At 64.8% G+C, this 113,955-nt stretch carries 103 protein-coding genes and 1 pseudogene (2 of these 104 running past the window's edge); 45 read left to right on the top strand and 59 right to left on the bottom strand.

The genetic code is table 11. From position 1 onward, the window contains the following. The 3 genes from ACN8M7_RS02630 to ACN8M7_RS02620 all read left to right on the top strand — a co-directional run. A protein-coding gene (locus ACN8M7_RS02630) for a transglutaminase family protein (protein ID WP_490259679.1) crosses the window boundary here: on the top strand, positions 1–1,208 show its 3' end. The gene continues 2,086 nt to the left of window position 1, outside the view; 1,208 of the gene's 3,294 nt are visible here — the last part of the coding sequence; the start codon falls outside the window, past its left edge; it ends in the stop codon at positions 1,206–1,208. A 119-nt stretch (positions 1,209–1,327) separates the two neighbouring features. Then, positions 1,328–3,814, top strand: a complete 2,487-nt coding sequence (locus tag ACN8M7_RS02625; protein WP_490259678.1) for a circularly permuted type 2 ATP-grasp protein — start codon at positions 1,328–1,330, stop codon at positions 3,812–3,814. Beyond that, on the top strand, positions 3,811–4,707 hold the full coding sequence (locus tag ACN8M7_RS02620) for a transglutaminase family protein (protein ID WP_490259677.1): 897 nt from the start codon (positions 3,811–3,813) through the stop codon (positions 4,705–4,707). The genes ACN8M7_RS02625 and ACN8M7_RS02620 overlap by 4 nt, the downstream gene beginning before the upstream one ends. A 316-nt stretch (positions 4,708–5,023) precedes the next feature. On the opposite strand, the gene ACN8M7_RS02615 is transcribed toward ACN8M7_RS02620, so the two are convergent. The 9 genes from ACN8M7_RS02615 to fabR all read right to left on the bottom strand — a co-directional run bounded on the left by ACN8M7_RS02615 (position 5,024) and on the right by fabR (position 12,304). Beyond that, on the bottom strand, positions 5,024–5,959 hold the full coding sequence (locus tag ACN8M7_RS02615; RefSeq protein WP_490259676.1) for a DUF808 domain-containing protein: 936 nt from the start codon (positions 5,957–5,959) through the stop codon (positions 5,024–5,026). Positions 5,960–6,022: 63 nt separating this feature from the next. Continuing rightward, on the bottom strand, positions 6,023–6,610 hold the full coding sequence (locus ACN8M7_RS02610; RefSeq protein WP_490259675.1) for a cytokinin riboside 5'-monophosphate phosphoribohydrolase: 588 nt from the start codon (positions 6,608–6,610) through the stop codon (positions 6,023–6,025). Between the two features lie 237 nt (positions 6,611–6,847). After that, on the bottom strand, positions 6,848–7,462 hold the full coding sequence (locus tag ACN8M7_RS02605; protein WP_490259674.1) for a LysE family transporter: 615 nt from the start codon (positions 7,460–7,462) through the stop codon (positions 6,848–6,850). Positions 7,463–7,989: 527 nt separating this feature from the next. Next, the gene (locus ACN8M7_RS02600; protein ID WP_490259673.1) at positions 7,990–8,898 is read right to left on the bottom strand and encodes a glycerophosphodiester phosphodiesterase family protein; all 909 of its coding nucleotides are present in this window, start codon (positions 8,896–8,898) and stop codon (positions 7,990–7,992) included. A gap of 169 nt (positions 8,899–9,067) precedes the next feature. Then, entirely contained in the window at positions 9,068–9,640 is a 573-nt protein-coding gene (locus ACN8M7_RS02595; RefSeq protein ID WP_490259672.1) for a HupE/UreJ family protein, read from the bottom strand. A gap of 24 nt (positions 9,641–9,664) precedes the next feature. Continuing rightward, positions 9,665–10,279, bottom strand: coding sequence for an urease accessory protein UreG (gene ureG, locus ACN8M7_RS02590; RefSeq protein ID WP_490259671.1), 615 nt, complete (start codon positions 10,277–10,279; stop codon positions 9,665–9,667). A 16-nt stretch (positions 10,280–10,295) separates the two neighbouring features. Next, positions 10,296–10,970 carry an urease accessory protein UreF gene (locus ACN8M7_RS02585; RefSeq protein ID WP_061237479.1) on the bottom strand — a complete coding sequence of 225 codons (675 nt, stop codon included), beginning with the start codon at positions 10,968–10,970 and terminating at the stop codon, positions 10,296–10,298. Positions 10,971–11,004: 34 nt separating this feature from the next. Next, positions 11,005–11,505 carry an urease accessory protein UreE gene (gene ureE, locus ACN8M7_RS02580; RefSeq protein WP_061237480.1) on the bottom strand — a complete coding sequence of 167 codons (501 nt, stop codon included), beginning with the start codon at positions 11,503–11,505 and terminating at the stop codon, positions 11,005–11,007. Between the two features lie 112 nt (positions 11,506–11,617). Continuing rightward, positions 11,618–12,304 carry an HTH-type transcriptional repressor FabR gene (fabR, locus tag ACN8M7_RS02575; protein ID WP_490259670.1) on the bottom strand — a complete coding sequence of 229 codons (687 nt, stop codon included), beginning with the start codon at positions 12,302–12,304 and terminating at the stop codon, positions 11,618–11,620. Positions 12,305–12,448: 144 nt separating this feature from the next. Here fabR and ACN8M7_RS02570 point away from each other — a divergent pair, with 144 nt between their 5' ends. Then, positions 12,449–13,537 (top strand): ferredoxin reductase, encoded by a 1,089-nt coding sequence (locus ACN8M7_RS02570; protein ID WP_061237482.1) that lies wholly within the window; start codon positions 12,449–12,451, stop codon positions 13,535–13,537. Next, positions 13,534–14,625, top strand: a complete 1,092-nt coding sequence (locus ACN8M7_RS02565; RefSeq protein WP_490259669.1) for a fatty acid desaturase family protein — start codon at positions 13,534–13,536, stop codon at positions 14,623–14,625. Before ACN8M7_RS02570 ends, ACN8M7_RS02565 begins: the two co-directional genes overlap by 4 nt. A gap of 76 nt (positions 14,626–14,701) precedes the next feature. Here the strand turns inward: ACN8M7_RS02565 and ACN8M7_RS02560 are convergent, their stop codons facing one another. After that, entirely contained in the window at positions 14,702–15,085 is a 384-nt protein-coding gene (locus ACN8M7_RS02560; RefSeq protein WP_061237484.1) for a hypothetical protein, read from the bottom strand. A gap of 272 nt (positions 15,086–15,357) precedes the next feature. Here ACN8M7_RS02560 and ACN8M7_RS02555 point away from each other — a divergent pair, with 272 nt between their 5' ends. After that, entirely contained in the window at positions 15,358–16,257 is a 900-nt protein-coding gene (locus ACN8M7_RS02555) for an AEC family transporter (RefSeq protein WP_490259668.1), read from the top strand. Positions 16,258–16,279: 22 nt separating this feature from the next. Here the strand turns inward: ACN8M7_RS02555 and ACN8M7_RS02550 are convergent, their stop codons facing one another. From ACN8M7_RS02550 to ACN8M7_RS02525, 6 genes are all read right to left on the bottom strand, one after another. Next, entirely contained in the window at positions 16,280–16,702 is a 423-nt protein-coding gene (locus ACN8M7_RS02550; RefSeq protein WP_197432120.1) for a bleomycin resistance protein, read from the bottom strand. Beyond that, positions 16,699–17,232, bottom strand: coding sequence for a hypothetical protein (locus ACN8M7_RS02545; RefSeq protein ID WP_490259667.1), 534 nt, complete (start codon positions 17,230–17,232; stop codon positions 16,699–16,701). The genes ACN8M7_RS02550 and ACN8M7_RS02545 overlap by 4 nt, the downstream gene beginning before the upstream one ends. A gap of 161 nt (positions 17,233–17,393) precedes the next feature. After that, positions 17,394–18,659 carry an Hsp70 family protein gene (locus tag ACN8M7_RS02540; RefSeq protein WP_061237487.1) on the bottom strand — a complete coding sequence of 422 codons (1,266 nt, stop codon included), beginning with the start codon at positions 18,657–18,659 and terminating at the stop codon, positions 17,394–17,396. A 63-nt stretch (positions 18,660–18,722) separates the two neighbouring features. After that, the gene (locus ACN8M7_RS02535; RefSeq protein ID WP_061237488.1) at positions 18,723–19,700 is read right to left on the bottom strand and encodes a lysylphosphatidylglycerol synthase transmembrane domain-containing protein; all 978 of its coding nucleotides are present in this window, start codon (positions 19,698–19,700) and stop codon (positions 18,723–18,725) included. Between the two features lie 211 nt (positions 19,701–19,911). Beyond that, positions 19,912–20,349 carry a YqaA family protein gene (locus ACN8M7_RS02530; protein WP_490259666.1) on the bottom strand — a complete coding sequence of 146 codons (438 nt, stop codon included), beginning with the start codon at positions 20,347–20,349 and terminating at the stop codon, positions 19,912–19,914. Positions 20,350–20,382: 33 nt separating this feature from the next. Beyond that, on the bottom strand, positions 20,383–21,111 hold the full coding sequence (locus ACN8M7_RS02525; protein WP_490259665.1) for a VC0807 family protein: 729 nt from the start codon (positions 21,109–21,111) through the stop codon (positions 20,383–20,385). Positions 21,112–21,277: 166 nt separating this feature from the next. Here ACN8M7_RS02525 and ACN8M7_RS02520 point away from each other — a divergent pair, with 166 nt between their 5' ends. From ACN8M7_RS02520 to ACN8M7_RS02490, 7 genes are all read left to right on the top strand, one after another. Continuing rightward, the gene (locus ACN8M7_RS02520) at positions 21,278–22,201 is read left to right on the top strand and encodes a substrate-binding domain-containing protein (RefSeq protein ID WP_061237491.1); all 924 of its coding nucleotides are present in this window, start codon (positions 21,278–21,280) and stop codon (positions 22,199–22,201) included. Between the two features lie 79 nt (positions 22,202–22,280). After that, the gene (locus tag ACN8M7_RS02515) at positions 22,281–23,054 is read left to right on the top strand and encodes a substrate-binding periplasmic protein (RefSeq protein WP_490259664.1); all 774 of its coding nucleotides are present in this window, start codon (positions 22,281–22,283) and stop codon (positions 23,052–23,054) included. 53 nt (positions 23,055–23,107) lie between these two features. Beyond that, positions 23,108–23,863 (top strand): substrate-binding periplasmic protein, encoded by a 756-nt coding sequence (locus ACN8M7_RS02510; RefSeq protein WP_490259663.1) that lies wholly within the window; start codon positions 23,108–23,110, stop codon positions 23,861–23,863. A 53-nt stretch (positions 23,864–23,916) separates the two neighbouring features. Further along, positions 23,917–24,918, top strand: coding sequence for a type II secretion system F family protein (locus ACN8M7_RS02505; protein WP_490259662.1), 1,002 nt, complete (start codon positions 23,917–23,919; stop codon positions 24,916–24,918). A 138-nt stretch (positions 24,919–25,056) separates the two neighbouring features. After that, positions 25,057–25,920, top strand: coding sequence for an isocitrate lyase/PEP mutase family protein (locus ACN8M7_RS02500; protein ID WP_490259823.1), 864 nt, complete (start codon positions 25,057–25,059; stop codon positions 25,918–25,920). 166 nt (positions 25,921–26,086) lie between these two features. Next, positions 26,087–26,353, top strand: a complete 267-nt coding sequence (locus ACN8M7_RS02495; protein ID WP_061237496.1) for a DksA/TraR family C4-type zinc finger protein — start codon at positions 26,087–26,089, stop codon at positions 26,351–26,353. 75 nt (positions 26,354–26,428) lie between these two features. Further along, positions 26,429–26,872 (top strand): hemerythrin domain-containing protein, encoded by a 444-nt coding sequence (locus tag ACN8M7_RS02490; RefSeq protein WP_490259661.1) that lies wholly within the window; start codon positions 26,429–26,431, stop codon positions 26,870–26,872. Between the two features lie 39 nt (positions 26,873–26,911). On the opposite strand, the gene ureC is transcribed toward ACN8M7_RS02490, so the two are convergent. The 28 genes from ureC to ACN8M7_RS02350 all read right to left on the bottom strand — a co-directional run bounded on the left by ureC (position 26,912) and on the right by ACN8M7_RS02350 (position 63,048). Next, entirely contained in the window at positions 26,912–28,612 is a 1,701-nt protein-coding gene (ureC, locus tag ACN8M7_RS02485; protein WP_490259660.1) for an urease subunit alpha, read from the bottom strand. Between the two features lie 132 nt (positions 28,613–28,744). Then, positions 28,745–29,053 (bottom strand): urease subunit beta, encoded by a 309-nt coding sequence (locus tag ACN8M7_RS02480; protein ID WP_179575480.1) that lies wholly within the window; start codon positions 29,051–29,053, stop codon positions 28,745–28,747. Then, positions 29,053–29,583: a GNAT family N-acetyltransferase gene (locus ACN8M7_RS02475; protein ID WP_490259659.1), complete on the bottom strand. Its 531-nt coding sequence runs from the start codon at positions 29,581–29,583 to the stop codon at positions 29,053–29,055. The genes ACN8M7_RS02480 and ACN8M7_RS02475 overlap by 1 nt, the downstream gene beginning before the upstream one ends. Positions 29,584–29,587: 4 nt before the next feature. After that, positions 29,588–30,097 (bottom strand): GNAT family N-acetyltransferase, encoded by a 510-nt coding sequence (locus tag ACN8M7_RS02470; RefSeq protein ID WP_490259658.1) that lies wholly within the window; start codon positions 30,095–30,097, stop codon positions 29,588–29,590. 3 nt (positions 30,098–30,100) lie between these two features. After that, the gene (ureA, locus tag ACN8M7_RS02465; RefSeq protein ID WP_004425162.1) at positions 30,101–30,403 is read right to left on the bottom strand and encodes an urease subunit gamma; all 303 of its coding nucleotides are present in this window, start codon (positions 30,401–30,403) and stop codon (positions 30,101–30,103) included. 81 nt (positions 30,404–30,484) lie between these two features. Continuing rightward, entirely contained in the window at positions 30,485–31,321 is an 837-nt protein-coding gene (locus ACN8M7_RS02460) for an urease accessory protein UreD (protein ID WP_061237502.1), read from the bottom strand. Positions 31,322–31,701: 380 nt separating this feature from the next. After that, the gene (gene urtE / locus ACN8M7_RS02455; protein WP_061237503.1) at positions 31,702–32,400 is read right to left on the bottom strand and encodes an urea ABC transporter ATP-binding subunit UrtE; all 699 of its coding nucleotides are present in this window, start codon (positions 32,398–32,400) and stop codon (positions 31,702–31,704) included. 214 nt (positions 32,401–32,614) lie between these two features. Further along, the gene (urtD, locus tag ACN8M7_RS02450; protein ID WP_490259657.1) at positions 32,615–33,457 is read right to left on the bottom strand and encodes an urea ABC transporter ATP-binding protein UrtD; all 843 of its coding nucleotides are present in this window, start codon (positions 33,455–33,457) and stop codon (positions 32,615–32,617) included. Beyond that, complete coding sequence (gene urtC / locus ACN8M7_RS02445; protein WP_490259656.1) at positions 33,454–34,545, bottom strand: urea ABC transporter permease subunit UrtC; 1,092 nt, start codon at positions 34,543–34,545, stop codon at positions 33,454–33,456. The genes urtD and urtC overlap by 4 nt, the downstream gene beginning before the upstream one ends. Positions 34,546–34,808: 263 nt before the next feature. Continuing rightward, entirely contained in the window at positions 34,809–36,377 is a 1,569-nt protein-coding gene (gene urtB, locus ACN8M7_RS02440) for an urea ABC transporter permease subunit UrtB (protein WP_490259655.1), read from the bottom strand. Between the two features lie 207 nt (positions 36,378–36,584). Beyond that, entirely contained in the window at positions 36,585–37,850 is a 1,266-nt protein-coding gene (gene urtA / locus ACN8M7_RS02435) for an urea ABC transporter substrate-binding protein (protein WP_061237508.1), read from the bottom strand. A 75-nt stretch (positions 37,851–37,925) separates the two neighbouring features. Continuing rightward, entirely contained in the window at positions 37,926–38,648 is a 723-nt protein-coding gene (locus tag ACN8M7_RS02430) for a GntR family transcriptional regulator (RefSeq protein ID WP_490259654.1), read from the bottom strand. A gap of 1 nt (position 38,649) precedes the next feature. Further along, positions 38,650–42,279: an urea carboxylase gene (uca, locus tag ACN8M7_RS02425; RefSeq protein ID WP_490259653.1), complete on the bottom strand. Its 3,630-nt coding sequence runs from the start codon at positions 42,277–42,279 to the stop codon at positions 38,650–38,652. Positions 42,280–42,359: 80 nt separating this feature from the next. Continuing rightward, positions 42,360–44,159, bottom strand: a complete 1,800-nt coding sequence (gene atzF / locus ACN8M7_RS02420) for an allophanate hydrolase (RefSeq protein ID WP_490259652.1) — start codon at positions 44,157–44,159, stop codon at positions 42,360–42,362. 260 nt (positions 44,160–44,419) lie between these two features. Beyond that, entirely contained in the window at positions 44,420–45,016 is a 597-nt protein-coding gene (locus tag ACN8M7_RS02415) for a MarC family protein (RefSeq protein ID WP_024306831.1), read from the bottom strand. A 42-nt stretch (positions 45,017–45,058) separates the two neighbouring features. Then, positions 45,059–47,845, bottom strand: a complete 2,787-nt coding sequence (locus ACN8M7_RS02410; RefSeq protein WP_490259651.1) for a hybrid sensor histidine kinase/response regulator — start codon at positions 47,843–47,845, stop codon at positions 45,059–45,061. 111 nt (positions 47,846–47,956) lie between these two features. Then, the gene (purD, locus tag ACN8M7_RS02405; protein WP_490259650.1) at positions 47,957–49,246 is read right to left on the bottom strand and encodes a phosphoribosylamine--glycine ligase; all 1,290 of its coding nucleotides are present in this window, start codon (positions 49,244–49,246) and stop codon (positions 47,957–47,959) included. Positions 49,247–49,377: 131 nt separating this feature from the next. Next, positions 49,378–50,985, bottom strand: a complete 1,608-nt coding sequence (gene purH / locus ACN8M7_RS02400) for a bifunctional phosphoribosylaminoimidazolecarboxamide formyltransferase/IMP cyclohydrolase (RefSeq protein ID WP_490259649.1) — start codon at positions 50,983–50,985, stop codon at positions 49,378–49,380. A gap of 74 nt (positions 50,986–51,059) precedes the next feature. After that, entirely contained in the window at positions 51,060–51,380 is a 321-nt protein-coding gene (gene fis / locus ACN8M7_RS02395) for a DNA-binding transcriptional regulator Fis (protein ID WP_061240420.1), read from the bottom strand. After that, complete coding sequence (gene dusB / locus ACN8M7_RS02390; RefSeq protein ID WP_061240421.1) at positions 51,377–52,375, bottom strand: tRNA dihydrouridine synthase DusB; 999 nt, start codon at positions 52,373–52,375, stop codon at positions 51,377–51,379. Before dusB ends, fis begins: the two co-directional genes overlap by 4 nt. A gap of 229 nt (positions 52,376–52,604) precedes the next feature. Beyond that, positions 52,605–53,882, bottom strand: a complete 1,278-nt coding sequence (locus tag ACN8M7_RS02385) for a DUF3426 domain-containing protein (RefSeq protein ID WP_490259648.1) — start codon at positions 53,880–53,882, stop codon at positions 52,605–52,607. Between the two features lie 53 nt (positions 53,883–53,935). After that, positions 53,936–54,814 (bottom strand): 50S ribosomal protein L11 methyltransferase, encoded by an 879-nt coding sequence (gene prmA / locus ACN8M7_RS02380; protein ID WP_490259647.1) that lies wholly within the window; start codon positions 54,812–54,814, stop codon positions 53,936–53,938. Positions 54,815–54,942: 128 nt separating this feature from the next. Next, on the bottom strand, positions 54,943–56,298 hold the full coding sequence (accC, locus tag ACN8M7_RS02375) for an acetyl-CoA carboxylase biotin carboxylase subunit (RefSeq protein ID WP_061240424.1): 1,356 nt from the start codon (positions 56,296–56,298) through the stop codon (positions 54,943–54,945). A gap of 17 nt (positions 56,299–56,315) precedes the next feature. After that, positions 56,316–56,777: an acetyl-CoA carboxylase biotin carboxyl carrier protein gene (gene accB, locus ACN8M7_RS02370; RefSeq protein ID WP_061240425.1), complete on the bottom strand. Its 462-nt coding sequence runs from the start codon at positions 56,775–56,777 to the stop codon at positions 56,316–56,318. Between the two features lie 50 nt (positions 56,778–56,827). Next, positions 56,828–57,274, bottom strand: coding sequence for a type II 3-dehydroquinate dehydratase (gene aroQ, locus ACN8M7_RS02365; RefSeq protein ID WP_017678760.1), 447 nt, complete (start codon positions 57,272–57,274; stop codon positions 56,828–56,830). A 156-nt stretch (positions 57,275–57,430) separates the two neighbouring features. Then, positions 57,431–59,203, bottom strand: a complete 1,773-nt coding sequence (gene dsbD, locus ACN8M7_RS02360; protein WP_490259646.1) for a protein-disulfide reductase DsbD — start codon at positions 59,201–59,203, stop codon at positions 57,431–57,433. 168 nt (positions 59,204–59,371) lie between these two features. Then, a complete protein-coding gene (locus ACN8M7_RS02355) occupies positions 59,372–60,415 on the bottom strand; it encodes a methyl-accepting chemotaxis protein (protein WP_490259822.1) in 1,044 nt (347 codons plus the stop codon). 1,019 nt (positions 60,416–61,434) lie between these two features. Beyond that, entirely contained in the window at positions 61,435–63,048 is a 1,614-nt protein-coding gene (locus ACN8M7_RS02350; protein ID WP_490259645.1) for a diguanylate cyclase, read from the bottom strand. 257 nt (positions 63,049–63,305) lie between these two features. Here ACN8M7_RS02350 and ACN8M7_RS02345 point away from each other — a divergent pair, with 257 nt between their 5' ends. The 4 genes from ACN8M7_RS02345 to speA all read left to right on the top strand — a co-directional run bounded on the left by ACN8M7_RS02345 (position 63,306) and on the right by speA (position 67,525). Next, positions 63,306–64,367, top strand: coding sequence for a DUF2333 family protein (locus tag ACN8M7_RS02345; protein ID WP_490259644.1), 1,062 nt, complete (start codon positions 63,306–63,308; stop codon positions 64,365–64,367). Continuing rightward, complete coding sequence (locus ACN8M7_RS02340; RefSeq protein WP_490259643.1) at positions 64,367–64,906, top strand: NUDIX hydrolase; 540 nt, start codon at positions 64,367–64,369, stop codon at positions 64,904–64,906. Before ACN8M7_RS02345 ends, ACN8M7_RS02340 begins: the two co-directional genes overlap by 1 nt. Positions 64,907–65,118: 212 nt before the next feature. Further along, complete coding sequence (locus ACN8M7_RS02335) at positions 65,119–65,490, top strand: translation initiation factor Sui1 (protein ID WP_490259642.1); 372 nt, start codon at positions 65,119–65,121, stop codon at positions 65,488–65,490. Between the two features lie 121 nt (positions 65,491–65,611). After that, positions 65,612–67,525: an arginine decarboxylase gene (gene speA, locus ACN8M7_RS02330; protein WP_490259641.1), complete on the top strand. Its 1,914-nt coding sequence runs from the start codon at positions 65,612–65,614 to the stop codon at positions 67,523–67,525. Here speA and pdxR read toward each other — a convergent pair. Continuing rightward, positions 67,510–68,934 (bottom strand): MocR-like pyridoxine biosynthesis transcription factor PdxR, encoded by a 1,425-nt coding sequence (gene pdxR, locus ACN8M7_RS02325; RefSeq protein WP_490259640.1) that lies wholly within the window; start codon positions 68,932–68,934, stop codon positions 67,510–67,512. The genes speA and pdxR overlap by 16 nt on opposite strands. A 90-nt stretch (positions 68,935–69,024) precedes the next feature. Here pdxR and ACN8M7_RS02320 point away from each other — a divergent pair, with 90 nt between their 5' ends. The 3 genes from ACN8M7_RS02320 to ACN8M7_RS02310 are packed head-to-tail and all read left to right on the top strand — an operon-like array spanning position 69,025 to position 70,518. Continuing rightward, a complete protein-coding gene (locus ACN8M7_RS02320; protein ID WP_490259639.1) occupies positions 69,025–69,465 on the top strand; it encodes a GNAT family N-acetyltransferase in 441 nt (146 codons plus the stop codon). A gap of 1 nt (position 69,466) precedes the next feature. After that, a complete protein-coding gene (locus ACN8M7_RS02315) occupies positions 69,467–70,090 on the top strand; it encodes an FMN-dependent NADH-azoreductase (RefSeq protein ID WP_490259638.1) in 624 nt (207 codons plus the stop codon). After that, positions 70,087–70,518, top strand: coding sequence for a carboxymuconolactone decarboxylase family protein (locus ACN8M7_RS02310; protein ID WP_490259637.1), 432 nt, complete (start codon positions 70,087–70,089; stop codon positions 70,516–70,518). The genes ACN8M7_RS02315 and ACN8M7_RS02310 overlap by 4 nt, the downstream gene beginning before the upstream one ends. A 3-nt stretch (positions 70,519–70,521) precedes the next feature. Here the strand turns inward: ACN8M7_RS02310 and ACN8M7_RS02305 are convergent, their stop codons facing one another. Genes ACN8M7_RS02305 through ACN8M7_RS02295 form a run of 3 tightly spaced genes read right to left on the bottom strand, consistent with a single transcriptional unit; the run spans position 70,522 to position 73,384 of the window. Then, positions 70,522–70,983, bottom strand: coding sequence for a DUF2214 family protein (locus ACN8M7_RS02305; protein ID WP_490259636.1), 462 nt, complete (start codon positions 70,981–70,983; stop codon positions 70,522–70,524). 12 nt (positions 70,984–70,995) lie between these two features. After that, a complete protein-coding gene (locus tag ACN8M7_RS02300) occupies positions 70,996–72,033 on the bottom strand; it encodes a GGDEF domain-containing protein (protein ID WP_490259635.1) in 1,038 nt (345 codons plus the stop codon). Further along, positions 72,005–73,384 carry an MATE family efflux transporter gene (locus ACN8M7_RS02295; protein WP_490259634.1) on the bottom strand — a complete coding sequence of 460 codons (1,380 nt, stop codon included), beginning with the start codon at positions 73,382–73,384 and terminating at the stop codon, positions 72,005–72,007. Before ACN8M7_RS02295 ends, ACN8M7_RS02300 begins: the two co-directional genes overlap by 29 nt. Positions 73,385–73,552: 168 nt before the next feature. On the opposite strand from ACN8M7_RS02295, the gene ACN8M7_RS02290 reads away from it, so the two are divergent. The 5 genes and pseudogenes from ACN8M7_RS02290 to ACN8M7_RS02270 all read left to right on the top strand — a co-directional run bounded on the left by ACN8M7_RS02290 (position 73,553) and on the right by ACN8M7_RS02270 (position 83,529). After that, positions 73,553–78,463, top strand: coding sequence for an alpha-2-macroglobulin family protein (locus ACN8M7_RS02290; protein ID WP_490259633.1), 4,911 nt, complete (start codon positions 73,553–73,555; stop codon positions 78,461–78,463). Between the two features lie 188 nt (positions 78,464–78,651). Beyond that, complete coding sequence (locus ACN8M7_RS02285; RefSeq protein ID WP_490259632.1) at positions 78,652–78,990, top strand: endonuclease domain-containing protein; 339 nt, start codon at positions 78,652–78,654, stop codon at positions 78,988–78,990. A 33-nt stretch (positions 78,991–79,023) separates the two neighbouring features. Further along, on the top strand, positions 79,024–81,396 hold the full coding sequence (gene pbpC / locus ACN8M7_RS02280; RefSeq protein WP_490259631.1) for a peptidoglycan glycosyltransferase PbpC: 2,373 nt from the start codon (positions 79,024–79,026) through the stop codon (positions 81,394–81,396). A gap of 201 nt (positions 81,397–81,597) precedes the next feature. Continuing rightward, positions 81,598–82,665, top strand: a pseudogene (locus ACN8M7_RS02275) (cache domain-containing protein); the annotation flags it as partial. Positions 82,666–82,791: 126 nt separating this feature from the next. Next, positions 82,792–83,529 (top strand): methyl-accepting chemotaxis protein, encoded by a 738-nt coding sequence (locus ACN8M7_RS02270; protein WP_490259821.1) that lies wholly within the window; start codon positions 82,792–82,794, stop codon positions 83,527–83,529. A gap of 102 nt (positions 83,530–83,631) precedes the next feature. Here ACN8M7_RS02270 and ACN8M7_RS02265 read toward each other — a convergent pair whose 3' ends face one another. After that, the gene (locus ACN8M7_RS02265; RefSeq protein ID WP_490259630.1) at positions 83,632–84,759 is read right to left on the bottom strand and encodes a GGDEF domain-containing protein; all 1,128 of its coding nucleotides are present in this window, start codon (positions 84,757–84,759) and stop codon (positions 83,632–83,634) included. Between the two features lie 163 nt (positions 84,760–84,922). Further along, the gene (locus ACN8M7_RS02260; RefSeq protein WP_490259629.1) at positions 84,923–85,372 is read right to left on the bottom strand and encodes a DMT family transporter; all 450 of its coding nucleotides are present in this window, start codon (positions 85,370–85,372) and stop codon (positions 84,923–84,925) included. Positions 85,373–85,633: 261 nt separating this feature from the next. Here ACN8M7_RS02260 and ACN8M7_RS02255 point away from each other — a divergent pair, with 261 nt between their 5' ends. Together ACN8M7_RS02255 and ACN8M7_RS02250 are read left to right on the top strand one after the other, a co-directional pair. Next, positions 85,634–86,344 carry a hypothetical protein gene (locus tag ACN8M7_RS02255; protein ID WP_490259628.1) on the top strand — a complete coding sequence of 237 codons (711 nt, stop codon included), beginning with the start codon at positions 85,634–85,636 and terminating at the stop codon, positions 86,342–86,344. 2 nt (positions 86,345–86,346) lie between these two features. Beyond that, positions 86,347–87,240 (top strand): hypothetical protein, encoded by an 894-nt coding sequence (locus ACN8M7_RS02250; RefSeq protein ID WP_490259627.1) that lies wholly within the window; start codon positions 86,347–86,349, stop codon positions 87,238–87,240. Positions 87,241–87,272: 32 nt separating this feature from the next. Here ACN8M7_RS02250 and ACN8M7_RS02245 read toward each other — a convergent pair whose 3' ends face one another. The 6 genes from ACN8M7_RS02245 to ACN8M7_RS02220 all read right to left on the bottom strand — a co-directional run bounded on the left by ACN8M7_RS02245 (position 87,273) and on the right by ACN8M7_RS02220 (position 91,080). Then, a complete protein-coding gene (locus tag ACN8M7_RS02245) occupies positions 87,273–87,767 on the bottom strand; it encodes a GNAT family N-acetyltransferase (RefSeq protein ID WP_490259626.1) in 495 nt (164 codons plus the stop codon). A 16-nt stretch (positions 87,768–87,783) separates the two neighbouring features. Next, positions 87,784–88,338, bottom strand: coding sequence for a DUF4136 domain-containing protein (locus ACN8M7_RS02240; protein ID WP_490259625.1), 555 nt, complete (start codon positions 88,336–88,338; stop codon positions 87,784–87,786). A gap of 21 nt (positions 88,339–88,359) precedes the next feature. Further along, positions 88,360–88,941, bottom strand: coding sequence for a DUF4136 domain-containing protein (locus tag ACN8M7_RS02235; RefSeq protein ID WP_490259624.1), 582 nt, complete (start codon positions 88,939–88,941; stop codon positions 88,360–88,362). A gap of 75 nt (positions 88,942–89,016) precedes the next feature. Continuing rightward, positions 89,017–89,766 (bottom strand): methyltransferase domain-containing protein, encoded by a 750-nt coding sequence (locus tag ACN8M7_RS02230; RefSeq protein ID WP_490259623.1) that lies wholly within the window; start codon positions 89,764–89,766, stop codon positions 89,017–89,019. After that, positions 89,763–90,068 carry a nucleotide pyrophosphohydrolase gene (locus tag ACN8M7_RS02225; RefSeq protein ID WP_143505484.1) on the bottom strand — a complete coding sequence of 102 codons (306 nt, stop codon included), beginning with the start codon at positions 90,066–90,068 and terminating at the stop codon, positions 89,763–89,765. The genes ACN8M7_RS02230 and ACN8M7_RS02225 overlap by 4 nt, the downstream gene beginning before the upstream one ends. Positions 90,069–90,222: 154 nt before the next feature. Continuing rightward, complete coding sequence (locus ACN8M7_RS02220) at positions 90,223–91,080, bottom strand: MaoC family dehydratase (protein WP_490259622.1); 858 nt, start codon at positions 91,078–91,080, stop codon at positions 90,223–90,225. A 189-nt stretch (positions 91,081–91,269) separates the two neighbouring features. Here ACN8M7_RS02220 and ACN8M7_RS02215 point away from each other — a divergent pair, with 189 nt between their 5' ends. After that, positions 91,270–92,262 (top strand): AraC family transcriptional regulator, encoded by a 993-nt coding sequence (locus ACN8M7_RS02215; RefSeq protein WP_490259621.1) that lies wholly within the window; start codon positions 91,270–91,272, stop codon positions 92,260–92,262. A gap of 126 nt (positions 92,263–92,388) precedes the next feature. Here the strand turns inward: ACN8M7_RS02215 and ACN8M7_RS02210 are convergent, their stop codons facing one another. Beyond that, entirely contained in the window at positions 92,389–93,744 is a 1,356-nt protein-coding gene (locus tag ACN8M7_RS02210; RefSeq protein ID WP_490259620.1) for a 3-oxoacyl-ACP reductase, read from the bottom strand. Positions 93,745–93,975: 231 nt separating this feature from the next. Here ACN8M7_RS02210 and ACN8M7_RS02205 point away from each other — a divergent pair, with 231 nt between their 5' ends. The 4 genes from ACN8M7_RS02205 to ACN8M7_RS02190 all read left to right on the top strand — a co-directional run bounded on the left by ACN8M7_RS02205 (position 93,976) and on the right by ACN8M7_RS02190 (position 98,252). Further along, a complete protein-coding gene (locus ACN8M7_RS02205) occupies positions 93,976–95,253 on the top strand; it encodes an acetyl-CoA C-acetyltransferase (protein ID WP_490259619.1) in 1,278 nt (425 codons plus the stop codon). Between the two features lie 392 nt (positions 95,254–95,645). Next, positions 95,646–97,085, top strand: a complete 1,440-nt coding sequence (locus ACN8M7_RS02200; RefSeq protein WP_490259618.1) for a cytochrome ubiquinol oxidase subunit I — start codon at positions 95,646–95,648, stop codon at positions 97,083–97,085. 2 nt (positions 97,086–97,087) lie between these two features. Further along, a complete protein-coding gene (gene cydB, locus ACN8M7_RS02195) occupies positions 97,088–98,095 on the top strand; it encodes a cytochrome d ubiquinol oxidase subunit II (protein WP_061240456.1) in 1,008 nt (335 codons plus the stop codon). A gap of 10 nt (positions 98,096–98,105) precedes the next feature. Then, a complete protein-coding gene (locus ACN8M7_RS02190; RefSeq protein WP_490259617.1) occupies positions 98,106–98,252 on the top strand; it encodes a DUF2474 domain-containing protein in 147 nt (48 codons plus the stop codon). Positions 98,253–98,325: 73 nt separating this feature from the next. Here the strand turns inward: ACN8M7_RS02190 and ACN8M7_RS02185 are convergent, their stop codons facing one another. Beyond that, complete coding sequence (locus tag ACN8M7_RS02185; RefSeq protein ID WP_061240458.1) at positions 98,326–99,291, bottom strand: LysR family transcriptional regulator; 966 nt, start codon at positions 99,289–99,291, stop codon at positions 98,326–98,328. 269 nt (positions 99,292–99,560) lie between these two features. Here ACN8M7_RS02185 and ACN8M7_RS02180 point away from each other — a divergent pair, with 269 nt between their 5' ends. From ACN8M7_RS02180 to aldA, 4 genes are read left to right on the top strand one after another with little or no spacing between them, the layout of a single operon-like run. After that, complete coding sequence (locus ACN8M7_RS02180; protein WP_061240459.1) at positions 99,561–100,862, top strand: MFS transporter; 1,302 nt, start codon at positions 99,561–99,563, stop codon at positions 100,860–100,862. Positions 100,863–100,883: 21 nt separating this feature from the next. Continuing rightward, on the top strand, positions 100,884–102,068 hold the full coding sequence (gene rhmD / locus ACN8M7_RS02175; protein WP_061240460.1) for an L-rhamnonate dehydratase: 1,185 nt from the start codon (positions 100,884–100,886) through the stop codon (positions 102,066–102,068). Positions 102,069–102,080: 12 nt separating this feature from the next. After that, entirely contained in the window at positions 102,081–102,881 is an 801-nt protein-coding gene (locus ACN8M7_RS02170; protein WP_490259616.1) for an HpcH/HpaI aldolase family protein, read from the top strand. 36 nt (positions 102,882–102,917) lie between these two features. Further along, complete coding sequence (aldA, locus tag ACN8M7_RS02165; protein ID WP_490259615.1) at positions 102,918–104,348, top strand: aldehyde dehydrogenase; 1,431 nt, start codon at positions 102,918–102,920, stop codon at positions 104,346–104,348. A gap of 237 nt (positions 104,349–104,585) precedes the next feature. Here aldA and ACN8M7_RS02160 read toward each other — a convergent pair whose 3' ends face one another. After that, a complete protein-coding gene (locus ACN8M7_RS02160) occupies positions 104,586–105,242 on the bottom strand; it encodes a glutathione S-transferase (protein ID WP_156458613.1) in 657 nt (218 codons plus the stop codon). Between the two features lie 176 nt (positions 105,243–105,418). On the opposite strand from ACN8M7_RS02160, the gene ACN8M7_RS02155 reads away from it, so the two are divergent. The 9 genes from ACN8M7_RS02155 to ACN8M7_RS02115 all read left to right on the top strand — a co-directional run. Further along, positions 105,419–105,982, top strand: coding sequence for a TetR/AcrR family transcriptional regulator (locus ACN8M7_RS02155; protein ID WP_490259614.1), 564 nt, complete (start codon positions 105,419–105,421; stop codon positions 105,980–105,982). A gap of 122 nt (positions 105,983–106,104) precedes the next feature. Next, a complete protein-coding gene (locus tag ACN8M7_RS02150; protein ID WP_490259613.1) occupies positions 106,105–107,547 on the top strand; it encodes a TldD/PmbA family protein in 1,443 nt (480 codons plus the stop codon). Beyond that, positions 107,547–108,866: a TldD/PmbA family protein gene (locus ACN8M7_RS02145; RefSeq protein ID WP_490259612.1), complete on the top strand. Its 1,320-nt coding sequence runs from the start codon at positions 107,547–107,549 to the stop codon at positions 108,864–108,866. Before ACN8M7_RS02150 ends, ACN8M7_RS02145 begins: the two co-directional genes overlap by 1 nt. 155 nt (positions 108,867–109,021) lie before the next feature. Continuing rightward, positions 109,022–110,041: a substrate-binding domain-containing protein gene (locus ACN8M7_RS02140; protein ID WP_061240467.1), complete on the top strand. Its 1,020-nt coding sequence runs from the start codon at positions 109,022–109,024 to the stop codon at positions 110,039–110,041. Then, positions 110,025–111,029, top strand: a complete 1,005-nt coding sequence (locus ACN8M7_RS02135; protein ID WP_490259611.1) for an ABC transporter substrate-binding protein — start codon at positions 110,025–110,027, stop codon at positions 111,027–111,029. The genes ACN8M7_RS02140 and ACN8M7_RS02135 overlap by 17 nt, the downstream gene beginning before the upstream one ends. Positions 111,030–111,042: 13 nt before the next feature. Beyond that, positions 111,043–111,900: an ABC transporter permease gene (locus tag ACN8M7_RS02130; RefSeq protein WP_490259820.1), complete on the top strand. Its 858-nt coding sequence runs from the start codon at positions 111,043–111,045 to the stop codon at positions 111,898–111,900. Then, complete coding sequence (locus ACN8M7_RS02125; protein WP_490259610.1) at positions 111,897–112,691, top strand: ABC transporter permease; 795 nt, start codon at positions 111,897–111,899, stop codon at positions 112,689–112,691. Before ACN8M7_RS02130 ends, ACN8M7_RS02125 begins: the two co-directional genes overlap by 4 nt. Continuing rightward, a complete protein-coding gene (locus ACN8M7_RS02120) occupies positions 112,688–113,719 on the top strand; it encodes an ABC transporter ATP-binding protein (RefSeq protein WP_490259609.1) in 1,032 nt (343 codons plus the stop codon). Before ACN8M7_RS02125 ends, ACN8M7_RS02120 begins: the two co-directional genes overlap by 4 nt. Beyond that, positions 113,712–113,955: the 5' end (the start) of a phosphodiesterase gene (locus ACN8M7_RS02115; protein WP_490259608.1), read on the top strand. It continues 608 nt past the right edge of the window; only the first 244 of its 852 coding nucleotides appear in the window; the start codon lies at positions 113,712–113,714; its stop codon lies beyond the right edge, outside the window. The genes ACN8M7_RS02120 and ACN8M7_RS02115 overlap by 8 nt, the downstream gene beginning before the upstream one ends.

Genomic DNA, 113,955 nt, shown 5'->3' with positions numbered 1-113,955 from the left:
CCAGCGAGAAGTTCATGATCGACGGGCGCCACACCGGCACCGGCGGCGGCAACCACTTCGTCCTCGGCGGGGCGACGCCGAGCGATTCGCCGTTCCTGCGCCGTCCCGATCTGCTGCGCAGCCTGATCAGCTACTGGCATAACCATCCGTCGCTGTCCTACCTGTTCAGCGGTCTGTTCATCGGCCCGACCTCGCAGGCGCCGCGCGTGGATGAGGCGCGCAACGATGCGCTGTACGAGCTGGAGATCGCCTTCGCGCAGATGCCCGAACCTGGCCGCGACTGCCCGCCGTGGCTGGTCGACCGCCTGCTGCGCAACCTGCTGGTGGATGTCACCGGCAATACCCACCGCGCCGAGTTCTGCATCGACAAGCTGTACTCGCCGGACTCGGCCAGCGGCCGCCTCGGCTTGCTGGAACTGCGCGCCTTCGAGATGCCGCCACACGCGCAGATGAGCCTGGCCCAGCAACTGCTGCTGCGTGCGCTGATCGCGCGCTTCTGGCAGGAGCCCTATCGCCCGGCCAAGCTGGTGCGCTGGGGCACCGAGTTGCACGACCGCTACCTGCTGCCGCATTTCGTCGAGCAGGACTTCGCCGACGTGCTGCAGGAACTGGGCTGCTTCGGCTATCGCCTGCGCAGCGAGTGGTTCGCCCCGCACTTCGAATTTCGCTTTCCCAAGGCTGGCGATTTCGCGGTCAAGGGCATCGACCTGGAGTTGCGCCAGGCGCTGGAGCCCTGGCATGTGCTGGGCGAGGAGGGGGCCACCGGCGGCACGGTACGGTATGTCGACTCGTCGCTGGAGCGCATGCAGGTCAAGGTGGCGGGGATGGCGCCGGATCGCTACGTGCTGACCTGCAACGGCGTACCGGTGCCGCTGCGGCCTACCGGCAAGGTCGGCGAGTTCGTCGGGGGCGTGCGTTTTCGTGCCTGGCAGCCGGCCAGTTGCCTGCAGCCGACCATCGGCGTGCACGCGCCACTGGTGTTCGATCTGATCGACACCTGGATGCAGCGCTCGCTGGGTGGTTGCCAGTACCATGTCGCGCATCCGGGCGGGCGCAACTACGACAGCCTGCCGGTCAACGCCTACGAGGCCGAGAGCCGGCGCCTGGCGCGCTTCTTCCGATTGGGCCACAGCCCAGGCAAGCGCCCGGCCCTGCAACCGATAGACAATAATGAACTGCCGATGACCCTGGATCTGCGTCGAGTTTGACGTTGATCCCTTCTGTGGGAGGGGCTTTAGCCGCGAACCGTCGCCGCTGAAGCGCCTCCCACAGATGCGGCACATCAACCTGCGTCACGCTGCACCGCCTTGCCACTGCCGAGCCTGCCATGCACGACCTGCTAGCCGATTATCCGCCCCCTGCCGGGGCCTACCACGAACTGCTCGACGCCAAGGGCAACGTGCGCCCGCACTGGCGCCGCCTTTACGAGCAACTGGCGCGCAGCCGCCCGGAACATCTGGCGCAGCGCGAGGCCATGCTGGCGCGGCAGATTCAGGAGAACGGCGTCACCTACAACGTCTATGCCGACCCCGAAGGCGCGGATCGCCCGTGGGAACTGGATCTGCTGCCCAACCTGATCCCCGCTGACGAGTGGCAGCAGATCGCCGCCGGCGTGGCGCAGCGTGCCACCTTGCTCAACCGCGTGCTGGCCGATCTCTACGGCCCGCAAAAGCTGATCGCCGAAGGCCTGCTGCCGACCGAACTGGTGTTCGGTCACAACAATTTCCTCTGGCCCTGCCAGGGCATGCAGGCGCCGGGCGGCACCTGGCTGCATCTGTATGCGGTGGATCTGGCCCGCGCGCCGGACGGCCGCTGGTGGGTCACTGCCGACCGTACCCAGGCACCGTCGGGTGCAGGCTACGCGCTGGAGAACCGGCAGATCGTCTCGCGCGCCTTCCCCGAGCTGTACCGCGACCTGCGCGTGCAGTACCTGGCCGGCTTCTTCCGCACCCTGCAGGACACCCTGGCGCGTCAGGCGCCCAGCGGTGGCGAGACGCCGCTGGTGGTGCTGCTGACGCCGGGGCGCTTCAACGAGAGCTATTTCGAGCACCTGTACCTGGCGCGCCAACTCGGCTACCCGCTGGTCGAGGGCAGCGACCTGACCGTGCGCGACGCCACCCTCTACCTCAAGACCCTGGCCGGTCTGCGCCGCGTGCACGCGGTGCTGCGTCGTCTCGACGACGATTATTGCGACCCGCTGGAGCTGCGCACCGATTCGGCGCTTGGCGTGCCCGGCCTGCTCGAGGCCGTGCGTCGTGGTCGCGTGCTGGTGGCCAATGCCCTGGGCAGTGGGGTGCTGGAGTCGCCTGGCTTGCCCGGTTTCCTGCCGGCGATCAGTGAACACCTGCTCGGCGAAGAGTTGCTGTTGCCGTCCATCGCCAGTTGGTGGTGCGGCGAGCCGCCGGTGCTGGACGAGGCACTGGAGAAGCTCGACCAATTGCTGGTGCGTCCGGCGTTCCCCTCGCAGAGTTTCACCCCGGTGTTCGGCCGTGACCTGGACGAGGCGCAGCGGGCCAAGTTGGCCGAGCGCCTCAAGCTGCGCCCGTATGCCTATGTGGCGCAGGCGCGGGCCAAGCTGTCGCAGGCGCCGGTGTGGGATGGCAGTGGCTTGCAGCCGCGCGCCATCGGCATGCGCGTGTTCGCCGTGGCTAGCGCCGACGGCTACCGGGTGATGCCCGGTGGCCTGACCCGCGTCGCCGCCGAGGCCGATGCCGAGGTGGTGTCGATGCAGCGCGGCGGCGCGAGCAAGGACACCTGGGTGCTTGGCACCCGCCAGAGTGGTGCCGAACCCTGGCAGACGCAGCGCACTCTCGGCACTGCCGATCTGGTGCGCAGCGACCCCTTCCTGCCCTCGCGCGTGGTGGAAAACCTGTTCTGGTTTGGCCGTTACGCCGAGCGCTGCGAGGGCAGCGCGCGCCTGCTGCGTATCATGCTGGCGCGCTACGTCGACGATGACGATGACCCGCAGGCGCTGCAGAGCGCTCTTGCACTGGCGCAGGACCTGGGCCTGCTGGCTGATCCGGAGGAGGGCGAGCTGGAGGCGCGCCTGCTACAGGCATTGCTCGGCAGTGATTGGCCCGCCAGCCTGCGCGCCAACCTGCAGCGTCTGCAATGGGCTGCCGGCAGCGTGCGCGGCAAGCTGTCCCAGGCCAACTGGCAGGCGCTGGTCGAGCTGCAGCGCGAGGCGCAACTGCTCGAAGACCAGCCGGCCGATTTCGGCGAGCTGCTGGACTTTCTCAACCGCCTGTTGATGTCGCTGGCGGCGCTTTCCGGTTTCGCCCTCGACGACATGACCCGCGACGACGGCTGGCGCTTTCTGATGTTCGGTCGCTACATCGAGCGCCTGCAGTTTCTCTGCGACAGTTTCGCCGGCTTCCTGCGCAGCGGCTCGGCTACCGACCAGTCGGCGCTGGAGTGGCTGCTGGAGCTGGGCAACAGCAGCATCACCTACCGCACCCGCTACCTGGCCTCGGCGCAACTGATTCCGGTGCTTGATCTGCTCCTGCTGGACGAGCAGAACCCGCATGCGGTGCTGTTCCAGCTGCGTACCCTGTTGCGCTCGCTGCAGGGCGTCAGCGAACGTTTCGAACTGCCGGCCGAGCGCTACCTGGCGTACCTGGAGGAGCAGCTCACGGCCTTCAACCTGGCCAGCCTGGAAAACCCGTTGTTCGGCCCCGGCAGCACCCGTGCCGTGCTCGAGGGCCTGGCCGACCTGCTGGTGGCCATCAGCGAAGCCGCCGGAGCGGTATCCGATCACCTTGGGCTGCGCTTCTTCGCTCATGTCGATGTCAGCCAACGGACGCAATCCTCATGAGCCGTGCGCTTTATCAGGTTCTTCACGACACCCATTACCGCTACTCGGCGCCGGTATCCCTGGCCCAGCAACTGGCGCATCTGTGGCCGCGCGAATGCCCCTGGCAGCGTTGCCAGGAAAAGCAGCTGCGCATCGACCCGCAGCCCTGCCAGCGCCGCGACGGCCTCGACGTGTTCGGCAACCCATTGACGCGCCTGGTGTTCGAGCGCCCGCACGAGGCGCTCAGCGTCAGTGCGCGGTTGCGCGTCGAGGTGCTGGCGCGCCCGCCTTTGGCTCTCGACGACTCGCCGAGCTGGGAAGCCGCCAGCGCGGCGCTCAGCTACAGCGGCGCACGTATGGAGCCGGCCTTGCTCGAGGCATCACGCTACCGCTTCGAGTCGCCCTATGTGCGCCTCAAGCAGGTCTTCGCCGATTTCGCCGACGATTGCTTCACCCCGGGTCGTCCGCTGTTGCAGGCCGGCCAGGCGTTGATGCAGAAGATCTTCGAGGAATTCAGCTTCGATGCCGCTGCCACCCAGGTCGCGACGCCACTGCTGCAGGTGCTGGAAGAGAGGCGCGGCGTCTGCCAGGACTTCGCCCACCTGATGCTCGCCTGCCTGCGCTCGCGCGGCCTGGCGGCGCGCTATGTCAGCGGCTACCTGCTGACCCAGCCGCCCCCCGGCCAGCCACGGCTGATCGGTGCGGATGCCTCGCACGCCTGGATCTCGCTGTATTGCCCGCGTCAGGGCTGGGTGGATTTCGATCCGACCAACAACGTGCGCCCGGCGCTGGAGCACATCACCCTGGCCTGGGGGCGGGATTTCTCCGATGTATCGCCGCTGCGTGGGGTGATCCTCGGTGGCGGCAGTCATGATCCCGAAGTGCAGGTAACGGTGCTGCCGCTGGCAGGGTAGCGGGGCGGCAGTTGTACACGGAATCTGTGGGTAACTCTGTACACAAATTCTGGAACAAGCGCTGCAAACCTGTGGTTTCGGGCCTTTCAGGGGATTGTTCAGCTTTTCGCCAGGCAGACGAAATAGACTGGGGCTGGGCAGAAAAAATCAATGAAACCAGAGGCTTGCCCGGTTCGCTCGGACGAATCTGGCGCGCTCTGCAGCGCTCATGCGCTTATCCACGAAAAGTGTGGAGCAACCTGTGGATAAGCTTGGGGGCAATGCTTGCAGGCGGCGTGAACCAAGGGCTGCAGAGCATTGCGCGCGCTTTGATCGTCTACTCGGTTTTGGCTGGGCGGACAGCCTGCCACAGCCGGCCGACCAGGTTGACCAGAGGCAGCGTCAGCAGGCCGGCCAGGATGCCGAGCAAGGCATGGAGCAGGGTGGGCACGATCAGCGGCAGCCAGTGCCCGGCATCGCGTGCGACCCACTCGGCAGCATGATGAACGGCCGCCTCCACTGGCGGCAGGCCATGGCTGAGGATGCCGCCACCGACCATGAACATTGCTGCGGTACCAACCACCGAAAGCGTCTTCATCAGCCAGGGCGCCAGGCCCAGGATGCCGCGACCACAGGCCTGGGTGAACGCGCTGGTACGCTGGCTGAGGTAGAGGCCGGCGTCGTCCAGTTTGACGATCCCGGCGACCAGTCCGTAGACGCCTGCTGTCATCACCAGCGCGATGCCGCTGAGCACCAGTAGCTGATTGATAAAACTGGCAGTCGCCACCGTACCCAGGGTGATGGCGATGATTTCCGCCGAGAGGATGAAGTCGGTACGCACGGCGCCACGAATCTTGTCGCGTTCGAACGCCACCAGATCGACCTCCGGGTCGGCGATGGCCTCCAGGCGCGCCTGCTTATCATCATCCTGGTGGCGGTGCAGCAGCTTGTGCACGAGTTTTTCTGCACCCTCGAAACAGAGGAACAGGCCGCCGAGCATCAGCAGTGGCACCACCAGCCAGGGCGCCACGGCGCTGATCAGCAGTGCGGCGGGCACCAGAATCGCCTTGTTCAGCAGCGAGCCCTTGGCCACTGCCCAGACCACCGGCAGCTCGCGGTCGGCGCGCACCCCGGTGACCTGCTGGGCATTGAGCGCGAGATCGTCACCCAGCACGCCGGCAGTCTTGCGCGCGGCGACCTTGGTCATGGTGGCGACATCGTCGAGTACGGTGCTGATATCGTCGATCAGCGCGAGCAGGCTGCTTCCGGCCATGTTGCGGCTTCCTTGGTGGAGGGCCGCAGAGCGTAGCATTGTGTTACATCCCTGCGTACCGGCTCAGACGGGCGAGCGATCCACCCACTTCGGCGCCACGCTGGGGCTCCACTCGCTCAGGGCGTCGAGCAGATGGCGTGGGCTATCGGCAATCTGCAGCATGTCGCGGTGCTGCGGGCGGACGAAGCGCTCGGCGACCAGGTGATCGAGAAAATCGCCAAGCTTGCTGTAGAAACCGTTGACCTCCAGCAAGCCCAGTGGCTTGGCGTGATAGCCCAGTTGGCCCCAGGTCCATACCTCAAACAATTCTTCCAGGGTGCCGAGGCCGCCGGGCAGGGCAATGAAGGCGTCGGCCAACTCGGCCATGCGCGCCTTGCGCGCGTGCATGCCATCCACCACTTCCAGGCAGGTCAGGCCACGATGGCCGATCTCGGCACGCTCCAGGCTCTGCGGAATGATGCCGATCACCTCGCCGCCGGCGTTGAGGGCCGCATCGGCCACCACGCCCATCAGGCCGACGGCGCCGCCGCCATAGATCAGGCGCAGGCCGCGCTCGGCCAGGTGCTGGCCAAGCGCTTCGGCCGCTTCACGGTAGATGGGGCTGGCGCCAGGACTGGCACCACAGAAGACACAGACGCTACGCAGGGTCATGAACAGGCTCCTCGACTGAAGCCGTCAAGGGTAACCGGGGCGCCGTGGCACGACCAAGAGTCAGTGGCGCGTATCAATGCCGCAGGTGGCGCAGGCGTAGCTGGCGAGCAGTTGCTTGAGCAGGTCGTTGATGTGCATGGCGCGGCTTCCTGACGCGGGGATATGTGTTTCAGGCTAGTCCGCTTGCTGGTGCCGCGCCGTTAAATTGTTTCGATGATGGCGATAGACGCGCTGTGATCAGACCAACTCCATCGCACTCATGCCGGCCAGGCCCAGCAGCGCCGCGCCGCAGGCGGCGTAGGTGAGGCGGTGCCAGAGCAGCGAAGCGGCGCGGCGGAACCAGTCCACCAGGCCCGCGCAGATGAAGCACCAAAGCACCGAAGAGACCATGAAACCGGCGAAGAACACCGCCAGATGGGTGGGTGTCGGCTGAGCGACGCCGATGGCCGCCATCGCGCCTCCCATGGCGGCCCAGTAAACGATGTTCTGCGGATTGGTCAGCGACAGCGCGGCACCGGCCGCGAAGGCGCCGCCAGCAGCTAACTGGACATCCTCGCTGGGTTGCGGCGGACGGTGAGCATCGCGCAGCGACTGATAGCCGAGCCAGGCCAGATACAGGGCACTGGCCAGCGTCAGCGGATAGCGAATCTGCGCACTGTCGAGCAGCAGCGCCAGCCCGGTCAGGCCGATCGCGGCCCAGGTGGCGTCGCCTACCAGTGAGCCGATCTGCACCAGCAGCGCAGGTCTGTAGCCGTCACGCAGGCCGCGGCGCAGGGTTTCGCTGAAAACGGCACCGGGAGCTGCGTTGAATACGAAGCCGAGCAGCATGGCGGCGAGGAAAAAGCTGAACATGGAGCGTCCTTACTAGGCAGGGAAAAGAAGGCTAATTCGCTTAGCAGGCAGCATGCCAGTCTGAAAAATAAAGTTTTCCACGAAGGCTGTGGGAATAGTTGTGGATAAGCTGGTGGTGTCTGGCTGTAGCGCTTGTATCACAGCGTTCTCGGCTTGCTGGTGAAGATTTGAGCAGTGAGTTTTTTCCTTTGTATACAGAGGCTTGACAGTTTTTAGCGAAGCTGTAGAGGCGCTTCGTATTTGTCCACGGCAGCTGTGGGTGATGTTGTGGATAACTTATGTACCTATTGCTGCAGGCCACGAATTAAGCAGGCTCCAGCGCTTTGCTGGAATTTTGATCAAGGCTGTTCGAGGCGATTTTGGGTTGAGGTAGAGCGGGTTTTGTCCAGCTTTTTTTGGGCGCAGCAGCAGAGCTGAGTGGATTATCCCCGGATGCTGTTGATCATGCTGTGGATAAGCTGGTGATAGATCGCAGTGCTCGCCACGGCGGCAGGGTTCTCGGCCGCCGTGTTGGTCTTCTTCTCGGCTTATTCGCTGGGTAGCGCACTCAGTTGCGTGGAGCGGCCGAGCAGCTGCAGCGCGCGATCCGGGTAGTCGGTGATCAGACCATTGGCACCCATTTCCAGTAGTTGGCGCATGCCGGGTTGCTCGTTGATCGTCCCCAGGTACACGTGCAGGCCGCGAGCCTGGGCATTGCGAAGCAGGCGCGGCGTAGCCAGGTTCATGTGCGGCTGGGCAATCTGCAGCACCGAGTAGGACGGTGACAGCAGGTCGCTCAGCCCCAGCCAGTTCAGGGTCTGCAACAGGCGCAGCGAGACCGGCCCGCCCGCCGTCGCGACCTCCGGGCAAAGTTGGCGAAAACGCTGCAGGCTGCGTTCATGAGCGCTGGCCACGATGACGCGGTCGAGTTGGTCGTAGGCTGCCAGCATCTCGCAGAGCACGGCCTCCATGCCGACATCGGGCACCTTGATTTCCAGCATCTTGGGTGTCAGCGGAAAACGTTCGAACACCTCGTCCAGCGCCGCGATGCGCGTGCCCTGGCCTCGGTAGGGATAACTCTGGCCGCCGTCGGCCGTCCAGGTGTAGCCGGCGTCGAGCGCTTGCAGCTCGGCGAGGCTGAAATGCGCGACCTCGCCCTGGCCATTGGTGGTGCGTTCCAGGGTGTCGTCGTGGATCAGCACCAGCCTGGCGTCCTGGCTCAGCTGCAGATCCATTTCCAGCATGTCGACGCCAAGGGCAGTGGCGCGCTCGAAGGCGAACAGGGTGTTCTCGGGCCACAGGCCCATGCCGCCACGATGGGCGATGACCAGCGGGCGCTGGCCGAGATCTTCGAGCAGCGCAGGTGTGCTCGCCGGTTTGCTGATCAGTGCCAGTAGCAGCATGACGCCGCCGATCAGCAGCAGTGGAGCGATCAGAAATCGAGTGAGGCGCAGCATGGGGCAAGGTCTCGAAACCGGTTCGGGACTTTGTGCCCCAGTACAGGGGCATTGGCAAGCGTTGTGGCTCTTGGGGTGCCGAGCCCGGCGCGGCGAGGTGCGGCGCACCCTATCCCTCAGGGTGCACCATGCGCAGCACCGTACCGCTTGGCAGAGAAGTTACCCGCGCTCAGCTGGCCAGCAACCAGACACCAGTCGCTGCCGAGGCGGCACCGGCGATGCGCACCAGCGGCGCCGCCGCTTGTGGCAGGAAACGCACCAGTGCGAAGCCGATGACGTGCAGGGCCGCGGTGGCGAAGATGAAGCCGATGGCATAGCCGAAGGGGCTGGCCAGGTCCGGCAGCTCCAGCCCGTGGGCGACGCCATGGGTCAAGGCGAAGAGGGCGGTCAATGCCATGGATACTGCCATCGGCAAACGCGCGGCCACGGCCACCAGCAGGCCGAAAGCCAGAACCGAGCCGGCGATGCCGGTTTCCATCAGCGGCATCTGCACGCCAGCGAAGCCGAGCAGGCCGCCGATCAGCATGCTGCCGACGAAGGTCAGCGGCAGTGCCCAACGCGCCGCACCGCTTTGCTGAGCGGCCCACAGGCCGACGGCGAGCATCGCCAGCAGGTGGTCCAGACCGAACACCGGGTGGGCCAGGCCGGCCATCAGGCCGGACTCACCGTGCCCGGGGTGGGCGAAGGCCAGCGCGGGGGTGCAGAACAGGGCGATGGCGTAGAGGGTTTTGCGCAGATTCATGAGCTTCTTTCTCCTTGACGGGAATCAGGCCGTGCTGAGCATGCCTTGGCGTTCGATGAAGGCGATGATCTCGTCGAGACCCTGGCCAACTTTCTGGTTGCTGAAGACGAAGGGCTTGTCGCCGCGCATCTTCAGGGTGTCGCGTTCCATGACCTCCAGCGAGGCGCCGACCATCGGGGCCAGGTCGACCTTGTTGATCACCAGCAGGTCGGATTTGCAGATGCCGGGGCCGCCCTTGCGCGGCAGCTTGTCGCCGGCCGATACGTCGATCACGTACAGGGTCAGGTCGGACAGCTCGGGACTGAAGGTGGCGGAGAGGTTGTCACCGCCGGACTCGACGATGATCAGGTCCAGACCCGGGAAGCGGCGGTTGAGTTGTTCCACGGCTTCCAGGTTGATCGAGGCGTCTTCGCGGATGGCGGTGTGCGGGCAGCCGCCGGTTTCCACGCCGATGATGCGTTCGGGTTCCAGCGCCTCGTTGCGCACCAGGAACTGGGCGTCTTCCTGGGTGTAGATGTCGTTGGTGACCACGGCGATGTTGTAGCGCTCGCGCAGGGCGCGGCACAGGGCCAGGGTCAGGGCGGTCTTGCCGGAACCGACCGGGCCGCCGATGCCGACACGCAGGGGTTGGCTGTTCATTTGCTGTTGTTCCTCGTCAGGAGCGGAAGAGACGCGAGTACTGGCGCTCGTGCGCCATGCTCGCCAGGGCCAGGCCGAACACGGCGCTGCCCCAGTGTTCGGGGGAAAGGCTGGCGGCCTGCTGCTGGGCAGCATCGAGCTGCGGCAGCAGGCGGCTGGTCAGGCGCTGGGCGGCCTGCTGGCCGAGTGGCAGCACCTTCATCAGTACGGCGAGCTGGTTTTCCAGCCAGCCCCAGAGCCAGGCGGCCAGGGCGTCATCCGGGGTGATCTGCCAGGCGCGTGCCGCCAGTGCCCAGGCCAGGGCCAGGCCGGGTTCATCCTGGGTTGCGAGCAGCTTGCGCGCCGCTTCGTCCAGCTCGGGCAGGCCGTCGAGCAGTTGCCGCAGCGAGTAGCCCATCTGCCGGCTTTCCAGGGCCAGTTCGCGAGTTTCGCGGCTGGCGCGGTGCTGCTCGGCCAGCGTCTGCAGCTCTGCCCAATCAGCGTTTGCGGCGGCGCGGCAGTGAGCGAGCAGCAACGGCGCTTCGAAACGGGCGAGGTTGAGCGCGAGCTGATCGGCCAGCCAGCGCTCGGCGCTCTCTGCATCGCTGACCAGACCGCTGTCGATGGCCCATTCCAGACCTTGCGAATAGCTGTAGCCACCGATGGGCAGCTGCGGGCTGGCCAGGCGCAACAATGCCCAGGCGGGTTTCATGACGCGGCTCCGGTGCGTCCTGCGCGGTTCGACCTCACTTGCGGACACCGAACTGGTGCAGGCGCGGGCCGTAGTTGAACTCCTCGTCACCATGATGGGAGTGATGATGACCGCCGCCGTAGGCTCCCTGCTCGGGCTGATACGGCGCCTCGATGGCTTCGACCAGGGCGCCGAGCTGCTCCAGCATCGCCTTGAGTACATAGTCGTCGGGCAGGCGCAGCCAGCCGTCGCCCAGCTGCAGGGCGACGTGGCGGTTGCCCAGGTGGTAGGCAGCGCGCATCAGCTCGAAGGAGCTGGCGCAGGTGACGTGCAGCAGCGGCTCGGCCTTGGCGCGCACGCGCACGATGCGACCGTCCTTGGCCTGCAGGCATTCGCCATCGGCCAGTGCCGGCTGGCCGCGTTCGAGGAACAGACCAACCTCTTCACCTGTGGTGGTGAAGCAGCGCAGACGACTTTTGCTGCGCGCCTCGAAGGTCAGTTCCAGTTCAGCGCTGTAATCGGTTTGCGGCGCGATTCGGGTGTGGATCACCAGCATGTGCATCTATTCCGGGGCAATGTGCCCGGAAATAGTGCAAGTGGCTTGCCAAGGCGCAAGCGTGCCGCAGCGCGGCGCATTTCTGCGCGCTGTGGATAACTTGGTGAGGCGGTCAGGATTTATTTGGTGCGTTTTCGTCTGCTTTGCACGATTGTGGTGCACTCTGCTCGGCAGGCTTGCCTGGGCCCAGCCAATGCTTGCCACCGACCATGATGAAGCGCAGCTGCTGGATGACCTTGGCTTCCGCCGTGAGGTGGGCAGGCAGGGTTTCGGCGGGCGGGTCGATCAGCTCGGGCAGGGTGGCGAACACGGTCTTGACCACCAGATCGGAAACCACGTCGAGCGCTGCATCGCCGAGGTGCGGCATGCGGTTCATCAGCTTGAGGTCGGCGGCCAGATCACTGGTGATGCGTTCGCGCAGGGCTGCGATGGCCTGACGTACCGGCTGTGAACCGCCGTACTGTTCGCGAGCCAGGAACAGGAACTGGCCGTGGTTGGCGGCTACCTCGGCGAGGAAGATACGTACCGAGGCGTCGATCATGCCGCGCATCTCGAACTCGTGGCGGCGTACCTGGCGAATCGCCGCGCGAAAGGTCTCGCCGACCTCCGCTACCAGCGCCAGGCCCAGTTCGTCCATGTCCGCGAAGTGACGGTAGAAACCGGTGGGCACGATGCCGGCGACGCGCGTCACTTCGCGCAGGCTCAGGCTGCCAAAACCGCGGCCACTCTCCATCAGGGTGAGCGCGGCGTCCATCAGGGCCTGGCGGGTCTGCTGCTTCTGTTCGGCGCGTGGCGTCATGCGAGATCGAGTCATTGAGCGATGGCGCACTCTAGCAAATGCGGGCAGTGAGCGTCGAACCGCATACGGTCTTCCAGTGTACAAGTGTTGACTGAGTGGCGGGCGCCTGCGAGCATTGTGAACACTTGTTCACTGGAAGGCATGATGGCTCTGATACCCCTGTCTCTCGCGCGTCGTCTGCGCCGCCCGCTGCAGCCTTTGCGCCACCTGTGTGGCAATGGCTGGCTGCGCGAGGCCGATGCCGATTTCTTTCTGCGGCTCATCCATCCCGTTTTACGTCTGAACCGGATTCAGGCACGCGTCGAGGCACGGCGCTGGGTTGCCGAGGACATGCTGGCGCTGACCCTGAGTTGCAACGGCAACGCCCTTGGCTGGCGCGCCGGGCAGCACGTGCAGCTGCATCTGCAGCAGGATGGTGTGCGCCATGCACGCAGTTACAGCCTGACGGCAGTGCAGCCCGATGGTCGCATCGAACTGGCGATCAAGCGGCAGCCGGGTGGGCGTATGTCCAATGCCTTGCTCGATCAGGTCGCGGTTGGCCAGGTGCTGGAGCTGGCGCCCGCCTTTGGCGAGTTGAAATGGCCGGACGATGAGCGCGCGGTAATGCTGGTCGCAGCTGGCAGTGGCATCACGCCGCTGCTGGGGTTGCTGCGTGATGCCCTGGCCCGTGGTTTCAGCGCGCCGGTGACGCTGCTGCATCAGGTGCGTTGGCAGGCTCAACGGGCCTTTGTCGAGGAGCTGCAGGCACTGGCTGCGCGGCATCGCAACCTGCACCTGCGCTGGGCATTGAGTGCAGAGAACGGTGAGCGGATCAACGCGACCGATCTGGCGCAAGCGCCGGGAGCTCATCTGCTGGGCTGTGGCCCGCAGGGGTTCGTCGAGCAGCTGCGCCAGTGGTGGTTGGCGGCCGAGCGTGGCGGCAGTCTGCAACTGGAAAGTTTCACGCCCTTGCGGGCGCTGACTGTGCGAGCGGCGGATGAGCTTCGGCTTGGCTTCGCCCGCAGCCACCAGCAGGTGGCCGGCAATGGCGTGCAGAGCCTGTTGCAACAGGCCGAGGACCACGGCTTGCGGCCTGCGCATGGTTGCCGACAGGGTATCTGTGCCAGCTGTACCTGCACGTTGCTGGCTGGCACCGTGCGCGATCTGCGCAGCGGCGAACTGTTCGCCGAGCCGGGGCAGCCCATCCGTCTGTGCGTCAGCGCCCCGCATGGGGATGTGGAGATCGACCTGTGAATGCCCGTCTTGATCGCGAACTGAGCCCTGTGGAACTGGAGGCCTTCGGTGTCGAACTGGATGCCTTGCGCCAGCGTACCCTGGCCGACCTGGGGGCAGCCGATGCGCGTTACATCCGCCGTGTGCGCGGTGTGGTGCGACTGTGCTGCTGGAGCGGCCGGGCGCTGCTGATGTTCGGCTGGTTTGCCCCGACCTGGCTGCTCGGCTCCCTGCTGCTGGGCCTGGGCAAGATTCTCGAGAACATGGAGCTGGGCCACAACGTGATGCACGGCCAGTACGACTGGATGAACGACCCGGAGTTCGCCGGCCGCCAGTACGAGTGGGACATCGTTGGGCCGGCCGACTTCTGGCGGCACACGCACAATCATATCCATCACACCTATACCAATGTGCTGGGTATGGACGACGACGTGGGCTATGGCGTGGTACGGCTGTTCCCGGAGCAGCGCTGGAAGCCGTTCTACCGTTGGCAGCCGCTGTGGGTGACGATCCAGGCGCTGTTGTTCCAGTACGCCGTGGCCATCCAGCACCTGCGCCTGGACAAGCTGGTCAAGGGGCGCATCAGCAAGGACGAAGTGCGGCCACTGGCGCGTCAGTTCGGGGCCAAGCTGGTTCGGCAGTGGGGCAAGGACTACCTGCTGTTCCCTTTGCTGGCGCTGCTGCTCGGTGCCAATGCGTTGGCCGTGCTGGCGGGCAACCTGGTGGCCAACCTGCTGCGCAATCTGTGGACCTTTCTGGTGATCTTCTGCGGCCATTTCACCGAGAAGGCTGCGGTATTCGCACCGGAGGTCGTGGCGGGGGAAACGCGCGGCCACTGGTATCTGCGCCAGCTACGTGGTTCGAGCAATCTCTCCGGCGGGCCGCTGCTGCACATCCTCACTGGCAACCTCAGCCATCAGATCGAACACCACCTGTTTCCGGATCTGCCGGCGCGGCGTTATGCCGAGCTGGCGTGCGAGGTACGCCTGATTGCCGAGCGCTATGGTCAGCACTACAACTGCGGAACCCTGTCGAGCCAGTTCTGGACGGTGCTGCGGCGAATCTGGATTTACCGCTTGCCCCCTGCCGAAGGGGGGAGCAGCCAATAGCGTGACTGAACGCTTCTGTAGATCGCCGGCATGAAAAAGCCCGGCATGTGCCGGGCTTGGGGGGTTACGACCGCGTTCAGGCCGTGTGCCCACGCTGCTCGATCAAACGATCGGAGCCGCCTTCCGCCAACTGCATGCGTTGGCTGCCGGGAGTCCGCTCGGCACCGTCTTCAGCCAGCTGGATGCGTTGAGCACCGGGGGTGCGTTCAGCCCCGTCTTCTGCCAGTTGGATACGCTGGCTGCCAGGGGTGCGGTCGGAGCCGTCTTCGGCCAGATGAATGCGTTGAGCACCAGGCGTACGCTCGGAGCCGTTCTCGGCCAGCGGGGCGACGGGTTGCTGTTGCACCTGGCTGTCCTTGGCTTCACCGACCAGTGGGAAGGGCGCGCTGCTCGGTGCGGCGAATACGCTGGTGGTCATCAGGCTAAGGGCCAGGGCGGCGAGGGTCAGTTGGGTTTTCATGTCGATGTCTCCGTCGGGAGTAATAAGTGGCGTCGGAGTCAATTCTTGAGGACATGAGCGCAGATAAGAACTTGACTGGCCTGATAGTGAACATCGATACCTTCAATACTTGATCGAGAGGCTCTATCTCGGTGCTTCTGGGTTGGCGTCAGTGCGCTTGAGAATGTGCCGCGAGGCGTCGCGCCGGCTGCCCGGCACGGGTATGCTTGGCGGCCCTCGCGGGTCGTGCTCGACCCGTCCTCTTCAGTCGTTCCCCGGAGACAGCTCCAGTCATGCTCGCGGCACAGGCAATTTTGCCGATCTTCGCTTTGATCGTTCTCGGCTACCTGCTCGGCTGGCGTCAGTGGCTCACCAGTGAGTCGGCCGCCGGGCTGGCGAATATCACCTTCAAGCTGTTCATGCCGACGCTGCTGTTTGCCGGCATCGCCAAGGCATCGTTGGCCGAAGGGCTGTCGCCGATGCTGCTACTGGCCTATTACCTGCCGGTGCTGCTGGTGTTCGTCGTGGTCAATGCGCTTGCGCACTGGCGCCGCGGCACGGCGACCCCGCTGGGATTGGTGGCGGCCTTCTCCAACAACGTGCTGGTCGGCATCCCGTTGATCGCCAGCCTGATGGGCAACGACGGTTTGCTCTACGTGTTCGCCATCCTGGTTTTCCACAGCCTCACGCTGTTTTCCCTGCACAGTTTCTATGCCGCCTTCGGCAGTCAGGAGCATGTCGACGGTCGCGCGTTGCTGAAGAATCTGGCCAACCCGATGATCATCGGCCTGGGGCTGGGAGCCTTGCTCAATCTGTCCGGGCTGCAGGTGCCGGAAAGCCTGTGGCGGGCGATCACCTGGCTCGGCCAGGCTGCGCTGCCCTGTGCGTTGATCGTGCTTGGCGCCAGCCTGTCGCGTTACCGCCTGCGCCCTACCGCAGAGGCCTGGGGCGTGGGGCTGGCCAAGCTGGTGTTGTTTCCTGCATTGGTATGGTGTCTCAGCGGCCTGTTGCCGGGGCTTAACGAGAGCGCGCGCAGCGTGTTGGTGCTGCTTGCTGCCTGCCCCAGCGGGGTCAACGTGATGGCCTTCGCGCGCAGAGCTGAAGACACCCGCAGCGTCAGCGCAGCGATTTCCCTGTCGACATTGCTCTCGGCGGTGACGCTGCCGCTGTGGATGATGCTGCTGGGCATGTGAAGCTCGCCTGCGGATGCAGGCACTACGCGGTGATGGGCTGGCTGAAGCGCAGCAGATAGCCGTCCGGGTCTTGCAACATGAACTGGCGCACCCTGAGTACGCGTGTGCCGACCCGATATGAAGCTTCTTCCAGCGGCAATCTCAGCGCCAGGCCTGACTGCATCAGGCGCTGGTACAACGGCTCGAGGTCATCCACGCTGATCTGCAGATTGATGCCGCGCCCGAGCGGGCGGTCGAGTGGCATCACGGTCCAGGGATCGTCTGCCTGCTGATGCTGCTGTTCCAGCATCAAGGCTGCCTCGCCCAGAGCGATGGCGGCAAAACCTTCCTCGGGGCGTTCGTACAGCAGGCTGAAGCCCAGAGTCTTCTGATAGAAGGCCAGGCTGGCCGGCAGGTCGCTGACCTGCAGTTCGGGCGTCAGAGCTGGCAGTCGCGTGCGGCTCACGCCTGCTCCTGCGCCGCCTGCAGGGCCTCCAGCGCGGGCGCGGCATAGATACCCACTTCCACTGCCAGCTCCATCACCCGCGGCAGGTCGCTGGCGTACACCAGCACCGCTTGCAGCTCGTCGTCCAGCGGTTCGCTGAAGTCCACCAGCACATAGCCGCCGGTTTCCGGCGACAGCGCCGAGAGCTGCACCTGGATGCGGTTGAGGGCCTTGAGCGGCTCGGTCTTGGCCAGTTGCTTGGCCTTGAGTACGAACTGCACCTGCGGGCCGAAGGATTCGGTGATGCGCTGGAACAGTTCCTCGTAGCTGTCGGCCTGGAACAGCACGGTGTCCGGCAGGCTGCCGACCACCACCCATTCGCCCAGCGGGATGGGGAATTCGTCGTCGTAGTTGATATCCGGGTTGGCGGCGAGGAAGGCGGCCGGATCGGCATAGGCCAGGGCGGCCTCATCAGCGATGCGGGCGACCTCGTCCTCGGCCAGGCAGCCGGAGCTTATCTTGGCGATCAGTTCTTCCAGCTGGGCTTTCATCAGGCTATTCCTCGGTCATTCAGATGGGCGGCAAGCATAACCCAGAGCCTGTTGTGCGATGCATGGGAGAACAGGTCGGGCTTCTGGTGTAGGAGCAGCTTTAGCCGCGAGCGGCCTGTGCGGGGGCCAGAATCGCGGCTGAAGCCGCTCCTACAAAAAACTTAGCCGTAGCGTTTCTTGGCTTCGATGGCCAGGCCGCTGCCAATGCTGCCGAAGGTGTTGCCTTCTACGCTGCGGGCGTTGGGCAGCATGGCTGCCACGCTCTGGCGCAGGGCCGGAACGCCGCTGGAGCCGCCAGTGAAGAACAGGGTATCGACCTGATCGGCTTTGATGCCGGCGTCGGCCAGCAACTGCGTGAGGCTGGCGCGGATGCGTTCGAGCAGCGGCTCGATGGCGTTCTCGAACAGCGGGCGGGTCAGTTCGGCGACCAGGCCCGGCTCGACGCGCGACAGGTCGATGGGGCGTGCGTCCTGTTCGCTGAGGGCGATCTTGCTGTCTTCCACCTGCATCGCCAGCCAGTGTCCGGCACGCTGTTCGATCAGGCCGAACAGGCGGTCGATGCCGGTGGCGTCGACGATGTCGTAGCGCATGTTCTGCAACGCAAGCTGGGTCTTCTGCGCATACAGCGCATTGATGGTGTGCCAGGTGGCCAGGTTGAGGTGGTAGCTGGTGGGCATGAAGGCGTCGCTCTTCATCCGGCTGCCGTAGCCGAACAGCGGCATCACCCCGGCCAGCGAGAGCTGTTTGTCGAAGTCGGTACCGCCGATGTGCACGCCGCCGGTGGCGAGGATATCGCCCTGGCGCTCGGCCAGGTGGTGACGCTCAGGCGCCAGGCGCACCAGGGAGAAGTCCGAGGTACCGCCGCCGATGTCGACGATCAGCACCAGTTCCTCGCGATCCAGGCCCGACTCGTAGTCGAAGGCCGCGGCGATGGGCTCGTACTGGAACGACACCTCCTTGAAACCGAGCTTGTGCGCCACGGCCACCAGGGTGTTCTGCGCTTCCTGATCGGCGCTCGGGTCGTCGTCGACGAAGAACACCGGGCGGCCCAGCACCACTTCCTCGAAGGCGCGCTCGGCCTGAGCTTCGGCGCGCTTTTTCAGCTCACCGATGAAAAATCCGAGCAGGTCCTTGAACGGCAGGGCGCTGCCCAGCACGGTGGTTTCGCTCTTCAGTAGCTTGGAGCCGAGCAGGCTTTTCAGCGAACGCATCAGGCGCCCTTCATAACCCTCCAGGTACTCGTGCAGGGCCAGGCGGCCGTAGACCGGGCGACGCTCCTCGGTGTTGAAGAAGATCACCGAGGGCAGGGTGATCTTGCCGTCTTCCAGAGGCAGCAGGCTGCCCTGGCCGGGTCGCAGCCAGCCGACGGTGGAGTTCGAGGTGCCGAAGTCGATGCCGCAGGCGCGGGCGGGAGTGGAGAAGGACATGGAGCGCACAGCCGGAAAAAATGGCCGCGTATTCTATGCCAGCGCCGCGGTGGCGGCGAGTCGTCAGGAGGGCAGGTCGGGGGTCTCGTTGCGCTTTTGCTTCCATTGCGTCCATTCGAAGCCCAGCACCACCAGCAGCGACAGGGCGAACGGCAGCAGCAGATAGAACACGCGAAATACGATCAGCGCCGCCAGCACATCGGCCGCCGGGATCTCCGGCAGCGCAGCGAGGAAGGTCACTTCCAGTACACCCAGACCACCGGGCGCATGGGACAGCAGCGCCAGCGAGAAGGAGGCGAGGAACACGCCGAGCACCACCAGGTAGCCGGGATGATTGTCGGCCGGCAAGGCGAAATAGATGATCGCCGCTGCGCAGAGAAGCTCCAGTGGGCCGGCCAGCAACTGGCGGCTGACGATGGGCAGACGTGGATACTCCACGTGCAGCTTGCCCAGGGTCCAGGGTTTGAACTGGCGCCAGGAGCCCAGCACGTAGAGACCCACCAGGCACAGCAACACGCTGCCGATGACGATCGAGACCAGGGGCGTGACGTTGGCGACGCGGTGGATCAGATCGGGTTGGGCGATCAGCACACAGCCGCTGGCCAGCAGGGTGCCGAGGGCGAAGGTAAAGGAGCAGAAGACGATGAGAATGCCGATTTCCTGTGGCGTCAGCCCCTTGCTGCGATAGGCCCGGTAACGCACCAACGCGCCAGAGAACACCGAGGCGCCGATGTTGTGAGCCAGGGCGTAGGTGGTGAAGGAACAGAGGGTGATGAAACGCCAGGGAATGCGCTTGCCCAGGTGAGCCACGGCGATGCGGTCATACCAGGCCAGTGCCCAGTACGCGCCGAGCGTGGCTGCTGCGGCGAGCATCCAATTCATGTGCGTGATGGCGTCGAGGCTGCCCTTGATTTCCTCCAGGGAAATGTTGCGCAACTCGCGGTAGAGCAGGAAGCCAGACAGCACCACGGCACTGAGTCCGATCAGCGTCCAGATCAGGTCGCTGCGCTTCAGTTTGGGTTTGGCTTCTACGACAGACACCGCTAATCCTCGCTCGCTAGGCCCCGAGGTAGCGGGGCCGCATGCCTCCGTCCGAGGCGGCTGTTCATCGGCCATCCGGCCTTCGGCAATGGCCGCTAGCGGGTCGTGCCCGCGCGGCGCGCTGCGCAGTATCAGGGAGCCGCCGCCAGTACTCAACTGGCATGCATGCGGGGCCCCTTCAGTAGTTGTGTCAGCGATTGTCCTGATCGGTTCATATCCAGGCCAGGGTCAGCGCCGCCAGCACCGCGTAGCGCCCGGCCTTGGCCAGGGTGACGATGACCAGGAATATCCACAGGCGCTCGCGCATCACCCCGGCAACCAGCGTCAGGGGATCGCCAATCAGCGGCATCCAGCTCAGCAGCAACGACCAGCGACCGTAGCGTGCGTACCAGGCCTGCGCCTGTTGCAAGCGGGCCGGACTGACGGGAAACCAGCGCCGTTCCCGGTAGTGCTCGATGGAACGCCCTAGCAGCCAGTTGACCCAGGAGCCCAGTACGTTGCCCAGCGTGGCCACCAGCAGCAATGCCCAGAGCGGGTGCTGGCCTGCCAGCAGCAGGGCGACCAGCACCGCTTCGGACTGCAACGGCAAGAGCGTCGCCGCGCCGAAGGCGGAGAGAAACAGGGCCGGGTAGGCGGAGAGAGCCAGCATGTTCGGCGCGGCCGACCCTGAGGTCGGCGCTTGTCAGCGCTGCGATTCCTGGCTGGTGTTGGCCATGATCTCTTCCAGGCTCAGCCCGGTCAGGCCATGAATGGTCTTCCACAGGTAGTAGAAGATTGTCATCAGCATGATCATCGAGGGAATGGCGATCATCGGATAACTGAGTAGGGTCATGCGCCCGAGTTCGTCATTGAAGGCCTCGGTGCCGGATGGGCTGACCACGATCCACTTGGCCAGCACGTAGTTCATGAACGAGGAGAAGAAGAAGGTGCCACTGAGCCAGTAGGTGGCACGCATCAGGCGCGTTTCGAAGTGTTCGACGTGGCCGCCCTGCTCGAGGCGATCATGGATCTTGTCGACGTTGAGCACGCTCTTGTTGAACAGCAGCGTGCGAATCAGCGGGTAGCGGGTACGGGTCGAAACCAGCACGGCGATGCCGATCAGCCCGGGGATGGCGGCTTCCTTCACGGCCAGCCACTGGGTATCCAGATGCAGCAGGCCGATGCTTCCGGTCAGGGCCACGCTGACCAGGCCGAGCAGGGCGATGAAGTTGAATTTACGGTACTTGATCAGCTCGAACGCCCCCCAGACCAGGGGGAACGCCAAGGCCAGCAGCAGTGCGCCGTCGGCGCCGAGACGGTGTTCGCCACTGAGCTTCATCAGAATGAACGAGGGAATCAGAATGCTGATGGCCAGGTCGATCAGTGGGCGGGGTTTGTGCGTCGGGGTGCGGCTGTCAGTAGTGGCGGTCATAGTAGCTGGAGTCTGCTCAGGAAGCCCGATGATCGCCTGCCCGGCGCGCTAGGGCTAGCCCGACTGTCGGTTTTGAATGTGAAAAAGTATGAGTCGACAGCTTGCCGACAGGCGTCGCGACCCGGCCGGGCGATGCTAAAGTGATGGCAGAGGTCGGGAGACGAACATGCCGAGAATCATCCCTTGCGTTTGCTTGCTGCTGGGTACGGCAGCGCTTTGGTCGGCGACGGCCTGGTCGAGTGACTGCGTTGGCCTGGTGCCGGCCGGCACATCGGCCTTCTGGCGTGAGCTGGAGGCGGGCGCCAGGCGCACAGCCAACGATCTGCAGCTGGAACTCTATACGCGCGGCCCGAGCCAGGAAGGCAGCGTCGAGGTGCAGCTACAGTTGATCGACCGTGTAATCGCCCACGGTTGCAAGGCACTGATCATCGCTCCGGCTGGCGACGCCATCGACACGCGCATATCCGCCTTGCGCGCCGAAGGTATTCCCACCGTTTACGTTGATCGCGGGGTCGCGGGTGAGGGCGCTTACGCGCTGGTGGCAACCGACAACTTCCTTGCCGGCCAATTGGCCGGGCAGCAGATGGCCGAGCGTCTCGGGCGGGGGGCTCGGGTCGGGGTATTGCGCTTGCGCCAAGGGCTGCAATCGACCGATGAGCGCGAGCGCGGTTTCCTCCTGGCGGCGCAAGCTTCCGGGTTGCAGGTGGTGTTCGATACCTACCTTGGTGACGACCCCCAGCGCATCGCCACGACCCTGAGTGAGCAGTTGCCCAGGCTCGACGGCCTGTTCAGCCCCAATGGCAGCAGTACCCGCGTGACCCTGGGCGCGTTGCGCCGGCTGGGCAAGGTCGGGACAGTGGACTTCGTCGGTTTCGATGGTGGCGACCTGCTGTTCGATGCCGTACGCCAGGGACAGATTCACGCGTTGTTGCTGCAGCAGCCGCAGGCCATGGGCGATCATGCGGTACGCCTGGTGCATCGGGCTCTGAGTGGCGAGCGTGCCATGTCTCGCCTACAACTGTTACTCGAACCTCGGGTGATTACCGCCAAGGAACTGGGCGATACGACCGCTGCGCCGCAGTCTTGGTGATGGGCAACGCCGGCGTCTATTATTCTTGGTCTGGGCGCCCTGAATTCGCTGTAGGGCGCGCGCTTGACGGTGGCGTGCAATGAACTTGAAGTCCCCGGCCGTAGCGCTGGCACTGCTCGGTAGTCTCTGCGTCAACATGGCTGCTGCCGAGCTGCGGCTGTATACCGAGGATTACCGACCGTTCAGCTATCTGGACAACGGCAAACCAAGTGGCCTGGCCGTGGCCGTGGTCGAAGAGTTGATCCGTCGCACCGCAGAGCCGGCGCATATCGAACTGGTGCCCTGGACGCGCGGCTATCACCAGGTTCGAAACCAGCCCGACACGGCATTGTTCTCCACTGTGCGCACGGCGCGGCGCGAAGCCGATTTCCAGTGGGTCGGCCCGATCGCGCGGGGCTATACGCGCTTCTACACGCTCAAGGATGCCGGTCTGCGAGTCACCAGCCTCGACGATGTCCGTCGTCTTGGCACCCTGGCGATTCCCAAGCAATGGTACAGCTACGAGTTCTTGGCCGAGCTGGGACTGGAAAATCTGTATGGCGTGCCGACGCCTCAGGACATGCTGCGCATGTTCCGCCATGGCCGGGTCAAGTTGCTGCTGGCCAACAACCTGACCCTGGACGGCATGCTTGCCGAGCAGGGCATGAATGCCGGGCAGTTGCAGGAGCAGTTCGACCTGATGCCCAACGACTCCTACATTGCTTTTTCCCTGAAGACTGACCCAGCTCTGGTCGCGCGTTGGCAGCAGGCGCTGGAGCAGATGCGCCGCGACGGTAGCCTGGAAAGGCTCTACCGCCAGTGGTTTCCGATGGCCGACGAGCGCATGTTGGCCGATTTGCTGCGTAGCGATTGAAGCCGCTGCACGGCACTCCTTAGCTGGCCAGGCTGCAAGCTGGAGAGACGGTGATGGGCAAGCGGGTCAATCAATGGCTGTGTGTCTTGCTGCTGGCGTTATCTGCGCCGGTGCAGGCGCAGCTGCGTCTGCTCACCGAGAATGCGCCGCCGATGAGTTTCACGCGCGATGGCGAACCCAGCGGCCTTTCCGTCGAGGTGGTCAGAGCCTTGCTGGCGCGTACCGGCGACAACGGGCAGATCGAGGTGATGCCCTGGACGCGGGCGCTGCACCTGGCCCAGCAGCAGGAAGATATCGCGCTGTTCTCCACCGTGCGCACGGCCGAACGTGAACACCGATTCCAGTGGGTCGGGCCCATCGTGGTCGGCACTACCAGCTTCTACTCGCTCAAGTCCCGCGACCTGGTCATCGACACGCTGCAACAGGCCGCTGCCAGCGGGCCACTGGCACTGCCCAAGCAGTGGTACACCTACGAGACCCTCAGCTCGAAGGGCTTCACCAATCTCTACGGGGTGCCCAGTTCGAGGCAGATGATGGTCATGCTCAAGCATGGCCGGGTGAAGCTGATCGCCACCGAGGACCTGACCCTGGCTGGCGAGTTGGCTGCTGTCGATCTCAAACCGCAGGACGTCACGGCGCATGTGCCGTTCATGCGTTCGGCTTACTACATCGCCTTCTCCCCGCAGACCTCGGTGGTGCGTGTGGTGCGCTGGCAGCGCGCGTTGCAGCAGATGCACGAGGACGGCAGCCTCGAGGCCATCCTCAGGCGCTGGCTACCGCACGCACCCATGCCGCCCGTGCAACCGTAGCGGCTCGCGTGGCGACTGGTTAACCTGAGCACTGTTATCCACCGAGTTCGATCATGCCGCGTCGCAACCCCTCTCTCGATCTGCGCACTCGTGCCAGTGTATTCGCTCACCTTGGCGCCATGGAGCGAGCCGGAGTACCCATCGACCGTGCACTGGTCAGTCTGGATCTCGGTGCACGGCACGAGGCCGCCGTTAAGCGCCTGCGACAGATGGTGGCTAATGGGCGCGATCTGGCGAGTTCCGGCCAGTTGAGTGGCGTGTTCACGCCACTGGAAAGTGGACTGGTGCGTGCCGCACAGGAGGCCGGGGCGCTGGCGCACATCTACGAGCAACTGGCGCAGCGCTACGACGAGCAGGCGCGCCACGCAGCAGAGCTGAAGTCTCGGCTGCTGCTACCGGCCGGTGTGCTGCTGCTGGCGCTGGCGGTCAAGCCCTTGCCTGCCCTGGTGGCGGGAGGCCTCAGTGCTGTCGGCTATCTGGCAGCCGTGCTGCTGCCGGTGCTGTGGCTGTCTGCGCTGTTGTGGGGCGCGCGGGCGCTGTGGCGCCGCTGGCAACAGCGGCGAGCTGACCAGCCTGGCGCCTTCGACGATCTGCTGCTGGCCCTGCCGTTGCTGGGCAGCCTGCAGCGACGCGCTGACATGCGTGATTTCTGCGACAGCCTGGGACTGTTGCTGGAAGCAGGTATGCCGGTGCTCGACGCCCTGCCGCGTGCCTGCAGCGCGATAAGCAGTCCTCGGCTGCGGCGAGATTTCGCCACCCTGGCGCCGCGAGTGGCCGGCGGACAATCGCTGGTGCGCGCCTTCGACGGGCTGAGTTTTCCCGGCAAAGCCATGCTGATCGGCGTGCTCAATACCGGCGAGGCGACCGGTCGACCTGGCGAGGCGCTGCTGCGTTTCGCCCGCTTGCAGGCTCAGCAGCTGGCGGCGAGCCAGCAAATGCTGGCGAGTTGGGGGCCGCGCCTGTTCTATCTGGCCGTCGCGGTCTGGATGGCGTACGGCCTGCTGACCGGCGGCGGGTTCTTCCCAGCGCTGCCGGCGGAGCTGGCTGGCCGATAAATTGCTGGTCATTGGCCAGGGCGAGCCGTCTGAAAGCTGCCAGCAAGTGCCTTGCGCTAGCATTCGTCACGTCTACGCCATTACTAAAATAGAGAAAAAAGCGATTCAACCGACTTTGGAATACGCCCCATGCCCATCCTGCAACGTGCATCCCACCATGAGCTACGCAGCGCCTTTCGTGCGCTGCTGGTTTCCGACCGCTGTTATCACACCGCATCGGTCTTCGACCCCATGTCCGCCCGCATCGCCGCCGACCTCGATTTCGAGGTCGGTATCCTTGGCGGCTCCGTCGCGTCGCTCCAGGTGCTCGGTGCGCCGGACTTCGCCCTGATCACCCTCAGCGAGTTCGTCGAACAGGCCGCGCGCATCGGTCGTGTCGCGCGCTTGCCCGTCATCGCCGACGCCGACCATGGCTACGGCAATGCGCTCAACGTCATGCGCACCGTGGTCGAGCTGGAACGCGCCGGCGTTGCCGCGCTGACCATCGAAGACACCCTGCTGCCGGCCCAGTTCGGGCGCAAGACCACTGACCTGATCAGCATCGAGGAAGGTGTCGGCAAGATCCTCGCAGCACTGGAGGCGCGTGTTGATCCGGATCTGGCGATCATCGCCCGCACCCACGCCGGCGTGCTGGACGTGGATGAGGTGATCCGCCGTACCCGCGCCTACGAGGCTGCCGGTGCCGATGGCATCTGCCTGGTCGGGGTGAAGGATTTCGCTCATCTGGAGCAGATCGCCGCGGGTCTCAAGGTGCCGCTGATGCTGGTCACCTACGGTAACCCCGAGCTGCGCGATAACCCTCGTCTGGCCAAGCTCGGCGTGCGCATCGTGGTCAACGGCCACGCCGCCTACTTCGCCGCGATCAAGGCCACCTACGACTGCCTGCGCGAGCAGCGCGGTGCCGAGCCGTGCGACCTCAACGCCACCGAACTAACCAACAAGTACACCATGCCCGGTGAATACATGGCGTGGGCCCAGGAGTTCATGGAGGTCAAGGAGTAGCGCTTGCTGCCAGGCCTGCCTGGATACCGACCGTGCCGTCTGGCTCGGCTTGGCTCTGGGAGGGCGACAGGCGCCGCAATGCTGCCTGTTTGCGCCAGTGCGACTTGCCAAGGCGGTGTTGATCCTCCATAGATAGCCGATCAGGCAAACAGTGGAGAGTGCGGACATGGCCGGTGGCTGGGCAAGTGACGGCGCAGTGCAGGAACAGATCGACAGCAGTATCGAGGACGCCATCGCCCGCGCCCGCAGCCAGCTGCCCAAAGGTGAAAGCCTGCACAACTGCGAAGAGTGCGACGCGGTGATTCCCGAGGCACGGCGCCAGGCGATTCCCGGTGTGCGTCTGTGCGTGGCCTGCCAGAGTGAGCTGGACAAGCAGCAGTCGGCTGCCAGTGGTTACAACCGCCGTGGCAGCAAGGACAGCCAGCTGCGTTGAGCAAGCGGTGCGGCACCTATCGCCGAGTTGATGGTCTAGTGCTACTACGACCGTGACTCAGGAGGAGATGTCCGCATGACCATTTTCGAAGCCCTACGTATCAGCCACGACATGCAGCGCGAACTGGCGCAAAAGCTGGTCGAGACCCAGGGCGATACTCCCGAGCGCCACGCCTTGTTCGCCCAGCTCAAGCAGGAGCTGGCCGTGCATTCGGTGGCCGAGGAGCGCCATTTCTACGTCCCTCTGATGCAGCAGGACGCCGGTGTCGACTTGTCGCGCCACGCGATTGCCGAGCATCACCAGATGGACGAGATGATCGAGGACCTCGAGGCGACCGACCCCAGCAGCCCCAGCTGGCTGGCGCAGGCCAAGGCGCTGGCGGAAAAGGTCGAGCATCACCTCAAGGAGGAAGAGCACAGCTTCTTCCAGATGGCCGGCAAGCTCTTGCGCGACAAGGAGAAGGAGCAGCTGGCCGGTGATTATCTCAGCGCCTACGACGAGATGAAGCAGGCGTCCTGACAGACCTACAAGAGCCGGGCGCAAAGCCCGGCTCTTGCGTCAGAACAGAAAATAGCGCTGCGCCATCGGCAGTACTTCGGCCGGTTCGCACCAGAGCAACTGGCCGTCGGCCTTGACCTGGTAGTTTTGCGCGTCGACCTCGATGCTCGGCAGGTAGCCGTTGTGGATCAGGTCGGTCTTCTGCACCTCGCGACAGCCCTTGACCACACCGATCTGCTTCTTCAGGCCAAGCTGCTCGGGCACGCCGGCGTCGAAGGCGGCCTGGCTGATGAAGGTGATGCTGGTGGCATGGCGGCTGCCGCCGTAGCTGGCGAACATCGGCCTGTAGTGCACTGGCTGCGGCGTCGGGATCGAGGCGTTGGCATCGCCCATCAGGCTGGCGGCGATGGCCCCACCCTTGAGGATCAGCGTCGGCTTCACCCCGAAGAAGGCCGGGCGCCACAGCACCAGGTCGGCCCACTTGCCCACTTCGATCGAACCCACTTCGTGGCTGATGCCATGGGTGATTGCTGGGTTGATGGTGTACTTGGCGATGTAACGCTTGGCGCGGAAGTTGTCGTTGCCGGGCACGTCTTCGGGCAGCGTGCCGCGCTGTTTCTTCATCTTGTCAGCGGTCTGCCAGGTGCGGGTGATCACTTCGCCGACACGGCCCATGGCCTGGCTGTCGGAACTGATCATGGAGAAGGCGCCGAGGTCATGCAGGATGTCTTCGGCGGCGATGGTTTCGCGGCGAATACGGCTCTCGGCGAAGGCCACGTCCTCGGCGATGCTCGGGTCGAGGTGGTGGCAGACCATGAGCATGTCCAGGTGTTCGTCGATGGTGTTCTTGGTGAATGGTCGGGTCGGGTTGGTCGAGGACGGCAGCACGTTGCGGAAGCCGCAGGCCTTGATGATGTCCGGCGCGTGGCCGCCACCGGCGCCCTCGGTGTGGTAGGTGTGGATGGTGCGGCCCTTGAACGCGCCGAGGGTGGTTTCGACGAAGCCGGACTCGTTCAGGGTGTCGGTGTGGATCGCCACCTGCACGTCGTACCGGTCGGCCACGCTCAGGCAGTTGTCGATGGCGGCCGGGGTGGTGCCCCAGTCCTCGTGCAACTTGAGGCCGATGGCACCGGCTTTCACCTGTTCGATCAGCGGCTCGGGCAGCGAGGCGTTGCCCTTGCCGGTAAAGCCAAGGTTCATCGGGAAAGCGTCGGCGGCCTGGAGCATGCGCGCCATGTGCCACGGCCCGGAGGTGCAGGTGGTGGCGTTGGTGCCGGTGGCCGGCCCGGTGCCGCCACCGATCATGGTGGTGACGCCGCTCATCAGCGCCTCTTCGATCTGCTGCGGGCAGATGAAGTGGATGTGGGTGTCGATGCCGCCAGCGGTGAGGATCATGCCTTCCCCGGCGATCACCTCGGTACCGGCGCCGATGGCGATGCTCACATCGGGCTGGATGTCCGGGTTGCCGGCCTTGCCGATGGCTTTGATGCGCCCGTCCTTGAGGCCGACGTCAGCCTTGACGATGCCCCAGTGGTCGATGATCAGTGCGTTGGTGATCAGGGTGTCGACCACATCGGCGGCGCACAGCTGGCCCTGGCCCATGCCGTCGCGGATGACCTTGCCGCCACCGAACTTCACTTCTTCACCGTAGGTGGTGAAATCCTTCTCCACTTCTATCCACAGGTCGGTATCGGCCAGGCGCACCTTGTCGCCGACGGTGGGGCCGAACATGTCGGCATAGGCTTGTCTGCTGATTTTCATATTCGTTTCCTTTGTGGCGCGAAGGCCGGCGCGTGTTTGTCTGTCGGGGATGAGGAGTGGCGGTTCTTCTGTAGGAGCGGCTTGAGCCGCGAAACTGTTATCGCGGCTAAAGCCGCTCCTACAAGACTCACCTCAATCCAGGTCGCCCATCACCCGGCCGGCGAAGCCGAACACGCGGCGCGCGCCGGCCAGTTCGACCAGTTCCACCTCGCGGCTCTGCCCCGGCTCGAAGCGCACGGCGGTTCCCGCCGGGATATTCAGGCGCATGCCACGCGCGGCGGCACGGTCGAACAGCAGGGCGTCGTTGGTCTCGAAGAAGTGGTAGTGCGAGCCGACCTGAATCGGCCGGTCGCCGCTGTTGGCCACGGAAAGGGTCAGGGTACGGCGGCCGGCATTGAGCTCGATCTCGCCGTCAGCAATCTGGTATTCACCGGGAATCATTAGGAAGGCCTCGAGAGCGTCTTGTAGTAGATGGCGTTGGCTCGGTAGATGCCGTCCGGGCCGCAGGCGTAATCAGGCAGGCCACCAATGTGGCTGTAGCCCAGGTGGCGATAGAGTTGTTCCGCATCGCTGCCAGCCTCGGTATCGAGGTACAGCAAGCCTCGTTTCAGGGCGATGGCTTCCTGCTCGACGGCTTGCATCAACAGGCGCGCGATACCACGCCGCCGCGCGCTGCTCAGCACCAGCAGCTTCTGGATTTCCGCGCGGTTCAGGCCGTTGGGTTTCTGGCACAGGCTCAGTTGCACGCTGCCCAGCACCTGGCCGTGCTCGCACGCGACCCAGAGCTGCAGCGAGCCATCGTGCAACGCCACCTCCACCTGGGCGAAATATTCAGCGGCTGCCTGTGCATCGAGGTCGGCGAGAAAGCCCACCGAAGCGCCGTGGCCGACCGCATCGAGCAGCAGGGTGATCAGGCCCGGACGATAAGCGGCGAATTGCTCGGCAGAGAGGCGTTGCAGCGTCACGTCCATGGTGTCACTCCGTGGCGCCAAGGATCAGTTGCATAAAGGTCAGATCCAGCCAGCGGCCGAACTTGCGCCCGACCTGGGGCATCTGCCCGGTGGTGACGAAACCTGCGCGTTGGTGCAGGCGAATCGAGGCGGCGTTTTCCGATTCGATGGCGGCGACCATGACGTGCAGGCCAGCTTCGCGGGCACGCTCGATCAGCGCCTGCATCAGCACCGGCCCCAGGCCCTGGCCGCGTTGGTCGGCGCGCACGTAGACCGAATGCTCGACGGTGTGACGAAAGCCTTCGATGCTGCGCCAGGTGCCATAGCTGGCGTAGCCGAGCACCTCGCCGCCAGCGTCACGCGCGACCAGCACCGGGAAGCCGGATGCCGTGCGTTCGGCCAGCCAGGCGCGGCGGTTGGCGAGATCCACCAGGGTCTCGTTCCAGATCGCCGTGGTGAACTCCACCGCGTCGTTGTAGATGGCCAGGATGCCGGGCAGGTCGGCTTCGCTGGCGTCCGTAATCAGATGGCGCATGGTTCAGGCAATCGGTTGGTGGACGGTCACCAGCTTGGTGCCGTCGGGAAAGGTGGCTTCGATCTGGATCTCCGGGATCATCTCCGGCACGCCCTCCATCACCTGATCGCGGGCCAGCAGGGTGGTGCCGAAGTGCATCAGCTCGGCCACCGTCTGGCCGTCGCGGGCACCTTCGAGCAGGGCGGCGGAGATATAGGCCATGGCCTCCGGGTAGTTCAGCTTGACCCCGCGCGCCAGACGGCGCTCGGCCACCAGGCCGGCGGTGAAGATCAGCAGCTTGTCTTTCTCGCGTGGACTCAGATCCATCGTGTCGCTCCATGGGGCGTATGCCAGGCATCGCCGAATACGTCGTGGTGGTAGGGCGGGTGTCGCTTTTTACATCCGCCGTCATGTGCTCCAGATGCGCGGGGGCACGGCTTCCCGGCCCAGCAGCGCCGGGCGCAGCAGGCGCCAGAGGGCGATCAGCCAGGCGCGGGCCTTGAGTGCTTCGCTGGCCAGGCAGCGCGCGACCAGCAGCCCCGAGAGCTGGCTGAGATCACCGCGGACGCCTTCGATCTTCAACTCACGGCAGCGCTCCAGCAGTTCGCCGTCCAGCTCGCCGCTGGCAAGCAGGGTGGCGAATACCGGTTGGCCGTCGAGGCCGATGGGCGAGTCGAGCAGGCCGTCATCACCGGCAACGCGTTGACGTTCATGCCAGAGCAGCTTGCCGTCACGGCGGATATCCAGCGCGGCCTGGAAGTGGCCGCTGTCGAAGCGCTCGTCTGCAGCGGGGCGGCCAAGGGCGATGATGTCCCAGTAGAACAGGCGGGCGTCACCATGCAGGTCGATCTGTGTGTGCAGTTCGGCCTGGGCGCCAGCGTAGATGATGGTTTCCTGCGGCAGCCACTCCAGGGTGGCGCCGGCGTCGACGCTCAGGCGCAGATCCTGGTGGGCCACGCCGGCGGCACGGTACCACTTGGCCGCACCGGGGCTGGTGAGTTGTACCCAGGTGCCCTCACCGGCATGCGCCGAAATATCCAGGCGGTCGCCGCCGGCTATGCCGCCGGGCGGGTGGACGATGATGTGTTGGCAGACTTGCGGGCCTTCGGCATACAGGTGCTTCTGCACTCTAAGAGGGCCGAGGTGGCGTCTTTGCACTGGCGTGGTGCGTTCGCCGTGGCGCGCGTAGGCCAGCTCCAGCTCGGCAGGCCAGCTTGGCGTGAACAGGGCGGCAGGCAGATTCATGGCAGGGCAGGGGTTCCGCAGGATACTTGACCGGGTGGGCAAGCAAGAGGCGTGCCCCGAACCAATTCGGTGCGTGATTGCCCGCAGCAATTGCCATGCATGCGAGCGCTAGGGTTTGTACGAAAAGTCGGCGAGCGAAGGTCAGGCGATACCGATGGCGGCCCCACAAAAACGGGTGAGGAACGGACTGGGCTCGCACTCGAGTCTGCGAGCTGTAAATGAGCATTACTCACTTCGTTCGCCCTTCGGGCCGCACTGAAGCGCGTTGGCCGCAAGCGGCCTGCCGACCCGTTTTTAACGAAGCATCACCGAGCGCAGGCACTTTTCGTATAGAGCATAGGAGCCGTCGCGGCTGAAGCCCCTCCCACAAGGTGTGTTGGTCAGATCGCCACCAGCCCGCGCACGCCCTCGGCTTCCATGTTCTCGCCACGGCCCTGCTGGACGATCTCGCCACGGCTCATCACCAGGTACTGGTCGGCCAGCTCGGCGGCGAAGTCGTAGAACTGTTCCACCAGCAGGATGGCCATGTCGCCACGCTCGGCCAGTTTGCGAATCACCGCGCCGATCTCCTTGATCACCGAGGGCTGGATGCCTTCGGTGGGCTCGTCGAGGATCAACAGGCGCGGCTGGCTGGCCAGGGCGCGGCCGATGGCCAGCTGTTGCTGCTGGCCGCCGGAGAGGTCGCCGCCACGCCGGTGCTTCATCTCGCGCAGCACCGGGAACAGCTCGTAGATGAATTCCGGCACGGTCTTGGCCTGGCTGCCGGGAAAGCGTGACAGGCCCATCAGCAGGTTTTCCTCGACCGTGAGGCGGCCGAAGATCTCGCGGCCCTGCGGCACGTAGGCGATGCCGGCATGCACGCGCTGGTGCGGTTTGAAGGCGGTGATGGGCTTGCCCTCCCATTGCACGCTGCCATCCTTGGCCGGGATCAGGCCCATCAGGCATTTGAGCAGGGTGGTCTTGCCCACGCCGTTACGGCCGAGCAGGCAGGTGACTTCGCCGACCTTCACGTCGAACGACAGGCCACGCAGGATGTGGCTGCCGCCGTAGTACTGGTGGAGCTGTTGGACTTGCAGCATGACGTACCTCTCGTGCCCACGCCCAGCGTGGGTATGCAACTGACGACGCTTCGCGGCGCTGGAGCGTTGAGCGTGTCGGGAGGGGTTCCCGCGCGGGCGGTATGTGGCCTCGCAGTGGAAACCATCAATTTTCTTCGCGGCTGAAGCCGCTCCTACAAGGCTGTGATGGACATCTCGTAGGAGCGGCTTCAGCCGCGAATCAGGGAGCGATGGTTCAACGACCCAGATACACCTCGATCACCCGCTCGTCGTTCTGCACCTGCTCCAGCGAGCCTTCGGCCAGCACGCTGCCCTGGTGCAACACGGTGACGTGGTCGGCGATGGAGCCGACGAAGCCCATGTCGTGCTCGACCACCATCAGCGAGTGCTTGCGTGCCAGGGACTTGAACAGCTCGGCGGTGAACTCGGTCTCGGCATCGGTCATGCCCGCTACCGGTTCGTCGAGCAGCAGCAGATGCGGTTCCTGCATCAGCAGCATGCCGATTTCGAGAAACTGCTTCTGACCGTGGGAGAGCAGGCCGGCCGGGCGGTTGCGCGAGGCTTCCAGGCGGATGGTGGTCAGCACTTCCTCGATACGATCCTTCTGCTCGCCGTTGAGCCGGGCGCGCAAGCTGGCCCACACCGACTTGTTGGTCTTCTGCGCCAGCTCCAGGTTCTCGAACACCGTCAGTGCTTCGAACACCGTCGGCTTCTGGAACTTGCGGCCGATACCAGCCTGGGCGATCTGCACTTCGCTCATGGCGGTCAAATCGTACTGCTCGCCGAAGTAGGCCACGCCGTTGTCGGGGCGGGTCTTGCCGGTGATCACGTCCATCATGGTGGTCTTGCCGGCGCCGTTGGGGCCGATGATGCAGCGCAGCTCACCAACGCCGATGTACAGGGTCAGGTTGGTCAGCGCCTTGAAGCCATCGAAGCTGACGTTGATGTCTTCCAGGGTGAGGATGGTGCCGTGACGAACGTTGACGCCCTTGCCGACGGTCTTGCCGGTGTCCAGCGCCAGGCCGGTGGGGTCGAAGGCGGCTTCGAGCATTGTTTCGGGTAGTGGCGTGGCTCTCATTGATCTTTCTCCTTGCGCAGCAGACCCACCACGCCCCTCGGTAGAAACAGGGTGACGACGATGAACAGCGCACCGAGCGCGAACAGCCAGTACTCCGGGAAGGCCACGGTGAACCAGCTCTTCAGGCCGTTGACGATACCGGCGCCGAGCAGCGGACCGATCAGCGTGCCGCGCCCGCCGAGGGCGACCCAGACGGCGGCTTCGATGGACTGCGTCGGCGCCATTTCGCTGGGGTTGATGATGCCCACCAGCGGCACGTACAGCGCGCCGGCCAGGCCGCACAGCACGGCCGACAGCACCCAGATGAACAGCTTGTAGCCGCGTGGATCGTAGCCGCAGAACATCAGGCGGTTCTCGGCGTCACGCAGGGCGGTGAGCACCCGGCCGAACTTGCTGCGCGCCAGACGAAAGCCCAGGTACAGGCTGCCCACCAGCAGTACCACGGTGGCGAAGAACAGCGCGGCGCGGGTGCCTTGCGCGGTGATGTCGAAGCCGAGGATGCGGGTGAAGCCGGTAAAGCCGTTGTTGCCACCGAAGCCGGTTTCGTTGCGGAAGAACAGCAACATGCCGGCGAAGGTCAGGGCCTGGGTCATGATCGAGAAGTACACGCCCTTGATCCGCGAGCGGAAGGCGAAGAAGCCGAACACCAGGGCCAGCAAGCCGGGCGCCAGCACCACCAGGCACATCGCCCAGAGGAAGCTGGAGGTGCCGTACCAGTACCAGGGCAACTCGTTCCAGGCCAGGAAGCTCATGAACGCCGGCAGGCCGTCACCGGCGCTCTGGCGCATCAGGTACATACCCATCGCGTAGCCGCCGAGGGCGAAGAACAGGCCGTGGCCCAGCGACAGCATGCCGGCGTAACCCCAGACCAGATCCAGCGCCAGGGCGACGATGGCGTAGCAGAGGATCTTGCCCACCAGCGTCAGCGAATAGGCCGAGATGTGCAGGCTGTGCTCGGCCGGCAGCAGATGCAGCAACGGCATGGCGACGAGAATCGCCAGTACCAGCAGGCCGACAGCCAGTGAAACCTGCGGGCCGAGCTTGGCGCTGGCACGGGCCAGCAGCGTTTGATTCAGTGGCGCAGTCATCGGGGCATGCTCGCGTCAAGGGGCGCACCGCGGTGCAGGCGGCCAGCGCGCCAGGCTAGGCGTGGAGCGCAGGCGATGGTCGTTCCCTCGGCAAGCTTCACAACGACGCATGGCGCGTTGGCAGCCGCAACCCGAAGGGCCGCTGACTCGATGGCGGCTGGGGCATTCAGGCAGTTTTGCATTGGCAGCATTCTCATGTTCCTTCGCATAGCGCCGCCAGCGTGGCTGCGGCGCGGTCGTCAATTGGCGTGAGCAGGCCCCGCTTAGTCGATCACCCTTCCTTTCAGTGCGAACAGGCCTTGCGGGCGCTTCTGGATGAACAGAATGATCAGCGCGAGGATGAGGATCTTGCCGAGTACCGCACCGATCTGCGGTTCGAGGAACTTGTTCACCACGCCCAGGCCGAAGGCGGCCAGCACGCTGCCGGCCAGTTGGCCGACGCCACCGAGCACCACCACCAGGAAGGAGTCGATGATGTAGCTCTGGCCGAGGTCCGGGCCGACGTTGCCGATCTGGCTCAGGGCCACGCCGCCCAGGCCGGCGATGCCCGAGCCCAGGCCGAAGGCGAGCATGTCCACGCGGCCGGTGGGTACGCCGCAGCAGGCGGCCATGTTGCGGTTTTGCGTTACCGCGCGCACGTTCAGGCCCAGGCGCGTCTTGTTCAGCAATAGCCAGGTCAGGACCACGACGAACAGCGCGAAGCCGATGATGACGATGCGGTTGTAGGGCAATACCAGATTCGGCAGCACCTGTACGCCGCCGGACAGCCAGGCCGGGTTGGCCACCTCGACGTTCTGCGCACCGAAGGTGACGCGCACCAGCTGAATCAGGATCAGGCTGATGCCCCAGGTAGCCAGCAGGGTCTCCAGCGGGCGGCCATAGAGGTGGCGGATCACCGTGCGCTCCAGGGCCATGCCGATGCAGGCGGTGACCAGGAAGGCGATCGGCAGCGCAGCCAGCGGGTAGAGCGTCAGGTATTCGGGGGCCAGGCGCTGGAAGCTCAGCTGCACCACGTAGGTGGTGTAGGCACCGAGCATTAGCATCTCGCCGTGGGCCATGTTGATCACCCCGAGCAGGCCGAAGGTGATGGCCAGGCCCAGCGCTGCGAGCAACAGGATCGAGCCCAGCGACAGGCCGCTGAAGGCCTGGCCGAGTAACTCGCCGATCAGCAGTTTGTTCTTCACCTGGGCCAGGCTCTGTTCGGCGGCGCTGCGTACGGCGGTATCGCTTTCTTCACCATCGAGCAGGCTTTGCAGGCGCGTGCGGGCCAGCGGGTCGCCGGTTTCGCCCAGGCGCTCCACGGCCGCCAGGCGCACGGCCGGATCGCTGGCTTCCAGTTGCAGGTTGGCCAGGGCCAGGGTAATGGCGTCACGCACATCCTCGTCGGCTTCCATGCTCAGACGATTTTCCAGCAGCGGCAGCAATGCCGGCGGCGTATTGCGTTGCAGTTGCTTGGCGGCGCCAAGGCGCACGGCCGCATCGTCGTCGAGCAACTGATGACTGGCCACGGCGACGCCGATCAGGCCGCGCAGGCGGTTGTTCAGGCGCAGCTTGCGCGGCGTGCCATTGGCCTCGGCTGCGCCGTCGGCGGCCTGCCAGGTGCCGGCCTGTTCGATGAAGGCGCGTTTGTCGGCATCGCTGGCGACGCGGCCCTGCTGCAGGGCTTGCAGCAGTGGCATGCGATCTGTGGTGGGGGCTGCAGCCCAGCTCTGCAGGAGTTTGGCCTGCTTGCTGGCGTTGGCTGCGGCGAAGTCGTCGGCCTCGCCAGCAAGCGCTGCCAGTGGCAGCAACAGCAGCAGGCTCAGCAGTATTCGGGTAAGGGCAGTGGGCATAGGGGTGTCCTTGGCGTAGCCCGGATGAAGTCCGGGGCGAGCTTCCCGGATTGCATCCGGGCTACGGCGACCCTCTCCCTAGCCTCTCCCCCTCTTCATAAAAGAAAGGGGGGGGAGGGGACTGGTACGGTGCAGTGCATCGCTCCGTGCAGCTTGTCTCCCCTCTCTCGCTTGCGGGAGAGGGGCTGGGGGAGAGGGGCTTTTGCCTTAGTTCGACTTCACCGGGGTATCGGCTTTCTTGTCGTTACCCTCGATGTACGGGCTCCACGGCTGGGCGCGGATCGGGCCTTCGGTTTCCCAGACCACGGAGAACTGACCGTCTTCCTGGATCTCGCCGATCATCACCGGCTTGTGCAGGTGGTGGTTCGTCTCGTCCATCTTCAGGGTGAAGCCGCTCGGCGCCGCGAACTCCTGGCCAGCCATGGCTTCGCGCACCTTGTCGACGTCGGTGGTACCGGCTTTCTCGACGGCCTGTGCCCACATGTGGATGCCCACGTAGGTGGCTTCCATCGGATCGTTGGTTACCACAGTGTCGGCGTTCGGCAGGTTCTTGGCCTTGGCGTAGGCTTTCCAGTCAGCGACGAACTTCTCGTTGACCGGGTTCTCCACGGACTGGAAGTAGTTCCACGCCGCCAGGTGACCGACCAGCGGCTTGGTGTCGATACCGCGCAGTTCTTCCTCACCGACGGAGAAGGCTACGACCGGTACTTCGGTGGCTTCCAGGCCCTGGTTGGCCAGTTCCTTGTAGAACGGCACGTTGGAGTCGCCGTTCACCGTGGAAACCACAGCGGTCTTGCCGCCGGCGGAGAACTTCTTGATGTTGGCGACGATGGTTTGATAGTCGCTGTGGCCGAAGGGGGTGTAGACCTCTTCGATGTCCTTGTCGGCGATGCCTTTGCTGTGCAGGAAGGCGCGCAGGATCTTGTTGGTGGTGCGTGGGTAGACGTAGTCGGTGCCGAGCAGGAAGAAGCGCTTGGCGCCACCGCCGTCTTCGCTGAGCAGGTATTCCACTGCCGGAATGGCTTGCTGGTTTGGCGCCGCACCGGTGTAGAACACGTTCGGCGACATTTCTTCACCTTCGTACTGCACCGGGTAGAACAGCAGGCCGTTGAGCTCTTCATAGACCGGCAGCACGGATTTGCGCGACACCGAAGTCCAGCAGCCGAAGGTCACGGCGACCTTGTCCTGGGTCAGCAACTGACGGCCGCGCTCGGCGAACAGCGGCCAGTTGGACGCCGGGTCTACCACCACCGCTTCGAGCTGCTTGCCGAGCACGCCGCCTTTGGCGTTGATCTCGTCGATGGTCATCAGCGCCATGTCTTTGAGCGAAGTTTCGGAAATGGCCATGGTGCCGGACAGCGAGTGCAGGACGCCGACCTTGATGGTCTCGGCGGCCTGGATGGACCAGGAAAGGCCCATGGCGGCAATGGACGCGGAAAGGGTAAAGGCCTTGATCAGGCTGCGACGTTGCATGGTGCGTTCTCCATTCTCAACTTGAGTAAGTGGACAGCTCTTTATTGTTCGGCAGTGATTCAAAGGTCATTTACGTCACCCTTGCACCGGCAGTGCCCGTTGCCGGGCGCTGTGCAGCATGTGCAGGGTGATCTTGCGCACTTCCGCTTTGCTGACCTCTATGTGGGTCTTGAGCAATAGCTGTGCCTCTTCGCAGCGACGCGACAGGATCGCGCCGAGGATGCGTGCGTGTTCCTCGTAGGTGAGCGCCACGCGCGGCTCCTGGGTGAAGTCCAGGCGCCTGATAATTCGGATCTTTTCGCTGACTTCGGCATGCAGGCGGGCCATCTCGCGGTTGCCGGCGGCTTCCACCAGTTGGCAGTGAAAGCGTTCGTCCAGACGCGAGACTTCGCGGCCGTCCTGCAGGCGCTGCTCGGGTTGCACCATCCAGGTGCGACGCAGCTGTTCCAGTGCATCCGGCAGCTCTTCATTGGGGCGCTCGCACAGGCGCTTGACCGCCTCCAGCTCAAAGACGATGCGCACCTCGTAGAGCTCCTCGAAATGGGTGAAATCGAACGGCTTGACCTGCCAGCCGCTGCGGAAATACACCTCCAGGTAGCCCTCGCGCTCCAGGCGATACAGCGCCTGACGCACCGGCGTGCGGCTGGCGGCCATGCGCTCGGCGATCTCGCCTTCGGAAAAACGGTCACCCGGCAGCAGGCGGAACTCGAAGATGTCGTCCTTGAGCTGGGCGTAGATGCGCTCGGCGAGATTCTCCGGGCGCTCCTTGCCACGCTTGGCCGGGCTGACCAGTTGCATCTCAGGCCGCCTCGCTCGGGGTCAAAAGGAGCAGCGCGTCGCCCGGCGTCACCGCCTTGCCGGGGGCGCAACGCAGTGACTTGACCGTGCCGGCCACCGGCGCGGTCACTGCCAGCTCCATCTTCATCGCCTCGACCACCAGCAGCGGGGTGCCGGCTTCCACATGCTGGCCGGGTTCGACCAGCACCTTCCACACGCTGCCGCTCATCTCGGCAGCGACCAGATGGCCGTCCAGATCGGCATCGTCCTCAGTAAAGGCGTTCAGCGCTTGTGCGGCGCTCGGATCGTCGTCCTTCCACAGCTCGACTTCGGCGTCGAAGGCAGCTTTCTGTTTGCTCTGGAACGCGTCGATATCGGCGGCGTTGTCGGCGATGAAGCGGTTGTAGGCGGCGAAGTCGAACTCGGTTTCCTCGATGCGGATCTGCGCGCGGCCCTCGCGGAAGGCTTCACGGAACTCATCCAGCTCGGCCTCGCTGACCGGGTAGAAACGCACCTGGTCGAAGAAGTGCAGCAGCCAGGGCTGGCCGTTCTCGAACTGGGCGTTCTTCACGTACTTGTTCCAGATCGGCAGGGTGCGGCCGACCAGCTGATAGCCGCCGGGCGAGTCCATGCCATAGATGCACATGTACATGCCGCCGATGCCCACGGTGCCCTCGGCGGTGAAGGTGCGCGCCGGGTTGTACTTTGAGCTGAGCAGGCGGTGGCGCGGGTCCAGCGGCACGGCGCAGGGCGCATCGAGGTAGACGTCGCCGAGGCCGAGGATCAGGTAGCTGGCGTCGAACAGAATGTCGCGTACCTGCTCGCGGCTATCCAGGCCATTGGCGCGCTGGATGAAATCGACGTTGTTCGGCAGCCAGGGCGCCTCGCTGCGTACGGTTTCGCGGTAGCGCTCGACGGCGGCCAGCGTTGCGCTGTCCTCGAAGGCCATGGGCAGGTGGACGATACGGGTCGGCACCTTGAGTTCGGCGACATCGCCGAGCTGGCACTCCAGGCGCAGCAGGTGGTCGAGCAGGGTGCGCTGGTGCAGCACGCGGCTGTCATAACGCAGTTGCAGCGAGCGCACGCCGGGGGCAAGTTCTTCCAGGCCGCGCAGCGGCTGCGCCTTGAGCGCCTCCATCAGCAGGTGCACGCGCAGGCGCAGGGCCAGATCCAGCACGTTGTCGCCGTACTCCAGGAGGATGTAGGCGTCGCCGGCCTGGCGATACACCGCACGTGGGCGGCTGCCTTCAGCCGGCAGCTCGGCCAGCACGGTAGCGGAAACGGTGCTGTCCGCTTGCAGCGACGGCGCCGGCAGGGTCACTGCGCTGATCGCCGCCAGCGCCTCGATACTGCCCAGTTGCGCCTGCTCCAGGCTCTGCGCCTGCTGGAAGCCGATGGGGTGAAAGCGCAGCTTGTCGCCGGGCTTGACCTGGCCGACCTTCCACAGCTCGGCCTTGGCGATGGTTACCGGGCAGACGAAACCGCCGAGGCTGGGGCCGTCCTTGGTCAGGATCACCGGGAAGTCGCCGGTAAAGTTGATCGAGCCGATGGCGTATTCGCAGTCATGCACGTTGGACGGGTGCAGGCCGGCTTCGCCGCCGTCGGCCCGCGCCCAGCTCGGTTTCGGCCCGGACAGGCGCACACCGAGACGGTTGGAGTTGTAGTGCACCTCCCATTCGGCAGCGAAGAACTCCTCGATGGCTTCAGCGGTGAAGAAGTCCGGCGCACCGTGCGGGCCGTAGAGCACGCCGATGTTCCAGGTGGTGCCGTAGCTGGGGATCAGGCTCGGGTGCGCAGCCTGTGGCGGGGCGATTGGCGCCGGGGTGGTGCAGGCCGGCAACTCGGGTTGGGAGATGGCCAGCATGTCGGCGGTGCGCAGGGTGCGTCCGGCATGCCCGCCGAACTGGCCGAGGGCGAAGGTGGAGCGGCTGCCCAGGTACAGCGGCACGTCCAGGCCATTGCGTACGGCCAGATAAGTGCGGCAGCCGCTGACGGCGCGGCCCAGCTTGAGCACCTGACCGGCCTTGACCACGACTGGCTGCCAGTAGGCCACTGGTGCATCGTCCAGGGTGGCCGGGCAATCGGCGCCGGTCAGAGCGATCAACGCGTCGCTGTGAAAGCGCAGTGTCGGGCCTTGCAGGGTAAATTCCAGGCCAGCGGCTTCGGCCGCATTACCGACGATGCGGTTGGCCAGGCGGAAGGCGAAATCATCCATCGGCCCGGACGGCGGCACGCCGATATCCCAGTAGCCGAGGCGGCCGGGGTAGTCCTGTACGCTGGAATAGGTGCCGGGCTCCAGCACTTCGATGACGTTGGCCCCGAACGTGAAACCGTCGAGCAGGCGCGTCCATACCTGGCCTGTGGCGAAGCGCTTATCGGCCACCACCTGGCGCAGGTAGTCGAGGTTGCTGGCGATGCCGTGCAGGCGGGTTTCGCCCAGGGCTTTTTGCAGTTTGCCGATGGCTTCGTCACGAGTCGCCGCATGGACGATCAGCTTGGCGATCATCGGGTCGTAGAAGGCTGAAACCTCGCTGCCGGTGCTGACCCAGCTGTCGACGCGCACATCATCCGGGAAATGCACATCGGTGAGCACGCCCGGGCTGGGCTGGAAGTTCTTCAGCGGGTCTTCGGCGTAGATCCGCACTTCGATAGCAGCGCCTTGCGGGGTGCGGTCAAGCGCGACCCAGTCCAGCGCATCGCCTGCGGCCACGCGCAGCATGCACTCGATCAGATCCAGGCCGGTGACCATCTCGGTGACCGGATGTTCGACCTGCAGGCGAGTGTTCACTTCGAGGAAGTAGAAGTCGTCGCGGGCGGCGTCGTAGATGAATTCCACGGTGCCGGCGCTGCGGTATTTCACCGACTCGCCAAGCTGCACGGCGGCAGCGTGCAAACGCTCGCGGGTGGCCTGCGGCAGGTTCGGCGCCGGGGTTTCCTCGACCACCTTCTGGTTGCGCCGCTGCAGCGAGCAGTCGCGTTCGCCAAGGGCGGCGACGCGGCCGGCGCCGTCGCCGAAAATCTGCACCTCGACATGCCGCGCCTGATCGACGAAGCGCTCGAGAAATACGCCGGCATCGCTGAAGAACTGCTCGCCCATGCGCTTGACGCTTTCGTAGGCGCTTTCCAGCGCAGCAGCGTCGCTGCAACGGGTCAGGCCGATGCCACCACCGCCGGCGGTGGTCTTGAGCATCACCGGGTAACCGATGCTTGCAGCGGCGGCCAGCGCTTCCTCCATGCTGTGCAACAGGCCGGTGCCCGGCGCCATCGGCACCTGGGCCTGGGCGGCCAGTTCGCGGGCACGGTGCTTGAGGCCGAACTCGCGAATCTGCTCGCCGGTCGGGCCGACGAAGGCGATGCCGGCTGCTTCACAAGCATCGGCGAACTCGGCGCTTTCCGAGAGAAAGCCGTAACCGGGGTAGATCGCCTGGGCGCCGGTTTGCTGCGCGGCAGCGAGAATCTTGTCGATACGCAGGTAGCTGTCGGCCGGCTTGTCGCCGCCCAGGGCAATGGCGACATCGGCGTCGCGTACATGCTGGGCATTGCGGTCGGCGTCGGAGTAGACGGCGACGCTTTTGACGCCCAGGCGTTTGAGCGTACGAATGGTACGGACGGCTATCTCGCCACGGTTGGCGATCAGTACGGTATGGAACATCTGTTGCGGCCTCCTGGCTTGCTGCACGCGTGTGCGGGCAGGCGCTGATCTGTTCCCTCTCCCCTCGGGGAGAGGGGAGTTCACTTCCTGGTTTCGGCGATAAAGGCGCGCCAGCCACCAAAGCTGGTGATGTCTCGCGCGCCATCCAGCGCGTAGGGCTCGCAGATGAAACCCTTGACCCAGCGGCCGTCGGCCAACTCCAGGTTGCCGATGCCCAACGGTGGTGGGATCTCGGCGACGAACTCGCCAAAGCGCGCCTGCGGCACGTCCCACAGCTCGACGATGATCTCGGCGCCGTCCTCGGCGACCCGCGCCAGGCCAGGTTTCGGCGGCACGGTGCCGGGCAGGGCATAGAGGCGGTAATGCGCGGCGCTGGTGGTTTGTTCCACCAGCACCGCATCGCGTGTGCTGAGCTGGAAGTTCAGCGGCATGCCGGTGAGGTGCGCGCCGACCACGGCGACACGGATGCACCCCGGCGCCGGCTTGTCGCTGGGACTTTGCTTGGGCAATGGCTTGCCGGTGGCGCCCAGCGGCAGATTGACTGCTTGCTGGCAGCGCTGGCCGAAGGCGGCCAGGGCCTGGTCATGCCAGGCCGGGGCGATCAGGGTGATGCCGGCGGGCAGGCCGTCCTGACGAAAGCCGGCGGGAATCGCCAGCGCGGACAGATCAGCCAGGTTGGTGAAGTTGGTATAGGTGCCGAACTGGCTGTTGAACAGCACCGGTTCAGCTTCCATCTCGGCCAGGCTGCGGATGGTTGGCGAGGTGGGCACCACAAGGGCGTCGAAGCCTGCCAGCGCTTCGTTGATGCGGCGGCTCAGCTCGGCGCGAATGTATTCGGCCTTGTAGGCATCGCAGGCGCTGTACTGGTGACCGTTCTCGATGATGCCGCGCACCACCGGGTTGATGTGTTCGGGGTTCACGCCTTCCACAGCGACGGTGCGCTCGGCGACCCAGGGGCCGTAGTAGAGCTGCTCGGCCAGTTGCTGGAAGGGAGCGAAATCGATCTCCACCAGCTCGGCGCCCAGTTCACGTAGTGTGCCCAGAGCTGCCTCGTAGACAGCCTGGTTCTGGCTGTCGCCGAAGAACTCGGGGTTGGCTGGCACGGCCAGGCGCGGCTGGGCAGGCATGCCGACCTTGGCGCTGTTCGGGTTCTGCCGGCTGTAGGCATCGGTGGTGTCATAGCCGCCGGCGATATTGGCCACGGCCAGGGCATCAGCGACGGTCAGGGCGAACACCGAGATGCAGTCGACTGTGCGGCAGGCCGGCACCAGGCCGGTATTGGGCAGCCAGCCCTTGGTCGGCTTGAGCCCGACGATATTGTTGAAGCCGGCCGGTACGCGGCCGGAGCCTGCGGTGTCGGTGCCGAGGGAGAAGGGCACCAGGCCGCGCGCCACGACGCTGGCCGAACCGGAGCTGGAACCGCCGCTGACGTAGTCCGGGTTGAAGCTGTTGGGCACTGCGCCATGGGGCGAGCGGGTGCCGACCAGGCCGGTGGCGAACTGGTCAAGGTTGGTCTTGCCGATCAGGATTGCGCCGGCGGCGCGCAGGCGGGCGACCACGCTGGCATCGGCCTCGGCCTGGTAGGCGAACTCGGGGCACGCGGCCGTGGTGGGCCAGCCGGCTGCATCGATGTTGTCCTTGACGGCGAAAGGCACGCCGTACAGCGGCAGCTTGCTCAGGTCGCCAGCTGCGCCTTCCAGCGCGGTGGCCAGGGTATCGAGCTGGGTATCGAGCTGGGCTTCGCTGGCCAGGGCGATCCAGGCGCTGTCTTCACTGTGCAGTTCAAGGCGCAGAGCGTGCAGCAGTTCGGCAGGGGATTGGCCGTCGCGGTAGGTCTGTTGCCACTGCGCGAGGGTGAGCGCGATAGGTGCGTTGGACATGCTTCGAGATTCCATCTTGTATCCAAGTTGGAATCGTTAGAGCAATGAGGGTGCCAGTTTTGCGCAGGCCCGTATTTTCGGGGATTTCAGGGCAGCGGCAGGGTTTTTGGCGCGAGGCGCTGCACCGCGGTGGGGCTGGACTGCAAACGAATGGTGCAAGGTTCTGGGGCTGGCGGTGCGCGCAGCGCACCCTGGGGGATCGTAGGGCCAGTGGCGTAGCCCGGATGAAATCCGGGGCAGGTCATGCGCCTGTCATGGCGTTACGGCACCAGGTAGTTCTTCACTCCGGTGAAGATGATCTGGGCGGCCAGGGCGCAGACGAACAGGCCCATCAGGCGGCTGACGATCTGCAGACCCTGGTCGCCGAGCAGGCGCTCGAACTGGTTGGACAGGTAAAGCACCACGCCGACGGTGAGGCTGGCGAGGAAGATCGCCGCCACTGCCACCAGCTTGTCGTCCCAGTGCGGCTGGCTGGCGCCCATCAGCAGCAGGGCACCGATGGTGCCGGGGCCGACGGTCAGCGGGATGGTCAGCGGCACGATGGTCACGTCCTGCTGCACGTTGTCGCTCTGTACCGCCGACTTGCCCTGGGCCATGCCGAGGGCAGAGATGAACAGCACCGAACCCGCGCCGATGCGGAAGGCATCGATGGTGATGCCGAACAGGGTGAAGATGTGCTTGCCGAACAGGTACAGCAGCACGCTGGCGATCAGCGTGGCCAGCGCCACTTTCCAGGCCAGGCGCTTGCGCTCCTTGAGGGTGTAGCCGCGACTCAGGCCGATGAAGCAGGAGAGGACGAAGAAGGGGCTGTAGAGCACCAGCATCTTCAGGTACAGGCTGAACAACTCGGACGCCATGGCGGCAGGCTCGCAGAAAGGCAGTAAAGGTAAGAAGAACTATCAGTGTGGCAGCGCGTCACGCTGGCGACGCAGTTCGCGCTCGGCGATCCAGTGCTCGATCAGTTCGCGCAATTGCGACAGTTCGACCGGCTTGGACATGTGCCCGTCCATGCCCACGGCGCGCGCGCGCTCCTTGTGTTCGTTGAGGATGTGCGCGGTCAGCGCCACCACCGGGGTGCGCGGGCGTTTCTCGCTCTTTTCCCAGGCGCGCAGCTGTTCGGTGGCAGAGAAGCCGTCGAGCACCGGCATTTCGCAGTCCATCAACACCAGGTCGTAGGGCTGCGCTTTCATTGCGCTGAGGGCTTCCTCGCCGTTGCTGGCAGTGTCCGGCTTGAGGTTGAGCTTGCCGAGCATGCCGCGAATCACCTTGGTCGAGATGCTGTTGTCTTCGGCCACCAGAATGCGGAAGTCCTCCGGCGCGTTCAGCGGCGTGCTCACCGGCGTCGGTGCAGCCTGCGCCGGGGTGTCGTTGGGACGCTGGGCCAGCTCGTCGGCCAGGGTGGTCTTGAGCGTGTAACCGGCCACCGGCTTGGCCAGGATGCGCTTGATCCCGGCGTTGCGGGCGATCACCTTGCTCGGCGCATTGCTGATGCCGGTGAGCATGATGATCAGGATGTCATGGTTGAGGCTCGGATCTTCCTTGATCTTGGCGGCCAACTGCATGCCGGTCATGCCCGGCATGTCCTGATCGAGCAGCACCGCGTCGAAGTATTCGCGCATGTGCGCCTTGGTGCGCAGCAGGGCCAGTGCTTCCTTGCCGGATGGCACCGCGCTGACCTGCATGCCCCAGGCGTTGCATTGCTGCATCAGCACCTTGCGGCAGGTGTCGTTGTCGTCCACCACCAGCAGGCGTGCGCCCTGCAGGGGGCTGTCCAGATCGGTTTCCGGCTGTTCCAGGCGGGCGGCGTCCAGCGGCAGGGTCAGCCACAGGGTGGTGCCCTGGTTGCCACTGCCCTGAATGCCGAATTCGCCGCCCATCAGGCGTACCAGCTGGCGCGCGATGATCAGGCCAAGGCGCCCGCCGAGGCGGGTGGCAGCCAGGAAGTCACGGCTTTGCAGTTCGGCATTGAGCAGCGCGTCGCGCTCTTCCGGCAGCAGCGGCCGGCCGCTGTCCTGCACGGCGACGCGCAGGCGATGCTGGCCGTCGCTGCTGTCCAGGGCGGCAACCAGCAGGATCTCGCCTTCGTCGGTCTGTTTGAAGGCGTTGTCCAGCAGGCTCAGCAGGGCCTGGCGCAGGCGCGTCGGATCACCGCTGATCACCCGTGGCACTTGCGGCTGGATGAAGCTGATCAGCTCCACACGCTGCTGCTCGGCCTTGGCGCGGAAGATGTCGAGGCAGTCTTCGATCAGGGCGCCGAGGTCGAACTGCACGTCGTCCAGTTCGATCTGCCCGGACTCCAGCTTGGAGATGTCGAGGATTTCGTTGATCAGCGTAAGCAGCTCATTGCCCGAGCTGTGGATGGTCTGCACGTAGTCGCGCTGCTTGGCCGACAGGGGCGTGCCCAGCAGCAGCTCGGTCATGCCCAGCACGCCGTTCATCGGCGTGCGGATCTCGTGGCTGATCTTGGCCAGGAATTCGGCCTTGGCGCGCAGTTCGGCGCTGCTGGCGGCGAGGGTGGTATGTTCCAGCAGGGTTTCGCTCTGGATCTGCCGCTGCCGCTCGGTCAGCGACACGCTGAGGATAAGCCCGGCCAGGGTGGCGACGCTGAACACGCCCAGCACCAGCCAGCCCGGGTTGAGCTGATCGAAGCCCAGCAGCACCGGCACGAAGAAGCCGAAGCCCATGTTGAACACCAGCATGCCGATGGTGATCAGGCGTGCCGGCTGATAACCGGCGCGCCAGTGCAGGCCGCTTACCACCAGCAGGTTGATCGCGCTCAGGACCACCAGCAGGTAGACCAGCGAGCTGAACCAGAACAGGCCGGTAACGACGATGCACAGTGCATAGACCAGGATCAGCAAGGCATTGCCCTGCAGCAGACGGTTCAGTGGGCTGTGCTGCACCGGCGTGCGGTGCATGAAGCTGAGGCCGAAGGCCAAGGCGCTGAAGGCGGCGAACAGGGCAGAGAGGTCGGCGATCAAGGACTGGTTGTAGCCCAGGCTGGGCAACCACTGAGCGAAGATGCCGAGGTTGGCCGACGAGCACACCGCCAGGCCGATGTTCACCCCGGCCAGCCACAGGCCACTGGCGCTGCGGCTGTAGATGAAGCGGATGAGGTTGTACAGGGTCAGCAGGAGCAGGGCGCCGAAGAGCATGCCGTAGAGGTAGGCGGGTTTTTCCAGGCTGACCAGCTCGGCCTGATCCATGACCTTGAACCAGGTCATCAGCGGGTGGTTGGACGTCAGGCGGACATAGGCGACGCGGGCCTGGCCATCATTTGGCAGCGGCATCAGGTAGAAACGCGACGGTAGCGGCCGCGAGTCCAGTGGCATGGCCTCGCCGGTGTGCAGGCTCTGCTCCAGTTCGCCGTCTTTGAGCAGGTAGTAATCGAGGTACTGCACCCGTGGCGAGAAGATCCACAGCCAGGCGGGTTGCTGTTGCGGCGCGAGCTTGGCGCGAAGCCAGACGGCGTGGTCGCTGGGCGGGAAGGTGAAGGACTGCTTGCTGAGGGGCTTGAACTGCTGGCGTTGGGCGCGCACTTCTTCCAGGCCCAGGCGAGCGCTTTCGTCAACCAGGTAGGACCAACCCTGTACGCTGGTCTGGGCTGTGTTCGCAGTGGCTGTCAGGGCAAGGCCGAAGAACAGCAGGCTGGCGAGTAGTCCGATGGCAATCCTGAGCCGGCGCACGGGCAAAATCCTTCTAAATGAGTGGCCGGATTATAGCCAAGCATTTGCTCGGGGGAATACGGCGTAGCGCGGCATTTTATTGGCCTGCTGCGCCGTACTGCCCAAGCGGCCTCAGTCTTCGCCGCGTTCGCGGGCGATGGCCCGATAGCCGATGTCGTTACGGTGGAACATGCCGTTCCAGCGAATCTTCTCGGCCAGGCGGTAGGCTTGCTGCTGGGCATCGGCCACGCTGGCGCCGATGGCGGTGGCGCACAGCACACGACCGCCAGCAGTGACGATCTGACCGTCCTTCAGTGCGGTGCCGGCGTGAAACACCTTGCCGTCGAGCTGTGCGGCGTCATCCAGACCTTCGATCACATCGCCCTTGGCGTAGTCGCCCGGGTAGCCGCCGGCAGCCAGCACCACGCCCACGGTCGGACGCGGGTCCCAGGTCGCTTCGACCTTGTCCAGCGCCTTGGCCAGCGCAGCTTCTACCAGCAGCACCAGGGAGCTTTCCAGGCGGCACATGATCGGCTGGGTTTCCGGGTCGCCGAAGCGGCAGTTGAACTCGATGACTTTCGGCGCGCCGGATTTGTCGATCATCAGGCCGGCGTAGAGGAAACCGGTGTAGACATTGCCTTCGCTGGCCATGCCGCGCACGGTCGGGTAGATCACCTCGTCCATCACGCGCTTGTGCACCTCGGCGGTGACCACCGGAGCCGGCGAGTAGGCGCCCATGCCGCCGGTGTTCGGGCCGGTATCGGCGTCGCCGACACGTTTGTGATCCTGGCTGGTGGCCATCGGCAGCACGTTCTCGCCGTCGACCATCACGATGAAGCTGGCCTCCTCACCATCGAGGAATTCCTCGATCACCACGCGCGAACCGGCGTCACCAAAGGCATTGCCGGCGAGCATGTCGCGCACAGCGTCTTCGGCTTCGGTCAGGGTCATGGCGACGATCACGCCTTTACCGGCGGCCAGGCCGTCGGCCTTGATCACGATCGGTGCGCCTTTCTCGCGCAGGTAGGCCAGCGCCGGCTCGATCTCGGTGAAGTTCTGGTAGTCGGCGGTGGGGATCTTGTGGCGTGCCAGGAAATCCTTGGTGAAGGCCTTGGAGCCTTCCAGCTGGGCAGCAGCAGCGGTGGGGCCGAAGATGTCCAGCTTGCGTGTGCGGAACAGGTCGACCACGCCTTTGACCAGCGGTGCTTCCGGGCCGACGATGGTCAGTTGCACGTTCTTCTCGGCGAAATCAGCAAGCTGTTCGATGGCCAGCACGTCGATGGCGACGTTCTCGCATTTGGCTTCGACGGCGGTGCCGGCGTTGCCTGGGGCAACGAAAACTTTCTCGACGCGCGGATCCTGCGCCACTTTCCAGGCCAGGGCGTGCTCACGGCCGCCGCTGCCGATGATCAGTACGTTCATGGGGTTCTCCTGAGCGTAGCCCGGATGCAATCCGGGGCTTTCAATTAGGGTGTCCCCCGGATTTCATCCGGGCTACGTTCTACACATTTCGAGTGACGTAGGGTGGATGGCCGAAGCCATCCACCAGCCAATCAATGACGGAAATGGCGCATCGAGGTGAACACCATGGCAATGCCTGCTTCGTCAGCCGCGGCGATCACTTCGTTGTCGCGCATCGAACCACCGGGCTGGATCACTGCGGTGATGCCGGCCTTGGCGGCGTTGTCGATGCCGTCGCGGAAGGGGAAGAAGGCGTCGGAGGCCATGACCGCGCCCGGCACCGGCAGGCCGGCGTGTTCAGCCTTGATTGCAGCGATGCGCGCAGAGTTGACGCGGCTCATCTGGCCGGCGCCGACGCCGACGGTCTGGCGGTTCTTGGCGTAGACGATGGCGTTGGATTTGACGAACTTGGCCACTTTCCAGGCGAAGATCAGGTCATGGATTTCCTGTTCGCTCGGCGCGCGCTGGGTGACGATCTTCAGGTCTTCTGCCTTGATCATGCCGATGTCGCGGCTCTGTACCAGCAGGCCGCCATTGACGCGCTTGAAGTCCCAGCCGGCAGCGCGTTCGGCCGGCCACTCGCCGCACTCGAGCAGGCGCACGTTGGCCTTGGCAGCGACCACGTCGCGGGCAGCCTGGGAGATTTTCGGCGCGATGATCACTTCGACGAACTGGCGCTCGACGATGGCCTTGGCGGTTTCGCCATCCAGCTCGCGGTTGAAGGCGATGATGCCGCCGAAGGCCGACTCGGTGTCGGTGGCGTAGGCCAGGTCGTAGGCCTTGCGGATGCCGCCTTCGTCTTCAGGTACCACGGCGACGCCGCACGGGTTGGCGTGCTTGACGATGACGCAGGCCGGCTTGACGAAGCTCTTCACGCACTCCAGCGCGGCGTCGGTGTCGGCCACGTTGTTGAACGACAGTTCCTTGCCCTGCAGTTGCACGGCGGTGGAGACGCTGGCTTCGCCCTTCTTCGCTTCCACGTAGAACGCCGCGCTCTGGTGTGGGTTCTCGCCGTAGCGCATTTCCTGCGCCTTGACGAACTGGCTGTTGAAGGTGCGCGGGAAGGCGCCACGGCCTTCGGTGGATAGGGTGTCACGCGCCTGGTCGATGGTGCCCAGGTAGTTGGCGATCATGCCGTCGTAGGCCGCGGTGTGCTCGAAGGCTTTCAGGGCCAGATCGAAGCGCTGGGCGTAGCTCAGGCCGCCAGCTTTCAGCGAGGTGACGATGCCGGCGTAATCGCCGGTGTTGACCACGATGGCTACATCCTTGTGGTTCTTCGCCGCGCTGCGGACCATGGTCGGGCCGCCGATGTCGATGTTCTCGATGGCATCGGCCAGATCGCAGTCAGGCTTGGCCACTGTGGCTTCGAAGGGATACAGATTGACCGCTACCAGATCGATCGGCTTGATGCCGTGCTCGTCCATCACCGCGCCGTCCAGCGCACGGCGGCCGAGGATGCCGCCGTGGATCTTCGGGTGCAGGGTCTTCACGCGGCCGTCCATCATCTCCGGGAAACCGGTGTAGTCGGCCACTTCCACTGCAGCTACGCCGTTGTCCTTGAGCAGCTTGTAGGTGCCGCCGGTGGAGAGAATCTCGACACCGAGGGCGGCCAGTTCGCGAGCGAATTCGAGGACGCCAGTCTTGTCGGAAACGCTAATCAGCGCGCGGCGCACAGGCAGAAGGGTGGTCTGGTCGGTCATTTCACTATCCATCAGAGCGGGGATATCAGCAAAAAAGGCGGCTCATGCGGGCCGCCCTTTTCGGGAATTCAGGGTTATAGCAGATCGTACTGCTTGAGCTTCTTGCGCAGCGTGCCACGGTTCAGGCCGAGCAGCTCGGAAGCCTTGGTCTGGTTACCTTTCACGTAATTCATGACGGTTTCCAGCAGCGGCGCTTCGACTTCGGTGAGCACCAGGTTGTACACGTCGGTGACGTCCGCGCCCTCAAGGTGGGCGAAGTAGTTATGCAGCGCCTTCTCCACGGAACCGCGCAGGGTCTGGCCCTCTTCGCTCGGCGTGTTCAGGTGCTGTTTAAGGCTGGTGTTGTCACTCACGGGTGCAATTCCACTCACTAGGGTCTCTGTCATCAACGTCATGCGGCCACCTCGTTTCCATCGTTATGCCGTTCGCGGAAGAACTCGCGAACGTTGGCGCACTGTGCGTCCGTACTGTCCAGACGGTTGAACTGGGCGCGAAACTCCCTGGCGCCCGGCAGGGTTGCCAGATACCAACCGACATGCTTGCGGGCGATGCGTACACCCATCAATTCGCCGTAGAAGGCGTGCAGTGCGGCCAGGTGTTCCAGCAGGATGCGTTCCACTTCGAGCAGGCTCGGTGCCGGCAGGGTTTCGCCGGTGCGCAGGTAGTGCTCGATTTCACGGAATATCCAAGGCCGGCCCTGAGCGGCGCGGCCGATCAGCAGGGCATCGGCGCCGGTGGCGTCGAGCACGGCCTTGGCTTTTTGTGGGGAGTCGATGTCGCCGTTGGCGAACACCGGAATGCTGATCGCCTGCTTGATGGCGGCGATGGTGTCGTACTCGGCTTCGCCGGTGTACAGGTCGGCGCGGGTGCGGCCGTGTACGGAAAGTGCAGTGATGCCGGCATCTTCGGCGATCTTCGCCACGGTGACACCGTTCTTGTTCTGGCGGTCCCAGCCGGTGCGGATCTTCAGGGTCACGGGCACGTCCACCGCGCCGATCACCGCATCGAGGATCTCGCGTACCAGTGGCTCGTCGCGCAGCAGGGCGGAGCCGGCGGCCTTGTTGCAGACCTTCTTGGCCGGGCAACCCATGTTGATGTCGATGATCTGTGCGCCCAGCTCGACGTTCTTGCGTGCGGCGTCGGCCATCATCTGCGGGTCGCCACCGGCGATCTGCACCGAGCGTGGCTCGGGATCACCGCTATGCAGCAGGCGCAGGCTGGACTTGCGGCTATTCCACAGGCGCACATCGCTGGTGACCATCTCCGATACCACCAGGCCGGCGCCAAGATCGCGGCACAGCTGGCGGAACGGGCGATCGGTTACACCGGCCATGGGGGCCAGGATCAACCGATTGGGCAATGTGTAGGGGCCAATACGTGGGGCCGACATGGGGCGTCCCTGCTTGTTGGTTCGCAGTTGAGACAAAGGGCGATCAACACCTGGCCTCCACTGTGTCCTCGGGGGATACGATGGTGGGTCGGTGCTCGCGAAAGGGTGGGCATGATACCCGCTCTGGATGACCGGATAAAGGTCGTTTTGAACAAATTCTGAACAGCTATGGGCTTATCGCCAGTAGTTAGATAGACGGCCTGCGACCACGGGTCGCGGCGTCTGTAGGCTACTCGGGGGAGTGGAAGCTGAGGCTGTAGTTCACAGCGCGCGGGCCCGGGTCGAGGATGTCCAGGGAGATGTGAATGGGCGTCTGTGGCGGCATTTCGTGCTGTCCTGCCAGTTCGCCGGCGAGGTACTCGCTGGGTTTGAAGCGACGACTGGCGACCAGTTGTCCGCCGAGGTCGGCGAAGCGCATTTCCAGCAGCGGGAAGGGCTGGGCGAAAGGGGCGCGGTTATACAGGATGGCGTCGACGATCAGGGCGCCGGAGAACTCGGGGTGGCTGCGCACCACCAGGTTGCTGCTGCGAATCTGGCTGATGTCGACTTTCGACGGCAGCGTGCAGCCGATGTTCGGGCACAGCTGTTCGAACCAGGGGCGATAGCGATCCTGGCGCGCCAGTTCATCGAAGTTGTAGGCGGCGTATTGCGCGAGCAGGCCGCCCGCTGCCAACAGATTGAGCAGTCCCCAGCCGAACAGGCGGCCCCAGGAGTGACCTTGTGGTTGCTGCCAGTCGAGCTGCAGCGGCTCGTCGTCCAGCTCGAACAGGCGCTCCTCGCGCAGGCCCGGCTCGTTGCGCGTCACTTTCGGCTCTTCGCGCTCGCTGCCTGCTGGCTGTTCATCCGGCTGCTCTGGCTCTTCCGCTGCGTCAGCGATATTGCCCAGGCGTGGCTCGTCGGCTTCGTCGAGGTCATCGGCAACGGTCTGCTGCTGGCGCGGCGTAATGGGAGCGACGAATTCAATGGCTGCTTTGGGCTCGGCCAGGCCGGGCGCCGGCTGCTTGTCGGTGGGTTGCAACTCGAAGCTGGCGCGCTCGCGTTCTACCTGCTCGTCGCGCAACAGCGCTTCGGCCCAGGCTTCGTCGTGTGCGTCTTCGTGCTCATCCGCCGGGCCGGTATCGAAATTCTCGGCGTAGCGTGGCGCTCGCTCCAGGGCCAGGAACTGCTGCGACAGCTGTTGTTCCTGCTCCTCCAGCCTGGCCAGCTCCTCGTCGAGATCGAGGCTGTCCAGGTCGAGGTCGTCATGGATCCACAGCGTATCGTCAGCCGTTTTGGTCGCCGGCGCCTTGGCGGTGGATTCAGCTGGAGCCTTGGCCGGTGCGGTTGCCGTCTTGGCCGGCGTTGGCGCAGGTGTGGCGCCGCGCGCGCCGAACAGTTGTTCGGCAGCATTGAACACGTGCAGGCAGGCACCGCAGCGTACTGCGCCATGGGCAGCAGCCAGCTGCGCCTGGCTGACGCGGAAGCTGGTACGGCAATGGGGGCACTGGGTGACGTGGCTTTCGCTCATGCGCAGGTCCGGAAAATCCAAGCGGCTAGTCTAACGCAACGACTGCGCGCGGTTCAGCGTTTGACGCCGCTGATGCGCACCCAGCCGTCCTTGATGGCCGTGGGGTCGAGGTCGAAGGCACTGGCGTAGGCAGCGCGGACTTCCTCGGCCTGTTCGGCGAGGATGCCTGACAGCGCCAGGCGTCCACCGCCTTTGACCAGCGCGGTGATCTGCGCTGCCAGCGCCACCAGCGGGCCGGCGAGGATGTTGGCGACGACCACGTCGGCAGGCTGCTGCGGCATGTCGGCAGGCAGATAGACCGGGAAGCGGGCCGGATCAATGCCGTTGCGCGAAGCATTGTCACGCGAGGCTTCGAGGGCCTGCGGGTCGATGTCGGTACCGACCGCCTGCGGGGCGCCGAGCAGCAGGGCGGCGATGGCGAGGATGCCGGAGCCGCAACCGAAGTCGATCACGCTGCAATCGTCCAGTTTCTGGCCGTCGAGCCATTCCAGGCACAGTGCGGTGGTCGGATGCGTGCCGGTGCCGAAGGCCAGGCCCGGGTCGAGCAGCAGATTGACCGCGTCCGGCTCCGGTGCCGCGTGCCAGCTCGGCACGATCCACAGGCGCTGGCCGAAACGCATCGGCTGGAAGTTGTCCATCCAGCTGCGCTCCCAGTCCTGATCCTCGATACGCTCGATGTGATGCTCTGGCAGCGCGCCACCACACAGCAGTTGCAGGTGGGCGATCAGTGCGGTCTCGTCGGTATCGGCTTCGAACAGGGCGAGCAGATGGGTGTTCGACCACAGCGGCGTGGTGCCCAGGTCCGGCTCGAAGATCGGTTGATCCTCGGCGTCCATGAAGGTCACCGATACGGCGCCCACTTCCAGCAGGGCGTCCTCGTAGGTTTCTGCCTGCTCAGGAGTGATGGCGAGACGGACTTGTAACCAGGGCATGAGAAACCTCGTGAAGGGCGCGCGTTTGGCCGCGCAGCTTACTTGAAGGGCAAGGCGGCTTGCCAGTTCGGCCGCTGAAACGACAAGGGCCGCCCGAAGGCAGCCCCTGTCATGCAGCGAGTCTGGACTTAGTGCTTGTCCATACCCAGCTTCTTCTCCAGGTAGTGAATGTTCACTGCACCTTTGAGGAAGCCCTTGTCGCGGGTCAGATCGCGGTGCAGCGGCACGTTGGTCTTGATGCCGTCGACGACGATTTCGTCCAGGGCATTGCGCATGCGCGCCATCGCTTCGTCACGGTCACGACCGTAGGTGATCAGCTTGCCGATCAGCGAGTCGTAGTGCGGCGGCACGCTGTAACCGCTGTACAGGTGCGAGTCGACGCGTACGCCGTTGCCGCCCGGAGCGTGGAAGTGCTTGACCTTGCCGGGGCTGGGCATGAAGTTGTCCGGGTCTTCGGCGTTGATCCGGCATTCGATGGAATGGCCGAGGATTTTCACGTCTTCCTGTTTGATGGACAGCTTGTTGCCAGCGGCGATGCTGAGCATTTCCTTGACGATGTCGACGCCGGTGACCATCTCGGTGACCGGGTGCTCCACCTGGACGCGAGTGTTCATCTCGATGAAGTAGAAACGACCGTCTTCATAGAGGAACTCGAAGGTGCCAGCGCCACGGTAGCCGATCTCCACGCAGGCATCGACGCAACGCTTGAGCACTTCGGCGCGAGCCTTCTCGTCGATCTGCGGGGCCGGAGCCTCTTCGATCACCTTCTGGTGACGGCGCTGCAGCGAGCAGTCGCGGTCATACAGGTGAATCGCGTTGCCCTGGCCGTCGGACAGCACCTGAACTTCGACGTGGCGCGGGTTGCCGAGGAATTTTTCCAGATAGACCATCGGGTTGCCGAACGCTGCACCGGCTTCGGTGCGGGTCAGCTTGGCCGACTTGATCAGGTCTTCTTCCTTGTGCACCACGCGCATGCCGCGACCACCACCGCCGCCAGCGGCCTTGATGATCACCGGGTAGCCCACTTCACGTGCGATGCGCAGGGCTTCTTCCTCGTCTTCCGGCAGCGGGCCTTCGGAACCAGGCACCACCGGCACGCCGGACTTGATCATGGCGTCCTTGGCCGACACCTTGTCGCCCATCAGACGGATCACGCTGGCGGTCGGACCGATGAAGGCAAAACCGGAGTTTTCCACCTGCTCGGCGAAGTCCGCGTTCTCGGCAAGAAAGCCGTAACCCGGGTGGATGCCGGTGGCGCCGGTCAGCTCAGCTGCGCTGATGATGGCCGGGATGTTCAGGTACGACTGTGCGCCAGCTGCCGGACCAATGCAGACGGATTCGTCGGCCAGGCCCAGGTGCATCAGTTCGCGGTCGGCGGTGGAGTGCACGGCCACCGTCTTGATACCCAGCTCCTTGCAGGCACGCAGGATACGCAGGGCGATTTCGCCACGGTTGGCGATAAGGACTTTTTCCAACTTCTGCATTGCGGGCTCCCCGTGCATCAAACGATGGTGAACAGGGGCTGGTCGTACTCAACCGGCTGGCCGTTTTCCACCAGGATGGACTCGATCACGCCGCTGGCTTCGGCTTCGATGTGGTTCATCATCTTCATCGCTTCGACGATGCACAGGATGTCGCCTTTCTTCACGCTCTGACCGACTTCGACGAAGTTGCCGGAGGTCGGCGAAGCGGCGCGGTAGAAGGTACCGACCATCGGCGAGCGGGCAACGGTGCCGTTCAGTTTCGGTGCGGCAGCCGGAGCAGCTTCAGCGCTCGGAGCGGCAGCAGCGACAGGCGCGGCGGCCGGAGCCGGTGCCTGGGCGTAGATCGGCTGCGGAGCATAGGCCGGCTGCTTGCTGTGACGGCTGATGCGTACGGACTCTTCGCCCTCTTTGATCTCCAGCTCGTCGATACCGGACTCTTCCAGCAGCTCGATCAGTTTCTTGACTTTACGGATATCCATGAAGGTTCAACTCCCAGAGGTGAGGTAGGACTTGTCTACCGAACGTCGCGTCAGGCGCGCCCGGCCAATTGTTCGAGTGCCGCTTCCAGGGCCAGCCGATAACCGCTGGCGCCAAGGCCGCAGATCACCCCTACTGCAACGTCGGAGAAGTAGGAGTGATGGCGGAATGGTTCACGCTTGTGCACGTTGGACAGGTGCACTTCGATGAATGGGATGCTCACTGCCAGCAACGCGTCACGTAATGCGACGCTTGTATGGGTAAAAGCGGCAGGGTTGATCAGGATGAAGTCGACGCCTTCACCTTTTGCCGCATGGATGCGGTCGATCAGTTCGTACTCGGCGTTGCTTTGCAGGTACAGCAGATGATGGCCGGCTTCGCGGGCACGCTGCTCCAGATCCTGATTGATTTCGGCCAGCGTGGTCGCGCCGTATTTGTCGGGCTCACGTGTGCCCAGCAGGTTCAGATTGGGGCCGTGCAGCACCAGTAGGGTGGCCATGTACGCGTTCCTTTTGTTCAAGCTGCGCAGGACTATGCCGCAGCTGCGCGATGTCAGCAATAGTCGACACGATGCCTACCGTTTGCGGCAAAAATATGACTATAGCGCTGTTTTTGGTCGCTGCCAGGCGCACGCGATGATTGCCTGAGGGTTTTCTCAGCGGGGAGCCTGATCGAGGCGTGCAGCGAAGGTGGCGGCATCGACCTCACCTACGACACGCAGATCGAGCAATTCGTCACCATTACCGGCGAACAGTTGGATGGCAGGTGGGCCGAATAGTTTGTAGCGGTCCAGCAGCGCGCGCTGGGCAGCGTTGCTTTCGGTGATGTCGAAGCGGATCAGGCGCCAGCCGGCCAGCTTGCTGCCGACCTCGGCATTGCCGAACACCTCGCGCTCGATCACCTTGCAGCTGATGCACCAGTCGGCGTACCAGTCCAGCAGCAGCGGCTGACCAGCGGCCTTGGCCTCGGCCAGGGCCGCGTCCAGTTCGGCGGGGCTGCTCAGGGTCTGCCAGGCTCCGCTCTTGGCACTGCTCTGGCTGACACCGGCCTGCAACTGGCCGAGCGGCTTGAGCGGGTCGGTCGCTCCCTGCAGCGCGCCAACCCAGGCGGCCAGGGCATAGACCAGCAGGGCCAGACCGGCGATCTGGCTGAGCTTCTGCCGATGCGTCTTGGGGCCGAATTCCAGTGCGCCGAGAAACACCGCTACGCCACCGGCCAGCAGGCCCCACAGGGCCAAGCTGAGGCTGCCCGGCAGCACGCGTTCGAGCAGCCAGACCGAAACGGCCAGCAACAGCACGCCAAAGGCGTTGCGCACGCTGACCATCCAGGTGCCGGTTTTCGGCAGCAGCGCACCGCCGCCCACGGCGAACAGCACCAGCGGCGTGCCCATGCCGAGGCCGAGTGCGAGCAGCTTCAGGCCGCCACCCAGGGCATCGCCACTGGCGCTAATGTACAGCAGCGCGCCGGCTAGCGGCGCCGAGACGCAGGGGCTGACCAGCAGGCTGGAGAGCACCCCGAGCAGGGCTGCATTCAGATGCGAGCCGCCATGAGTCTTGCCGGCCAGGCGATCCAGCGGCTCACTGATGAAGCGTGGCAGGCGCAGTTCGAACAGACCGAACATGGCCAGGGCGAAGAGGGCGAAAAAAGCTGCGAAAGGCACCAGCACCCAGGCCGACTGCAGGCGCGCCTGCAGGTTGAGGCCTGCGCCGAACAGCCCCATCAGCGTGCCGAGAATGGCGAAGCAGGCGGCCATCGGCAGGACATAGGCCAGCGACAGGGTCAGGCTGCGCAAGCCACCCAGTTGGCCGCGCAGGACTACGCCGGAGAGGATCGGCAGCATTGGAAGTACGCAAGGCGTGAAGGTCAGCGCCAGGCCACCTAGGAAGAACAGTGCCAGCTCTTTCCAGGTCCAGCCGGTTGCCACGGGGGCCGCAGCGCCACTGATGGCAGCGGGCATCTCGCCAATCTCGATGAATTCGGTTTCCGGCGGATAGCACAGGCCTTTGTCGGCACAACCCTGGTAGCCGACCTGCAGGCGCAGCGGATGGTTGTCCGGGTTATCCAGCGGTACACGCACGTCCAGCACGCCGTAATAAACCTCGACATCACCGAAGAACTCGTCGTGCTTGGCCTGGCCGGCGGGCAGCTCGGCCTCGCCGAGTGTCAGATCCGCTGGCTCCACGCTGAAATTCAGGCGATGGCGATAGAGGTAGTAGCCGTCGGCTGCGACGAAGCGCAGGGTCACGCTCTGCGTATCGCTGCTCACCAGGCTCAGCTTGAAGGCTTCGCGTACGGGCAGGAAATCACTGCTGTTGTTCAGTGGTGCGCCAATCGGTGAAGCGGCTGGGCGCTGGTCGAACAGGCCGGCACTGGCGGGTAGGCTCAGGCAGAGCAGGAGCAGGGGAAGCAACAGACGACGCAGTGACATCGGGGAAATATCTCGGCGAAAGAGGGCGGCATGATACCGGAAAGTGCCCAATTGCATCGCGGTCGCCACGCCGGAGCGTCGAATGCAGGGGATGAGCGGAACCTTGGAAAATGCCGGCCTTGTCGAGTTCCCGATGAAAAGCGCTCTGCGCCGCCGTGTCGCAGGCGGCTATACGCGAAACGCCTGTACGGCGCTGTGTAACTGGCCGCCAAGGTGCAGCAGGCGTTCGCTTTCATTGCGTCCGCTGGCGATCAGGCCAAGGTTGTCGTCACCCAGTTGATGGATGCGCTCCCCGTGTTCGCGAATCTCGCTGACCGCGTCGCCCTGCTGCGCGGTGGCCTCGGCGATGCGTTCGGCCATGCTGGCGATGGTACGAATGGCGCTGACAATCTCGTCCAGTGCTCCGTCCGCTGCCTCGGCTTTGCCTGCTGTCGCTTCGGCATGTTCGACCTGGGCGCGCATGGCTTGCACCGACTGGTGCGCGGCTTGTTGCAGACGACCGATCACGTCCTGGATCTCTGCGGTGGCGCTGCCGGTGCGTTGCGACAGCGAGCGCACTTCGTCGGCGACCACGGCGAAACCTCGCCCGGCCTCACCGGCCCGCGCTGCCTCGATGGCGGCATTCAGGGCGAGTAGATTGGTTTGTTCGGCGATGCCACGGATCACCGTCAGCACACTGCCTATGGTGGCGGTTTCGTCGGCCAGCCGCTCGATGGCCTGGGCGTTATCCTGAACTTCGCTGACCAGAGCGTGCAGGCCTTCCAGGCTCTGACCGATGACCTGCTGGCCCTGGACCAGGGCGCGATCGGCGTCGCGGCTGGCGTCGGCAGTCTGGCTGGCATCCTGGGCGACCTGGCCGATGGTCGCTTCCAGCTCGCCCAGGGCGTCGCGGATCAGTGCGGTGTCGTCGGCCTGACGTTCGGCGCCGCCGTGCAGGCCGCCACTGAGATCGGCCAGGGTGCGGCTGGAGCCCGCCACCTGTTCGGCATGGCCGCGGATGCTGGCGACCAGCTCCACCAGATAGCGGCGCAGATGGTTGAGCGAGTCTTCGATATCGCGTAGTTCACGGGTGCGAGAGTTGATGCTGATCGTCGCGGCGAAATCCCCGCTGGCCCACTGTGACAGCGCTGGAACCAGGCGGCCGAGCACCTGCGCCAGGCGTCGCTGGATGCGGTCGATGAGCAGGGCGATCAAGAGAATCAGACCGATCATCAGACCCTGAATCAGCCGCACCTCGCCCTGGATACGTGCGTACTCACCCTTGACCAGTGGCTCCAGTGCTGCCAGTTCCTGTTGCACCTGGGTCACGCGCTCGGTCGTGGTCTCGGCCAGTTGCTGGCGCTGCTCGACCAGCTCGCGAGTGCGCTGCAGTTCACTTGGGTAGCGGCGCACCAGGGTGCCCAGTTCGCGTTTCAGCTCGATACCGCGATCCTGCGCTTGTTGCTCCTGTTGGGCGTCATCCAGCCCGAGCAACGCGGCAAAGCCGATGTTGGCGGAGCTGTCGCTTTGTTGCACGCCCAGCAGGGGCAGCTTGTCCAGCGCCTCAACCTGCTGAGCAAGGGCCTTGAGTTCACGCTCGACATCGCCGAACAGCTCGCTGCGACCCTGGCTGATGAACCGTTCACGGGCGTGAGCGAGCTTCAGCAGGCGCGAACCCGCGTCTTGCAGGGGCTTGCGATATTCGCTGGCGGCAGGGAGGTTGGCATCGGCGGCGTACTGGTTCAGTTGCTCCAGTGCGGCGAGCATCTCGCGTTCGGCCTGCAGCAGCAGACCTTGCGGGTCGCCAGCCAGTTTGCCGGCCGCCAGCAGCTGATTGGCACTGAAGTCACGCAGCTGTTCAAGGCTGGGGCGCAATTCGTCGGCCAGTTGCTGTGGCAGTTGTTCGAGGGCCTCGTCGAACGTGTCGATGGCCTGGGTCGCCGTGCTGTGCTGCAGGGCGTTGCCACTGGCCAGATAGGCCTGGATGTTGTCGGCAACCTCGCGCTGGAACTGCTGGGACAGCGCCAGGTAGCGCTCCATCAGTTGCACCGGCTGCTGCAGTGCGCGCTGTGACCACCACAAGGTCACTGCCAGGGCGACGCAGACGGTGACCAGCAGCAGGGTATTGAGGTTGGTGAGCAGCTTGAGGCGCATGGCGGGCTCGATCGACGACTTAACGATGCCCGCGAGGTTATTGCGTTTCGGTTACAGCCTGATGACGCTGTGCGCTGCGTCACATTCTGGAGGGGGCATCAATCGTCCTTGTACAGCTCTGAGCGGTTGCGCCCGCCGTGCTTGGCCTTGTAAAGCGCTTCATCGGCACGTTTGGACAGCGCGTTGCTGTCGAGGCCCGGTTGCAGCATGGCGATGCCGCAACTGAAGGTGCAGGACAGGTCCTGTGGTTGGGCCGGGTAGTGGATTTCGGCGAAGCGCTGGCGAATTTCTTCCAGGACTTTGAGCGCCGATTGTTCGTCGGTATCCGGCAGCACCACGGCGAACTCTTCGCCGCCGTAACGGCCGATATGATCCGTCTTGCGCAGACGCTGTTTGAGGAACAGCGCCAGGCTCTTGATCACCCGGTCACCCATGGGGTGACCGTAGGTGTCGTTGACCCTCTTGAAGTGGTCGATATCGAGCATGGCGAAGGCTAGCGGCTGGTTTTCACGGCGCGCGCGGTAGCAGGCGTCATCGAGCAGTTGCAGGGTGTGGGTGTGGTTGTACAGGCCAGTCAGGCTGTCACGCACCATGCGCGCCTTGAGGTTGCGCGCACGTGCAGCGCGGTTGCGCACGGTGGCGATCAGGTGGCGTGGCTTGATCGGTTTGGTCAGGAAGTCGTCGCCGCCCTCGCTCATGGCGTCGAGCTGCTTGTCGAGGTCGTCCTCGGCCGACAGGTAGATGATCGGCACGCTCACATAACGGTCGTTGTGGCGGATCACCTTGGCCAGCTCGGTGCCGTTGCACTCGGGCATGTACATGTCGAGGATGATCAGATCCGGCTGGAACTCGGCCAAGGCATCCATCGCCAGGATCGGTTCGGTGAGGGTATGAGTGAGGATGCCGGCGCTGTTGAGCACGCGTTCGGTGTGGGTCGCCTGGGCCTTGGAGTCGTCGACGATCAGCACCTTGTACGGGTCGTACTGGGAGACGTGGGTCAGCACTTCGATGCGCTCGAGCAGGCTCGAAGCGTCCAGTGAGCCGGTGAAGAACTCCTGGCCGCCGGCGCGTACGGCAGCCAGGCGTGTCGGTGTGTCGGTATCGCAGTGGCTGAAGAACAGCAGTGGAATCTTCTGCTCCAGTCCCTCTTGCAGCGAATTGGCCAGCTCCAGCCCGGCGCCGGCGAAGTCGACATCCATGACGATGGCGGCGGGGTGGCGCTCGGTGATGGCGGCGCGGAAGGCGCGCTCGTCGCTCAGTGCCTGCGCGCTCAGACCGAAGAACTCGAGCTGTTGGGCCAGGCGCTCGGCGCGCTGGGCATCCTGCAGGGCGAGGTAGACGGGTTTGCGCAGCGGCGGCAGGAAGGTTTGCTCGAAGGCATCGCTATGTCGCAGACCCGTGCGCGAAAGGCGCTGCATGGCCTGGTTGAGGCGAGCGATCAGGGTACTGTTGAGGCGGCCGCGGTTCTCCACCACCTCGCCGAGGCTGGCGCCGATGTTCTGCGCCAGCTGTGCATGCTCGACCTGCTCGAAGCGCTCAGCGTAACGCAGCAGGCGCAGGTTGGCCTCGGTCAGCTCGGCCATGCCGGCGTCGTTCCATTCGCTGCGCTGCAGGCGTTGCCATACTTCCAGCACCTGGCGCGATTGATGAATCACGCGCTGGGCGAAGTGATGCTTGAGGCGATCGCGACTGGGATCCGGTTGCTCGGTCATGGGCCGACTTCTGTAAGTGGTTAAGTCAGTGGTGGCTTGATGCTATCACTTGCTGAAAGCGCTGGCATTGCCGTCGATCAATTGGCGGCCGTATTTCTGTCGAATAGGCGACAGAAATGTAGATTTCCCGTACCAGCGGTAAGTTTGCTCCTGCGCCATGCGTTTTGCAGTGGGCTTGCCTTATAGTGCGGATTAGGTCGCAACCCGTTGGCCAGGTTGTGGTCGAACACTCGAATTCGTTTGAAAAGGACACTGTCATGCTGGACTGGAAGAATCGCTCGACGAACTCGCAGGGCAGCACCGATAAGGCAGCAGGGGGCAGCCGCAGCCGCGGCAGCCTGATCGCTCGAGCACTGGGCGGCCTGATCGGTGTCTATCTGCTGATCGCCCTGGTGGTCGGCTGGTACTGGAGTCAGGAGCCGTCTGCGTTCCAGGTGCAGCAGAACGCCGAAAGCTCGGCGCAGCAGGCGCAGCGGCAGATGGTGACCGGTTACACCACGGTGGCGACCCTCAAGCAGGTCGCCAGCACGCTGCTCGACAAGCCGGGTGGCTACCTGTCCAACGACCTCGCGCCGCCCGGTCTGTGGCTGGACAACATGCCGAGCTGGGAATACGGCGTACTGGTGCAGGTGCGTGATTTCTCCCGTGCGCTGCGCAAGGACTTCTCCCGTTCGCAGTCGCAGTCCACCGAAGACCCGGATCTGGCAAAGGCCGAGCCGCGCTTTCACTTCGATAACAAGAGCTGGGCCCTGCCGGCCTCCGAGTCCGAATACCGCGACGGCATCAAGTCGCTGGACCGTTACCTGGCTCGCCTGTCCGATCCAGGCCAGAAGAATGCCCAGTTCTACGCACGTGCCGACAACCTCAACAACTGGCTCGGTGATGCCGGTACGCGTCTCGGTTCTCTGTCGCAGCGCCTGTCTGCCAGCGTCGGCCAGGTGCGCCTGAGCGAGAACCTGAAGGTGGGCAACGATGCCGAGGAATCCGGTCTGGTCGGCGAGGGCGGCGTATACGAGACGCCGTGGTTGCAGATCGACAACGTGTTCTACGAAGCGCGCGGTCAGGCCTGGGCGCTGGCACACCTGCTGCGCGCCGTCGAGGTGGACTTCGCCGACGTGCTGGCGAAGAAGAACGCCACCGTCAGCGTGCGCCAGATCATCCGTGAGCTGGAGGCGGCGCAGGCCACCTTGTGGAGCCCGATGATCCTCAACGGCAGTGGCTACGGCATTCTCGCCAACCACTCGCTGGTGATGGCCAACTACATCTCCCGTGCCAACGCTGGCCTGATCGACCTGCGTCAGTTGCTGAGCCAGGGTTGATGGAAGCGTTCTCGGCGACCGAGGCGGCGCATCGCGCCGCTTCGGATCTGGAGCAGGTCGCCTGGGTCGACGAGAACGATCAGCCCCTGGGCGGCGTTTCCCGCGCCGAGTTGCGCGAGCGCCGGCTGATCGGGCGTGGCACCTACATCCTCCTGTTCAACACTGCCGGCCTGCTGTGCGTGCACCGGCGCACCTTGAGCAAGGCGCTGTACCCCGGGTATTGGGACGTCGCGGCCGGCGGCATGGTGCTCGAGGGGGAGGACTACCGGCTCTCTGCCGAGCGCGAGCTGGCCGAGGAGTTGGGTATCGTCGATGCCGAACTGGTAGAGCATGCGCACTTTCTCTATGACGCCCCGGAAAGCCGCCTATGGTGCATGGCGTATTCGGCGGTGTCCGACGCGCCGCTGGTGCTGCAGCCCGAAGAAGTGCTGGAGGCCCGCTTCATCAGCGTCGAGCAGGCGCTGGAGGAAACCCATCGTCTGCCGTATTGCCCGGATTCATTGGCGGCTCTGGAGAGGTACCTGGCGGCAAGATCGTAGGGCATTCCGAGCGCTGCGTGCATGATGGCGAACAGCGTCGCCAAAGTGCCGCACAATGACGCAAATTTGGTCTTAGCAAGCCCGGTCTTTACCGTTAAACTGCGCGGCCTTTTGGCGGACGCCAGTCCGCCTGCGCTGCCCCTGCCTGAGTGGGGCTTCGCGGCTGAACCCGTTCAGCCAGTCGCTATCCTGACCCCTACGAGGACAAGCCGGTGGTCAAGAAAGCCTCTTCATTCTCCGCCCTGAGCGGTCTCGTCTATTCCACCGATGGCGGTCGCCATTGCCCGGATTGCAACCAGCCTGCCGATGCCTGCATCTGCAAGCAGACGCGCATTCCCGAAGGCGATGGTATCGCCCGCGTGCGTCGTGAAACCAAGGGGCGTGGCGGCAAGACCGTCACCACGGTGAGTGGCGTGCCGCTGGCCGAGGAGCCGCTCAAGGAGCTGGCCAGCGCACTGAAGAAACGCTGCGGCACGGGCGGTGCGCTCAAGGACGGTGTGATCGAGATCCAGGGTGATCACGTCGAGCTGTTGTTGGCGGAGCTGAGCAAGCGCGGCTTTACCGCGAAGAAGTCTGGCGGCTGAAACGCCCTTTTCTAAACTTCGATGATGCTCGTACGGTCAACCGCCGAGCAAACGTCATCTTGTTTTCATAATTTCTACACTGGCCGCCAGCAAGGTCAGGCTTTTCTCATGGGAGAACCCAATGTCCGCACGACGCACCCGCAAAGACGACGGCAGCCAATGGACCGTAGCCGATAGCCGCAGTGTCTATGGCATTCGCCACTGGGGCGCCGGTTATTTTTCGATCAACGATGCCGGACGTATCGAAGTGCGTCCCAACGGGCCGGAAAGCCAGCCCATCGATCTTTATCAGCAAGTCGACGAACTGCGTCAGAGCGGCTTGTCGCTGCCGTTGCTGGTGCGTTTCCCGGACATCCTTCAGGATCGCGTACGGCGCCTGACCGGCGCCTTCGATGCCAGCATCCAGCGCCTGGAATATCAGAGCCGCTACACCGCCCTGTACCCGATCAAGGTCAACCAGCAGGAGGCGGTGATCGAGAACATCATCGCCACGCAGAACGTGTCCATCGGTCTCGAAGCCGGCTCCAAGCCCGAGCTGCTGGCCGTGCTGGCGCTGGCACCGAAGGGCGGCACCATCGTCTGCAACGGCTACAAGGATCGCGAGTTCATCCGCCTGGCGCTGGTGGGGCAGAAGCTCGGCCACAACGTGTTCATCGTCATCGAGAAGGAGTCGGAAGTCGCTCTGGTGATCGAGGAGGCCGCCGAGCTCAAGGTCGCGCCGCAGATCGGTCTGCGCGTGCGACTGTCCTCGCTGGCATCCTCCAAGTGGGCCGACACTGGCGGTGAGAAGTCCAAGTTCGGCCTGTCCGCTGCGCAGATTCTCTCGGTGGTCGAGCGCTTTCGCGACGCCGGGCTGGATCAGGGCATCCGCCTGCTGCACTTCCACATGGGCTCGCAGATCGCCAACATCGCCGATTACCGCAAGGGGTTCCGTGAGGCCATTCGTTACTACGGCGAGCTGCGCGCCATGGGCCTGCCGGTCGATCACATCGACGTCGGTGGCGGCCTTGGCGTGGACTACGATGGCACCCATTCGCGCAACGCCAGCTCGATCAACTACGACATGCAGGACTACGCCGATGCCGTGGTCGACATGCTCAAGGAATTCTGCGACCGCCAGGAAATCCCCCATCCGCATATCTTCTCCGAGAGCGGCCGGGCCATGACCGCGCACCACGCCGTGCTGCTGGTGCAGGTCACCGATGTCGAGCGCCACAACGACAAGGTGCCGGAGATCGACCCGGACGTGGAGCAGCCGGAGGTGTTGCGCTGGCTGATCGAACTGCTCGACGACAGCGACCCGGAAATGGTCGCCGAAACCTACTGGCGCGCCACCCACTACATCGAGGAAGTGGCCGCGCAGTATTCGGCTGGCAAGTTGAGCCTGGCGCAGAAGGCCCTGGCCGAGCAGTGCTACTTCGCCATCTGCCGGCGCCTGCACAATCAGCTCAAGGCGCGCCAGCGCTCGCACCGTGCCGTGCTCGACGAGCTCAACGACAAGCTCGCCGACAAGTACATCTGCAACTTCTCGGTATTCCAGAGCCTGCCGGATACCTGGGCCATCGGCCAGATCCTGCCGATCCTGCCGCTCTCGCGCCTGGACGAGGAGCCGCTGCGCCGCGCGGTGCTGCAGGACCTGACCTGCGACTCCGACGGCAAGATTCGCCAGTACGTCGACGAGCAGTCGATCGAGACCAGCCTGCCGGTGCACGAGATTCGCGAGGGCGAGGACTACGTGCTGGGCATCTTCCTGGTCGGTGCCTACCAGGAGATCCTCGGTGACATGCACAACCTGTTCGGTGACACCGACTCGGTGAACATCTACCAGGCCGCCGACGGCAGCGTGGTGCATGCCGGTATCGAGACCCACGACACCATCGAGGACATGCTGCGCTACGTGCACCTGTCGCCCGAGGAACTGATGACCCACTACCGCGACAAGGTGGCCAGCGCCAAGATCAGCGCCCGCGAGCGCACGCAGTTCCTCGACGCACTGCGTCTGGGCCTGACCCGCTCGTCCTACCTGGCGTCCTGATCGAGCGCCGTCGCCAGCCGCCGGGCTAGGTGCAATGCCTGCTCGGCGCTGGCGATGTTGGTGAAGCCCAGCAGCAACCCGCTGCCGCAGGGATACTTGCGCGCCCATTGCGACAAGGCCATTACCGCCAGCCCCGCAGCTTGCGCGCGGGCTGCGAGGGCGACGTCATCTTGCGCCGCATCGAGGCGGGCCAGCAGGTGAATGCCGCCGGCCTGCAACTCCACCGACAAGGCTGAACCGAATACCAGCTCCAGTGCCGTTGCCAGAAAGCCGCGACGCTGCGCATAGAGCGCGCGCATGCGTTTCAGGTGGCGAGCGAAATGCCCCTGGTCGAGAAAGTCCGCGGCGATGGCCTGCGCCAGTGCGGGGCAGCCATGATCGAAGGTGCGCGCGCAGGCGGCGAAGCGCTCCACCTGTGCCGGCGGCACCACCAGGTAGGCGAGGCGCAGGCCGGGGAACAGCACCTTGCTGAAGGTGCCGCAATACAGCACGCGGCCGTGGTGATCGAGGCTCTTCAGTGCTGGTAGTGGTCGGCCGACGTAGCGGTATTCGCTGTCGTAATCGTCTTCGATGATCCAGGCCTGGCTGGCCTGCGCCCAGTCCAGCAGGGCCAGGCGCCGGGGCAGGCTCAAGGACACACCGAGCGGGCTCTGGTGCGACGGCGTGACCAGCGCGCAGCGGGCATCAGCGGCGAGTCGCTGGCCCTCGTCCACCCGCAGGCCCTGTTCATCCACGGGCAGCGGGATGAGTCGCAGGTCGGCGCCTTCGAGTACTTCGCGTGCCTTGAAGTAGCCAGGGTCTTCGAACCAGCAGGCGTCGCCCGCCTGCAGCAGCGCGCGACGAATCAGCAGCAGTGCACTGCGATAGCCAGCGGTGATGAACACCTGCTGCGGTTCGCAGGCGATGCCGCGCGACACGCCCAGGTAGCGCACCAGACTGCGGCGCAGGGCTGGCAGGCCCTGTGAGTCCGGGTAGTCGAGGTCAGTGGGCGCCAACTGGCGCAAGTGACGCGCGCCGAGCCGACTCCACAGTTTGCGTGGGAAGGCATCCAGCGCCGGCAGGCCGAGCTGAAAGGGCAAGGCGTCGCTGGCTGGGCCACTACCTGAGCGTGATGGTGTCTGGGGGCGGGGCGCAATGGCCGCGCTCGTCGGCGCGTGGGGTAGTTGCGGTGAAACTACGGTGCCGGCTGGGCCGCGTGGCAGCAGATAACCTTCGCCGACCAGCAATTGATAGGCCGCCTCCACCGTGCCGCGCGCCAGGTTCAGCTCGCTGGCCAGCGCGCGTACCGACGGCACGCGCTCACCGGGCTGCAGGCGGCCTTCGCCGATGGCCTCGCGCAGGCGCTGGTAGAGCTGCAGGTAGATCGGCGTGGCCTGGTCGCGCTCGGGCGTGAGGCGAATGCTGTACATATCCATGTCCTATTCGATTGGCAAGGTCTTGGCTCTGTCGACTATGCCATGCTCTGCCTAAAGTGGCGGCATCTTCGCTGGAGAACCGCCATGACCCTCGCCACTGATTGCCGTTACGACTGGCTCGTCGACCCGCACGCGTTACGCGCCTGCTTTCCGCTGATGCGTGTTCTGCGCCCACACCTGAGCGACGCCGATGACTTTTTGCAGCGCCTGCAACGCCAGGCCGAGCAGGGATATCGCCTGCTGGCAGCGCGTGCTGGTGAGGAGGTGCTGGGCCTGGCCGGTTGCCGCTTGCAGGAGAACCTGCTGCATGGGCGCTTCTTCTATGTCGATGACCTGGTGATTCGTGAGGACCTGCGTAGCCTGGGGATCGGCGAGCGCCTGCTGAACGAGGCAAGGGCGCAGGCGCGCAGCCTGGGCTGCGTCAACCTGGTGCTGGATACCGGGTTAGGCAATGCGCGCGGGCAGCGCTTTTACTACCGTCAGGGTTTGCTGGGCATTGGCATGCACTTTCGCGAGGCACTTTGAGATGCGACGAATCCTCTTGCTGCATTGCAGCCCCCATGGTCGCCAGAGTCGCGCCAGCGTGCTGGCTCGGGAGTTGGCCGAGCGCTTGCGCCGGCGACATCCCGAGGTGCAGCTGCTGGAGCGTGACCTGGCCCGCGAACCCTTGCCAGCGCTGACTGGCGACTATGCCGCAGCGCTGGTGGCGCGGGCGCCGAACGACGACCCGGCGCTGACGGTTTCCGAGGCACTGATCCAGGAGTTGGAAAGCAGCGATTACCTGGTCATCGCCACGCCGATGCACAACTTCAGCGTGCCGTCCGCGCTCAAGCTGTGGATCGACTATGTGCTGCGCATCGGCCGCAGCTTTGCCGCCACCGACGCCGGCAAGGTAGGACTGCTGGCGGATCGACCGACCTTCGTGGTGGTCAGCTCGGGCGGCTACTACCGCGGCGAGCAGGCACGCCAGCCGGATTTCCTCACCTCGTATCTGCGTCATGTGCTGAGCACCATCGGCATTCACGACCTGGAGTTCATCCACCTGCAGGGGCTGGTGCGGGATCAGCAACACGCCGAGGCGATGTTGGCGCAGGCGCGCGAACAACTGGATGCAAACCCCTATCTCGTCTCTTCAGGAGTACTGCCATGAGCACATTGCGCCAGCCCTACTACGAACTATCTGCCGAGGCCATGCAGGGCCTGCTCGCCACCAAGACAGCGCTGGAGCGCGGCCCGCTGGGCAAGGCGTTGGTCGAGCTGCTCTACCTGCGCGTCTCGCAGATCAACGGCTGTGCCTATTGCCTGGAGAAGCACAGCCAGTCACTGCGCGAGGAAGGCGTGCCGCAGATCAAGCTGGACAGCCTGGCAGGCTGGCGGGTGAGCCGGCATTTCGACGCACGTGAAAAGGCGGCACTGGCCTGGGCCGAGTCGCTGAGCGAGATCGCCAGCAGCCACGCCGGCGATGACGATTATCGGCCGCTGGAGGCGCATTTCTCGCCCAGAGAAATCTCCGATCTGACCATCGCCGTAGCCTTGATGAGTGGGCTGAACCGGCTGGCCATCGGCATGCGTCTTTGATCGCTAGCCTGCCGCAATCACGCCATAGCCGCGCGCCATCAGGGTGGCCAGCAGCGGAATGAACAGCAACGCCAGCAGTTCCAGGCGAATGCTCCAGGTCACCAGGTGCACCTGCTGAACGCTCGGCTCGGGCACCTGGCCTGCCTTCACGGTCTTGCGCCACTTGATGAACACCAGCGTGGGCAGAATCGACAGCGCGCCGACGAGGATGAACAGGCCGACCTTGGCATGGAACAGGCTGTTGCTCATGTAGTAGGCGGCCCCCTTGCCGAACCACAGCACGCGGGCGATACCCGTGGCCAGCACCAGAACGGCGCAGATGCCGTAGGCCAGATCGGTGAGCATCAGGCTGCGTGCTCGGGAAAGATCCAGCGGCGCCTTGAACAGCACGTGTTCTATGCTGAGCAAGGCGAACAGGGCGAAGATCGACAGGTAGTGCAGATAGGCAACGAATGCGGCCGCCATGCGTGCTTCCTCTCAGTGGGGGCAGGGGGCGAGTTCGGTGCGATTGCGGCCACCGTGCTTGGCTCGGTAGAGCGCCTGATCGGCGCGCTTGAGTGCGACTGTGCTGTTCTCGCCAGAGCCGAGCAAAGTACAGCCGAGGCTGGCGGTCTGCTGCAGCTGGGTATCGTCGACCGTCATCGGTTGTTCGGCGATGGCCAGGCGAATGCGCTCTGCGACCTGCAGCAGCCCCTGTTCATCATGAACCAGCGCCAGGATGACGAACTCCTCACCGCCGTTACGCGTGACCACATCCTGCGGTCGCACCGCCGCGCTCATGCGCCGTGCGCTTTCCCACAGCACATGATCGCCAGCATCGTGGCCATGTTCGTCGTTGACCCGCTTGAAGTGGTCCAGGTCGCAGTAGATCAGGCCGACCTGCAAGCCGCTGCGTTCGGCTACCGCCTGCTCCAGCGGGAGAAAATGCAGGAGCCCGGCGCGATTCCATAGCTGCGTCAGCGGGTCGAGCATGCCTTTGCGCTGTTCGCGATCGAGTGCATCGCGCAACTGATCAGCCTGGTGCGCGCGCTGGCGCAGCTGCAGGTAGCCTTGCACCAGATAGGCCAGGTCCCTGAGCTGCAGTAGCTCCTTGCGTTTGAGACGGCGCGTCGCCGGGTCGAGCAGGCAGAGCGTGCCGAGCGCCTGGTGCTGGGCATCGAACAGCGGATGACCGGCATAAAAACGCACGTGAGGCGCGCTCTGCACCAGTGGGTTGTCGCAGAAGCGGCTGTCGCGGTGGCTATCCTCGACCACCATTGGCTCGCTCTGCAGGATCGCGTGGCCGCAGAACGACACCGAGCGCGGTGTTTCGGCGACATCCAGGCCCTGCCGGCTCTTGAACCACTGACGGTCAGTGTCGATCAGGCTGATCAGCGCCGTCTTGACCCCGAACAGGTCGCGGGCCAGGCGGGTGACTGCATCCAGGTAGGGGTCGGCCAGCGTATCGAGTATTTCCAGGCTTTCCAGGGCCTGCAGGCGTTCAGCTTCATTCGCGGGTAGCGGTGCACTGAGCATGGGTGACCTCTCCGTCGGGGAACCACAGGTTGCGACGATTCATGTTCCAAGCATAGACCCCGAGAATCAGGCTTCGCAGCCCCATGAACGCCAGAAATGCCAACCATAACCCGTGATTGCCCAGACTTTGCAACCACCAGGCCAGCGGCAAGGCCAAGGCCAGGGCGATGAGCATGGCGTCGCGCATCTCGCGTGCGCGGGTGGCGCCGATGAACAGGCCGTCGAGCAGGTAACTCCATACCGCCAGCAGTGGCAGCGCGGCCAGATACGGCAGGAAGATCAGCGCCAGCTCGCGTACTTCGACGATATTGGTGAGCATGCCAACGAACCAGTGGCCGCCAAACAGGAAAAACAGCGCGAAGACGAGGCTGGCCAGCAGTGACCAGCCTCCGGCCACCAGCAGTGAGCGGCGCAGCGCATCGCGATCACGCGCGCCCAGGGCATGGCCGCACAGGGCCTCGACGGCATGCGCCAGGCCGTCGAGGGCGTAGGCGGTCAAAGTCAGGCCATTGAGCAGCAGTGCGTTGGCCGCCACCGTGGCATCGCCCAGGCGTGTGCCTTTGACCGTGATCAGGAAGAACACCAGCTGCAGCGCCAGGGTACGGATGAAGATGTCGCGGTTGACCGCCAGTAACGGGCGCCAGCTGCTCCAGCGCTTCAGTGCGCTGACGTTGAGGCGGCCGGGATAGCCTGCAAGCGCGCCACGGGCCAGCCACAGGCCGAGCAGGGCACCGCTCCATTCGGCGATCACCGACGCCCAGGCCGCGCCGGCTACGCCCCACTCGAGACCCAGTACGAATAACAGGTCGAGCGCCACATTGATCAGGTTGGCGGTCATCAGGATGGCCAGCGGCCCGCGGGCGCTCTGTGTGCCGAGTAGCCAGCCGATCAGGGCGTAGGTCGCCAGGCTGGCCGGCAGGCCGAACAGGCGAATCTGAAAGTACTGGCGTGCCAGCTGGTCCAGCTCGGCAGAAGGCTGCATCAGGCTCAGCGCCAAACCGCTCAGCGGCAGTGCCAGCAGCGCCAGCACCAAGGCCAGGAGCACGCCCAGCCCGAGCCCTTGCACCAGCACCTGGCGCAGTGCGCCGCCATCCTCGCGGCCAGCGGCCTGGGCTGCGAAACCGGTACTGCCCATGCGCAGAAAGCCCATGGCCCAGGTCAGCAGGGTGTAGAGGCTGCCGCCCACTGCCACGGCCGCCAATTGATGCGCATGCGGCAGGTGGCCGACCACGGCGGTATCGACCAGCGCCACCATGGGCACCGACAGGTTGGAGAGAATCATCGGTGCGGCCAGTGCCCAGACCTTTCTCTGGGTCGGCGCGTGGCGCCAGGCTTCGAACAGGGCGTACATGGGGGCTTCCGTTCCAGCAAAGCGCCGATTATAGGCACAGGGCTGGCGTAGCCGCACATCGCCTCAGGAGTGTGAGTGGCTTGGCGAATTCGTCGGGATGGCTCGTCGCTGCCAGTGCGCCTCAGCTATAGTTGTCGGCTTCTGCGCCCCCTGATTCCGGAGCCCGCAATGCCGAACAAAGGACTGCTTCTGGCCCTCGCACTTACGCTGCCACTGACCCTGCTCAGCGCCTGCGATTCTTCTGAACCCCCAGCCACGGTGACCCCCGCTGCCCCTGCTGCGCAACAGCCGCAGGCACCCGCGCCTGCGGTCGACCGCGAGGCGCTGGCCAAGCGCTACGCCGGACGCGAACTGGAGGTGGTCGACGTCTCCGAGGTGCAGCTTGACGGTGCCAGTGCGCTGTCGGTGACCTTCTCCATTCCGCTGGACCCCGAGCAGCCCTTCGCCCAGCGCCTGCATCTGGTCGACAGCGTCTCAGGCAAGGTCGATGGCGCCTGGGAGCTGACCGACAACCTTAGCGAGCTACGCCTGCGTCACCTGGAGCCCAAGCGCAAACTGGTGCTGACCATCGATGCCGGGCTCAAATCGATCAATGGCGGCAAGCTCGCCGCCGAACATGTCAGCCGCTTCGAAACCCGTGACCTGCAGGCCAGTGTCGGTTTTGCCAGCCGTGGCTCGCTGCTGCCGACAAGGCTGGCCGAAGGCCTGCCGGTGATCGCCCTGAACGTCGACAAGGTCAATGTCGAGTTCTTCCGCATCAAGCCCGAGGCACTGCCGAATTTCCTGTCGCGCTGGGGCCGAGCCAGCAACCTGGATACCTGGGAAGCGCGCGAGCTGCTGCCGATGGCCGATCTGGTCTATGGCGGGCGTTTCGACCTGAACCCGGCGCGCAATACCCGCGAGACCCTGCTGCTGCCCATCGCCGGCCTGGAGCCGTTCAAGCAGCCGGGCGTGTACCTGGCGGTGATGCGTGAGGCCGGCAGTTACAGCTATTCGCAGCCGGCTACGCTGTTTTCCCTGAGCGATATTGGTCTGTCCGCTCATCGCTATCGCGACCGTCTCGATGTTTTCACCCAGGCGCTGGAAGGTGGCAAGGCGCAGTCCGGCGTGCAGCTGGAGCTGCTAGACGGTGACGGCGCGCTGCTCGCCGAAGGCAAGACCGATTCGGCTGGCCATGCGCAGATGCCGCTGCCAGCCAAGGCCCAGGTGCTGCTGGCCAAGCAGGACGAGCAGACCAGCCTGCTGCGCCTGAACACGCCAGCGCTGGACCTGGCCGAGTTCGACATCACCGGCCCCAAGGCGCATGCCTTGCAGTTCTTCGTGTTCGGCCCGCGCGATCTGTATCGCCCTGGCGAGACCGTCCTGCTCAATGGCTTGCTGCGTGATGCCGACGGCAGCCCGGTCAAGGCGCAGCCGGTCAGCGTCGAGGTGCGCCGCCCGGATGAGCAGATCAGCCGCAAGTTCGTCTGGAATGCCGGTGATGACGGCCTCTATCAATATCAGCTGCCGCTGGCCGAAGAGGCGCCGACCGGCCGCTGGCAACTGCTGCTCGACCTGGGCGACGGCAACCCGCAGCTCTATGAGTTTCTCGTCGAGGACTTTTTGCCCGAGCGCATGGCTCTGGAACTCAAGGGCCAGGATCAGCCCTACGCGCCGGGCGACAGCGCCGAATTCGCGGTGACCGGGCGTTATCTGTACGGTGCTCCAGCCGCAGGCAACCGCCTGACCGGGCAACTCTACGTGCGCCCGCTGCGCGAAGCCGTGGCCAGCCTGCCGGGTTATCAGTTCGGCGACATCACCGAGGCCGAGCTGAGCCAGGATCAGGAACTCGACGAACAGAACCTGGACGATGAAGGGCGTGCCGTGTTGCGCCCGGAAAATCGCTGGAGCGACGCCAAGTCGCCACTGCGCCTGATCCTCCAGGCCAGCTTGCAGGAGTCCGGTGGCCGCCCGATCACCCGCCGCATCGTTCAGCCGGTATGGCCGGCCGAACGTTTGCCGGGCCTGCGTGGGCTGTTCGACGGCGAAGAGGTCGATGCCGACAGCCTGGCCGAATTCGAAATCCTCGTGGCCGATGCCGCCGGCAACAAGCTGGCCGCCGACAACCTCAACGTGCGCCTGGTGCGTGAGCGTCGCGACTATTTCTGGAGCTTCTCCGACGGTGAGGGCTGGCGCCACAACTACAACGAGAAATTCCTCACCCTCAGCGACGAGCCGCTGAAGGTCGCTGCCGGCGGCACCGCCAAGGTCAGCTTCCCGGTGGAGTGGGGCCCGTATCGGGTCGAGGTGGTGGACAACCAGACCGGCCTGGTCAGCAGCCTGCGTTTCTGGGCCGGCTACCGTTGGCAGGACAACGCCGACGGTGGTGCGGTGCGCCCGGACCAGGTCAAGCTGGCGCTGGACAAGCCTGCCTACGCCGCTGGCGACGTGGCCAAGATCACCGTCACCCCGCCGGCTGCCGGCAACGGCTACCTGCTGGTCGAGTCCAGCGAGGGGCCGCTGTGGTGGCAGGAAATCAGCGTGCCGGCCGAAGGCAAGACCTTCGAGCTGCCCATCGACAAGCAATGGGCGCGTCATGACCTGTACCTCAGCGCCCTGGTGATTCGCCCAGGCGAGCGCAAGGCGCAGGTCACGCCCAAGCGTGCCGTTGGCCTGCTGCACCTGCCGCTGGAGCGCGCTCCACGCAAGTTGGCGGTGAGCCTGCAGGCGCCGGAGAAGATGCGTCCGAAGCAGCCGCTGAAGGTCAAGGTCAGCGCGCGCAACGCCGATGGCAGCATTCCCGAGACGGTGCATGTGCTGGTCGCAGCGGTCGATGTGGGCATCCTCAACATCACCAGCTACGCCACCCCCGATCCGTTCGCCACGTTCTTCGGGCGCAAGGCCTATGGCGCCGACCAGCTGGATATTTACGGGCAACTGATCGAAGCGCAGGGGCGCGTTGCCAGCCTGGCCTTCGGCGGTGACGCCGGTCTCGCCGCCGGTGGCAAACGCCCGGATACCAGCGTTCTGATCGTCGCGCTGCAGAGCGATGCGCTGAAGCTCGATGACAAGGGCGAAGGCGAAGTCAGCCTGGATATCCCCGACTTCAATGGCGAGCTGCGCCTGATGGCGCAAGCCTGGACCGACGAGCGCTTCGGTATGGCCGAGGCCAAGACGGTCGTCGCCGCGCCGCTGATCGCCGAGCTGTCGATGCCGCGCTTCCTTGCCGGTGGTGACGAAACCACCCTGGCGCTGGACCTGACCAACCTATCCGGCAGCGAGCAGAAACTCGATGTGCAACTCGACGTCGAGGGGCAACTGCGCCTGCTCGGCAAGGGTGAATCGCCGATCAGCCTGAAGGACGGCGAGCGCACCACCCTGCGCATCCCGGTACGGGCCGAAGGTGGCCTGGGTCAGGGGCGTATCCATGTCGAGGTACAGGGCCTGGCGCTGCCGAACGAGTCTCTAGGTGACTTCAGCCGCGAGTGGACGCTGGGTATTCGCCCGGCCTATCCGGCGCAGCTGCAGCACTTCCGTGCGGTACTGGGGGAGGGCGAGCCATGGAGCATGCCGACTGGCACCCTCAATCAGTTCGAACCGGCCGGGCTGGAGGCCGTGCTGGCGCTGTCGAGCCGGCCGCCGCTCAACCTCGGTGAGCAGATTCGTGCACTCAAGGCATACCCCTACGGCTGCCTGGAGCAGACCACCAGTGGCCTGTATCCGTCACTCTACGCCGACGCCGCGAGCCTCAAGCGTCTCGGCCTGGAAGGCGAGCCGGACGAGCAGCGGCGCAAGAGCATCGAGCTGGGTATCGAGCGGCTGCTCGGCATGCAGCGCCACAATGGTGGCTTCGGCCTGTGGAGCGCCGAGAGCGAAGAGGAATATTGGCTCACAGTCTATGTCACCGACTTCCTCCTGCGTGCCCGCGAGCAGGGTTTCGGAGTGCCGCAGGAAGCCCTGAAGAAGGCCACCGACCGCCTGCTGCGCTACCTGCAGCAGAGCAGCCTGATCGAAGCCAGCTACAGCCAGGACTTCGCCCACACCCGCTTCGCCGTGCAGGCCTACGCTGGCTATGTTCTGGCGCGCAGCCAGCAGGCGCCACTGGGTGCGCTGCGCAGTCTGTTCGACCGTCGTAACGACGCCCGCTCCGGCCTGCCGCTGGTCCAGTTGGCCGCCGCGCTGAAGCTGATGGGCGATGCGCCGCGTGCCGAGCAGGCGCTGAATCAGGGCTTGATCCAACAGCGCGATGCTGAGCGCTGGATGGCCGATTACGGCAGTCCGCTGCGTGACCAGGCGCTGATCCTCGCCCTGCTGGAAGAGCACGATCTGGCTGCCGGCCAGCGCGAAAAGCGGCTGTTCAACCTGGCGGATGAGCTGGCTGGCCAGCGCTGGCTGTCGACTCAGGAACGCAACTCGCTGTTCCTCGCCGGTCGCGGCATTCTCGGCAAACCCGAGCAGGCCTGGAGCGCCAAACTGGCCAGCGGCGCCTTCCAGTTCGACCTGAGCAACCAGCAGCCCGGCATCAAGCTGGAGCGTGCGGAGCTGGCCGAACCGCTGAGCGTGAGCAACGCAGGCAGCGCCACCCTGTATCAGCAGCTGACCCTGTCCGGTTACCCGAGCCAGGCGCCGAGCGCCGGTGGTGAGAACCTCAGCATCGAGCGCGAGTATCTCGGCATGGATGGCCGTCCGCTGGATCTGCAGCACCTGGACAGCGGCGAGCTGGTGCTGGTGCACCTGGCCGTGCGCGCCAAGCAGCGCGTACCGGATGCCCTGGTGGTCGACCTGCTGCCGGCCGGCCTGGAGCTGGAGAACCAGAATCTGGCGCAAAGCGCGGCGAGCCTTGATGACGCCGGTAGCAACGTCAAGGAATGGCGCCGCTCCATGCAGAACGCGCGGATCAAGCACCAGGAATACCGCGGCGATCGCTACGTGGCGGCGGTAGACGTGGAAGGCTACGGCACCACCCATCTGCTCTACCTGGCCCGCGCGGTGACGCCTGGCAGCTACCGCGTACCGCCACCGCAGGTGGAGTCCATGTACCGGCCGAGCTGGCAGGCGCTGGGTAGTGCGCCGTCTTCGCTGGTGGTTAGGGGGCGATAAAAAAGCTGCCCTCTCCCCAACCCTCTCCCATGAATGGGAGAGGGGGCTGATCGTGCCAGCTGTCAGATACGCGTCACACTGCTTGCAAGGCAGGGTGTACTCAATATCCGGCTTACCTCATATCGCTCCCCTCTCCCGCTTGCGGGAGAGGGGGTGGGGGAGAGGGCAAAAAGGTTCAAGGAGGAACCATGACGCTACTCGACAACGCCAAACACCTGCGCCGCGAGATGACCGATGCCGAACAACGGCTCTGGTATTACCTGCGTGCTCACCGCTTCCTAGGCCTGAAGTTCAAACGGCAGAAACCCATTGGTCCCTATATCGTCGACTTCATCTGCGCCGAACGCTGGCTGGTCATCGAGCTGGACGGTGGCCAACACCCGCAACAGACGGAGTACGACCAGCAACGTGAGGATTATCTGGAGAGTCGAGGCTATCGTGTGCTGCGTTTTTGGAATCATCAGATACTGGCCGAGACGGAGGCTGTGCTTGAGCAGATTCGCAAGGTTGCTCGTCCTGATGAATAGGTACGTCTTCGCAGGGATGGTGCGGGTGTCGATATGACTGAGACCAGCCACCGAGCGGCTTCCCTCTCCCGCTTGCGGGAGAGGGGCTGGGGGAGAGGGCAGAGAGCGCTCCTTATCCTCCTGCTTCCTCTGACTCTGCTCTGGCTCGCCGACCGCCTCTTCCCACTGCCGCTGCCCGAGGACGACCTGGCTCGCGTGGTGCTGGCCGAGGACGGTACGCCGCTGTGGCGTTTCGCTGATCGTGACGGTGTCTGGCGCTACCCGGTGACGCCCGAAGAGGTTTCGCCCTATTACCTGGAAGCGCTGCTGACCTACGAGGATCGCTGGTTCCGCCAGCACCCCGGGGTCAACCCGCTGTCGCTGGCCCGTGCCGCCTGGCAGAACCTTAGCGGTGGGCGCGTGGTGTCCGGCGGCAGTACGCTGTCGATGCAGGTGGCGCGTCTGCTCGATCCGCATGGGCGTGACCTGCCCGGCAAGCTCAAGCAGTTGTGGCGCACCGCGCAGCTGGAGTGGCATCTGTCCAAGGACGAAATTCTTACCCTGTACCTCAACCGTGCGCCCTTCGGGGGCACTCTGCAGGGCGTGGCAGCCGCCAGCTGGAGTTATCTGGGCAAGCCACCAAGCCAGCTGACCCGCGCCGATGCCGCGCTGCTCGCGGTGCTGCCGCAGGCGCCCAGCCGCTTGCGTCCGGACCGTCATCCCGAGCGCGCCCAGGCCGCGCGCGACAAGGTGCTGCGCCGCCTGGGGGAATTTCAGGTATGGCCGCAGGCCCAGGTGGACGAGGCGCTGGAGGAGCCGGTGTTTCTCGCTCCGCGCCGTGAGCCAAGCCTGGCGCCGTTGTTGGCGCGCCGTCTGAACCGCCCCGGCAGTCCGCCGCTGATCCGCACCACCCTCGATGCCGGTTTGCAGCAGCGCCTGGAAGACTTGCTGCTGGGCTGGCGGGCACGCCTGCCGGAGCGCACCTCGGCGGCAATCCTGGTGGTCGAGCACCCGAGCATGGCCGTGCGTGCCTACCTCGGCTCGGTGGATATCGCCGACACCGCGCGCTTCGGGCATGTCGACATGGTGCGCGCCCTGCGTTCGCCCGGCTCGACGCTGAAACCCTTCCTCTACGGCATGGCCCTGGATGCCGGGCTGATCCATTCCGAATCGCTGCTGCAGGACGTGCCACGGCACTACGGCGATTACCGTCCCGGCAATTTCGCCGCCGGCTTCATCGGCCCGGTGTCGGCCAGCGAGGCGCTGGCCACTTCGCTGAACCTGCCTGCCGTGCAACTGCTCGAGGCCTACGGGCCGAAGCGCTTTGCCGGTGAACTGCGCAGTGCCGGTGTGCCGATTCGCCTGCCGGCGCTGGCCGAGCCGAACCTGGCGCTGATTCTGGGCGGCGGCGGCTCGCGTCTGGAATCGCTGGTAGCGGGCTACAGCGCATTCGCGCGCGGCGGCATGGCGGCCAAGCCGCGCCTGCGGCCGAGTGATGAGCTGCGCGAGCGGCGCCTGCTGTCGCCCGGTTCGGCGTGGATCATCAGGCGCATCCTCAGCGGTCAGGCGCGCCCTGATCGTGACCCACGCGCCTACCTGGCGCAGCGTCCGACCCTGGCCTGGAAGACCGGCACCAGCTACGGCTTTCGCGATGCCTGGGCCATCGGCGTCGGTCCGCGTCACCTGATCGGTATCTGGATCGGTCGCCCGGATGGCACTCCGGTGCCCGGCCAGTTCGGCCTGGCGTCGGCCGCGCCGCTGTTGCTGCAGGTGCATGATCTGCTGGTCAATCGCGACAGTCAGCGCGGTATCGCCGCGCCGGCTGATCCGCAGCCGCCCGAGGTGGGCGTGGCCGCCATCTGTTGGCCGCTGGGGCAGCCGATGAGCAGGGATGATCCCAACTGCCGGCGCCTGCGCTTCGCCTGGACGCTCGAAGGCACCACGCCACCCACGCTGCTGGCGGCTGATCAGCCGTTGGGTAGCGGCTTGCGCGAGCGTTATTGGGTCAATGGCGAAGGGCGCCGCGTCGGCCCGGACTGTGTCGCTGCCGAAGTGCGCGAGCTGGCGTTGTGGCCGGCGCCGCTGGAGCCCTGGCTGCCCCGCCGAGAGCAGCGTGCTGCGCGCTTGCCGAGTATCGATCCACGCTGCCCGCCGCCGCGCAGCAGTCAGGTGGCACCGCTGTCCATCGTCGGTGTACGCGACGGTGATCGCTTGCGCCGCCCGCAAGGCAATCATGAACCGCTACGGCTGAGTCTTTCGGCCCTGGGCGGCAGCGGTCGGCGCTGGTGGTTTCTCGATGGTCAGCCTCTGGGCGAGAGTGCGCTGGATGCACCCTTCACCCAGGCGTTCGACAGCGGCAGGCATCAACTGAGCGTGCTCGATGAAGGTGGGCAGACCGCTCGTCTGGAATTCAGCGTAGGGCCCTGAGGCTACTCGTTCATCCATCTGCAAGCAGCGACCGCTCTGGCCTGAGCGCCTGAGCATGGCTGCGAATATTCCTCGCTGCAGGGAATAAAGCTTGGTCCTGAATCGCCGATATGAAATCTGGCGGTAACAGATTTGCAATTTGTGTACATTTTTGTATCCAATTGCCTGGCCAATTTTAAACCTCCAGCGGGAGAAGCCCCCATGCGCCTCTGGCAACGCAGTATTCAGTGGCAATTGATCCTCAGCATGGGCGCCGCCCTGCTGGCCAGCATTCTGATCGTCGTCGGCATCTACTCGGCGGTGGTCAATCGCCTGACCGAGCGTTACCTGATCGAAGAAGCGCTGCCGGCGCGCGTGCTGGCGATTCGCAACGATCTGGAACGGGTGCTGACTGCGCCCATCACCGCCAACGCCTCGATTGCCGAGAACAGCCTGGTGCAGGACTGGTTGGCTGCCGGCGAGGATGCTTCCCGGCGTGACGAGTTCGCGCGCTATCTGGAAGGCGTGCGCGCTCAGCAGAACGCCATGACCACCTCCATCGTCGCCCTGGCCAGCGGTAACTACACCACCGGCGAAGGGCTGATGCGCACCCTCGACCGCAGCCAGGCAGAAAACCAGTGGTTCTATCGGCTGGTCGACAGCGATCGCGACCGGGTGCTGGAAATCGACATCGACAAGACCACCCGGCTACCCACGCTGTTCATCAACCAACGGATCAAGCAGGGCGGCAAGACCCTCGGTGTGGCCGGGCTCGGCTACAGCCTGGCGGATATGTCGAAGATGATCAGCGAGTTCCGTTTCGGCGAGCGCGGCCAGGTGTTTCTTATCGACAGCCAGGGCAACGTCAAGGTCCACCCGCGCTCGGAGCTGAGCGGCAGCGGCAAGCTCGCCGAACTTTTTGGCGCCGACGCCAGCCGCCAGGTGCTTTCGGGCGACAGCCGGGCGGTGCGCTTCGAGCGCAACGGCGAGACCTTTCTCGCGGTGGCGCAGAAGTTCGCCAGCATCGACTGGTTGTTGGTCAGCGAAGTACCCGAGGCCGAAGTCTACGCCGAGGCGCGCCAGGCGCTGCTGATGACCAGCCTGATCGGCGTCGCGGTAGCGCTGTTGTTCCTCGGCCTGGTGGTGCTGCTGGCGCGTGGCTTGGTGCGGCCGATTCGTCAGGTGACCCAGGCACTGGTGGAAATCGGTGGCGGCGGTGGTGACCTGACGCGGCGCCTGGATGAGTCGCGAGCCGACGAGTTGGGCGATCTGGCACGTGGTTTCAACCGTTTTCTCGGCAGTCAGCGCGAGCTGATCGGCGATGTATTGGCCACCAGCGAGCGTCTGCGCACGGCGGTCAGCCAGGTAGCGCAGGTGGTGGAGAACACCGCAGGCCGTGCTGTTCAGCAGCAGGAAATGACCGATATGGTGGCCACCGCCGTGCATGAGATGGGCCTGACCGTTCAGGAGATCGCACGCAACGCCAGCAATGCAGCGCAGTCATCGCACAGCGCGCGTGATGAGGCGCAGACGGCACGTCAGGTGGTGGGCCAGTCCATCGCCCATATCGAGCAGATGTCTGCCGACATTGGCAGTGCGGCGGGCGCGGTAAGCGAGCTGGCCCAGCAGGTCGCGTCCATCGATCAGGTGCTGGCGGTGATTCGTGGTATCTCCGAGCAGACCAATCTGCTGGCACTGAATGCCGCCATCGAGGCCGCACGCGCTGGGGAAATGGGCCGCGGATTTGCCGTGGTCGCCGATGAGGTGCGGACCCTGGCCAGTCGCACCCAGGCGTCGACTGACGAGATCCAGCAGATGATTCAACGCCTCAAGCAGGGCGCGGAAACGGCCGTCAGCTCCATGCATGCCGGCCAGTCGGCTACCGTTACCGGCGTCGAGTCCAGCCAGCGTACCGGGCAGTCGCTCGGCGCCATCACCGAGCAGGTCGAGCGCATCAGTGACATGAACACTCAGGTGGCTGCAGCGACCGAAGAGCAGAGTTCGGTCACCGAGGAGATCAACCGCAACGTACAGGGCATCGCCGATCTGGCCCACGCCACCGCCGGCGAGGTGCGCGCCTGCCGTGAGGATTGCCAGACGCTCAGCCGCCTGGCCGATGACCTGACTGGGCAGATGGGCAAGTTCCGTCTCTAGTCGTGATGGCTCTTGTCCGCGGGGCCGCCTGGGTTACGCGCAGCGTTTATCGCCGCCGACTTGCAGGTGAACCCTGGCCATCGCCCCTGAAGCCGTCGCGCTTCAGTGATCGGCCGCAACCAGGCGGTTGCGGCCCTCGCGTTTGGCGCGGTAGAGCGCACCATCCACGCGCTTGAAGAAGGCGTCGGCGTCGTCATCGTGGCGACTGCTGAAGCAGCCGACGCCCAGGCTGGTGGTCAGCTCCAGGCGCTGACCGGCCAGCAGCAGTCCTTCGGTTTCCAGCACCTGGCGGAAATGTTCGGCCAGATCCCAGGCCTGGGCCAGTGTGGTGCCTGGTAGCAGTACGCCGAACTCCTCGCCTCCCAGGCGGAGCAGGGCATCGCCATCACGGCGAAACACCTTGCGCATCTGCTCGGCGAAGGCGCTCAGGCACAGGTCACCAGCGGTATGGCCGTGTTCATCGTTGACCTGCTTGAAGAAGTCGATATCCATCAGTACCAGGGCCAGCGGCTCACCCTGGCGTACAGCACTGGCTACCAGGCTGGGGAACAGGTTGTTGAACTGATAGCGATTGCCCAGTTGGGTCAGGCTATCGGTGCGGCTGAGCAGATCCAGCTGGCTTTGCTGCTCCAGCAGCTTCAGCTCCAGATTCAGCGTGGCGCGGTATTCGCGATGATTGCGACCCAGTACCAGAACCAGATAGCCGAGGTAGAAGGTCAGGGTGATCAGCATTGCGTGCATCTGTTGCCAGTGCAGTGCCATCACTGCCAGGCCTGGCAGATAGAGCAGGGCCAGCGCCAGCAGGGCACGGCCCCGGCGCATGGCGAAGTTGAAGGTCATCGCCGTGGCGAAGGCCACCGTGGCCAGGGTGGCGATCATCTGCGAGCCGGTGTAGGCGTCGCTGTATAGCGCCAGTGCGTGGGCCTGGCCCCAGCACAATGAGGTCAGCAGGATCAGGCCCCAGTGGCGGTCGAGCCAACGCTGCAACTGCTCGGGACTGTCGATGCCATCGGGGCGGTGCAGCAAACGCGCCGCCATCAGGCCGGCGAACAGGATACTGCCCAGCAGCCCGATGAACATCAGGCTGCCAGGCTCTGTGCTGAAGGCCCAGGTCAGCAGCCAGGCCAGCAGGTAGAAGATGCCACCCAGGCGGGTGCGGATACGGGTGTCATCCACTTCACGCCACAGGGCGAAGGTGTTGGGTTGGCGCGGTACTTCGGCGTCGGTCATCGTTTTTCGGCCTGCCACCGCAGGCAGCCACCTCCGGGCCCTCGCGGGTGACGTCAGAGCCTTCTCCAGGAGGCTTTTTTGTGATCACAGAAATAGCATGTTGCGAGCATAGCGTCTTTCGGGAGCGCAAGAGTGTCCTTCTGCCAGTATTTACGGCCGCCCGTCAGCCGCGGCGAATCATCCAGATACCGGCCACGATCAGCAGCAGACCTGCCACCTTGCCGAAGGTGATGGGGGATTCGCGAAAGCCGGCCCAGCCGAAATGATCGAGGGTGATGGCCATGGCCAGCTGTCCGGCGATCACCAGCACCATGAACAGCAGCGCGCCCACGCGTGGCCCGGCGAAAGCTGCCGTGGCGATGAAGAAGGCGCCGAGCAGGCCTCCGCTCCAGTGCCACCAGGTCAGCTCCCGGAGCGCGCCGAGCCCCGGCATCTCGCGTTGGCTCAGGGTCATCAGCAGCAACGCCAGGCTGCCGACGATGAAGGAGATCAGCGCAGCGGCGAAGACACTGGAAAGGTGACGGGCAAGCTGGCCATTGATACCAGCCTGCAGAGGCAGCACCGCGCCGGCGAGGAAGGGCAGGGCCAGTAGCCAGCCGCTGACTTGATTCATGGGACGCTCCTAGAGTTACACAAAGGCGCAATTATGCGGCGCGCGCCTTCGGGATGCAGCTCATGCGCATTTGCACGAGGCTGGGTGCCCGGTCGCTGTGCATTTCCATTGCGCATAATTGGCGACTACCTCACGTATCTGGAATCCGACCCGCTCGGACAGGCTGTACCCACTTTGCATAGTGGCTAAGTGGTATTACTCTTGCGCGCCTGTCTCTGGCTCGTCGCGCCAGGCTCATCTACATAAACAAGGAAGAACACCATGAAAGGAATTCGTGCCGGTCTGGCGCTTGTATTCATTGCTCTGGCAGCGTTGACTGGTTGTGCAACGCCTCAGCCGCCGGTTGCCATGGACCAAGCTTTCTGGGCTGAGAAGCAGGATCGCATCGGCATCGCCATTACCGAGATTCCCGCCCCTTCGGTTCAGATGACCGGGCAGCAGGGCCTGCTGGACATCGCAGTCAACAAAGGCATGGCTTCGGGGCTGACCAAGAAGGTCGAGAGCTGGGACTCCACTAGCCTGCGGGGCTTGCAGCAGAAGGTCGCCGAGCGCCTGCAGGCTCAGGGCTACAGCGTCAAGCTGCTGGACAAGCCCTATGACTTCAAGGACTTCAAGAAGGCCCAACGCAAGCTGGGGTACGCCGACCTCGACATGACGCCGCTCAAGGCTCAGGAGGGGATCGATAAAGTGGTGTTGCTCATGGTTGGCGTTAACGGTACGACGCGCAGCTATTACGGCATGATTCCTACCAGTGACCCGGTTTCCCTGGTAACGATGGTCACCACCATTGTCGACCTGGATGACAATCGCCTGGTCTACTTCCAGCCCTCGGCTGTGAGCCGTGCCGCGGAAGGCGAATGGGATGAATCGCCTGAATACCCCAATCTGACCAACGCGTTCTACAAGGCGCTGGACGAAGTTGAGCAAAAGATCCTGCTGCCTTTCGATGCGCAGCAGCTATCCAGTAACTGATCGTGCGCCCTGGGCTGGTCGGTGCCGCTCTGCTGGGGCTTGCACTGTCAGGGTGTGCGACTGATCCGAACCTGGCTCCTGTGCGCAGCGAGACGCTGGAGGCGCAGCTGGCGCAGGGCTTTCAGCTGATCATCGAGGCCCCTGACGATGGTTGGTTGAATGCGGATGTCGCTGTCGATGGCGCACGCTTGTTCGAAGCTGGCCAGCAAACCTCCAGGCACCTCAGCAGTACCATGCAGGGAGTGGCCAACTCCGGTACCGGAGGGGGTGGCGCTGCCGTCATGGGAACGGTGATCGGTTCGATGTTGCTGGCTAACCTGTCGCAATCGGGTGTCGAGCGAGACGCTCGTCTTTCTGCCAGGCGTCAGATCGAACCGGTCAATCAGGCCCTTGGCGATCACGACTGGGCAGACTATTACCGAGCGGCCTACAGCCGGGTTCTAGCCGAACAAGGCTATGCGCCGGCCACGACTGCCGACCTCAACCTGCGAATCACTCCGCGCTTGCGCTTCAGTGAGGGTATGCAGGTGCTGCGTTTGGTCTGCGAGGCACGTGTGACGCAAGGTCCGAAAGTCCTGTATGCCGGGCGCATCGAATCGTTTGCCGAACCCGAGCAATGCGAGGATTGTGCGAGCCGCTGGCTGGAGCAGGACGCGACCCGCTTGCATGCGGCTGCCAACGCTGGCGTGGGTGACTGCGCCGCGCTGCTGGCCAGCGACTGGCGCACGAACAGATTCTCCGGGGTTGCCAGCCAGGAGCAGACCCTGCGCTATCAGCTTGGCGCGACGCGGCATGTCGAGCGCGGCCGCCTGCTCGCACTGGGAGGTTCTCGCTCGGTGTTTTTCAGCCTGCGAGGCTGGCTCAAATCCATGCCGGTGGCTGTCGAGGCGCACTAACGACTGTCAGTCGGGTCGCCTCGGCGACCGACCTATGTGTCTGTGTGCAGCGGCTTTTCCAACTGCACCAGTGCAACGCGCCTGCCATCCGGGGCGCGGCGTTCGGCGATGCCAACGGTGTGGTAGCCCATGCGCGTGTAGAGCAGCAGGCCGCCGGCGTTGGCGTTGAAGCAGGACACCTTCATCAGCGGTGCCTTGTAGCGCTCGCGAGCGATTCGCTCCATCACTTCCACCAGGTATCGCGCCACGCCCTGGCTACGTGCCCAGGGCGCCACCATGAGGTTGCCCAGGGCGCAGAACTCGCCGTGCTGCCATTGGTAGAAATTGGCGAAGCCGGCGACTTGCCCATCCAGCTCCACCACGGTGCTCTCGCGTCGCTCGGCGATGGCTGCAGCGAGCTGGCCGACGTCGAGCGGCCAGATGGCCTTGGGGTAGCAGAAGAACAGCTCATCGAGGTTCTGCGGGAAGCCGACCACGTCGCCGAGGTCGGCAGCGGTGGCCGGGCGGTGTTGCAGGTTTGCGTTCAAGCCGAGAGGTCCTTGTTCAGCGCGGTGGATATTGCGAGAGCACCTGGGTGACGGTTTCGCGGATCGCTCGTTCACGCTCGGCCGGTGTGGGCGGCTGAGCGCGCATGATCTGTTCACCACTGCCGCGCCACACCAGCTTGCCGTCCTTGGCGTCGTACAGATCGATCTGCAAGGTGGCGACCTTGTAGTCCACGCGGCGTGTTTCGGTGAAGGCCGGGCCTCCCCAGTAACCACCCCAATAGCCACCCCAGCCACCGCCGTATTGAGTGGTGATCTGATCCTGGCGCTCGTCGACGATCAGCACGCTCTGCACTTTCAGGTCGCCCTGGCCGTCGGCTGCCTGACGCAGGCCGCGCTGTTCGAGTTGTTCGGCGACGGCCTGGCTGATGCGCGCTTCGGTGAGGTCGCTCTTCAGGCGTATGTCGTCTGGCTGGTAGAGCAGCTTGGCGTCCATCCAGCTCCAGCTGCGGTAGGCGCCGAAGTCGCGGCTGGGGTCGAAGTCGCGCTCCAGGCTGACGCTGGCGCAGCCACTCAGGAGTAGCGCCACGATCAGGTAGGACAGGTTACGCATGGTGCTCTCCAAGGCTTGCGATCAATAGGGTGGGTAGCCGTCCAGTGCGCTGCGGATGGCCGCACGCATGGCGTCGGCCTGTGCCGCCTGGTCCTTGCCGGCCACGGCTTCGCCGCTACCTGACCAGACCACCTGGCGGTCGCGTGGGTCGATCAGTTCGATGCGTACCACGGCCACTTTCTGTTCGTAGGTGCGCACGATGGGGACGCTGCCGTAGGCGCCGTAGCTGCGATCCCAGTGGCTGCCGGTGCCGTAGTAGCCGCCGACGTTGTCCTGGTATTGGCGCAAACGGGTTTCCTGGCTGATGCGGGCGCTGACCAGCACGTCGCCAGGGCCATTGAGTGCAGGGCGCAGGCCGTATTGGTCGAGGCCGGCGCTGACACTGTCGGCCAGCTGATCAGCGCCTGGTGCGCGGCCATCGAGCCAGCTCCAGCTGCGGTAACGGCCGTAGTCACGCGGTGCTGCCGGGTAGGCGCTGCGATCGAAGGTGGTGGCCGCTTCGGGCGGCGCCGGTGGCATGGGTAGCGACTCGGCCTGGTACGGATTCTGGCTCTGGCAGGCGGCTAGCAGCGGCAGGATGAGTATGGCTATGGCGGTGCGCATGGTCGTCTCCTTGGTCGTGCGCGGCATCCCCGATGGCTTCAGGCTACGCTGGCCCACCGGCTTCGTCCAATGCACTCAGGTCGGCCGGCAGATCCAGTGCAGGTAGCGGCCCAGGCCGGCGAAGCTTGGGTGGCGACGGTACGCCAACTCCATTTCCAGCAGGTCGATCAGCTCGGCCTTGGCCTGGAATTCCGGCGGCATGTAGTCGTGGAATACGCGCACGCCGCTACGGCTTTCGACCTGCCAGTTGGCGGCGAGTTGCGTGTCCAGCTCGTTTGGGTCGAGCGGCTGTTGCGGGGTCAGGCTCTGGCCTTCGCCGGCGAAACGCTCCTTGCGCAGCTTGCGGAAATGCCCCTTGAGCAGGTTGCGGTAGATCAGCGCGTCCTTGTTGTAGAAGGCCAGCGACAGCCAGCCGTCCCTGGCCGTCAACTGATGCAGCGCTGGCAGGATTGCCGCCGGTTCGGCCAGCCACTCCAGCACAGCGTGGCACAGCACCAGGTCGAAGGGCTTCGGCAGTTGGCCGAGCAGGTCCTGCCAGGGCGCCTGGATGAAGGTGGCGTGCTGGCCTGCCTCGGCGAAGCGCTGGCGTGCTCCGGCGAGCATGGGTTCGGCGGGCTCGGCGAGGGTGACCTGATGACCGCGCTGGGCCAGCCACAGGCTCATGTGGCCAAGGCCGGCACCGACATCCAGCACGCGCAGCGGACGATCCGGCAGCGTTTCAGCCAGGTCGGCCTGCAGCACGGCGAGGCGGATGGCACCCTTGGCGCCGCCGTAGATCTTCTCGGCGAAGCGGGTGGCGAGTTCGTCGAAGTGGCGGTCACTCATTTGAGGAAACGCCGTTCGTTGTCGGCGAGCTTGTCGAGCACGACCTGGTTCATGTCGAGGCCCAGCTCGCTGCACAGTTGCAGCAGATAGAGCACCACGTCGGCCACTTCCTGGCCGGCATGGGCGAGCTGGTCGGCAGGCAGCTGGCGCGACTGCTCTTCGCTCAGCCACTGGAAGATTTCCACCAGCTCGGCCATTTCCACGCTGGCGGCCATGGCCAGGTTCTTCGGGCTCTGGTAACGGCGCCAATCGTTGTGATCGCGAATGGCGTGCATGCGGGCGGTGAGTTCAGCGAGGTTCATGGTGCGGCTCCGTTCGAGCCGCATAGCTTCGACTCGAACGGCGCGCGCTGCAAGCTGCCCGGCGCGCTTATTCACACGTAGGAGCGGCTTCAGCCGCGATCCGTTTCGCAGCTGAAGCGAAATGCCGCCCAGTCGCTCCTACAACAGGTGGTGGTCAGCTATCCAGCGGCTGCCAGCTACCGGCCATATGCGGCGTGTCGCCTTCGCCGATCAGGCGGAACTGACCGCTGGCGCCAGGCTCGCTGGCTTGCAGGGCAAGGTGGGTGGGCAGCAGCACGGGCTTCTGGAAGCGCACCTGCACTTCGTAGCCGGCTTGCGGCAGGTGAGCGTGCAGAGCCGCCAGGCTGCGCGCCTTGTTCCACAGACCATGGGCGATTGCACGTGGGAAGCCAAACAGACGTGCCGTCATGGCATGGAGGTGGATCGGGTTGTAGTCGCCGGCCACGCGCGCGTAGCGCCGGCCTGTATCGGCAGGGGCAGCCCAGTCGGTCAGTGGCGCCAGCTCAAGGGGCTGCTCTTCGGCCCGCAGCGGCGCCTGGCCTTCGAGATGCAGGGCGCGGCAGAGAATGCGACTGTCACCTTCCCAGAGCAGGCCGAGTTGATCCTCCAGGCGAGTGATCAGGCTGAACGTGGCGCCCTTGTCGTGGGGTTGCAGATCGGTGACCTGCACGCTGATCTGAAACGGCCCCAGCCCACCCAGTGGGCGCAACACGCGGATACGATTCTCCAGGTGCACCAGGCCCAGCAGCGGGAACGGAAAGCGGCGGTCGGTGAGCAGCTTCATCTGCAGGCCGAAGGCGAGCACATGTGGATAGACCGGCGGCAGGTAGGGACTGTCTGCAATGGCGCAGACCTGGCGATAGCGCGCCAGGTGCTTCGGGTCCACGTCGACACGGCAGCGCAAGCCGATATTGGGCAGCTGGCGGCCAGTCACCTTGCGGCGCAGGGCTGCGCGCAGGAACAGGCCGGGCAGAGCCGGTGGTGTATCGAGATCGAGCCAGTCGATGGCCATTGGCGAACTCCTTGGCGAATGAATGACAGCAGCTTAACCCTCAGACCCACGCTGGCATTGGCTGTTCTGCCCAACGTGTGCGCAGCCTAGCCAATCCGTCTGCGACGCGGTTTGCGCGCGATGGCTCGCTGACCCTAAGATGGCGCCGTTCACGAATAACGCTCACTAATAAGAAGAACAGCAGGAATCATGCGTGATCTGACCGACGATGTGGCGCTGATGCGCCCGGTAATCGATGCCCTGCGTGCCAGCGGAACCGACCCTGACCGCGTGCTGGTGCGCGTTGGCCTGCCTCCTGGCGGGCTACCGGCTGGTCGCTTTCCCCATGCGGCCCAGGCGGCATTCTGGAAGGCCGCCAGCGAAGAATGCGGCGAACAACATGTCGGGCTGTACCTGGCCCAGCACCTACCAGCCTTCCATGGCCTGTTGCTGGAATACCTGTTTCTCTCCAGCGAAACCTTTGGCGTCGGCCTGCGCCATGCACTGCGCTACGTCCGCCTGCTCTCCGACACCCTCAACGCGCGCCTGGACGTGGACGGCGATACCGCCGTACTGACGCTGGGCGTGGAGGCCGACACGCCGCGTCATTTCCCGGAGATGCTGGCAGGGGCGGTGATCCGTCTGTTTGCGGCCCTGACCGAAAACGATTTCCGCCCGCGTGAAGTGTGCTTCATGCATGCCGAGGGCGCACCGGCAGAGCGCTACCTGGCGGTTTACGGTTGCCCGGTACGCTTCGGCGCCGAGGATTGCGCGCTGCTGTTCGACGCCGCAGTGCTGGACAAGCCCTCGCGCCACGCCGCCCCCGAATTGCTGCGCATGCATGAGTCGCTGGCGCGGCGGCAGCTGGCGGAAGTGGAGAGGCTGGACCTGGTGCGCCAGGTGCGAGAGCTGATTGCCGAGCTGCTGGTCGATGGTGGCGCCACGCTGGAGCAGGTGGCGGGGCGTTTGAACATGCCGCCGCGACGTCTGCGCGAGCGCCTGGCCATGGCCGGCGTGCGCTTCAACGACCTGATCACCGATTACCGCTGCCGCCTGGCCAAGGAGCTGCTGCTCAATACCGACGAGCGTATCGAGGTGATCGTCGAGCGTACCGGCTTCTCCGAGCCGAGCACTTTCTACCGTGCGTTCAAACGCTGGGTTGGCGAAACGCCCGTGGAGTTTCGCAAGCGCGGCAAAGGTTGATGCCTCTCTGTGGTAGGCGCTTCAGCGGCGACGGTCGCGGCTAAAGCCCCTCCCACACCTAGTCACTCGCCTGTACCCTAGGGTGGGCCAGGCGGCAATCCGCTTTAGCCCACCAGCGCCCTTGTCTCAGGCCCCCAGCAGACTCTGCCCGCACACCCGCAGCACCTGCGCGGTCACCGCGCCAGAGCCCGGCTGGGCGAACCAGGCCACGGCCTCGGCGACGTCCTGCGGCAGGCCGCCCTGGCTCATCGAGTTCATCCGGCGTCCGGCTTCACGGATGCCCAGCGGAATGGCGGCGGTCATCTGGGTTTCGATGAAGCCGGGGGCCACCGCGTTGATGCTGATACCTTTTTTAGCCAGGGCCGGTGCCCAGGCCTGAGCCAGGCCGATCACGCCGGCCTTGCTCACCGCGTAGTTGGTCTGGCCCATGTTGCCGGCGATGCCGCTGATCGAGGCGATCAGCACCACGCGGCCGTTGTCGTGCAGCTTGTCGGCGTCCAGCAGCGCCTGGGTCAGCACCTGCGACGCCTTGAGGTTGACGTCGATCACCGAGTTCCAGAACGCATCGCTCATCTTCGCCAGGGTCTTGTCGCGGGTGATGCCGGCGTTGTGTACGACGATATCGAGGCCATCGGGCAGGGCTTCGACCAGGCGCTGCGGCGCGTCCTCGGCGCAGATGTCCAGGGTCACTGGATGCCCGCCCAAGCGTGCGGCCAGGGCCTGCAGTGCATCGGCCGCCTGGGGCACGTCGAGCAGCACCACCTCGGCGCCATCCCGGGCGAGCACTTCGGCGATGGACGCGCCGATACCGCGCGAGGCACCGGTGACCAGTGCCTTCTTGCCGGCCAGCGGGCGCGTCCAGTCCCTGACCTGTTCGCCGCAGGCGGCGAGGCGCAGCACCTGGCCGGAAACGTAGGCGCTTTTCGGTGAGAGGAAGAAGCGCAGCGCGCCTTCCAACTGCTGTTCGCCGCCCTTGCCGACATAGAGCAGCTGCACGCTGCCGCCGCGACGGATTTCCTTGCCCAGCGAGCGGGTGAAACCCTCCAGCGAGCGCTGCACGCTGGCGGCTATCGGATCCTTGAGTGACTCGGGCGCACGGCCCAGCACCACTACGCGCGGGCTGTTGGCCAACCCCTTGAAGGTGGGCTGGAAGAAATCGCGCAGCTCGATCAGCTGCTCGAAACGGGTCAGCTGACTGGCGTCGAACACCAGCGCCTTGAGCTTGGGGCCGTGTTCGGCGGTCCAGCGCGGCAGGTCCAGCTGGCCGTCGCGCGCGGCGAACAACTGGTCGGTGAGCTTGTTGGCGAAGGGCTGCACGGCCTTGAGCAGATCGCCGTCACCGCCCAGCAGCAGTGCGCCGTCCACCGGCCTGACGCGGCCGGCCATCCAGCGTTCCAGGCGCACCGGCGCCGGCAGGCCGAGGGCACCGACCAGGCGCCGGCCGGTGGGCGAGTTGGCGAAAGCGAGATAACGATCGGACATGAAGCTCTCCTGCGGGCGAATCGAAAGTTGTGTCACTGTACGCGGCACTTGGCAAAGCGCAATTGACTCTGTTGCCTCACGTGCCGGCAAGGCGGCCAATGTTCGTACCCAGCCGAGGTTTAGCCTGTTCGGCCATAACGCTACAGTGTAAGTCTCATGTTTCTGGGAGCCGGCTGACGGGCAATAGTTCGCCGCAGGTTTCTTCGATTTCTCGACCAGCAAGGAGTCCCCATGACCCAGTTGCGCAGGGTCGCCATCGTCGGCGGCAACCGTATTCCGTTCGCCCGATCCAACACCGTCTACGCCAGGGCGAGTAATCAGGAGATGCTGACCAGCGCCCTCGAAGGGCTGGTGGAACGCTTCAATCTGCATGGCGAACGCCTCGGCGAGGTGGTGGCCGGTGCCGTGCTCAAGCACTCGCGGGACTTCAACCTGACCCGTGAATGCGTGCTGGGCTCGCGCCTGGCACCGGAAACCCCGGCCTACGACCTGCAGCAGGCCTGCGGCACTGGCCTGGAAGCGGCGATTCTGGTGGCCAACAAGATCGCTCTTGGCCAGATCGACTGCGGCATCGCGGGCGGTGTCGACACCACCTCCGATGCACCGATCGGCGTCAACGAGGGGCTGCGCCAGATTCTGCTGGAGGCCAATCGCGGCAAGAGCACGGGTGACAAGATCAAGAGCCTGCTGAAGATTCGTCCGCGCCACCTTGCGCCGCATATCCCGCGCAATGGCGAACCACGTACCGGGCTGTCGATGGGCGAGCATTGCGAGCTGATGGCGCAGCGCTGGGCTATTCCTCGGGACGAGCAGGATTCGCTGGCGCTGACCAGTCACCAGAAGCTGGCGGCGGCCTACGCCGAGGGCTGGCAGGACGACCTGATGACGCCGTTCCTGGGCCTGACCCGCGACCAGAATCTGCGCCCGGACATCAGCGCCGAGAAACTCGCGACTCTCAAGCCCTGCTTCGAACGCGGCCCGCGCGGCACGCTGACGCCGGCCAACTCCACGCCGCTGACCGATGGCGCCTCGCTGGTGCTGCTGGCCAGCGAGGAATGGGCCAAGGCCCGTGGCCTGCCAGTGCTGGCCTACCTGCGCGACGGCGAAGCAGCGGCGGTGGATTTCGTCCAGGGCAAGGAAGGCCTGCTGATGGCGCCGGTCTATGCGGTGCCGCGCCTGCTGGCGCGCAACGGCCTGACGTTGCAGGACTTTGACTACTATGAGATCCACGAGGCCTTCGCCGCCCAGGTGCTGTGCACGCTCAAGGCCTGGGAGGATGCCGAGTACTGCAAGGAACGCCTGGGCCTCGACGCCGCGCTGGGCTCCATCGACCGCAGCAAGATGAACGTCAAGGGCAGTTCGCTGGCCGCCGGCCACCCGTTCGCCGCTACCGGCGGACGTATCGTCGCCAACCTGGCCAAGCTGCTATCGGTGGCCGGCGAAGGGCGCGGGCTGATTTCCATCTGCGCGGCCGGTGGTCAGGGTGTGACTGCAATCCTCGAACGGTAATCCAATAGCGGTGGTTGCAAGTCATCGCGGCCACTCGATGTAAGCAACTCCGTGATTCGGGCGGCCCGTGTGATGCGAGGCCGCCCTTTTTTTGCCCGCTACCTGCCGTGGGAGGGGCTTGAGCCGCGACAAGCGCTTGCCGTGCTGTTGTCGCTGAACGCTGCGGTGGCCTGCCGCGCGGCAAATCACCACAGCGCCAGTTATGTATTTAGCGGCTAGTCTTTTAGTGCGCATTGATCCAGATCAATGCGGCAATTCGCGTTTTGCTCTGCAGCTTTTCGGCTGTACTGCGCTTCCATAAGAACAATTTCAGCTCGTTTGACTCCAACACCTGGAGTCTATGGATCGGCTTTGCGTGCTGGGGCCGAAATAACCCTGAATGAGGATGTGACATGTTCGGCCTAGAGGCGCTTGATCTCGCCCGAATCCAGTTTGCCTTCACCATTTCGTTCCACATCATCTTTCCCGCCATCACCATCGGTCTGGCCAGCTATCTGGCCGTGCTCGAAGGGTTGTGGCTGAAGACCGGCAACACGGTGTACCGCGATCTCTACCATTTCTGGTCGAAGATCTTCGCGGTCAACTTCGGTATGGGTGTGGTCTCCGGCCTGGTCATGGCCTATCAGTTCGGCACCAACTGGAGTGCGTTCTCCGACTTCGCCGGCGCGGTCACCGGGCCGCTGCTGACCTACGAGGTGCTGACCGCGTTCTTCCTCGAAGCGGGTTTCCTCGGCGTCATGCTGTTCGGCTGGAACCGCGTCGGGCCGGGGCTGCACTTCTTCTCCACGGTGATGGTGGCCATTGGCACGCTGATCTCGACCTTCTGGATTCTCGCGTCCAACAGCTGGATGCACACGCCGCAGGGCTACGAGATCATCGATGGCCGGGTGATTCCGGTCGACTGGTTCGCCGTGGTGTTCAACCCCTCGTTCCCCTATCGCCTGGCGCACATGGCCACGGCGGCCTTCCTCGCCACGGCGTTCTTCGTCGGTGCTTCGGCGGCCTGGCACCTGCTGCGCGGGCGCGATAACCCGGCGATCCGCAAGATGCTGTCGATGGCGGTATGGATGGCGCTGCTGGTGGCGCCGGTACAGGCCTTCATCGGTGACCTGCACGGCCTCAATACCCTGAAATATCAGCCGGCGAAGATCGCCGCCATCGAAGGGCACTGGGAGAATGTCGGTGATGAGCCGACCCCGCTGATCCTGTTCGGCTGGCCGGACATGCAGCGTGAGGAAACCCGCTTCAAGGTGGAAATTCCCGCGCTCGGCAGTCTGATCCTGACCCACAGCCTGGACAAACAGGTGCCGGCGTTGAAGGAATTCCCGCCGGAGGACCGGGCCAACTCCACCATCGTGTTCTGGACCTTCCGCATCATGGTCGCCATGGGCCTGATGATGATTCTGCTCGGCCTCTGGGGCACCTGGCTGCGCCGCGGTGGCCGGCTGTTCCAGTCGCGGCCGTTCCTGCACCTGGCGGTGTGGATGGGGCCGTCGGGCATCCTGGCGATCCTGGCCGGCTGGTACACCACCGAGATCGGTCGCCAGCCTTGGATCATCCATGGCCTGATGCGCACCGCCGATGCGTCCTCTGGGCACAGCGCGACGCAGATGGGCGTTACCCTGGCGCTGTTCGTGGTGGTGTACTTCGTGCTGTTCGGCGCCGGGATCGGCTACATGCTGCGCCTGGTGCGCAAGGGGCCGAAGATCGACGAGGGCAAGGGTACCTCCGAGGGTGGGCCGGGCCAGCCGCGTACGCCAGCGCGTCCGCTGTCTGCTGCCGAGGAAGGCCTGGAAGATGGTGAAACCGACACCTTGCCGGAGAGGAACTGAACATGGGTATCGACCTTCCGCTGATCTGGGCGGTGATCATCGCCTTCGGTGTGATGATGTACGTGGTGATGGATGGCTTCGATCTGGGCATCGGCATCCTCTTTCCCTTCGTTCGTGACGATGGCGAGCGCGACGTGATGATGAACACCGTCGCGCCGGTCTGGGACGGTAACGAGACCTGGCTGGTACTCGGCGGTGCGGCGCTGTTCGGCGCCTTCCCGCTGGCCTATTCGGTGGTGCTGAACGCGCTTTACCTGCCGCTGATCCTGATGTTGCTGGGGCTGATCTTCCGCGGTGTGGCCTTCGAATTTCGCTTCAAGGCCAAGGCCGCCAAGCGCCACCTGTGGGACAAGGCCTTCATCGGCGGCTCGCTGACTGCGACCTTCTTCCAGGGTGTGGCGCTGGGGGCGTACATCGACGGTTTCGAGGTGGTCGACCGGACCTTCGCGGGCGGCGCTTTCGACTGGCTGACGCCGTTCTCGGTGTTCTGCGGCGTGGCACTGATCGCCGCCTATGCGCTGCTTGGCTGCACCTGGCTGATCATGAAGACCGAAGGTCGCCTGCAACAGCAGATGCATGATCTGGCGCGCCCGCTGGTGTTCGTCCTGCTGGCGGTGACGGGCATCGTCAGCCTGTGGACGCCGTTCGCCCACCCGGATATCGCCGAGCGCTGGTTCAGCCTGCCCAACCTGTTCTGGTTCATGCCGGTGCCGGTGCTGGTACTGCTGTGCACCTGGGCGCTGTTGCGGGCCGTGGCCAGCAACGCCAACTACTCGCCGTTCCTGCTCACCCTGGTGCTGATTTTCCTTGGCTACAGCGGTCTGGGCATCAGCCTGTGGCCGAACGTCATTCCGCCGTCGATCAGCATCTGGGAAGCCGCCGCACCGCCGCAGAGCCAGGGCTTCATGCTGGTGGGCGCGTTGTTCATCATTCCCTTCATCCTCATGTACACCGCATGGAGCTACTACGTATTTCGCGGCAAAGTGACGGTGGATGATGGCTATCACTGAGGACGCGGTCATGACCGAAACCGAAGAGAAGAAGCCGCTGTGGCAGCGCCTGGGTTGGCTGGTACTGATCTGGGCCTGCAGCGTCACCGCGCTGGGGATCGTGGCGTGGTTGCTGCGACTGTTCATGAGCGCGGCGGGGTTGGGGACGCCGAGCTGAATGCCGTCTCCTTGGACTGCTGAATAGGTGTTCTGCCTGGAACTGGCGATATGATTCGCAGCAGCCTCTTCCTTCAGTCCAGCGGCAGGTTTTCTCCGCGCAATTCGGCAGCGCGGCGGCGCAACAGTTCGATGAAGGTGCTCTGCGCCTGGGTCGGTTTTTCACCTTGGCGCCAGAGCAGGCCAAAAGGCGCCATGCGCTCTTCGATGTCCAGTGGCAGCGCCTTGACCAGGCCCATCTTCAGGTAGTCACCGAGCGCGGTTTCCGAGAGCACCATCAGCGCGTTGGTCAATTGCACCAGTTGCTGCATGGCGTATACCGACCCGCATTCGATGATGTCTGCCGGCTGCGGCAGCGCCAGGCGCTCCAGGGCGCCGTCGAAGGCGATGCGTGCCGGGCTCGATTCCGGCTGCAGGATCCACGGCCAGGCGCCGACCAGCTCCTGCAGGGTCAGGCGCCGCCGCCTGAGCAAGGGATGGCCCTTGCGCACCACCAGCATCAGGCGTTCGTTGCCAAGGGGCTCGAAGGCATAGTGCTGGCTGTCCATCGCCGCGTTGCGGCGCGCCACGGCCAGATCGATCTTGCCCTGCTCCAGTGAACGGATGATCTGGTCACTGGTATCGCCGGTGATGCGAATGCGCAGCTGAGGCTGCAGCGCCTTGATTTCGGCGATGGTATTCATCACCAGGCGTGGCGCCGCACCCATGATGGTGCCAATGGTCAGGTAGCCATAGCCGCCCTGCTGGCGAGCGGCGAGATCCTCGGCGCAGCGGTTCAGGCCATTGAGCGCGGTCTCGGCGAACAGCAGCAACTGCCGGCCCAGTGCAGTCGGGCGCATGCCGCGTGGCAGGCGCTCGAACAGCTCGCAGCCGAACATCTCCTCGATCTCATGCAGCATGCGCGTGGCCGCCGGTTGCGACATGTTCAGCATCTGCGAGGCCCGGTGCAGGTTCTGGCTCGAGCCCAGGGCAATCAGCATGTGCAGGTGTTTGTAACGCAAGCGGTTGAACAGATTGCGCGGGCTATTGGGCGATTGCATGGCAGATTCCAACGATACCTTTTAGTTATCGATATTAAGCGAGATTCGATTGGTCGTGCATCGATGGTCGCCGTTAGAGTCGGGGCTACAAAAACAACAGCCCCGAGGCTCGCATGCTTACCATCCCTACCGCGTCTAGACACGCACCGTCACTTCCAGCATCCCCATTCGCTCAGCGCTCAAGCCGTCATCCGGCTGTGGTCTGAGGTTTTCCCTGGCGCCAGTCGCCAGCCCACGCAGTGCACAATAATTCCAAGAGGAATACTGTCGTGAATAACGTACCTGCTGCTCTGATCGCCAAGATTTCCTGGCGGCTGCTTCCCTTCTTGCTGTTGATGTACATTCTCGCGTTTCTTGATCGCGCCAACGTCGGCTTCGCCAAGCTGGCATTCCAGGCCGACACCGGGATCAGCGATGCCGCCTTCGCTTTTGGGGCCGGCATCTTCTTCGTCGGCTATGCCCTGCTCGAAGTCCCCAGCAACCTGATCATGCACAGGGTCGGAGCGCGCATCTGGATGTGCCGGATCATGGTCACCTGGGGCCTGCTCTCGGCGGCCATGATGTTCGCCCACAACGAAACGACCTTTTACTTGCTGCGCTTTCTGCTCGGCGTGGCCGAGGCCGGTTTCTTCCCCGGGGTCATCTACTACCTCACGCAGTGGTTCCCTTCGGCGTCGCGTGGCAAGGCCATGGGCTTCTTCTACTTCGGCGCACCGCTGGCGTTCATTTTCGGCGCGCCGCTGTCGGGCCTGTTGCTGGAGTTCGATGGCTTCGCCGGGCTGCACGGCTGGCAGTGGATGTTCCTGATCGAAGGCTTGATGGCTTCGGTGGTCGGTGTCTGGGCCTACTGGTATCTGGACAACAAACCGGCCGATGCCAAGTGGCTGAGCATTGAGGAGCGTCAGAGCCTGCAGGCCGCTATCAGTGCCGAGGATCGTGAAAAACAGTCCCATGGCCACAACCTGCTCGCGGTGCTGTTGCAACCGACCGTGCTCTATCTGTGCGCCATCTATCTGTTGATCCAGGCCAGTGTGTACGGCGTAGTGTTCTACCTGCCCAGCCAGGTGGCCGGGCTGATGGGCAGCAAGGTCGGCTTCATGGTTGGCCTGGTCAGTGCCATCCCCTGGGTTTGCGCGCTGCTCGCCGCCTGGCTGATTCCCGCCTGGTCGGATCGTACAGGTCAGCGTCAGCGCACCGCCTGCCTGACACTGCTGATGTCGGCGGCCGGCATCGCCCTGTCTGTGAGTGTGACCAGCCCACTGGTGGGCGTGCTGGCGCTGTGCTTCGCCGCGGCCGGTTTCATCGCGGTGCAGCCGATCTTCTGGACCCTGCCTTCGAGCTACCTGGCCGGTAGCGCCGCTGCGGGCGGCATCGCCCTGATCAATTCCTGCGGTGCTCTCGGTGGTTTCATTGCGCCAATCCTCAAGAACTGGGCGGAAACCGCCGCCGCTTCGTCCGCCGCCGGCCTCTACCTGCTGTCTGTCACCACTGTGATAGCGGCGTTGATGGTGCTCGTCTTTCGCCTTCCCGGCGGACGAGAGCAACTGAACCGGCCCGCCACCTCTCACTGAATCGAATCAAGGAGCAATGTCATGAGTGTCCCGACGATCAAGCAGGTACGTGCTTTCACCCTGCGCGGTGGTGGCGCCGATTACCACGACCAGGGCGACGGCCACTGGATCGACGACCATATCTGCACGCCCATGAGCAAGTATCCCGAGTACCGTCAGAGCCGCCGCAGCTTTGGCATCAATGTGCTTGGCACGCTGGTGGTGGAAATCGAGGACAGCGCCGGCAACGTCGGCTTTGCCGTGACCACGGGGGGGGAGCCGGCCGCCTATATCGTCGAGAAGCACCTGGCGCGCTTCATCGAGGGGGCAAAGGTCACCGACATCGAGAAGATCTGGGATCAGATGTTCAACTCGACCCTGTACTACGGGCGCAAGGGCCTGGTGATCAACACCATTTCCGGTGTCGACCTGGCGCTCTGGGATCTGCTTGGCAAGGTGCGTCAGGAGCCCGTGCACCAGTTGCTCGGTGGCGCCGTGCGCGATGAGCTGCAGTTCTACGCCACCGGCGCGCGCCCTGATCTGGCCAAGGAAATGGGCTTCATCGGCGGCAAGCTGCCGCTGCATCATGGCCCGGCCGAGGGCGAGGAAGGTCTGCGCAAGAATCTCGAGGAACTGGCGACCATGCGTGAGCGGGTCGGCAAGGACTTCTGGCTGATGCTCGACTGCTGGATGAGCCTGGATCTCAACTACGCCACGCGCCTGGCCCACGGCGCCGCCGAGTTCGGCCTGAAGTGGATCGAGGAGGCGCTGCCGCCGGACGACTATTGGGGCTACCGCGATCTACGCAAGAACGTGCCGGCGGGCATGCTGGTGACCACCGGTGAGCACGAGGCGACGCGCTGGGGCTTTCGCATGCTGCTGGAGATGGGCTGCTGCGACATCATCCAGCCCGATGTCGGCTGGTGTGGTGGCATCACCGAACTGCAGAAGATCTCGGCGCTGGCCGATGCGCACAACGTCATGGTCGTGCCGCATGGCTCGTCGGTATACAGCTACCACTTCGTCGCCACCCGCACCAACAGCCCGTTCGCCGAGTTCCTGATGATGGCGCCCAAGGCCGACGAGGTGGTGCCGATGTTCCATCCGCAACTGCTCGGCGAACCGGTGCCGGAGCGTGGCCGCATGCGTCTGTCGCGCCTGGATAAACCGGGCTTCGGTGTCGAGCTGAACCCCGAATGTGCCCTGCATCGTCCCTACACGCACTGATTGGAGCGCCCCATGAAGTTGCCCCTGAACCCCTTCAAAGCCGCCCTGGCCAGCGGTCAGTCGCAGTTCGGCATCTGGGCCGGATTTGCCAGCGGCTACGCCGCCGAAATGGTCGCCAGTTTCGATTACGACTGGATGCTGATCGATGGTGAGCACGCGCCCAATACCCTGCTGACACTGCAAGCGCAGTTGCAGGCCGTGGCGCCATACCGCAGCGCGCCGGTGGTACGGGCGGTCAACAGTGACCCGGCACTGATCAAGCAGTTGCTCGATATTGGCGCACAGACGTTGATGATCCCCATGGTCGAAAGCGCCGAGCAGGCGCGTGCCTTGGTGCAGGCCACACGCTACCCGCCGCACGGCATTCGTGGTGTGGGTGGCGGCCTGACCCGCGCCACGCGCTGGGACAGCGTGCCGGATTACCTGAAAAGCGCCCATGAGCAGCTGTGCCTGATCGTGCAGGTGGAATCGCGCGCCGGGGTCGAGAACGTCGAGGCGATTGCCGCCGTCGAGGGTGTAGATGCGGTGTTCGTCGGCCCGGCGGACCTGTCCACCAACCTTGGTTACTACGGCGATGCCAGCCAGCCCGAGGTGCAGCAGGCGATTCGCCGTGCCATCGAGGCCACGCTGGCGGCCGGCAAGGTAGCCGGCATCCTCGCGCCGCAGGAGGCCGATGCCCGCCGCTACCTCGACTGGGGCTGCCAGTTCATCGCGGTCGGCATCGACATCAGCCTGATGCGCCAGGCCGCACTCGCCAACCTGAGCAAGTACAAGGCGCTGGATGACCAGCCCGTGGCTTCACGCACCTACTGAACCGGCGCAAGTCGGCACTGACAACAGGAAAACGCCATGTCCGTTACCGTCTATCAGAACTACATCAACGGTGCCTTCACTGCCAGCCAGGAGCACCTCGACGTCTTCAACCCTGCCAACGGAGAGCTGCTGGCCAAGGTGCCGGCCTCCACCGACGAGGATCTTGACCAGGCCTTCGCTGCGGCCCGGGCCGCGCAGAAGGACTGGGCACGCAAACCGGCCATCGAACGTGCCGGCTATCTATGCAAGATCGCCCAACTGATCCGTGCCAACGCCCCGGCACTGGCGCGCACCATCACCCTGGAGCAGGGCAAGATCAACGCTCTGGCCGAGGTGGAAGCGAATTTCACCGCCGACTACCTCGACTACATGGCCGAGTGGGCACGTCGTATCGAAGGCGAGGTGATCAGCAGCGACCGCGCCAACGAGCAGATCTTCCTGCTGCGCAAGCCGCTGGGGGTGGTCGCCGGTATCCTGCCGTGGAACTTCCCGTTCTTTCTCATCGCTCGCAAGATGGCGCCTGCACTGATCACCGGTAATACCATCGTGATCAAACCCAGCGAGGAGACGCCGAACAACTGCTTCGAGTTCGCCAGGCTGGTGGCTCAGACCGACCTGCCGCCGGGCGTGTTCAATGTGGTCAGCGGTGACGGCCGGGTCGGTGCTGGCATGACTGGCAGTGGCCAGGCCGACATGATCAGCTTCACCGGCAGCGTGGAAACCGGCCAGCGCATCATGGCCGCGGCCGCACCGCACCTGACTAAGCTCAATCTGGAACTGGGTGGCAAGGCGCCGGCCATCGTCCTCGCCGATGCCGATCTCGATCTGGCGGTGCGTGCCATCCGCGACTCGCGCATCATCAACACCGGGCAGGTGTGCAACTGCGCCGAGCGCGTGTATGTCGAGCGCAGTGTGGCCGAGCCATTTATCGCGCGCCTGGCCTCGGCCATGGCAGCCACCCGCTATGGCGACCCGGTCGCCCAGCCGGATGTGGAGATGGGCCCGCTGATCAACCGCGAAGGTCTGGACAAGGTAGCGGCCAAGGTGCGTGAAGCTCTGGCCCAGGGCGCGACGGCGGTGACCGGTGGCCAGGTGGCCGATCTTGGTCGGGGTTACCACTATCAGCCCACGGTGCTGGCGGGCTGTCGCGCCGACATGCCGATCATGCGCGAAGAAATCTTCGGCCCGGTGCTGCCGATCCAGATCGTCGATGACCTCGACGAGGCCATCGCCTTGGCCAACGATTGCGAGTACGGCCTGACCTCATCGCTCTACACCCGCGACCTGGGCAAGGCAATGCATGCCATGCGCGAAATCGACTTCGGCGAAACCTACATCAATCGAGAGAACTTCGAGGCCATGCAGGGGTTCCATGCTGGGGTGCGCAAGTCGGGTATCGGCGGTGCCGATGGCAAGCACGGCCTGTACGAGTACACCCACACCCAGGTGGTCTATTTGCAGGGCTGACTGCTCCAGCCAGACGCAGGCGCTTTGGCGCCCGTGTCTGGTTTGCCCCTCGGCTAGTAAGGGCCGCTTCTGCGGTCATTTCCCAGGAGGCCCGATATTCGCCCTCAGCGATACGATCATGCGTGGTTTCGCCGCGCTTAAGAGCACCGCCGATTTATGGTCGCATTGCGAAAGGCGGACAAGCTCCGCGTTGTCCACCCTAGGCTGTACAGCAACGCAGCGTGTCGCGTGCAACCTTCAACTTGTCGGTGCGCCTTTTTCTACCATTGCGGCCCAGGCAACCAGGCTGGGGCGCTGTTGCATCCGGGCATACCATTCTCGAAGAGCCTGGCAATCATCAGGAACCGCCAACCCTAGGAGCGCGGAGAAGATCATGCCGCCAATCACGGTAATATCCGCCATGGAGAAGGAGGGGCTGGCAACGAATGGCTGGCTCTTCAATACCTCATTGAAATAGCGCATGCCTCGTACGGCCTTGTCACGCATGTGCAGGCCCCACTCCCTGTTCTGATAGATCTCGACGTGTGAGCCTAGACCCGGGGTGGCATGGTGAAAGTACATGCTTACGGCATCCAGAAACTCGATCTCGGCCCGCTTGGTCATCATGTGAATCAGTCCCTTTTCAACGGCGGTGCTGCCGGTCAGGGTGGGTGAACCGTCCAGGTCGTCCAGATACTGCGTGATGGCCGTACATTCCGCGATGCGGGTACCGTCTTTCAGCTCCAAGACTGGAAGAGTGCCGGAGTAATTGATTTCGAGAAATTCGGGTGCCTTGTGCTCGCCTTTCCATAGATTGATCGAAACGAAGTCGACCTTTGCTAGCAGGCCTTTTTCCGCGAGCGCGATGCGCACTCGCGCCGGGTAGGGGCCGTTGTACCAGTCATAGATTTTCATCGGCAGTGGGGCAGCGTCGGTAGGGTGATTTGCAGTATTCATTTGTGTGCCTATCTATCAGTTGGTAGGCATAGTTGTAGGCGCTATCCGGTTTGTGTCAATACCTATCTACCAGTTGGCAGGTTGTGGGCTTGCAGTTAGCATTCTCGCCATCTTCCAACCGGTGGGGTAATGGCGTGAGTTCAAACGCACGAGAGGCCATCCTGACGGCTGCAAAGCAGGCGGCGCAGTCGCATGGTTATAGCGGGCTGAATTTTCGTGACCTGGCGGCTGTAGTCGGTATCAAGAGCGCGAGTATCTACTACCACTTTCCCAGCAAGGCCGATCTCGGCGCGGCGGTCGCCAGGCGTTACTGGGAAGATACGGCCGCCGTACTGGAGGCGATGCAGGCAGGGGCTGACAACCCGCTTGAATGCCTACAGCGGTATCCCTCCATTTTTCGCCGGTCGCTCGAAAGCGGAAACAGGTTGTGCCTTGGCAGCTTCATGGCCGCGGAGCATGAAGACCTTCCCACGCAAGTGAGGAGTGAGGTGCAGACGTTCGCCACCGTAAACGTGGCATGGCTGTCCAAGGTTCTGCTTGCGGCCGGGTTCGGCGATCCGGTTGCGTGCGAGGAGCGGGCACGGGCTATTTTCGCGGCTATTGCCGGTGCCCAGCTGATGGCCCGCAGCCGCGCCGATATCGCCTTGTTTGATTCGCTTCTGGAAGGCTATCGGAAGGCTGGGCTGCTGCCAGCCTGAGTAAAAGGCCGTGGTGCCGCGAACCAGGCAAGATGGGCTTAGTGCATTGATCCCGCTCTGACACGTGCAGCCCCAGCAGTGTTGCTAGACTGTGCCCCTTTGCCACGATCCAAGGGGGCTCAATGTTCGCCTTCAGCGAAGTCCTAGAACGCCGTTTCGCCGCCCTGCAGTGCTCTGCCGATTTCTGGTCGCTGCGCCATGTACGTGAGAGCAGGGCGTCCTATTGGGTGCGCCGGCGCGTGGCGCAGGCGCCTTCCTTCCTTGACGATGGCGGCGCCATGCTCAGCGTACGTATCGCCGGTGTCGAAGCCTATGCGGCCACCAGCGATCTCAGCCAGGCTGGCCTGCAGGCAGCGTTGGAGCGGGCCGAGCAGATTGCCCGTGCTCTGATCGGACACAACCTGCTGGCGCTCGCTGAGCTGCCGTATCCCGCCGAGCAGGCCGACGACGTGATGCCGGGTTACCAGCAGCCCCTGGCCAGCGCCGCACACTGGTTCGAGCTGCTGATGGCCGAGTCGGCGCTGATTCCCCAGGATGCGCGGCTGGTCGACAGCCATGTTGGCCTGACCTTCACCGAGCATGAGCAGATCTACCTGAATAGCGCCGGAGCCTGTCTGCGTCGCGCCCAGCGTTACGTCTTCCCGCAGGTGGGTGTCACCGCCAGTGATGAGCACGACAGCCAGAGCCGCAGCTTCGGCGGTACCCACCTGGCGCGCCAGGGCGGGGCCGAGGTGTTGCAGCAACTGGGCGTGATCGGCAGTACCGCGCGTATCGCCGATGAGGTGCTGCAGCTGCTGCTGGCGCCCAATACCCCTAACGGTGAACGTGACCTTTTGTTGCTGCCGGACCAGATGATCCTGCAGATCCACGAGTCCATCGGCCATCCGCTGGAGCTCGATCGCATCCTCGGCGACGAACGCAATTTCGCCGGCACCAGCTTTATTCGTCAGGACGATTTCGGGCATTACCAATATGGCTCGCCGCTGCTCAACGTCAGCTTCGACCCGGGTGTGCCGGGCGAGCTGGCCAGCTACAGGCATGACGACGACGGCACGCCGGCCGAGCGCCAGCTGTTGATCGAACGGGGCATCCTCCAGCGTCCGCTGGGTGGCGCACTGTCGCAGTGGCGCAGCGGTTTGCCAGGCGTGGCCAACAGCCGCGCCTGCAGCTGGAACCGGCCGCCCATCGACCGCATGGCCAATCTCAACCTGGAGCCGGGTGACAAGACCTTGGCCGAGCTGATCGGCGGCATCGAGCGCGGCATCCTGATGAGCAACAACCGCTCCTGGTCGATCGACGATGCGCGCAACAAATTCCAGTTCGGCTGCGAGTGGGGTCAGTTGATCGAAAACGGCGAGCTCAAGGGGGTGGTGAAGACCCCCAACTATCGCGGTATCAGTTCGCGCTTCTGGCGCAACCTGCGAGCGGTGGGGGACGCCAGCACCTTCGAGGTGATGGGCACGCCCTACTGCGGCAAGGGCGAACCCAATCAGGTGATCCGCGTCGGGCATGCCTCGCCGGCCTGTGTGTTCGCCGATATCGACGTTTTCGGAGGGGCGGCCTGATGGACGCACGTCAGCATTTTTGCGCATTGCTGGAGCACCTGCAGGAGCAGGTCGTGGGCGAGGAGGGCTTCACCTTGGGCTACGGCGCCGAGCGCTCCAGCTTCATCCGTTTCAATCAGGGCCAGGTGCGCCAGGCCGGGCAAGTACAGCAGGTGTACGTCACCCTGGCGCTGTACCAGGGTCAGCGCCATGCCGAGAGCAAGCTGGCACTCAGCGGTGTGCTCGATGAGGATGTGCCCCTGCTGCAGCAGGCGTTGCGACAACTGCGAGATGTACTGCCTTCCCTGAGTGATGACCCTTATTTGCGCCTGAACCGGGAGGCCTGGCGCAGCGAACTGGCCGGTGATGCGGTGCGCCTGGACAGCGCAACCATGGCGCAGCAGATCGTCAGGGCGGCGACGGGGCTGGATCTGGTCGGCTTCCTGGCCGTGGGGCCGCAGTACCAGGGTTTTGCCAGCTCCTGGGGGGCGTTCGGCTGGTACGCGGCGAGCAGCTTCAACCTCGAGTTCAGCCTGTTCCATGGCAACGGCCAGGCAGTGAAGAGCGGTTATGCCGGTGAGCAGTGGGATGCCCAGGCATTCGCCCGCAAGCTCGATGGCGCGCGCCAGCAACTGGCGTTTCTCGGCCGCCCGGCCAAGGCGCTGCAGCCGGGTGCCTATCGCGCCTACCTGGCGCCGGCCGCGCTGGAGGAGCTGGTCAGCCTGTGCTGCTGGGGCTTTGGCGCCCAGGCGTTGGCTTCCGGTGGCAGCCCCTGGCAGCGTCTGTTCAGCGGCAAGGCGCAGCTCAATCCGTTGCTGACGCTGGATGAGCGTATCGAAGGCGGCTTGGCCCCGGCCTTCACCGCCGAAGGGCCGCGTCAGCCGTTGCGCCTGATCGAGCAGGGCCGCCCCGGCGAGCGCATGGTCAGCTCGCGCAGTGCAGCTGAGTATGGCCTGATTGCCAATGGTGCGGGCCGGGGCGAATACCCCTTGTCGCTGCGCATGCAGGGTGGCGATCTGGATGAGGCCCAGGTGCTGCAGCGGCTCGGTACCGGGCTGTATATCGGCAACCTGTGGTACGGCAATTTCTCCGACCTGCCAGCCGGGCGCCTGACCGGCATGACTCGCTTCGCCACCTTCTGGGTCGAGGACGGGCAGATCCAGGCACCGGTCAACACCATGCGTTTCGACGATTCGCTGTTCGACTTCTTCGGCGCGCATCTGGAGGCGCTGACCCGCGAGCCGGAACTGCTGCTGCCCACTGGCACCTATGGCGCCAGGCAGACCGGCTCCATGGCACTGCCGGGGGCCTTGCTGTCACGGTTTGCCCTGACCTTGTAAGGCCGGGCTCACCCTCGGGCATCGCTGGGCCCGATCCCGGCAAGCGGCTGGCCACGCGGCGTCGGGCGTAACCATTCTGGCGTCCGGCTGTCGCGATATTGTCACCTTGGCAGCGCACCATTCGCTCAAATGAGATCGATCTCAGGCGAGTGAAGATGGCAGATCTGAAAGCAGTGGCGCAGTTGGCAGGCGTGTCTCGGGCAACGGCGGCGCGTGCCTTCGCGTCCCCCGAGCTGGTGCGCCCGAACACCCGTGAACAGGTGTTGCTGGCGGCGCGCGAGCTGGGTTTTCGGCCCAATCGGCTGGGGCGGCAGATGCGCCTGCAAACCACCCAGCTGATCGGCGTGGTGGTGCCCAACCTGCTCAACCCGGTGTTCGCCGAGCAGTTCCAGGCCATGGAACAGGCGGCGCGTGCGCGCGGCTACAACCTGTTGCTGGCTACCACCGATTACCAGGCCGAGCGCGAGAGCGACGTGGTCGAGGAGCTGCTACGCCAGCGTGTCGACGGCCTGGTGCTGACGGTGACCGAGGCGCGCAGCAATCGCGTGCTGCAGAGCCTGGCCCAGGAGGACACGCCCTTCGTGCTGGCCTATCACCAGCCCGAGGATGCCGAGTACAGCGCCGTGTCTGTGGATAACCGCGCCGGCATGGCGCTGGCCACGCGGCATCTGCTGGAGGCCGGCCACCGGCGCATCGGCATGGTCGCCGGCTCTGCATTGCAGTCGGACCGTGCGCGTCTGCGCTACGCCGGCTATCAGGACGCCATGCGCGCGGCCGGGCTGCCGGCGCTGCCGCTGATCGAAATGCCCGCCCACACCCAGGCCGACTTTGCCGCCATCGAACCCTTGCTGCGCGGCCCGCAGGCGCCCAGCGCGCTGCTCTGCTCCAACGACCTGCTGGCTATCAGCCTGATCAACGTGCTGCGCCGCAATGGCTGGAGCGTGCCCCACCAGCTGTCGGTGATGGGCTTCGACGGCATCGCCCTGGGCACGCAGATGCACCCGACGCTGTGCAGCGTGGTGCAGCCCATCGCCGAGCTGGCGCACACCGTAATCGACCAGTTGCTGGCACAGATCGCCGGCGCTCACCCCGTTTTCCACTGCCTGCCGTGCCATATCCGCCCCGGCGAAAGTATCCGCCCCTACGAGGACACATCCCATGATCCGCTTCAGTAAAACCCTTGCAGCCCTGCTGTTTTGTGGCGCCGCCAGCCTCAGTCACGCCGCCGAAACGGCGATCTGCTACAACTGCCCACCGGAATGGGCTGACTGGGGCACCCAGCTCCAGGCGATTGCCGAGAACACCGGCGTCAAGGTACCGCTGGACAACAAGAACTCCGGCCAGGCCCTGGCGCAGCTGGTGGCCGAGCGTGCCGCGCCGATGGCCGACGTGGTCTATTACGGCGTGACCTTCGGCCTGCAGGCGCAGAACACAGGCGTTGCCGGCAGCTACAAGCCCAAAGGCTGGGACGAGATTCCCGCCGGGCTGAAAGACCCTGAGGGTCACTGGTTCGCCATCCATTCCGGCACGCTGGGGATTATGGTCAATGTCGACGCCCTAGGCGGGCTGCCGGTGCCGCAAAGCTGGGCCGACCTGCTCAAGCCCGAGTACAAGGGCATGGTCGGTTATCTGGACCCGTCCAGCGCCTTCGTCGGCTACGTGTCGGCGGTGGCAATCAACCGCGCCATGGGCGGCGACCTCGACAACTTTGCGCCGGCCATCGACTACTTCAAGAAGCTGGCCGGTAACGCGCCGATCGTGCCCAAGCAGACCGCCTATGCGCGGGTGCTGTCCGGCGAGCTGCCGATCCTGGTCGACTACGACTTCAACGCCTACCGCGCGCGCTACAAGGACCAGGCCAACGTCGCCTTCGTGATTCCCAGCGAGGGCAGCATCAGCGTGCCCTACGTGATGAGCGTGGCGGAAAACGCCCCGCACCGCGCCAATGCCGAGAAGGTGCTGGACTTCGTGCTCTCCGACAAAGGCCAGGCGCTGTGGGCCAATGCCTACCTGCGTCCGGTACGCCCGGTGCAGATGCCCGCCGAGGTGGCGGCGCGCTTCCTGCCGGCAAGCGATTACGCCCGCGCTGGCGTGGTGGATTACCAGAAGATGGCTGCGGTGCAGGAAGCCTTCGCCGCGCGCTACCTGAAAGAGGTGCGCTGAGGTGAGCCGCGCGCTGAGCAACCGCTCTGCCGTGACGGCCGACAGCCGGCCGCTGTGGCGCTGGCGACCCGGCGCTGCCGTGGCACTGGTGCCGGCAGCCGCGGTGCTGCTGGCCTTCTGGCTGTTGCCACTGGCCCACCTGGTGCTGCTCGGCGGCGAAAGCCGCGGCGAGGCGGGCAGTGGCTATTGGCAGGTGCTGAGCAGCGGCCAATATCTGAGCAGCCTGGCGCAGACCAGCGTACTGGCTGCCACGGTGACCCTGGCGGCGTTGCTGGTAGGCAGCATCAGCGGGGTGTTCCTGGCCCGCCAGCGCTTTTTTGGCCGTTCGGCGCTGGTCGCCTTGCTGACCTTTCCCCTGGCGTTCCCCGGTGTGGTGGTGGGCTTTCTGGTGATTCTCCTGGCCGGCCGCCAGGGCGTGTTCGCGGCGCTGGGCATGGGGCTGGTGGGCGAGCGCTGGGTGTTCGCCTACTCGCTGGCCGGGTTGTTTCTCGGCTACCTGTATTTCTCCATACCGCGGGTGATCCTCACCGTGATGGCCGCCAGCGAAAGCCTCGATGCCAGCCTGGAGGAGGCCGCCCGCTCGCTGGGCGCCAGCCACTGGCGGGTGACCTGGGACGTGATCGTGCCGGGGCTGATGCCAGCGCTGGTGTCCTGCGGGGCGATCTGCTTCGCCACCTCGATGGGCGCGTTCGGTACCGCCTTCACCCTGGGCACCCAGCTCAACGTCACGCCAGTGGCGATCTACAACGTGTTCACCAACTACGCCAACTTCAGTGTGGCAGCGGCGCTGTCGGTGATCCTCGGCGCGCTGACCTGGGCGGTGCTGTTGGTGGTGCGCAAATGGGTGCGCCAGTCCGGAGGGCTGCTATGAAACGCTCGACGCTGTTTGCCGCGCAGCTGATCTTCACCTGCCTGGTCTGCGCCTTCATGCTGGTGCCGGTGCTGCTGTCGCTGCTTGCCGGGCTGACCCGCAATTATTTCCAGGGCCTGTCCAGCGGCCTGACCTTCGACTGGCTGCTGCAGGTGTGGCAGGCCTATTCGCCGACCGTGTGGCTGTCGCTGCAACTGGCGTTGGCCTGCGCCCTGTGCGTCTGCCTGATCGGCGTGCCGGCGGCCTATGCGCTGGTGCGCATGAACAACCGCTTCAGTCGCGCCTTCGAGGAGCTGATGGTGCTGCCGGTGGCGATGCCCGGCCTGGCCAGTGCCCTGGCGCTGCTGCTCACCTATGGCCACTTCGGCGGCTTTCGTGGCAGCTGGCTGTTCATTCTGGTCGGCCATGTGCTGTTCACCCTGCCGTTTCTGGTGCGCCCGGTGATGGCGGTGATGCAGCGGCAGAACCTGTCGACCCTGGAAGACGCCGCCGCCAGTCTCGGCGCCGGCCCGCTGCGGCGCTTCTTCACCGTGGTGGTGCCCAACTGCCGGGCCGGCATTCTCGCTGGCGTGCTGATGGTGGTCACCCTGTCGCTGGGCGAATTCAACCTGACCTGGATGCTCCATACGCCGATGACCAAGACCCTGCCGGTGGGCCTGGCCGACAGCTACGCCTCGGCGCGGCTGGAAGTCGCCAGCGCCTACACCCTGCTGTTCCTGCTGATGATCGTGCCGCTGCTGATCGCCCTGCAGGCCATCAGCGCCCGCCTGTCCCGTGGAGACCAACGATGAGCGCTACCTCCATTCGCCTGCACAACTGCCGCAAGGCGTTCGCCGACGGCACCGTCGCCGTGGACGACCTCAGCCTGGAGATCCAGGCCGGCGAAACCCTGGCCATCCTCGGCCCGTCCGGCTGTGGCAAGACCACCACATTGCGCCTGATCGCCGGCCTCGAACGGCCGGATGCCGGGCAAGTGCTGTTCGCCGGGAACGACGTCACGCCACTGCCCATCGAGCGCCGCGACGTGGGCATGGTGTTCCAGAACTACGCGTTGTTCCCCAACCTCAACGTGGCCGAGAACATCGTTTACGGCCTCAAGGTGCGCAAGGTACCGCGTGCCGAGCGCGAACATCGCTGCGCCGAGCTGCTCGAACTGGTCGGCCTGCAAGGCTATGGCCACCGCGCCATCCATGAACTCTCCGGTGGCCAACGCCAGCGCGTGGCCCTGGCTCGTGCCGTGGCGCCGCGCCCGCGCGTGCTGCTGCTCGATGAACCGCTGGCGGCGCTGGATGCGCAGTTGCGTGAGCGCCTGCGCAGCGAACTGGGCCAGTTGCTGCGCGAGCTGGCCATTACCGCCGTGTTCGTCACCCATGACCAGGGCGAGGCCATGGCGCTGGGCGACCGCATTCTGGTGATGGAACGTGGCCGTATCGCCCAACTGGCCACGCCACGGGCGCTCTATCAGCAGCCCGCCAACGCTTTCGTGGCGAATTTCATCGGCACCCTGAATGCTTTCGCGGTGCTCGGCCGCACGGCCAATGGCGTGCAGGTCAACGGCGGCGAGCTGCCGTGGAGCGCCAGCGAGTTGCCGGGCACCTTGTATTGCCGCCCCGAGCACCTGCGGGTGACCAGTGCTCCGGGCCACGTGCGCGGACGCTTGCTCGGGCAGTTCTTCCAGGGCGCGCAGAGCCGCCTGCTGGTGGACGTGGGCGGTGCGCAGCCGTTGTCGGTGGACAGCAGCGACGACCGCCTGCTCACCCCCGGCGATTTGATCAACCTGGCCGTCGAGCCACAGCGAGTGTTCAGCCTCAATGCCTGATGTCATCCCCAACGCTTCGACCTTCCTGATCGCGCAGATCAGCGACCTGCACCTCAAGGCCGGCGGCAAGCTGAGTTACGGGGTGGTCGATACCCTGGCGGCGCTGCGCCGTGCGGTCGATCACCTCAACGCCAGCCAGCCACGCCCGGATATCGTGCTTATCAGCGGTGACCTGGTGGACTTCGGCCAGCCGGACGAATACGCCGTGCTGCGCCCCGAGCTCGAGCGTCTGGCCA

This window comes from Pseudomonas spartinae (assembly GCF_965197125.1).
Classification (GTDB): domain Bacteria; phylum Pseudomonadota; class Gammaproteobacteria; order Pseudomonadales; family Pseudomonadaceae; genus Aquipseudomonas; species Aquipseudomonas composti_A.
The sequence above is the reverse complement of the archived record's forward strand: the minus strand, read 5'-3'. Positions and strand labels throughout refer to the sequence as shown.

Coding starts and splice junctions, on each gene's coding strand:
- ACN8M7_RS02625 (WP_490259678.1), top strand. CDS start 1,328: ATGCACGACCTGCTAGCCGATTATCCGCCCCCTGCCGGGGCCTACCAC.
- ACN8M7_RS02620 (WP_490259677.1), top strand. CDS start 3,811: ATGAGCCGTGCGCTTTATCAGGTTCTTCACGACACCCATTACCGCTAC.
- ACN8M7_RS02615 (WP_490259676.1), bottom strand. CDS start 5,959: ATGGCCGGAAGCAGCCTGCTCGCGCTGATCGACGATATCAGCACCGTA.
- ACN8M7_RS02610 (WP_490259675.1), bottom strand. CDS start 6,610: ATGACCCTGCGTAGCGTCTGTGTCTTCTGTGGTGCCAGTCCTGGCGCC.
- ACN8M7_RS02605 (WP_490259674.1), bottom strand. CDS start 7,462: ATGTTCAGCTTTTTCCTCGCCGCCATGCTGCTCGGCTTCGTATTCAAC.
- ACN8M7_RS02600 (WP_490259673.1), bottom strand. CDS start 8,898: ATGCTGCGCCTCACTCGATTTCTGATCGCTCCACTGCTGCTGATCGGC.
- ACN8M7_RS02595 (WP_490259672.1), bottom strand. CDS start 9,640: ATGAATCTGCGCAAAACCCTCTACGCCATCGCCCTGTTCTGCACCCCC.
- ureG (WP_490259671.1), bottom strand. CDS start 10,279: ATGAACAGCCAACCCCTGCGTGTCGGCATCGGCGGCCCGGTCGGTTCC.
- ACN8M7_RS02585 (WP_061237479.1), bottom strand. CDS start 10,970: ATGAAACCCGCCTGGGCATTGTTGCGCCTGGCCAGCCCGCAGCTGCCC.
- ureE (WP_061237480.1), bottom strand. CDS start 11,505: ATGCTGGTGATCCACACCCGAATCGCGCCGCAAACCGATTACAGCGCT.
- fabR (WP_490259670.1), bottom strand. CDS start 12,304: ATGACGCCACGCGCCGAACAGAAGCAGCAGACCCGCCAGGCCCTGATG.
- ACN8M7_RS02570 (WP_061237482.1), top strand. CDS start 12,449: ATGGCTCTGATACCCCTGTCTCTCGCGCGTCGTCTGCGCCGCCCGCTG.
- ACN8M7_RS02560 (WP_061237484.1), bottom strand. CDS start 15,085: ATGAAAACCCAACTGACCCTCGCCGCCCTGGCCCTTAGCCTGATGACC.
- ACN8M7_RS02555 (WP_490259668.1), top strand. CDS start 15,358: ATGCTCGCGGCACAGGCAATTTTGCCGATCTTCGCTTTGATCGTTCTC.
- ACN8M7_RS02545 (WP_490259667.1), bottom strand. CDS start 17,232: ATGAAAGCCCAGCTGGAAGAACTGATCGCCAAGATAAGCTCCGGCTGC.
- ACN8M7_RS02540 (WP_061237487.1), bottom strand. CDS start 18,659: ATGTCCTTCTCCACTCCCGCCCGCGCCTGCGGCATCGACTTCGGCACC.
- ACN8M7_RS02530 (WP_490259666.1), bottom strand. CDS start 20,349: ATGCTGGCTCTCTCCGCCTACCCGGCCCTGTTTCTCTCCGCCTTCGGC.
- ACN8M7_RS02525 (WP_490259665.1), bottom strand. CDS start 21,111: ATGACCGCCACTACTGACAGCCGCACCCCGACGCACAAACCCCGCCCA.
- ACN8M7_RS02520 (WP_061237491.1), top strand. CDS start 21,278: ATGCCGAGAATCATCCCTTGCGTTTGCTTGCTGCTGGGTACGGCAGCG.
- ACN8M7_RS02515 (WP_490259664.1), top strand. CDS start 22,281: ATGAACTTGAAGTCCCCGGCCGTAGCGCTGGCACTGCTCGGTAGTCTC.
- ACN8M7_RS02510 (WP_490259663.1), top strand. CDS start 23,108: ATGGGCAAGCGGGTCAATCAATGGCTGTGTGTCTTGCTGCTGGCGTTA.
- ACN8M7_RS02505 (WP_490259662.1), top strand. CDS start 23,917: ATGCCGCGTCGCAACCCCTCTCTCGATCTGCGCACTCGTGCCAGTGTA.
- ACN8M7_RS02495 (WP_061237496.1), top strand. CDS start 26,087: ATGGCCGGTGGCTGGGCAAGTGACGGCGCAGTGCAGGAACAGATCGAC.
- ACN8M7_RS02490 (WP_490259661.1), top strand. CDS start 26,429: ATGACCATTTTCGAAGCCCTACGTATCAGCCACGACATGCAGCGCGAA.
- ureC (WP_490259660.1), bottom strand. CDS start 28,612: ATGAAAATCAGCAGACAAGCCTATGCCGACATGTTCGGCCCCACCGTC.
- ACN8M7_RS02480 (WP_179575480.1), bottom strand. CDS start 29,053: ATGATTCCCGGTGAATACCAGATTGCTGACGGCGAGATCGAGCTCAAT.
- ACN8M7_RS02475 (WP_490259659.1), bottom strand. CDS start 29,583: ATGGACGTGACGCTGCAACGCCTCTCTGCCGAGCAATTCGCCGCTTAT.
- ACN8M7_RS02470 (WP_490259658.1), bottom strand. CDS start 30,097: ATGCGCCATCTGATTACGGACGCCAGCGAAGCCGACCTGCCCGGCATC.
- ureA (WP_004425162.1), bottom strand. CDS start 30,403: ATGGATCTGAGTCCACGCGAGAAAGACAAGCTGCTGATCTTCACCGCC.
- ACN8M7_RS02460 (WP_061237502.1), bottom strand. CDS start 31,321: ATGAATCTGCCTGCCGCCCTGTTCACGCCAAGCTGGCCTGCCGAGCTG.
- urtE (WP_061237503.1), bottom strand. CDS start 32,400: ATGCTGCAAGTCCAACAGCTCCACCAGTACTACGGCGGCAGCCACATC.
- urtD (WP_490259657.1), bottom strand. CDS start 33,457: ATGAGAGCCACGCCACTACCCGAAACAATGCTCGAAGCCGCCTTCGAC.
- urtC (WP_490259656.1), bottom strand. CDS start 34,545: ATGACTGCGCCACTGAATCAAACGCTGCTGGCCCGTGCCAGCGCCAAG.
- urtB (WP_490259655.1), bottom strand. CDS start 36,377: ATGCCCACTGCCCTTACCCGAATACTGCTGAGCCTGCTGCTGTTGCTG.
- urtA (WP_061237508.1), bottom strand. CDS start 37,850: ATGCAACGTCGCAGCCTGATCAAGGCCTTTACCCTTTCCGCGTCCATT.
- ACN8M7_RS02430 (WP_490259654.1), bottom strand. CDS start 38,648: ATGCAACTGGTCAGCCCGGCCAAGCGTGGCAAGGAGCGCCCGGAGAAT.
- uca (WP_490259653.1), bottom strand. CDS start 42,279: ATGTTCCATACCGTACTGATCGCCAACCGTGGCGAGATAGCCGTCCGT.
- atzF (WP_490259652.1), bottom strand. CDS start 44,159: ATGTCCAACGCACCTATCGCGCTCACCCTCGCGCAGTGGCAACAGACC.
- ACN8M7_RS02415 (WP_024306831.1), bottom strand. CDS start 45,016: ATGGCGTCCGAGTTGTTCAGCCTGTACCTGAAGATGCTGGTGCTCTAC.
- purD (WP_490259650.1), bottom strand. CDS start 49,246: ATGAACGTACTGATCATCGGCAGCGGCGGCCGTGAGCACGCCCTGGCC.
- purH (WP_490259649.1), bottom strand. CDS start 50,985: ATGACCGACCAGACCACCCTTCTGCCTGTGCGCCGCGCGCTGATTAGC.
- fis (WP_061240420.1), bottom strand. CDS start 51,380: ATGACGTTGATGACAGAGACCCTAGTGAGTGGAATTGCACCCGTGAGT.
- dusB (WP_061240421.1), bottom strand. CDS start 52,375: ATGTCGGCCCCACGTATTGGCCCCTACACATTGCCCAATCGGTTGATC.
- ACN8M7_RS02385 (WP_490259648.1), bottom strand. CDS start 53,882: ATGAGCGAAAGCCACGTCACCCAGTGCCCCCATTGCCGTACCAGCTTC.
- prmA (WP_490259647.1), bottom strand. CDS start 54,814: ATGCCCTGGTTACAAGTCCGTCTCGCCATCACTCCTGAGCAGGCAGAA.
- accC (WP_061240424.1), bottom strand. CDS start 56,298: ATGCAGAAGTTGGAAAAAGTCCTTATCGCCAACCGTGGCGAAATCGCC.
- accB (WP_061240425.1), bottom strand. CDS start 56,777: ATGGATATCCGTAAAGTCAAGAAACTGATCGAGCTGCTGGAAGAGTCC.
- aroQ (WP_017678760.1), bottom strand. CDS start 57,274: ATGGCCACCCTACTGGTGCTGCACGGCCCCAATCTGAACCTGCTGGGC.
- dsbD (WP_490259646.1), bottom strand. CDS start 59,203: ATGTCACTGCGTCGTCTGTTGCTTCCCCTGCTCCTGCTCTGCCTGAGC.
- ACN8M7_RS02355 (WP_490259822.1), bottom strand. CDS start 60,415: ATGATCGGTCTGATTCTCTTGATCGCCCTGCTCATCGACCGCATCCAG.
- ACN8M7_RS02350 (WP_490259645.1), bottom strand. CDS start 63,048: ATGACCGAGCAACCGGATCCCAGTCGCGATCGCCTCAAGCATCACTTC.
- ACN8M7_RS02345 (WP_490259644.1), top strand. CDS start 63,306: ATGCTGGACTGGAAGAATCGCTCGACGAACTCGCAGGGCAGCACCGAT.
- ACN8M7_RS02340 (WP_490259643.1), top strand. CDS start 64,367: ATGGAAGCGTTCTCGGCGACCGAGGCGGCGCATCGCGCCGCTTCGGAT.
- speA (WP_490259641.1), top strand. CDS start 65,612: ATGTCCGCACGACGCACCCGCAAAGACGACGGCAGCCAATGGACCGTA.
- pdxR (WP_490259640.1), bottom strand. CDS start 68,934: ATGTACAGCATTCGCCTCACGCCCGAGCGCGACCAGGCCACGCCGATC.
- ACN8M7_RS02320 (WP_490259639.1), top strand. CDS start 69,025: ATGACCCTCGCCACTGATTGCCGTTACGACTGGCTCGTCGACCCGCAC.
- ACN8M7_RS02315 (WP_490259638.1), top strand. CDS start 69,467: ATGCGACGAATCCTCTTGCTGCATTGCAGCCCCCATGGTCGCCAGAGT.
- ACN8M7_RS02310 (WP_490259637.1), top strand. CDS start 70,087: ATGAGCACATTGCGCCAGCCCTACTACGAACTATCTGCCGAGGCCATG.
- ACN8M7_RS02305 (WP_490259636.1), bottom strand. CDS start 70,983: ATGGCGGCCGCATTCGTTGCCTATCTGCACTACCTGTCGATCTTCGCC.
- ACN8M7_RS02300 (WP_490259635.1), bottom strand. CDS start 72,033: ATGCTCAGTGCACCGCTACCCGCGAATGAAGCTGAACGCCTGCAGGCC.
- ACN8M7_RS02295 (WP_490259634.1), bottom strand. CDS start 73,384: ATGTACGCCCTGTTCGAAGCCTGGCGCCACGCGCCGACCCAGAGAAAG.
- ACN8M7_RS02290 (WP_490259633.1), top strand. CDS start 73,553: ATGCCGAACAAAGGACTGCTTCTGGCCCTCGCACTTACGCTGCCACTG.
- ACN8M7_RS02285 (WP_490259632.1), top strand. CDS start 78,652: ATGACGCTACTCGACAACGCCAAACACCTGCGCCGCGAGATGACCGAT.
- pbpC (WP_490259631.1), top strand. CDS start 79,024: ATGACTGAGACCAGCCACCGAGCGGCTTCCCTCTCCCGCTTGCGGGAG.
- ACN8M7_RS02270 (WP_490259821.1), top strand. CDS start 82,792: ATGACCGATATGGTGGCCACCGCCGTGCATGAGATGGGCCTGACCGTT.
- ACN8M7_RS02265 (WP_490259630.1), bottom strand. CDS start 84,759: ATGACCGACGCCGAAGTACCGCGCCAACCCAACACCTTCGCCCTGTGG.
- ACN8M7_RS02260 (WP_490259629.1), bottom strand. CDS start 85,372: ATGAATCAAGTCAGCGGCTGGCTACTGGCCCTGCCCTTCCTCGCCGGC.
- ACN8M7_RS02255 (WP_490259628.1), top strand. CDS start 85,634: ATGAAAGGAATTCGTGCCGGTCTGGCGCTTGTATTCATTGCTCTGGCA.
- ACN8M7_RS02240 (WP_490259625.1), bottom strand. CDS start 88,338: ATGCGTAACCTGTCCTACCTGATCGTGGCGCTACTCCTGAGTGGCTGC.
- ACN8M7_RS02235 (WP_490259624.1), bottom strand. CDS start 88,941: ATGCGCACCGCCATAGCCATACTCATCCTGCCGCTGCTAGCCGCCTGC.
- ACN8M7_RS02230 (WP_490259623.1), bottom strand. CDS start 89,766: ATGAGTGACCGCCACTTCGACGAACTCGCCACCCGCTTCGCCGAGAAG.
- ACN8M7_RS02225 (WP_143505484.1), bottom strand. CDS start 90,068: ATGAACCTCGCTGAACTCACCGCCCGCATGCACGCCATTCGCGATCAC.
- ACN8M7_RS02220 (WP_490259622.1), bottom strand. CDS start 91,080: ATGGCCATCGACTGGCTCGATCTCGATACACCACCGGCTCTGCCCGGC.
- ACN8M7_RS02215 (WP_490259621.1), top strand. CDS start 91,270: ATGCGTGATCTGACCGACGATGTGGCGCTGATGCGCCCGGTAATCGAT.
- ACN8M7_RS02210 (WP_490259620.1), bottom strand. CDS start 93,744: ATGTCCGATCGTTATCTCGCTTTCGCCAACTCGCCCACCGGCCGGCGC.
- ACN8M7_RS02205 (WP_490259619.1), top strand. CDS start 93,976: ATGACCCAGTTGCGCAGGGTCGCCATCGTCGGCGGCAACCGTATTCCG.
- ACN8M7_RS02200 (WP_490259618.1), top strand. CDS start 95,646: ATGTTCGGCCTAGAGGCGCTTGATCTCGCCCGAATCCAGTTTGCCTTC.
- cydB (WP_061240456.1), top strand. CDS start 97,088: ATGGGTATCGACCTTCCGCTGATCTGGGCGGTGATCATCGCCTTCGGT.
- ACN8M7_RS02190 (WP_490259617.1), top strand. CDS start 98,106: ATGACCGAAACCGAAGAGAAGAAGCCGCTGTGGCAGCGCCTGGGTTGG.
- ACN8M7_RS02185 (WP_061240458.1), bottom strand. CDS start 99,291: ATGCAATCGCCCAATAGCCCGCGCAATCTGTTCAACCGCTTGCGTTAC.
- rhmD (WP_061240460.1), top strand. CDS start 100,884: ATGAGTGTCCCGACGATCAAGCAGGTACGTGCTTTCACCCTGCGCGGT.
- ACN8M7_RS02170 (WP_490259616.1), top strand. CDS start 102,081: ATGAAGTTGCCCCTGAACCCCTTCAAAGCCGCCCTGGCCAGCGGTCAG.
- aldA (WP_490259615.1), top strand. CDS start 102,918: ATGTCCGTTACCGTCTATCAGAACTACATCAACGGTGCCTTCACTGCC.
- ACN8M7_RS02160 (WP_156458613.1), bottom strand. CDS start 105,242: ATGAAAATCTATGACTGGTACAACGGCCCCTACCCGGCGCGAGTGCGC.
- ACN8M7_RS02150 (WP_490259613.1), top strand. CDS start 106,105: ATGTTCGCCTTCAGCGAAGTCCTAGAACGCCGTTTCGCCGCCCTGCAG.
- ACN8M7_RS02145 (WP_490259612.1), top strand. CDS start 107,547: ATGGACGCACGTCAGCATTTTTGCGCATTGCTGGAGCACCTGCAGGAG.
- ACN8M7_RS02140 (WP_061240467.1), top strand. CDS start 109,022: ATGGCAGATCTGAAAGCAGTGGCGCAGTTGGCAGGCGTGTCTCGGGCA.
- ACN8M7_RS02135 (WP_490259611.1), top strand. CDS start 110,025: ATGATCCGCTTCAGTAAAACCCTTGCAGCCCTGCTGTTTTGTGGCGCC.
- ACN8M7_RS02125 (WP_490259610.1), top strand. CDS start 111,897: ATGAAACGCTCGACGCTGTTTGCCGCGCAGCTGATCTTCACCTGCCTG.
- ACN8M7_RS02120 (WP_490259609.1), top strand. CDS start 112,688: ATGAGCGCTACCTCCATTCGCCTGCACAACTGCCGCAAGGCGTTCGCC.